We start from the raw sequence: 86,520 nt of genomic DNA, 5'->3' as shown, positions 1-86,520 counted from the left end.
GGGCGGGTGGGCGGCGGGCGACTCGGGATGCCACGCAGCGACGGCCCCGTCGCCCCCGGGCCGCGGCATCCACCCCCATCCGGAAATCGGAGAATCGCGCGCTTTCCGGAGCATCCGCACCCGAAGATCCGGAAACACCGCGATCATCCGATATTCGGAGCCGCGACGACACCCCGGCTCGCGGAGCGGGTTGGCTGCCGGGAGGGGTTCGGGATGCCACACAGCGAGCGCACCGACGCTCGGAGCCGCGGCATCCACCCTCATCCGGAATTCGGAGAACCGCACCCTCTCCGGAGCATGCGCACCCGAAGATCCGGACACACCGCGATCATCCGATATTCGGACCGGCGGCAGCGGCAGCGGGCTCCACCGGACTCCGGACGCCCACCCGCAGGACCGCGGGACCGCGGCCTGGCTAGCGGTGCGGGATGCCGGCGATCATGCCGCCGTCGACCACGAACTCGGCGCCGCTGGTGAACGACGACGCGTCGGACGCCAGGAACACGATGGTGCCGGCGAGGTCGAAGGGCTCGCCCGGCCGCCCGAGGGGGATGTCGAGGTGCGCGGGATCGATGCGCGTCGTCATCGACGTGCGGATGAAGCCCGGGTGGACGGAGTTGACGCGGATGCCGGAAGGTCCGAGCTCGACGGCGAGCGACTGCGACAGCCCGCGGACGCCGAACTTGGCGGCGGTGTATCCGTGCAGGCCGGGGCTGCCGCGCATGCCCTCGACCGACGAGATGTTGATGATCGAGCCGCGGCCCTGCTGCTTCATGACCGGCGTGGCGGCGCGGCAGCCGAAGAAGACGCCCGTGAGGTTGACGGCGATGACGGCGTTCCACTTCTCGGTCGTGAAGTGCTCGATGGGCGCCGCGTTCGCGATGCCCGCGTTGTTGACGAGCACGTCGAGCGAGCCGAACGCGTCGAGGCAGGCCCGGACCGCGGCATCCCATTCGCCCTCGTCCGTCACGTCGAGGTGGACGGCCCGGGCACGGTCGCCGAGCTCGTCGGCGAGCGCGGAGCCGTCGAGGATGTCGGCGATCACGACGCTCGCGCCCGCGGCGTGGAGCGCCCGCACGTACGCCTCGCCGATGCCCCGGGCGCCGCCCGTGACGAGCGCCGCCTTCCCGTCCAGGTCGAACCCGCTCACGCCGGCACCTCCGCCGCCCGCACCGGTGCGGTCGAGAACGTGCGTCCTCGCCGACGCCGCACGTCATATGCGGCGACGACATGCGTTCTCGGCGACGACGTGCGTCGTCGACGCGGGGTCACGAGGCCACCTCGATCACGACACGGCCCACCGTCGAGCCCGAGGCGAGCGCCGTCAGCGCGTCGGGCGCCTGCTCGAACGGCACGATGCGGTCGACGACGGGATGGATGCCGCCGGCCGAGGCCAGCCGCGTCAGCTCGGCGCGCGCGTCGTCGATGAGGTCAGGGCGGACACGCGGGTACAGGCCCCAGTGCAGCCCGAGCACGGAGTAGTTCTTGACGAGCACGTGCCCGGCCGGGAGCGCCTGGATCGCGCCGCCCGCGAAGCCGACCACCACGATGCGCCCCTCGAAGGCGATGCACTTGGTGGACGCCTCAAACGCATCGCCGCCGACCGGGTCGAAAACGACGTCGGCGCCGTGCCCGCCGGTCGCGGCCTTGACGCCCGCCACGAGGTCGTCCGCCCCGCGGATCAGCACCACCTCGGCACCGGCTTCGCGGGCGACCGCGGCCTTGGCCTCGGAGCCGACGACGCCGATCACCCGCGCGCCGGCGGCGACGCCCAGCTGCACAGCCGCAAGCCCCACGCCGCCGGCGGCGGCGTGCACGAGCAGCCACTCCCCCGCCTGCAGCGCCGCCCGCCGGTGCAGGCCGAACCAGGCGGTCTGGTACGCGACGGTCAGGCCCGAGGCTTCGGCGTCGGCGAGCGCATCCGGCGCCTTCCAGACGTCGGATGCCGGCAGCACCGCGTACTCCGCGAGCACGCCGATCTTCGACCCGAGCACCCGGTCGCCGACGGCGACACCGGTGACCCCGGCGCCCAGCGCGGCGACCACCCCGACCAGCTCGATGCCGGGTGAGAACGGCAACTCGGGCTTGACCTGGTACTCGCCGCGGCACAGCAGCACATCGGGGAAGTTGGCGGCCACGGCGCGCACGCGCACCATCACCTCGCCGGCGCCGGGCTCCGGCGTCGGCACCGCGTCGAGCGACAGGGCATCTGCGGGCTCGCCGAGCACCGTCACGCGCCAGGCGCGCATCGCTTCCGGCACGGCGACCGCCGGGCTCACGACCGCGGGCCGGGCGGCCTCGGCGTTCGCGGGGGCGTCAGGGTGCGGCATCCACTCTCCTCAGGCTGGTCAGGAACAGGTCGGTGAGCTGCTCGGCCACGAGCGTCTTGTCTTCGGGGCCTTCGGGCGAGTACCAGTGCGACAGGTAGTGCACGTCGCTGAAGAAGTGGGCCACGAGCATCGCGAGGGGGATGTCGTCGCGGTAGATGCCCTCGGCCTGTCCCCGCGAGATGAGCTCGGCGAACTCGTCGTGGTACGCGCGACGCCGGCGGGTGACCTCCTGCGCGCGCGGCGCCGACAGCATGTTGAGGCTGCGGAAGAACACCGCCCCCTCTTCCATCGAGTCGATCGAGGTCTCGAGCACGTCGACGCACACCGCGCGCAGCACCTCTTCGGTCGTGCCGCCGCGGGCGATGATGTCGTCGAGGTGCGCCTTCTGCAGCGTCAGCAGCCGCTCGTAGATGCCGAAGAGCAGGTCGTCCTTCGACTCGAAGTAGTGGTACATCGCGCCCTTGGTGACGCCGGCGGCATCGACGATCTGCTGCACGCTGGTGTTGGCGTACCCCTGCCGGGCGAACAGTTCGACGGCGGCGCGGGTGACGTCGTCTGCGACGTGGGAATCCTTCATACCCTCATCCTGTCGCTCCGGGGCTCAGACGAGGGGACGGATGCCGGCGCCGCCGTCGATCGCGAGGGTCTGGCCCGTGATCCACCCGGCGTCTTGCGACAGCAGGAACGCGACGGGACCGGCGACATCGTCGGTCTCGCCCAGGCGGCGGAGCGGATACGCGGCGGATGCCTCGTCCTCGTGGCCCTCGTAGAGGGCCCGCGCGAAAGCGGTCTTGATGACGGCGGGCGCGACGGCGTTCACGCGGATGCGCGGGGCGAGCTCGTAGGCCAGCTGCGCGGTGAGGTTGATGAGCGCCGCCTTCGAGATGCCGTAGAAGGCGATGCCCGGGCTCGCTCCGAGACCGGCGACCGACGCGATGTTGACCACCGAGGTCGAGAGGCCGGCGGCAACGGCGGCGCGGGTCCAGTCCAGCGTCGCGACGACGTTGACCTCGAGGATCTTGCGGGCGGCGTCGGCGTCGATGTCGGCGAGCGGGCCGTACACCGGGTTGATGCCGGCGTTGTTGACCAGGTGGTCGAGGCGCCCGTGCCGGTCGGCGATGTGCGCGAACACGGCGGACTGATGGTCGGGATCGTCGGCCCGCCCGGCGACGGCGCTCGCGGCGGGGCCCAGTTCGGCGACGGCAGCGTCGAGCGCCTCCTGCTTGCGTCCTGTGATCACGACCGACCCGCCCTCGTCGACGATGCGGCGCGCGATCGCGTAGCCGATGCCGCGGCTGGCGCCGGTGACGAGCGTTGCGGTGCCGTCGAAGCGGTCGATGGTCATGGCGCCTCCTTGCGACATACCGGCTGGTCGGTTTCATCACCGTACCACGGATCCGCGCTGTCGCCGGAGCCGCCGCCGACCCCCGACGAACCCGCTCGACTCAGACCGCCGGCATCCACATCTGAGGCGTCCCTGAGGCGGATATAAGGCATCCGCCCGATGGGGAGCACCCCCCTTAGAGACGAGAGTCGTTCCTGTAAGACGGACCGGCCGGAAGGCGGGTCATCCGACAGGAGACGCACATGAACGACACGACCTTCTTCGCCTCGACGCTCCACACCCACCGCACCGCCGAGCTGCGCCGCGAGGCCGAGATCCGCGAGCAGCGCGCGGCGCAGGCCGAAGAGACGGCGCCGGCGACCGCCCCCGCTGGCCACGGCTTCGCGGCGCGCCACCGCCACACCCGCCGCTCCGCCGTCGCCGCCGCGCGGTGACGCGGATGCTCGGGCGCTGCGGCGTCGGCGCTCCGCGGACCGACCGCGCGCACACGGAAGGTGCCACGATATGACCATGCCCGCACTCCCCTCGAGCCCGCGCATGGTCGGGCGGCACTCCGAGCTCGCGGCGCTGCTCGAGGCGTTCGACGACGGCGAGAGCGGCGTCCCGAGGACGGTCGTCGTGCGCGGCGAGGCGGGGGTGGGCAAGACGCGGCTGGTGCAGGAGTTCCTCGCCCTCGTCGCCCGCGACCCGCTCGGCGACGCGCCGACGAGCGGCCCCGTGGTCGCGTTCGGGCAATGCGTCGACCTCGGTCCGATCGGCGCCCCGTTCGGCCCGATCCGGCGCGTGCTGCGCGACCTTCACGCAGCGGTCGGCACCGATGCGCTGCGCGAGGCCGCCGGATCGGCCGCCGTGATCGCGAGCCTCGCGGCCCTCGTCCCGGGCATCTCGCCCGATCACGCCGAGTCCGACGAGCCCGCCGGCGAGTTCGCCGAGGCGATCGAGGTGCTCCTCGAGCAGCTCTCGCAGCGGCGGCATCTCGTCGTGGTGCTCGAAGACCTGCAGTGGGCGGATGCCGCCACCATGGCGCTCCTGAAGACCCTCGCCAGCACCCTGCGGGGCCGCCGCCTCACGATCGTCGCGACCTACCGCTCCGACGACATCGACCGATTCCACCCCCTCCGCCCGGTGCTGGCGGAACTCGACCGCACCCGGTCCGTCGCCCGCGTGGAGGTCCGCCCGCTCACGGGCGACGAGGTCGCAGAGCAGGTGGCCCAGCTCGCCGCCGGCCTCGACCCGCGGATGGTCGAGTCGCTCACCGAGCGCAGCGGCGGCATCCCGTTCCTCGTCGAAGAGCTCGTCGACCTCGGCGACCGGCCGCTGCCCGACACCCTGCGCGACCTCGTCCTCGCGCGGTACGCACGCCTCGGCGACGACGCGCAGCACGTCGTGCGCACCATGGCGGCGGGCGGCATGCACGTCGAGCACGACGTGCTGGCAGCCGTCGCGCCACTCGACGACGCCGCCCTCGACGCCGCCGTCCGTGAGGCCGTCGACACACGCGTGCTCGTCGCCGACGGTGCGGGCTACACGTTCCGCCACGCGCTCACGCGCGAGGCCGTCGAGGGCGAGATGCTGCCGAGCGAGCGCGTGCGCGTGCACCGCCGCTACGCCGAGCACCTGAGCGCCCACCACGGCGATTCTCCGGACGACGCGTCGGCCATCGCGGAGCACTGGCTCGCAGCCCGCGACCTGCCGGCGGCGTTCGACGCGACCGTCGCGGCGATGCAGCAGTCGCGCTCGCGTTTCTCGCCCGCCATGTCGGCGAAGCTGAGCGAACGGCTCACCGAGCTGTGGGATCTGGTTCCGGATGCCGCCGACCGCGCCGGCACCTCGCTCCCTGCTCTGCACCTCGGCGCCGCTCAGGCCTGGCACGACCTCGGCGACGCCGAGCGGTCGCTGCGCTCGGCGAACGAGGGACTCGCCGTGTGCCCGGACGACGCCCTCACGCGCGCCGCGCTGCTGCGGCAGCGGTTCGTCGAGACGTACAACCTCGAGCACCGCGGGCGCCTCGAAGACCTGGCGGAGTCGGTCGCTCTGCTGGAAGGACTCGATGATCCGCAGGCGCGGGCGCTGCTGTCGCGGGTCCTGACCAACCTCGCGCTCGACGAGCACGGCGACGAGGCGGCGCAGCACACCGCGCGGGCGATCGCGCTGGCCGAGGACTCCGGTGACGACGGCGCCCTCGCCGTTGCGCTGACCGTCGAATCGTGGCGCATCGCCGCGGACGAGGACGACGAGCCGCGCGCGCTCGAGCCGCTGGAGCGCGCCGTCACGCTGCACCTCGACCCGGGTCTGCGCGCCTACGCCGGCACGGGACTCACCGACATGCTGCTGCGCGTCGGCAGGTTCGCCGAGGCCGTCGTCGTCGGCGAGCAGCACTATGCCGACGTCGTACGCGCCGGCATCGAGCGCGGATCCGGGTCCGGTCTCGCGCACGCCCTGTCGCTCGCGCTCTTCGCGACGGGCCGAGCCGACGACGGCCGCAGGTACGCGCAGCGCGCCCGACGGCTGATGAACCCGCTGCACGGTGCGTCGGTCGTGCGACTGCTCGCAGCGCACCTCACGTGGGAGGACCGCGCCGCCGACCGCGACCAGCTGCTGTCGGACGAGCGCGCGCGGATCGAGGAATCCGGGCGCCGGTACCCCGACAAGCACCACTGGTGGGCCATCCAGCGGGCAGAAGAGCTGCTCGTCCTGCGCGGGGCCGACGAGCCTCCGCGTGACGTCCTGGACGACGTCCTCTCGGTCGCGGTCACGGTCGGAGACAGCGAGGGCACGCCCTCGCTGCGCCGCTACGCTCTGCTGACCGCTGCGCTGCTGGCCCTGCCTTCGGGGCACCGCGCCGACGCCGCTCTGAAGGAGCGGCTGCTGGGGGTGCTGTCGGGATGGCCCGACCACGCGTCGGCACGTGCGCACGCGGACTTCGTGCGCGCGCTGGTGTCGGACGACACCGCTCCGGCCGCGGCCCGCGTCGCCGCCTGGAGGGACCTCGTGGATGCCACCGCGGACGGCCTGCTGCCGGTGTGGCATCGCCGTGTCGCGCAGTGCCGCCTGGCACTCGCGCTGCTCGATGCCGGATCGCGCGGCGACGGTGCGGTGCTGCTCGCCGAGGTCGCCGCGCATGCGGCGGACGACGGCGTCGCGCTCGTGGGCCGCTGGGCGACCGAGGCGGCGGCCGACGCCGGTCTCGCGACCGTGACGGGCGACGCGACGGCGGCGGCCGAATCGGTCGTCGCGTCGCTGACGCCGCGCGAACTGCAGGTGCTGCAGCTCATCGCCGAGGGCCTCACGAACCCCCAGATCGGGCAGCGGCTGTTCATCAGCCCGAAGACGGCGTCCGTGCACGTGTCGGCGATCCTCGCGAAGATCGGCGCCGCCAACCGCGCCGAAGCCGCGGCCTGGTACACATCGGCCGCGGCGGCTGCGCGGTCCTGATCCGCCGGGCCGCCGGCATCCCCTCCCCCTCTCTGCTGCCCGCCCTGTGCGTGCTGCGCGTCGAAGGATGCCGCGGAGGGGTGTGCGTGTCGGCGGGGCGCGGCAGGATGGGCGCATGCCGTACGAGATCCCTGCGCCGATGCTCGCGAAGTCCGTGCCCGACGTACCCGACCCCGCGAAGGTGCCGGGCGGGCTGAGCTACGAGCCGAAGTGGGACGGCTTCCGCGCGCTCGTCTCGTGGGACGGGTCGGAGGTCGTGATCGGTTCGCGCGGTGCGAAGCCGCTGACCCGCTACTTCCCCGAGCTCGTCGAGGCCTTCGCCCGTCTTCTGCCGGGCCCGTGCCTGCTCGACGGCGAGATCGTCGTGCCTGTCGACCGCGATGGGCGGCGCCGGCTCGATTGGGAGTCGCTGTCGCAGCGCATCCACCCCGCGGCGTCACGCGTCAACATGCTGTCGGAGCAGACGCCGGCGATGTTCATCGCGTTCGATGTGCTCGCCGTCGGCGACCGTGACCTGCAGCAAGAGCCGTTCTCGACGCGGCGTGAGACGCTCGTCGACCTGCTGCGCGACGTGCCCGATCCGGTACACGTCACGCGCGCCACCGACGACGCCGACCTGGCGCGCCGCTGGCTCGCCGAGTTCGAGGGCGCGGGCCTCGACGGAGTGGTGGCCAAACCGCTCGCGCAGCCGTACGCACCGGGCAAGCGCACGATGTTCAAGATCAAGCACGCGCGCACGGCCGACGTCGTGGCGCTCGGCTACCGCATCCACAAGTCCGGCGAGGGTGTCGGATCGCTGCTCGTCGGGCTGTACGGCGAAGACGGCACGCTCTACCCCGTGGGCGGCGTCGCTGCGTGGAGCAACGAGCGGCGACTCGAGCTCATCGACGAGCTCGCGCCCCTCGTCGTGCGCGACGCCGATGGCGAGGCGGTGCGCGGCGAGGGCGAGAAATCCCGGTTCCAGGCCGGCCGCGCCGACTCGTCGTTCGTCAAGCTTCGGCCCGAGCGCGTGCTCGAGGTGCGGTACGACCAGCTCGAAGGCTGGCGCTTCCGTCACACCGTGCAGTTCGAGCGCTGGCGCCCCGACCGCGATCCGGCGTCGTGCACGTACGAGCAGCTCGAGGTCGTCGCGGCCTACGACCTCGCCGACGTCCTGGTGTGAAGCGGTCGCTCCGTGTGTGCGCGGAGCGCACGACGTCGAGCAGCCGTTGCGGCTCGAATGTCGGAGGCCCGGACTAACGTGTCGCACCCGCGCAGCGCTGCTCCCGACGGAACCAGCGGAGCTTCGCGCGGACGCCACCTGCGACAGGAGCGATCATGTCCTTCTACACGGCCCAGGTCATCGCCGACGAGCGCACCGCGACGGTCGCGCGCGAGAACGCCTTGAAGCTCGCCCAGAGCGAGCGCGGCGCGCAGGACGAGCCACGCGCCGGGCGTCGGCTCTGGATGGTGCGGCTCTTCCGCCGCACGCCGGTGCATCGCTCTCCCTCGCCGGTTCCCTGCCCGAGCACACCTGTCGTGTCGCCCTCGGGGTGCTGATGGTCAGCGCGGCGGGGTGAACTCCACGATCGGGATGTAGGCGTCGCCGCCGGCGGCGTCGTCCATCGCCGCCTTGAGGTGACGCCACGCGCGCGGATGCCTCGCCGCATACACCCTCAGGCGCGCCTCGGATTCGTCACGGTCGAGCAGCCGCACCGCGGCGCGCACGTGACGGGCGCCGCCGGTGCTGAGGTAGGCCACACCGTTGGCACGCAGGTTGCGGTACCACTGCGCCCGGGTGCCGAACCCCGATGCGACACGGATCACGTTGCGTTCCCGCTCGACCACCTCGACGACGACGAACCGGCGGTCGTGTGACACCCGGCCGAGGTGCTCGATCATCACGAGACGCCGGCCGAACAGCCATCCGAGGCCCGCGCGGTACAGCGGGATCGGGGCGCGCACGACCCACCGTGCGCGCAGGCCCGCTTCGATCAGCCGATCGACGAGTGCCGTGCGTCGCCCTCGCGGCGCCGTCGGCGCGACGCGGCGCGGATCCGTCGCCGACTCGGTCATCGGCCCGCCTCACTCATTCCTCGGCCTTGGGCCAGTTCTCGGGGTTGATGCGGCTGGGCTGCACGCGGGGCGGCTCGCCCGGCATCTTGGGGAAGTCGGGCGGGAAGTTCAGCTCGCCGAGACCCGCGTCGAGGTCGCGCTGCCACCACTCCATGAGCGTGTCGATGCGTCCCGGCTTCGTGAGCAGATCGGCCCACGGGTCCCCGGCGTCGGCCAGACGCGCCGGAACGGTCCGCACCGTGAACGCCGCCGGGTCGACACCCGCCTCGAGCTCGTCCCACGTGAGCGGTGTCGAGACGGTCGCCGTCGGCAGCGCCCGCGGGCTGTAGGCGCCCGCCATCGTGCGGTCGCGGTTGGCCTGGTTGAAGTCGATGAAGATGCGCTCACCGCGCTCTTCCTTCCACCAGTTCATCGTCACCTTGTCGGGCAGGCGGCGTTCGAGCTCTCGGCCCGCGGCGATGACGGCATGGCGGACGTCCAGGAACTCCCACTCCGGCTCGATCGGGCAGAACACGTGGATGCCGCGATTGCCGCTCGTCTTCAGGAACGCCGTCAACCCCGCCTCGGCCAGGACCTCGCGCATCGCGGGCGCGACGGCTGCGGCATCCGCGAAATCCGTCCCCGGCTGCGGATCGAGGTCGATCCGCAGCTCGACGGGGTTGTCGGTGTTCGCCGCGAGCGAGGCCCACGGGTGGAACACGATCGTGTTCATCTGCACGGCCCAGACGGCGGTGGCGATCTCGGTGAGGATGATCTGCGGATGCCGCCGTCCGCTGTTGTACGTGACGGTCTGCGCCTCGACGAACGCGGGCGCGCCCTTCGGCGGGTTCTTGGAGTAGAAGCGCTCGCCCTCGACGCCGTCAGGAAAGCGCTCGAGCGACACGGGCCGACCGCCGTTGGCGGCGAGGAACGGCCCCTGCACGGCGATCAGGTACTCGGCCAGCTCGTGCTTGGTGATGCCCAGCTCGGGCCATAGCACGCGGTTGGGATTCGACAGCCCGACCTCGCGGTCGCCGTCCGGACCGGGAACGGTGAGGGTGATGCGCTCGGACGCCATGCTCCGACGCTAGCGGGGAGCGACGACATGCGGCACCCCGTCGCTGCCGCGACGATTCGTGCACGACTGCAGGCAGCGCGCCCCGACACGCCGCCGATCCGGCCCGCGCAAGGCGCTGCAGCCACAGACCGCCTGCATTCGTGGGCGAATCGCGCGAGCGGCTACTCCGCCAGGGCGAGCACCGGCGCGAGCTCGGCGCGCGTGAGGCGGATCCAGGGGCCGGCCGGGTCGACGACGACGCCGTTGATGGCGTCGTCCGAGCCGAGCGCGCGGGCGAGCTGCGCGGCCGTGATCGGCACCGCGTTGTCGCCGCGACCCATGACCGCGACCTCGAGCGGGTGCGAATACACCTCGAGGAACCGCTCGCCGTCGGCCGTGCGTCCCTCGGCGAGTCCGGGGGCGCCGCCTTCTGCGACGCCGGCTGCCACCCACAGCGGTACGCGCGTGAGCGCGTCGGCCACCTGGCCCGCCACCTCCGGCGTGCGCTCGGCCGCCAGCAGCGTCTTGATGGTCAGCTCGGGGTCGGCCTGGTCGACGGCGCGCTTGAGCAGTTCCGTCGGCAGCACGGCGCGCGACGGCGTGGACGCCGGGTCGAGCACGATGCCGTCGTACCCGCTCGCGAACACGTGCTGCAGCACCGTCAGCACGGGCTGACCCATCGCCGACGTGTCGGAGTCGCCATCGGCCTTGAGGCTCGCCTGCAACGCCGCACCGCTCGAGTATGCGAGCGCGAATGTGCGCTCGCCGAGGTTCGCGACGCCCAGCGGCAGCGGCTTGCCCTCGGCGAGAAGGGTGCGCGCGTCGCCCTTGACCCGCAGGAACACGTGGCCCTGCAGCAGCTGCCGGGCCACGTCGAGCAGCGCCTGCGACGCGGGTGCGTCGCCGACCCGGCCGAGGGCGTCGCGCAGCAGCACGTTGTCGCGCAGGCCGGGCACGGTCTCGGTCTGCGTCGGCGCCGTGCGCATCCACTCGCGTCCGCCCAGGCGCGGAAGCCTGGTCGGCGCCGCCTGGGCGGCCGGCGCCTCGGACTCAGCCGGACGCGCGGCACCGGGCGCCGCACCGAGGCCCCCGTACGAAGAGACCGAGATCGAGACGGAGGGTGCGGCATCCCGCTCCGTGTCCGCTGCCTCCGCGTCGGACGCGTTCTCGGCGGCCGTGAGCTCGTCGGCCGCGGCGTCGAAGCCCTCGCCCGACGACTCGGGCGACGACGCGGCGGGCTTCTTCGGTCGGCGCGAGAACAATGCCATTGCTCGAGCCTAACTCGCACGACCCGGTCGTCGAGCGTGCGAGGACGCTTCGTCTCGTCGCTGGCGCTCCTCGCTCAGCGACCGACTCCCGAGACGAAACGCCTCGGCAGCACGGGCGACCTCGCGCCCACGAGCGTTTCGTCTGCGCGCGCCAGAGCGCGCTCCGCTCAACGACCGGGAGCCAGCGCGCCGCGGCTCACAGCGCCGAGACGCCCGCGAGGATCACCCCCACCCCGACCGCGAGGAGGGATGCCGCCAGCACGACCGCACCGGTCCACAGGAGCGCGATCGCCCGACCTGGGCGCTGCGGGTCGCGTCCGAGCACCGACAGGAAGAACCCGCCCGGGATGAGGAGCGCGCTGGCGAGCACGCCGACCGCGGCCCACTGCCACGGTGACGGGACGCCCACCGCCGACACCAGCAGCAGGCTCACGAGCCCGAGCAGCACCAGCACCCCGGCGTGCGCGTGCCCGGCGCGGAAGAACGTCTTCTGAAGCCCGTTGAACGGCAGACCGCGCGAGGCGATCCGCAGCAGGAACGTGCCGCCCGACATGATGCCGATGACGGTGAGGATCGTGGCTCCGGCGACGATCGTGAGGATCGGGTCCATCGTGACCTCCTGGTCTTCGAGCGTTGGATAGTTTCGCTCTCCAATATTAGATAGCTATAGTATCCAATGTAACGGCGAGGAGGGCACGATGAAGATCTCGGAGTTGTCGGAGCGCAGCGGGGTGCCCGTCGCGACCGTGAAGTTCTACATCCGGGAGGGCATGCTCCCCCGCGGCGAGGCCGTCTCGGCGACACGCGCCGAGTACGGCGACGGGCATCTCGCCCGCCTTCGCGTCATCGCCGCACTGAGCGACGTGCGCGGCCTGCCGCTCGCGCGGGTGCGCGAGGTCCTCGCGCTCATCGACGCGCCATCCGACGAGCCGGTCGAGACCCTCGGCCGCGCCGTCGGCGCGCTGCCGCCCTACGTCGCGTCCGACCGCGACGACTACCCCCTCGCGCGCGCCGCGATCGCCGAACTCGGGCTCACCTACGACCCCGACTTCACCGCCGTCGCGCAGCTCGACGAAGCGCTGCGCGCTCTCGAGGCGGCGGGATTGGATGCCACACCTGCCGTGCTTCGTCGGTACGGCGACGCGATGCGACAGGTCGCGGCCGAAGAGCTCGCACCGCTCGCCGGCATGCCGCTGGACCAGGCAGTCACCTACGCGGTGCTGGGCACAGCGCTGTACGAGCCCGTGATGCTCGCGCTGCGACGGCTCGCCCATCACCATCTGCTGGTCGCAGACACGCGCGATCGCTGAGCGGGCGGTCGGCCTGGGCAGCCGGCATCCCGCACATTCTCAGGAAAATCTCCCCGATGGTGTCCCAAATCCTCGGGTGCCGGACATATCTCATATGTGGGGATTCCTGTGACCGTGCCTGGGCGGCGCCGTTACGACGCCGTTCGGGCTGCGCGTGACGGGCTGCTTATGATGCCGTGGTGCCCGCCCCCTCGGACGGCGACGTCCCGGTCGCCGCGGCTTTCGAGCCCAGCGTCTCGGACGAGACGCTGCTGCGGCGCGCCGCCGAGGGCGACGAGGGCGCGATGCGCACGCTCCTGCGCCGACACGAGAAGAAGATGTACGCGCTCGCGCTGTCGATGACTCGCAACGCCGCGGATGCCGAGGACGCGGTCGGCATCGCCCAGCTGGCGTTGTGGCGCAAGCGCGACGAGGTGCGAGGCGTCGACGGCTCGCTGCTCCCCTGGCTGCTCAAGACCGTGGCGCTGGCGGCGAAGAACCAGCTGCGCGGCCAGCGCCGCTACGAGCGACTGATCGCGAGCGTCCCCGCGGCCGACGACGTGCCCGACCACGCCGACGAGATCGCCCGCCACGTCGACCGCGCATCGCTGTCGCACGACGTCGAGGCGGCGCTGCGCACGGCGAGCGCCGCGGACGCCCAGGTGATCGTGCTGTGCCTGCTCGAGGGGATGCCGCCCCGCGACGCCGCCGTGGTCATCGGCGCGACCGAGTCCACGGTGCGCAAGCGCCTCACCCGCGCGAAGGAACGGCTGCGCAAGACGCTCGCCCACCACGCCCCTCACATCGCGGAGGGGGAATCATGAGCGATCAGCGCCCGATGCCCCGCGGCGACGCGATGGAGAACCTCGTCATCGCGCAGATGCGCGATGACCTGCGCGCAGAGCGCCGACGTCGCCGCCGTTTCGGCGGGTTGAGCCTGCCGGGGTGGTCGATCCTGACCAGTGCGACCGCGGCCGTCGTCGCCGTGGTGGCGATCACGGTCTCGATGCTCGCGGCTCCGACGCCTTCGTACGCGGCCACGCCGCCGATGCTGCAGATCGAGGCCGCTCAGGCGGGGCGCGACGATGCCGCCGAGCTGCTGACCGACCTGGCCCGGCAGCTGCGGACGTCGGGCGAGCCCGATGCGGCACCGCCGGGTGCTCCTCAGCAGATCGTCATGCAGAACTGGGGACTTGTCACCACCGTCGGGGCTCCCGGCGAGAAGGTGCCGCCGCCGTTCGTCGAACCGACCGAGATGACGCTGACGCGCTATCCGGACGGAAGCTGGTCGCAGGTCGCGGTCGCCGGCATCCCGTACGACACCCAGGGCGACAAGGTCGAGGATCCGGATGCGCCGCCGCCGGGCACCGAGCTGTGGCGCATCGACCAGACCGCCGCCGAGCGCGCCTACATGTTCCCCGACCCGCTCCCCGAGGACGCCGACGACCTGCGCCGGACGATGCTCGACATCGGCTTCGCAGACGAATCGTCACCGAACGAGTGGCTCTCGCTCACGGGCGGACTGCTGATGGAGCGAGTGCTGCGGCCCCGAGAAGAAGCTGCTGTACTCGAGGTGCTAGCCGGTGTGGGCCTCGACCTCGCCGGCACGACGACCGATCGGCTCGGACGGGAGGCATACGTCCTCGAGACCCCGCCGAGTGACGTCGACCTCGTCGACCGGATCCTGATCACGCCTGCGGGACACATCGTCGCCCTGGAGACTGTGTATGTCGGCCACGACCGGACGGACATCCCGTCGCCGGCCGTAGTGTCGTACATGGCCTTCGAACGGAGAGAGTAGTGCCCCGCAAGTTCCTCGTCCTGCTGACCGCGCTCGTCGCAATCGGATCCGGCATGTTGGCAGCTGCGCCGGCATCCGCCGCCACCGACGAGCTTCAAGACGAAGTGGATGCCGTCATCGCCGAGTTCGGCGGCACCCAGACCGCCCCGAACGAGGTCTCATGGGACGACGGCGCCGTCGTCCTGACCATCGCGCCGGACGACGCCGCGTCGCGATTCGGCTTCAGCGGCGCCACCGCCTTCTCGGTCGGCTCGTGCCCGTCCGGCGCGTTCTGCGCCTACTCGGGCACCTCGTACACCGGCAGTCGGCTGACGTTCTCAGCCTGCACGACGGGCAACTCCGTCGCCGCGCTCGGCACCGTGCGTTCGCTCGCGAATTCCCGTGGCTACGGCACGGTCCGCGCGTACGACGGCTGGGCGACCGTGGCGACCCTCGGGCCCAACACGGGCGCGGCGTCCGTCCCAGCCGGCATCGACAAGCTCAACTGCTCGTAACCGGACGGGTGGATGCCGGCGCCCCCGGCTCCACCTCGCCCGCACTCCCGCGACATGGGTCGGGCCGGCGCTCCGCACGGAGAGCCGGCCCGACCGTCCATCAGCCGCGCGACACGGCCGTCGTCGGCGCGGACGTCCGGGTCACGATCTGGTAGCCCGACGCCGAACCGGTCACCGCCACGGTCAGGCGTGAGCCCACGAGGTCAGGCGTGATGGGCAGCGAAGACGCCGTCCCGCCGACGATCGGCGCTCCGTCGGCGAACCACTGGTACGTGAACGCGATGCCATCGGTCCAGTCGCGCGGGTGCGCCTTGGCGATCCCGCCCACGCGCAGCGGCCCGGTGACCTTCGGGACGGAGGACTCGACGGGCGGCAGCGCCGCACCGAGCACCGCGTCGATGCCGGTGCGCTGCTCGGAGCTGCCGAGGTCGATGACCGTCGCGGAGCCGCGGTCGGCGGCATCCTCCCACCACTCGGTGACGAGCGTGCCGTCGATCACCGCCGAGAACGAGACGCGGTAGGGACCCGCGGGCAGCAACGTCATCGACCACGTCCCATCGGGCATCACCTGGAAGCCGTCGCCCATGTCGATGCCTTCGACCGAGACCGAGGCGTTCGGCAGCGGGTTGCCCGCCGCATCCGTCACGGTGCCCGAGAGCGACGCCGAGTTCGTGTCGATGACCGAGCCGTCGTCGACGGAGAGGACCACGTCGAGCCCCGAGATGTCCGTCGCCGCCGTGACGACGAGCTCGTCCGCCGAGGTGAGGTCGGGAGCGTTGTTCCACCACTCGTTCAGCGTCGTGGTGCTCTGGTCGACCTGGGCGGAGAACTTGAGACGGTATGAGCCGGCATCCACCCCGCGGATCGTGTACGAACCGTCCATGTCGGTGTGCGTGTACCGGACCCATTGGCCGGCTGGGTCGCGGAGAGACACCTGGACGCTTGCCATCGGCGTCCCCTGTCCGTCGCGGACGACCCCCGAGAGTTCCGCCCCCTCAGCGAGTTGCGCGCTGATGCCCTCGACGACCGTGCCTTCCGTCACGCTCACCACCGAGGCATCCGCCTCCGTCTTCGCGTCGTTCCACCACTCGCCGACGACGCTGGCCGCAGTCGCCGAGGTGTCGAACTCCACGCGGTAGTCACCCGACGGGAGACCGGGGATCCGGTAGGTGCCGTCCGATCCGCTTCCACCCCCGATCGCGAACCCCTCGCCCTCGACAGGATGCGCCCATACCCTCACGTCGCTCACGGGATTTCCGGCCTCGTCCGTCACGACGCCGGTCAACGTCGCCCCGATCGCCAGCTCCCCGTCGACCGTCGTCGTTGCACCGCCGGCGACCGATACGACCGTCGCCGATGCGGCGTCCGCAGCGTCGTCGTACCACTCGCCGAGCAGGCCGTTCATCGCCGAGAACTGCACCTTGTAGTCGCCCACGGCCAACCCGTCGACCCGATAGGCGCCTGAGGCATCTGTCGACATCGACGTCACCCACTGCGGGAAGTCACCCGCTGTCGCGCGGTACACGCCGACGTACGCATACGAGGTCGGTGCTCCGGTCGTGTCGGTGACGACCCCCGCGATGGAGCCCGCCGGCGCGAGCACGGCATCGATCCCGGTCGCCGCGCCGCCGGCGGCGACCGTGACGGGTGCCGCCTCGGCCTGGGATGCGGCGTCGTCGTACCACTCGCCGGCGACGGGGCCGCTGCCTGCCAGCGGCGTGAACTCGATGTTGTACGAGCCGGCAGCGAGCGCGGCGACCCGATAGGCGCCGTGGGCATCCGTGAGGCCGTAGCTCCCTGTCCATCCGCCCACCGCTGTGGCCCGCACCGACACGCCCTGCACAGGCGCACCGGATTCATCCGTGACGACACCCGAGATCGTCGCGCCGACGCTCAGCACCGGGTCGATGCCGTCGATCCCGGTGCCCCCTGACACGGTGAGCGTCGTCGCAGACATCAGGTCGGCGGCATCCTGCCAGTACTCCGACACGATGTTGGAGCCGGGCGCCGTCGACTGGAACTGGAGCTTGTACTGCCCGTCCGCGAGCCCCGTGACGACGTACGAGCCGTCGGGGCTCGTCGACGTCGACGTCGTCCACGACCAACCACCCCACATGCTGTTGTACGTGTAGGCCACGACGGAAGCACCTGCCACCGGTGCACCGCCGTCCACCGTCACCACCCCCGAGATCGAACCCGGTTCGACCGCCGCAGCCGGCTGTCCGCCGACCAATCCGATCACGACTGCTGCCGCGACCGCGGCAACCATCCCTCTGCGCACAAACGCCGCCATTCCGACCGCACCCTCGCGGCCCATACGATGCCACGACCTTCATGGCTCCGCGTCAGGCTAAGCTCCCGCGGCCTCCCAGCAAACACACAAGTTGAGACATTTTCGTGACCTGATCCCCGTCCCACGACCCAGCCCGCCGGACATATCTCGGTGTGAGGGATCGATCGGCAGAACTGCGTGCACGGTGCGCGGCTCTCATCGACGACGGGTTCGCCGATCCGCGTCTCGATGCCCGCACGCTGGCGGCCCTGCTGGGGGTGTCACGGCGGCATCTCGACCGCGCCCACCAGGGCCACGACAGCATCGGAGATCTGCTCACGCGTCGCCGACTGCAGTCCGTCGCGACGCTGGTCGCCGCGTCTCCCGCCACCTCGCTCGCCGCTGCCGCCGCGCAGAGCGGCTTCTCGAGCTACGAGACGTTCCGCCGCCAGCGCCGGCTGTTCGCCACAGCGGCGTGACGCACGACGGGCCTCAGAGCTTCTCGATGGGCGCGATCTTGATCAGGAGCTTCTTCGGACCGGCGGAGTCGAAGCGCACGTGGGCGACGCGCTTCGCGCCTTCGCCCGTGACGGCATCCACTCGTCCTTCACCGAAGTCGTCGTGACGGATGCGGTCGCCGGGCGCCAGGACGAGGTCGCCGTTGTCGCGCACCTTGGCCGGGATCTTGTTCGCGAAGCGCTCGAGGTTGCCGTTCGGCTCTCGGCGTGCCAGCGGCACGAGGTCATCGCCGTAGCGCTTGCCGGAACCGCCGAAGCCCGACCCCGACCCCGACCCCGAGCCGCGGCGGGCGTTGAGCGCGCGCGACTGGGTTCCGCCGCGCGAGTTGACGTCGCCCGGCGACTGGCGCCAGTGCAGCAGCTCGACCGGGATCTCCTGCAGGAAGCGGCTGGGCATCGCGACCGACACCTCGCCGAACTGCGCGCGGGTCATCGCGAGCGACAGGTACAGGCGCTTGCGGGCGCGCGTGATGCCGACGTAGAACAGCCGCCGCTCCTCCTGTGGGCCGCCGGGCTCGCCCGCCGAGATGCGGTGCGGGATGAGGTCCTCTTCGACGCCCGTGAGGAACACCGCGTCGTACTCCAGGCCCTTCGCGGTGTGCAGCGTCATGAGCGACACCGAGCCCGACGCGTCTTCGAGGTCGTCGGCGTCCGAGACCAGCGCGACCTCAGTCAGGAAGTCGAGGATCGTGCCCTCGGGGTTGTTGCGCGCGAACTCGCGGGCGACCGCGACCATCTCGTCGAGGTTCTCGATGCGCGCCTCGTCCTGCGCGTCCTTGCTGGCGCGCAGCGCGTCGTAATACCCGGACTTGTTCAGCAGCAGGGTGAGGCCCTCGGCCACCGCGGTGGGCGGGGCGAGCTCGCCCGACGACGGCAGCATGAGCTCGGACGCCTCGGCGAGCACCGCGTCGAGGTGCGCGATGGCGGCCTGGATCTTCGGTCCGACACCGAGCGCCGAGGAGTTCGCCAGCGCGTCGCGGAACGTGATCTGCTGGTCGGCCGCGTAGCGCGAGATCGTCTCGATCGTGACATCCCCGATGCCACGGCGCGGCCGGTTGATGATGCGGCGCAGCGCCATCTCGTCGGCCGGGTTGGCGACGGCGACGAGGTAGGCGAGGGCGTCCTTGATCTCGGCACGTTCGTAGAACTTCGTTCCGCCCATGATCTTGTAGGGCAGGGCGGCGCGGATGAAGATCTCTTCCAGCGCACGGGACTGCGAGTTGGTGCGGTAGAACACCGCCATCTGCGAGTAGTCGACACCCGCGCGGCGCAGCGCCTCGATCTCGTCGGCGACGAACTGGGCCTCGTCGTGCTGCGAGTAGCCGGTGAAGCCGATGATCTTCTCGCCGTCGCCGACGTCGGTCCACAGCTTCTTGTCTTTGCGGTCGAAGTTGTGGCCGATGACGGCGTTCGCGGCCGACAGGATGTTCTGCGTCGAGCGGTAGTTCTGCTCGAGCAGCACGACCTTGGCGCCCGGGAAGTCCTTCTCGAACTCGCTGATGTTGCGGATGTCAGCGCCGCGGAACGCATAGATCGACTGGTCGGAGTCACCCACGACGGTGAGCGACGCGCCCTCTTCTGCGGCCGGCTCGGGCTCGAAGATCATCATGCCGCCGGAGCCGGCCAGGGGGGCGGCATCCGATCCCGGCGGACGCGTCAGCTCGTGGATCAGCGCGTACTGCGCGTGGTTGGTGTCCTGGTACTCATCGACCAGGATGTGGCGGAACCGGCGCCGGTACACGTCGGCGACCTGCGGGAACGCGCGGAAGAGGTACACCGTCTGCGCGATGAGGTCGTCGAAGTCGAACGCGTTCGCCTTCTGCAGCTCGCGCTGGTACGCACCGAACACCTCGACGAACACGCGCTCGGCGGGATCGTTCAGGTTTGCCGAACGTGCGTAGGACTCCGCGTCCGCCAGCTCGTTCTTGAGCTTCGAGATCTTCGACTGCGTCGCGGCCGGCGTCAGCCCGAACGCGTCGGCCTCGTGCTCTTTGACCAGTCGCTTGATGAGGGCGCGCGAGTCGCCCGAGTCGTAGATCGTGAACGACTTGGTGAAGCCGAACTGCTCGGCCTCGCGCCGCAGGATGCGCACGCACGCGGAGTGGAACGTCGAGATCCACATGCCGCGCGCGGTGTCGCCGACCAGCTGCTCGACGCGCTCGCGCATCTCGCCCGCGGCCTTGTTGGTGAACGTGATCGCGAGGATCTGGCTCGGCCATGCCTCGCGGCCCCGCAGCAGCGACGCGATGCGCCGCGTCAGCACGCTCGTCTTGCCCGATCCGGCGCCCGCGACGATCAGCAGCGCCTGCCCGCGGTAGGTGACCGCCTCGCGCTGCTGCGGGTTGAGTCCCTGCAGCAGGTCCTCGTCGGGGCGCGGCCCGGCCTCGCCCGTCACGTGGGCGGCGTCGAGCACGACAGGACGAAGGGATGCCGCGCCCGGCGCGGCCGCATGGGCATCGGTCATATCCCTACAAGTCTAGGTCGCCCCGCCGACACCGGCCGGTGCCCGAGGCGGGGAGCGAACCCACACCGCGTTTCGTCTCGCTTCGCTCGCTCAACGACCGACCATCCCCCGATCGTGGACCAAGCGAGAACCCACCTCTCGTCACGACCGAATCCCACCCGCGGTCGTTGAGCGAGCGAGGAACGAGCGAGACGAAACGCCCTGACCGCACGAGCAACCCCGTTGCGAACGCCGTTTCGTCTGCGCACCAGAGCGCGCTCCACTCAACGCCCGACCCGCGGTCGTTGAGCGAGCGAGGAACGAGCGAGACGAAACGCCCCGACCGCACGAGCAAGCCCGTGGCGAACGCCGTTTCGTCTGCGCGCGCCAGAGCGCGCTCCGCTCAACGCCCGACCCGCGGTCGTTGAGCGAGCGAGGAACGAGCGAGACGAAACGCCCTGACCGCACGAGCAACCCCGTGGCGAACGCCGTTTCGTCTGCGCGCGCCAGAGCGCGCTCCGCTCAACGACCGGGGCCGTCAGAGCAGGCGACGCTCCGACGCCCATGCGGTCAGCTCGTACCGCGACGACAGCTGCAGCTTGCGCAGCACGGCCGACACGTGGGACTCCACCGTCTTCATCGAGATGAACAGCTCGGCCGCGACCTCCTTGTAGGCGTAGCCGCGGGCGATGAGCCGCATCACCTCCTGCTCGCGGGCCGACAGACGGTCGAGCTCGTCGCTGGTGGCGGCGGTCTCGCCGACGGCGGCGCCGAACGCGTCGAGCACGAAGCCGGCCAGCCGCGGCGAGAACACGGCGTCGCCCTCGGCGACGGCGTGCACGGCGCGGCTCACCTCGGCTCCGGACGAGCCCTTGGTGATGTATCCGCGGGCGCCGGCGCGGATGACGCGCACGACGTCCTCCGCGGCGTCCGACACGCTGAGCGCGAGAAAGCGGGTGGCCGGCACGACCGGCGCCGCCCCGCGGATCACGGACTCTCCTCCGCCCGCGTCGGGAGCGGTGGATGCCGCACCGCGGCCCGCCGGCAGGTGGACGTCCAGCAGCACGACGTCGGGGCGCGTGGCCCCGATGATCTCGATCGCCGACGCCGCATCGGCCGCCTCGCCGACGACGTCGATCGACGCGTCGAGGTCGGCCCGCAGGCCGGACCGGAAGATGGAGTGGTCGTCCACGATCACGACGCGCACGGGGGCATCAGCCACGGCGGACCTCCGTCGAAGGGGATGCCGGGCCGCCGGCATCCACGAATCTCAAATGGACCTCGGTGCCGCCGCCCGCGCCGCGGCGCACGGTCGCGGACCCCCCGGCGCGGCGCATGCGGCCGATGATGGACTGGCGGATGCCCAGCCGGTCGTCGGGCACGTCGGCGAGGTCGAAGCCGGGGCCGCGATCGCGCACGTACACGTCGACGGCGTTGGCGTTGCCCTCGATGTACACCGAGACGTCGCCGCCGGCATGCCGGGCCGCGTTGAGCATCGCCTCGCGCGATGCCGCGGCGACCTCTCCGCTCGCCCGCTCGGCCGGGAGGCCCGCCGAGACCACGTCGATGCGCACGGGGTAGTCGAGCTCGAGGGCGGCCGCGTAGTCGCGGAGGTCGGTGGGCAGGTCGCTGTCGGCCGGTGCGTCGCCGTCGTACAGCCAGGCGCGCAGCTCTCGTTCCTGGGCGCGGGCGAGGCGTGCGACCTCGGTCGACGCGCCGGCGCGGTTCTGGATCAGCGCGAGGGTCTGCAGCACCGAGTCGTGCAGGTGCGCGGCCATCTCGGCCCGCTGCTCCTCGCGGATGCGACGCACCCGCTCCCCCGACAGCTCGCGCCATCTGCCGAGGAGGATCGACGAGTACACCAGCACGATGCCGGCGATGGGCACGAGCGCCAGCACGAACCCCGCGATGCCGGTCTGCCGCAGCACCGAGAGCTGCGCGAGCAGCAGCAGGGCGAGCGCCACGGTCAGCACGACCCGCACGATCGCGACGTGTCGGGGGCCGCGGGCCGGGTCGTCGCGGTCGACGAGCGTGGCCCACATGCCGGCCGCCACGGCGAGCAGCGTGGCGAGGAAAACGCCACCGACCCAACCGGGCATCGACGTCCACACCACGCCGTTCGCACCGAACAGGGCGATCGCGGTGATCGTCACGAGCACCACGAAGAGCGCCGCCGCCGTCAGGACCCACGCCACCGGCACCCGCCGCGTCGGCTCGTCGCGCACGCGGGCGACCTCGGCGGGATCGACGGCCTCGTCCGCCTCCGCGGGCGCCGGAGTCGGTGCGGCCCGCACGTCCTCCCACGGAACGAACACCCACAGCCACGCGTACAGCAGCGCACCGGCGCCCCACAGCGGCGTCAGCACGATGAACAGCGCACGCACGATCCACAGCGGCCAGCCGAGATGCCTCGCGAGGCCCACCGAGACCCCCGACACGGCGCAGTCGCGCGGCCGCCGCAGCGGCGGGCGAGTGGATGGAGTGGATGCCGCCTTCTCGGCGCCGACCGTGCGATCGCGGCGTTTCGTCTCGCTCGTTCCTCGCTCGCTCAACGACCGGGAGGCGTCGTCGGTCGACCGGGAAGAGGGCATACCGGCATCCAATCATCCGATCGCGCCCCGACCCACCCCGAGGGTCGAGGATCAGGGGCGAGTCAGGGGATCACCCCATAGCGGCTACGCCGCGGCGGCCGCCAGGGTGGAAGCATGACCGACACGACCTCCGCTCCCCCCGCCGATCCGGGACCGCCGCCGACCGCTCCTCCGGGAGCGCCGACGGGTTCGGACCGGTTCTTCTCGTGGGTGCAGGGGCTCGGCATGGTGCGCGGCGACGCGTGGCTCGGGGGCGTGTGCGGCGGCATCGCCGCACGACTGCGCATCGACCCGCTCATCGTGCGCGGCATCTTCGTGGTGGTGGCGCTGCTGGGCTTTCCGGCGCTCCTCGTCTACGCGATCGCGTGGGCCCTGCTGCCCGACACGGACGGCCGCATCCACTTCCGCGAGCTCATGCACGGGCGCTACGACGCCGCCATGACGGGTGTGTTCATCCTCGCGATCGTCGGGTTCGTGCCGGTCGTTCCGTGGCTGCGCAACGTGCTGCTGTGGCCGCTGTGGGCGCTCACCGGCTTCGCGCCCTGGGCATGGGACGACGGCTCGGGCGTCTCGGCGCTCGGCGTGCTCGGATTCGTCCTCGCCCTCGCCGTCATCGGCGGCCTGGTGTACCTCATCGTCCGGTCGGCTCGCTCCGACCGGCCCTCGCGGGCGGATGCGCAGACGGCTTCCGCGCAGCCCGCTCACACGGTCGCGTCCGATTCGGGTGACGACGCGACCGCTCCGCTCGCGGCAACCGCGAGCATCGCGGACTCGGCCGGTCGGGCTCCGGCCGGGTCCGCGATGGGATCGGAGGATGCCGTCCCCCTGCCCGCCGCCCCGTACGGCGATGACGCGGCCGTCGCCGACTGGCGTGCCCGTCAGGAGGCCTGGCGGGTGCAGAACGATGCGTGGCGCCGCAGCCAGCAGGACGCCGCCCGTGCCGCCCGCGACCAGGCCCGGCTCGAGCGCCACGCCCACGGCGCGGCCTTCGCCCTCGAAGCCGAAGAGCGCCGCCGCGTCCGACGCGCCACCCGCCCCCGGACGAGCTTCGTGTTCGTGCTGACCGCGCTGGGCGCCGCGGTCGTCCTCGGTGCCGTCTCGGTGCTGACCTCGCTCGGGGATGCCGCGACCGCCCCCTTCGCCGGCGCCATCGGCTTCTTCACCGCGGCGCTCGTCACGGCGCTCGCGATGGTCGTCGCGGGCATCATCCGCCGCCGCAGCGGGTTCCTCACCGCGGTGACGATCGTGCTGCTGGTGATCGGCGGCTCGGTCGCCGTGGCCTCGGGCCCCGATCGGCTCACCCTCGGGGACGTCTCCCTGGGCACCTCCACCGTCGAGCAGCGCCTGACCCAGCCGTTCGGGGCGACGTTCCTCTCCGTCGGATCCCTGTCGGACACCGAAGACGTCACCGCCGGCGGCGTCGTGGTGAGCAAGGGCGTCGGCTGGACCTACATCGAGGTCTACCCCGGCACGGCTCTGAATCTCGACGCGACCCTCGGAGACGGCACGGTCAGCGTCGAACGCGTGTCGTGGCGCGGGGACGGGCCGATCGAGTCCAACGTGGTCCGGCCCGACGGGGACGACACCGTGCAGTGGAACGTCGCCAACCCGAACACCGGCACCGACGCCCTCACGACCCAGCACATCACGCTCGACCAGCAGTCCGGCTCGGTCAAGATCACTGTCTACGAGAAATGAGCGCCGACATGAGTACCTTCGAGAACCCGGATGCCGCAGCCCGCGCCGACCGCGCAGCGGACGAGCCCACCGACACCCAGGCGGTCGCGCTCCCGCCTCTCCCCGCGACCTCCGCAGTCGAGGCCGCGCAGGCCGCGGAGACCACGGTCATCGCACCCGCGGAGCTCACGCCGCCCGCCCCTGCGACGCCCTCGTCCGAGGAGGCCCCCGTCCTCGCCGACCTCGAGCCGCCGGCGGCATCGACGCCTCCCGCGCCGGCCGCGCTGCCGCCCGCCTTCACGGGGTTCCCCGCTGACGCGGCGACCCCCACCCCTTCGACGGCGGGCGCCGTGGATCCGGCGCAGCCGGCATCCACCGCTCCCTCCGCACCGCGCACGCGCTGGGCAGGCATCCTGTGGGGCCTCGCGCTGGCGGGGATCGCCGCGTTCGCGCTGTGGCTCCTCACCGACGCCGACCGTCAGGGCGCGGCGACCGAATGGCTGCTGACCCTCAGTCCCGCCGCAGCCGTCGCCTACTCCGTGCTCGTGCTCGGTGCCTTCGCGCTGATCGCCGGGCTCGTCGGCCTCGTGCGTCGCGCGCAGCGCGCCGGGGAGCGCCGGCGCGCGGCATCCGCCTCTCTCGTGTGACGCGGGAGGGGAGATGAGGGGCGGAGGCCAGACTCCGCGGCAGCCACCTCCGCCCGCCACCTCCCCTTCCGCACTCGCCGCCGTTCGTTGAGCGAGCGAAGCGAGTCGAAGCATCGCTCAACGACCGGGAGCAAGGCCCCGCCCGGAGGCTGTGCTGAATGGCGAAGCGCCGTGCACCCTCGGGGTGCACGGCGCTTCGCGTCTCAAGAGAAATGGATGCCGGCGGCCACGGCCGCCGGCATCCACTCGTCTCACTTGGTGAGGGTGCTGCAGCCCTCGTCGCCGTCGCCGACGCAGATCACGAGCGTCGACGCGTCGACGAGCGCCTCGGGCACGGCGTAGCTCCAGACGTAGGTGTACGACGTGTCGGGCTTCATCTCGACGTCGACGTTCTGCTGCGGGACGGCGACGCCCTCGAAGCTGTCGTCGGCCGTCGAACGCAGCACCGGGGCGACATCGGCGCCGGTGAGGCCCTCGTCACTCACCCACTGGGCGACGTTCGCGGTCACCCACTGGGTGCCTGCCTCGGGGTCGCCCAGCGCGCCGGCCGCGGCCTCGTCGGGGACGATGCCGCTCCACACCTCGAGCTGCTTGCCGTCGGCGCCCACGCGCTCGCCCACAGCCGCCGGGTCGGTGAGCGAGGATTCGACGATGCTCACGGCCGGGGCGGTCTTCTCGGGCTTCGCGTCGGACGACGGGGTCGAGGCGCACCCGGCGAGGAGCAGGCCCGAGGCGGCGAGAAGGGACAGGACAGCGGTACTGCGGGAACGCATGGCAAACACCTTTTCGAAACGGTTTCGGGGGATCCTTCTACGTTACGCCTCGAATCCGCGTGGTCTGACCAATCCGCTGCTGCCGCCCCTTCCTTCCGGAGGGGAGAAGGATGCCGCAGCTCAGCCGGTCTCGACGGCGCCGGTGTCGGGGCGGCGGGACTGCACGGCGTCGTACGTGCGGCGCAGGCTCTCGGTCATCTGCGGGAAGTCCTGCCGCAGCGCGAGCACGAAGAGGATGTCGATGAGCGCGAGCTGCGCGATGCGGCTGGCCATCGCGCCGCTGCGGAAGCGGCTCTCGCGCACGCTCGTGCGCAGCACGATGTCGCACACGTCGTCGAGCGAGGACTCGGCGGCATTGGTGATGCCGATGGTCAGCGCGCCGGTTCGGCCGGCGGTGGTCAAGAAGTCGAGGGTCTCACGCGTCTCGCCGCGGAATGAGACGCCGATCGCGACCGCCGCGTCGTCGAGCAGAGCGGCCTGCACGAGGGCCAGGTGGATGTCGACCGAGACGCCGGCGGGGCGGCCGATGCGGCTGAGCTTCTGGAACAGGTCCTGGGCGCTCAGCGAGGACGCGCCGGCACCGTAGAGCTCGATGCGCCGCGCACCGCGGATCGCGGCGACGGCCTGGGCGACGGCCCCGGTGTCGAGCGAGTGGGCCGTGTCTTGGATCGCCTGCATCTCTTGGAACGCGATCTTGGCGACGGTGTCGGCGATGGTGTCGTCCGGGCCGATCTCGCCCTCGCCGATGTCGAAGCTGATGCGCTGCGCCTGGTCGCGGCTCAGCGCGGCGATGACGTCGAGGCGGAACTCGCGGTACCCCGGGTACCCGAGGCTCTGGCAGAAGCGCGCGACAGTGGACTGCGATGCGCCGCTCACCTCGGCCAGCCGCATGATCGTCGACGTGCGCACGAGCTCCGGGTCCGCGAGCACGGCGTCGGCGACACGGCGCTCCGAGGCGCTGAGCCGGTCGAGCGACTGGCGCGCGCGGATCAGGACGTCCATCACACCGCCCCGCGCGTGCGGTCCAGCGCTTCGCGCAGCCGGCCCTGGGCCTCGGCGAGCGCACGAGCCGCGGCATCCGCGGTCAGTCCCCTCATGCACATCAGTATCGCGGGCTTCACCTCCCAACCGGTGTCGGCGAGCGCGCGACGCGCCACGGCGGGGTCGACATCGGCGACGCTCATGACCATGCGCACGCCGCGGGCGCGCAGCTTCTCGTTCGTCGCACGTACGTCGACCATGCGGTTGCCGTAGGTCTTGCCGATGCGCACCATCGCGAGCGTCGAGATGGTGTTGAGCACGATCTTCTGGGCCGTCCCCGCCTTCAGCCGGGTGGAGCCGGCGACGAGCTCGGGCCCGACGATGACTTCGACGCCCACGTCGGCGGCCGCGGTGAGCTCAGACCGCGGGTTGCAGCTGACCCCGATCGTCGCCGCTCCCCGTGCGCGGGCTTCGGCGATCGCCCCCAGGACGTACGGTGTGCGGCCGGAAGCGGTGAGGCCCACGACGCAGTCGTCGGCACCGACGCCGGCGCGTTCGATGTCGGCGCGCCCGGCTGCCACGTCGTCCTCGGCGTTCTCGACGGCCGAGCGGATCGCCGTCTCACCACCCGCGATGATGCCGACGACGCGCTCGGGCGGTTCGCCGAACGTCGGCGGGATCTCGCTGGCGTCGAGGATGCCGAGTCGACCGGGCGTCCCCGCGCCGACGTAGATCAGGCGCCCGCCGCGCTGCATCCGTTCGGCTGCGGCGTCGACGGCGCGGGCGAGATGCGTGGATGCCGCCACCAGTGCCTCCGTCACCTGACGGTTGCTGTCGATCATGGCCGCCACGAGCTCCGGCGTCGTCATGAGGTCGAGTTCGCCGAACTCGGGATCGACGGCCTCGGTCGTGAGCTCGGCCAGCTGCCGACGCAGATCGTCGAGGTCAACCACGGCGCACCACACTCCCCTCGTAAGGGCTCGCCGGGGTGCGGGCGATGTACTCCGCTCCGTCCAGCGCGTCGCCGCGGGGCTCGACGACCGCCAGCCCTCGCTCCCTCAGCCGTGCGCGCAGCGCGTCGCCGAACACGGCCGAACCGGCGATGCCGCCCAGCAGGCAGTACGGACCGGAGGTTGCGGCACACGCCTGCACGACGGCCTCCACCGCGCGCTCCACGATGTCGCGCGCCACGGCATCGCCCGCAGACGCGGCGGTCAGCACGCTGGGCGCGAACCGGGCCAGCTGGCGTGCCGGCGCCGCGGTGTCGGCCACCCAGCGCGGCAGCGTGCTGAGCGGGGCGTGCAGTTCCAGCGCCGCCGCCGTCAGGGACGTCGCCGGACCTCGCCCGTCGTGCGCGGCGAGCACGGCCCGCAGCCCCTCCTGCCCGATCGCGCGGCCGCTTCCTTCGTCGCCGAGCCACGGACCCCAGCCGTCGACCTGACTCAGGGTCCCCGCGCTGTCGAGGGTCAGCAGGACGGTGCCGGTGCCGACGATGACCATCGTGCCCGGCATCCCTTCGAACGCTCCCGCGTGCGCCGTGACCGCGTCGGTGGTGACCGCGGTGGGCGCCTCCAGGTGGGCGGCGACGCGGTCGGCCAGCGCCCGCGCGGCTGCGGGTGCCGCCTCGGCGCCGGCCGCTCCGACGCCGATCGACGCGACGGGCGTCGGCAGCTCGAGCTCGCCCAGCGTCGCGACGATCGCGTCGAACGCGCGCACGTCGCCCTCGCTGTCGGCAAGCCCCGGCACCCCGGCGCCGTGCGCCGAGACGGTCGCGGCTCCGGATGTGGCACGGATGCGGCATCCGGTCTTTCCCAGGTCGACGGCGACGATGCTCACGGCCGTTCCTCTCTCGTGCGCACGCGGAGCCGCTGCGATGCGCCTCCCGTGACGGCGGGCGGGATGGGCAGCGGTGCGACCGACAGGTCCCACTGCCCGGCGACGGCGGCGCGGCCTTCCGGCGTGCCGGGCAGCACCAGCGGCACCCGCAGCACCGACAGGTACGCGATCGCCGCGAACATGACCGCCTCACGGGCGTCGGCGGGGATCCCCCACGCGTCGCTCGACTCGACGGGCATGCCGGTGAGCGCGGCCAGGCGGGCCATCAGCACGGGGTTGCGCGCTCCGCCGCCCGACACGATCAGTCGAGCGGCATCGGGGGCCGCGCGGTGCAGCGCGTCGGCCACGGACGCCGCGGTCAGCTCGACGAGCGTCGCGCAGACATCGTCGAGGGTGAGGGACGCCGGCGGCACGGGTTGCGCGTGCGCTCGGGGCGTTTCGTCTCGCTCCGGTCGCTCAACGGCCGCGGCCTCTCCCCCCGGTCGTTGAGCGAAGGGCGCTCTGGCGCCCGCAGACGAAACGCCCGCGCCGACGGTCGGCGTCCGCTCCGCGAGGGCCGCGTCGACCGTCGCGAGGGTGAAGGTCTCGCGACCCGTCGACTTGGGTGCGGCGAGGGCGAAGTACGGATGCCCGAGCAGCCGCTGCAGCAGCGCGGCATCGACGCGTCCGGCGGCCGCATGACGGCCGTCGCGGTCGAACGTCTCTGCGCCCTCGGTCTCGCGGGCGACATACGCGTCGAGCAGCGCATTGGCCGGTCCGGTGTCGAACCCGGCCACCGCTCCGCCGGGACGCACGACCTGCAGGTTCGCGATGCCACCCAGGTTGAGCGACGCGATGGGCGCTGCCGCCTCGTCCGCGGCCGATCGCAGCCACCGCCCGTCGAACGCCGAGATGAGCGGTGCGCCCTGGCCCCCTGCGGCGACGTCGGCGACGCGCAGGTTGAAGAGCACGGGGCATCCGGTGGCGCGGGCGATCCACGCCGGCTCGCCGACCTGGAGCGTGCCCCACACCCTTCCATCGTCGACACCGTGGAACACGGTCTGCCCGTGCGCGCACACGAGATCGGGCCGCGGCGTCTCCGCCAGGAACGAGACCGCGGCCCGCGCGAACGCCTGGCCGACGACCGTCTCGAGTCGGCACCACTCCGACGGGTGCAGGGGCGCGCCCGCGACCGCCCGCATGACGAGGGCGCGCTCGTCGGGCAGCCACGGTTCGGTGGCCCACCGCTCGATCACGAGGTCGAGCGCGTCGTCGCCGGGTGTCGCGGTGACGAGCGCAGCGTCGATGCCGTCCGCGCTCGTGCCGGACTGCAGCGCGAGGATCCTCATCGGCCGCCCTTCGCCGACCAGGCCCGCACGATCCCGGCCGAGAACACCGAGTCCGCACCGAGCTGCACGGCGGCGGCGTCGAACACCCCGGGGATCGCTCCGACGTTGACGACGATGCACTCCCCGGCCGCCTGCGCGTCGGCGAGCACCCCGAGCTGCAGGGCGCTGGGCCGGTCGGCGACGACCGCCGTGAGACCCGGGCCGCCCGCATCCCCTCGCCCACCCGCGAGCTCGCGGAGCGCGTCGGCGACCGGCACGGCCCGCGTCGCGGCGGCCTGCGTAGCCCCGCCGCGGGCGTCGACGACGCTCGTCACCTGATCGAGCGCGGCGACGGCGGAGGGATCGGATGCCGCGGCCAGCGCGTTCTCGATCGCCTCGGCGTCCCCCGCCGCGACCTCGACCGATGCGCGCTCGATCGACGATCCCCGCGCGGCCGCCGTCTCGGCGGCCAGGCGCGCGACGCGCCCGTGCGCCTCGCGCAGGCGCTCGGGGGCCAGGCGTCCGTCCTGCACGGCCGCGACGACCGCGTCGACCACCTCGGCGTACTGGGCCGCTGCATCGATGCCGCTGAGCTCGGGATTGCCGAGGCACACCAGATCGGCGCCCGCGGCGAGCGCCCGGGCGGCACCGCCGCCGATGCCGTAGGTCGCGGCGATGGCTGCCATGTCGACGGCGTCCGTCACGACCACGCCGTCGAACCCGGCCGCCCGCAGCCGCGCGATCGCGTCCGGGTTGACGGTCACGGGCTCCGGTCCCCACTCGGGCACCACGATGTGCGCCGTCATCACGGCGGGCACGCCGCCGGCGATCGCGGACTCGAACGGCGCGGCGTGACGGGCGGCCGTGGCCGCCGGGATCGTGGGCAGCCCGCGGTGCGAGTCCACGTCGGTGTCACCGTGCCCGGGCCAGTGCTTGACGCACGGCGCGACGCCGCGACGGGAGCGGATGCCGCGCACCGTCGCCGCGACGCGCGTCGCGACCTCGCGGGGATCCGCGCCGAACGATCGCGCGCCGATCACGGGGTTGTCCGGGTTGTCGTTGACATCGGCGCTCGGGGCGAGCACGAGGTCGATCCCGGCCCGCCGTACGCGTTCGCCGAGCACCGCGCCCACGCGCTCTGCGACCTCCGGCGCGACGAGCCCGAGCTGCGCGGGCGACGGGAGCGTCGACCCGTGCCGCCCCTCGAGCCGCGTGACGACGCCGCCCTCCTCGTCGGCGGCCACCAGCACGTCCGGGCGGACGGAACGGAGCGCGGCGGCGAGCACCGCCGTTCCTTCGGGACCGTCCGGCGACACGTTGCCCGCGAACAGGCACACGCCGCCGAGCCCGCGTTCGAGTTCTGTGCGCAGCCAGGCAGGCAGCGCCGTGCCCGCGAATCCCGGCAGCAACACACCGGGCACCAGTTCGTCGAGCTCCATGTCAGCCCTTCACCGCCCCGGCGACGATGCCGCTCGACAGGCGACGCTGCACGAGGATGAAGAAGATCATGACCGGGATCGTGATGATGGTCGACGCCGCCATCACCGAGCCCCAGTCGTTCGAGTGCACGCCGAAGAACTGCCGCAGGCCGATCGAGACGGTGTAGTTCTCGGTCGCGCCGCCGAGCAGCGTCATCGCGAAGATGAACTCGTTCCACGCCGTGATGAACGCGAACACGCTCGTCGCCACCAGTCCGGGCGCCACCAGCGGCAGCAGCACCGAACGGAACATGCGCCACCACGAGGCACCGTCTATGTAGGCGGCCTCTTCGAGCTCCACGGGCACGGCGGCGACGAATCCGCGCAGCATCCAGATCCCGAACGGCAGCGCGAGCGCCGTGTAGACGATCATGAGGCCGAGCAGAGTGCCCAGCAGCTGCAGATCGCGCACCTGCACGAACAGCGGGATGACGAGCGCCTCCAGCGGCACCATCTGCACCACGAGGATCATCATGACGATCTGCGTGCGCAGCGTGAAGCGGAACCGCGCGACGGCGACCGACGCCAAGAGGCCCAGCAGACCGGAGGCCACCACGACGACCAGAGCCACGATGAGCGAGTTGCGCAGGTAGGTCGCGAAGCCGCCGTCGGTCAGCACGAATACGAAGTGGTCGAGCGTGAACTGGCGCGGCACGAGCTCGGCGCCGCCCGACGGGTTCTCGTCGAAGGCGCTCACGAGCATCCAGTACGTCGGGAAGAGCGTGAAGACGAGCAGCAGAAAGACGAGCACGCCCTTGACGAGGCGTCGCGCGATCGAGGGCCGGGTCACAGCTGGTCCTCCTTGAGCAGCCGTCGCACGTAGACGACGGTGATGGCGAGCAGCAGCAGGGTCAGCAGCACGGCGATCGCCGAGCCGAAGCCGTACCGGTTCTGCCCGAACGACTCGACGTACGACCACACGCCGAGGTTGAGCACGTCGCGGTTCGAGCCCGAGCCGCCGGGCATCAGGTACACCTGCGCGAAGACCTTGAAGTCCCAGATGGTCGACAGGATGATGACGACCGCGAACACCTGGTTCAGCTGCGGGAAGGTGATGCTCCAGAACCGCCGCCACGCATTCGCTCCGTCGAGGGATGCCGCCTCGAGCGTCTCTTTCGGAACGCCCAGCAGCCCCGCGAGGATCGTGACCGCGACGAACGGGAAGCCATGGTGGATCACGTTCAGCAGCACGATCGCGTAGAAGGACCAGCGGTTGGTGAACCAGTTGTAGGGCTCGTCCATGAGCCCGAGCTGCATGAGCAGCTGATTGAAGATGCCGCGGTCGGCGTCGAAGATCCACACCCACACGTACGTCCCCGTGACGGCGGGCATCGCCCAGGCCGCCATGATGGCGCTCGCGACCACGGTGCGCCAGAACGTGCCGAGCGACTGCAGCAGCAGGGCGACAAGCGTGCCGAACGCGACGGTTCCGACGACCGACAGGATGGCGAAACCGACCGTGTTCGGCAGCACCACGGTCCACAGCGTGGGGCTCGTGAGGACCTCGACGAAGTTGTCGAAGCCGATGAAGTTCGGCTCACCCGAGACGATCTCGCGCAGGCCGTAGTCCTGGAACGAGAACAGCACCACTCGGACGAGGGGCCACAGCAGCAGCCCCGCGAGCACGAGGAGGGCGGGTGCGAGCAGCATCCACGGGCGCAGCCGGTCGATCGGGCGACGGCGGGATCCGGGGGCGACCGCCGCGCCGGCGGCGGAGGAGACGTGCTCCTCCGCCACCGTCGCCTGGGGCATGAATGCCATACGGGTCCTGCTTACTCGCCGTTGAGGGTGGCGGTCATCTCGGCGGCGGCGTCCTTCGCGGCCGTCTCGACGTCCTTCGTGCCCGACAGGATCGCCTGCATCATCGCGCTCGTCGTCTTCTTCGCCTGCACGGCGCCGAAGGTCGGCGTGACCGGCACGGACGCGCCCCCATCGACCATCTGCGTGGCGAACGGCTGAACGAGCGGGTCGGCGTTCTCGATCGACTTCTCCAGCAGCGACTTCTGACCCGGGAAGTACCCGCTCTGCTCGCCCCACTTCTCGGCGAACTCGCCGGTGGTCATCATCTTGATGAACGCGAACGCGAGGTCCTTGTCCTTCGCGGTCTCGAACATGCTCAGGTGCGAGCCGCCGAGCACCGAGGGCGAGATGCCGTCCTCTTCACCGGGGATCGGCACGGCGGCGAACTTGCCCTCCATGTCGGGTCCCTTCTCGACGATCGCCGTGGGCGTCCACGAGCCCATGATCGCCATGCCGACGGTCCCGGCGGCGAACGCGTCGAGCACGTCCGTCTCCTTCCACGTCGTGGCGCCGGCCGACGACAGATCGTCCTGAGTGGCGAGGCCGGTCCAGAACTCCAGGCCCTTCACCGACTCGGGCGAGTCGAGCTCGCTCGTCCACGTGCCGTCCTCCTCGGTGGCGACCTCGCCGCCGGCGCCCCACACCCACGGGTACACGGTGAACTCGGCGTCACCGGGGACGGCGACCGCGGTCATGTCGGGGTGGGCGGCCTTGATCGCCAGCGCGGCGTCACGCAGCTCCTCCCAGTTGGTCGGGGCGTCGAGCCCGAGCTCCTCGAAGATGTCGGAGCGGTAGACGAGCGAGCGCACGCCGGCGTACCAGGGCATGCCGTACAGCTCGCCGTCGTAGGTGCCCGACTTCACGAGCCCCTCGACGAGGTCGTCCTCGAGGCCGTCGTCCTTGACGTAGTCGCCGATGGGGGCGAGAGCGCCGGCGTCGGCGAACTCGGGCGTCCACGTGGTGCCGGTCTCGGCGACGTCGGGGGTGGTGCCGCCGGCGATCGACGTGACGAACCGGTCGTGGGCGTCGGCCCACTGCACGAACTCGACGTTCAGCTCTGCCCCGGTCTCTTCTTTGAAGGCGTCGGCGACCTCGTCGAAGAACGGCTCGGCGTCGGGATTCGTGCCCTGCATGATCCAGACATCGAGGGTCTTGCCCTCGCCCGAGGCCGAATCGCCCCCGTTGTCGCCACCGCCGCCACTGCAGGCGGTGATGCCGAGTACTGCCACACCCAACACGGCGATGGGCAGGATGCGCTTCCTCATGTGATCTCCCTTGTGCGTCGAACTCTTGCGTCGGCCTTCCGGCCGCGACTCACACTATGGAAGAAACCACCATGTGTCACGCGTGTATTGGAATTTTCTCCCAACTGTTATCGAGCGGAAACACGCACATCGCCGCGACGAGAGTCAGGAGCGAGTGGATGCCACCGCCCGCGGCCTCCGCCACGGCACCGCGAGCAGCACGCCGGCGATGAGCAGCACCGCCCCGAAGGCGGCGGCGAACCACGGCGTCTCGGCCGGGATGTCGAGGTAGGTCGTGATGCCCAGGATGCGGGCCAGGCCCCACGGCAGCAGACCCATCTCGTCGTTCCAGACGGTGAGGGCGGCCTCGAGTCCGATCGCGCCGACCACGACCGACGGAACGAGCAGCCCGGCGCCCACGGCCGCGAGCACGTAGCCGGTCGCCCGACGGACACCCACCTGGGCCGACAGCGCCCACGCGGCAGCGACGAACACCCACACGAACAGTGCGAAGGCGACCGTGATGTACGCCGTGCGCAGCGCCGGTTCTGTCCAGAACGCGTACCAGTAGCCGCCCGGTCCGGTGAACGACAGCGCGAACAGCGTCAGGATGCAGCGCAGCATCACGACGCCGCCGACGGCGGCGATGACCGGCCACGGGGAGCGCCGCCGCACGAACAGGCGCATCACGAGGGCGAACACCACCCACGCGCCGATGACGATCGCCACGTGCGTCCACGACAGGAACGACGTCTGCACAGCCCGCGTCGCGACCAGCAGCGCCGCCGGGATGACGAGCAGCAGCCACCGGTCGAGCTCGAGCATGCCGAGCGTGGACTCACGGGCGCGCCAGGGCCGCGTCGAGGCGATCCAGGTGGCGCGGGCGGCGGCGGCGCCCGGGCGTCGCACCAGACGGGTGCGCGCGGCCAGCATGCCGATCACGACCCACGCGAGCGCCAGCACGAGCAGCCCGCGCGCGAGCCACGCCATCGTGTCGTCGCGCTCCGAGCGGTCGATGCCGAGCTGTGCGGCCGTGAGGTTGAGGGCAGGGTGATCGATGTCGCCGTCGTAGGCCTCGAGGTGCGCGGCCGCGAGCTTCTCGAAGGTCTGGCGGTCGGCATCCCACGCGGCACGCGCGGCGGGTGACAGCGTGTCGTGCCACTCCCCCTGGTGCAGGATCAGCGAGCGGTACGCCGCGAGCAGGCGCAGCGTGTCGACCTCGTAGTCCAGGGCCCCCACGAAGGCGTCCCGGATCTCGGGCGAACGCCAGGTGGCGGCATCCGTCGCCTCCACCTCGTCGCGCATGGCCGATGCCGTCTCGACGGCCGTCTGCCCGTCGGCGATGGCGGCGTCGATCCCACCCTCCGAGTCCCGGACGATCGAGTACATGACGTCGAGCACCGCGGAGTCGCCGGTCAGGATGTCCCACTCGAAGATCCACATCATGGGCGGCGGTTCCAGCCCGATGGCGAACACCCGCTGCTGCGCGAACGGCGCGACGTACAGGCCGTGTGCGATGGCGTCGCGGGAACGGGCCATCGCCGTGACGATGGCATCCACCGTCGCCGGGTCGTCCGAGAACCACTCGCGCGCCCAGTCCTCGGTCACGCCCGTCACGTCCGCGGAAGGGTCACGCGCGAGGGATGCCGCCACCTGCGTGTTCAGTTCGTACAGCTGCCAGAACCCGGCCTTGAGGTACAGGGTCATGGGCCCGGCGCGCCACGGGCCGCCGTCCTGCGTCCACACCCAGACGCCCTCGATCTTGTCGTTCGCGGCGAGCAGCTGCTGCAGCGCCCATTGGTACTCGGCGCCGAGGTCGTTGGCGAACGCGCCGAAGTTCTCGAACTCGCGTCTGCTCTGGAACTCCACGATCCGCCGCTGCGAGCCCTGTTCGAGCGTGTCGTTGAGGGGCAGCCAGGTGTAGAAGTCGCCGAGCGTGTACTTGGTCGACACGATGAGCGCGGGCGAGTCGATGCCGTTCAGCACCTCGTCGTACGAATCGGCGCTGGTGTGCATGTCGCCGACCGCGCCCACCCCGACCGACCAGGTGCGGAAGATCACTTCACGATCGGATGCCTCGGCCTGCGCCGTGAAGGCCTCGAGCATCGCGCGCACGGCGTCGACCGTGGTGACCTTGAGCGCCGAGTAGTAGTCCCAGCCGTCGACGTCGTAGACCGTCCCCGCCTCGCCGATGCGGATGAGCACGCCGTCGAGGGCGGGCACCGCGTCGTAGAGCTCGTCGAGTCCGGCGGCGTAGACGTCCCACAGGTCGGGGTTCGCGGTGTCGAGCGACCCGAACTCGTCGGTGAGGTGGTCTTCGAGGGGCCCGGTGAGCGCCAGCATGTCGGTGCGCAGGAACACCTTCACGCCCAGCTCGTCGGCGCGCTCCCAGAAGGGAGTGAACGCCTCGCGCAGCGCGAGCGCCTTGTCGCGATGCTCATCGCCCTCGGCATAGACAGGACCGCCCGGAGCGTCGTCGAACGTCACGAACTCGACGAAGCCGGGAAAGGCCACCGCGTTGAACCCGTTCGCGAGCGAGTGGCGCAGGAAGACGTCGAAGTCGTCGTAGGCATCGGCGAGGGCGTCCTCGTCGATGTAGGGCGGCTCGGCCGTGAACACGTCGGCGAACGCCTTCGACGCGTGCGAGTAGTCGTCGCCCGACTCCCACTCGGCCGGGTCGGGGGTGACCCCGACGGCGCCGAGGTCGGTCATCCGCAACGGAAGGCGGGATGCCTCGTGCACGCCGATCAGATCGGTGAGGGGCTTCGCCGCCCGCACCTGCGCGGTGAGGTCGTAGACGGCCCGTGTCGTGCCGGTTTCGGTGGCGGCGGTGACGGTGAGAGCGGTCGCGTCGCCGGCGAGGGTGTATGAGTCATCGTCGCCCGCCGGGGCGGCTGCGACGGTGAGGGATGCCGCACCCTGCGTCTGCGGAGCGTCGTCGATCGCGTCACGCAGCTCGTCCATCGCGACGCGGACGCGCTCGGTGTCGGGCACGTCGACAGTCGTGAGCTCGGGCGGTGCGACGGCGGCCGTCGCAGCGACGGCGGCTGCCGGTGCCGGCTGCATCTGCTCGGCGGGCTCGGTACGGATGCCGAGCGCGTCGCCGACGGCGAACGCGACCCCGGCGCCGAGCGCGAGCAGGACGATGGCGGTGACGACAGCGAGGATGCCTCGCCCTCGCGCCGTCGTCATCCTCCGATCCTAGGACCGGCCTCGCGGCCCGCTTGACCGTTCACCCAACCCGTTGCACACCTGTTGCGCACGACCGATCCCGTCCCCGCGCTTCGTCTCGCTGGCGCTCGCTCAGCGACCGTGTGGTCACCTCATTCCCGGTCGCTGAGCGAGCGACGAAGGAGCGAGACGAAGCGCAACCCGGGCCCTCGCGGCACCACGGGTTCCGGGTCAGCGGAGCTGCATCGTGCCGGCGGCGGCGCCGGCGCTCGCGACGGCGTCGGCGGCCTGCTTGCGCCGCAGGTCGATGGAGGCGCTGATCTCGCTGGCCAGCCGCGGCCGCGTGCGCACCAGCTCGTCGACGGTGGAGAGCGGCATCACGAGCACCGTCAGCACGTCGGCGGCCACGACGGTCAGTGTGGCCTTCTCGCGCGTCAGCGCCGTCTGCCCGACGTAGTCGCCGGGTTCGGCCGTGGCCACGTCGAGGCGGCCGCCGCCGGCTTCGGCGGTGAAGCGCGCCCGCCCCTGCACGATGAAGCTGATCTCGTCGGGCACGACGCCCGCCGGGATGACGATCTCGCCGACCCCGTATCGCGCCAGTCGCGAGCTGGCCAGCACACGATCGCGATCCTCCGCCCCGAGCTGCAGAGTCGGTCCGACGATGTCGAGCGCCTCTTCGAGCCTGCCGGGCTCGGCGATCGGGTCGGTGGCGTCGCCGTCGAGCGCGAGTCCGCGCCGGCGGGCGGCGTACCACAGCCACGAGAGGAACAGGCTGAGTGCGCGCTGCTCCAGGTCGGGCCCCTGGATCGGCAGCGTCACGGTGTACACGCCGCCGCCGAGGTACTCGGCGCCGGCAGGCTCGTCGGGGATGCGCATCGGCAGCGACTTCGCCACCTCGGCGAGCAGCGCGACCACTTCGTGCGGCGGGTCGTCCGTCGTGAACTTCACCGTCGTGGTGGCCGAGAAGGGGCCCGCGGGCAGGCTCTTGTTGGTGAACGACGCTCCCGAGAGCGTCGAGTTCGGGACGATCTGGATGCCGGACCCGGTGTCGATGTGCACGGCTCGCCAGTTCACCTCGATGACCCGCCCCTGCACACTGCCGGTGTCGAGCCAGTCGCCGATCTTGAACGGCTGCTCGAACAGCAGCAGGAGGCCCGAGATGACACCGCCGACGGCGTTCTGCAGCGCGAGGCCGATGACGATGGACGTGACTCCGAGGGCGGCGATGAGGCCGCCGACGTCGGCTCCCCACACCCACTGGAACAGCAGCGCCAGCCCGACGACGATGAGGATCAGCTGCGCGATCTGCACGAAGATCTGCGGGATGCGCTGCTGCCACGATCCCTCGCGGGCGTTGCCGAACATGCTGACGTTGAGCGCCGAGAGCAGCAGCAAGATGAGCAGGAACCCGAAGACGGTCGCGACCACCCGCACCCACACGAGGTCGGCCGGCGACAGCGACGCGAACGCCAGCACGGCGAGGAGCGCCCCGACCGGCACGACCCAGTTGCGCAGCAGGCGCACCGGCTTCGCCGCGGGGCTGCCGCGCCGCACGAGCGCGCCGAGGATCTCGGTCAGCACCACGAGCAGGATCGGGATGCCGACCCCGATCGCGATCGCCCACCAGAGCCATCCGTCCCGGAGCGGGTCCATGGCTACTCGACCCGCCAGACGGTCTGCGTCGTCCCCTGCAGGTCGACGGTCCCGGCTTCGGTGAACGCGTACGCCTCGCGCAGGCGGTCCCGCACGGCCTGGCTGACGAACACACCGGGCTGGTCGGTGGCCGCGCGCATGCGGTACGCCAGGTTGACGGCATCCCCCCACAGGTCGTAGGCGAGGCTGGTCCGCGCGACGAGACCGCTGGTGACCGTGCCGGTGTCGACGCCGGCGCGCAGATCGAGCTCGGTGCCGTTCTGTGCGTTGAAGCGCTGCACGACCGCGCGCATCTCGCGCGCGAACTCGACGGCGCGGCGCACGTTGTCGACGCGCGGCACGATGAGCCCCGAGCTCGCGAGGTAGCCGCCGCGCAGCGTGCGCACCCTCTCGACGCCGGCCTTGCTCGCCGCATCGTCGAACCCGCGCATGAGCGCGTTGAGCTGCGCGATCTCTTCGGCGCCGGTGAGGTCGCGGGCGTAGTCGTCGAAGCCGACCAGCTCGGCGAACACGACCGACACGTTGTCGTGCTCTTCGGCGATCGTCTCCTCGCCCTGCTTGTAGCGTTCGGCGACCGAACCCGGCATGAGCGTATGGAGCAGCCGCTCGTTCTCGACCCGTTGCTCGTCGATGAGGTCCTGCTTGATGCGCAGGCTCGCGGCCATGTCGTTGAAGGCGTTGCCGAGGTCGCCGAACTCGTCGCGTGACCCGGCGGGCACCTGCACCGCGAGGTCGCCGCCCGCGAGTCTGCGCACCGCCTCGACGAGCCTGCGGACAGGCCGCGTGAACGTCTGGGCGAGCAGCAGCGACAGCAGCGACACCGCCACGATGATGGCGAGCAGCGACAGCACCAGGTTGCGTGTGAAGTCGGCGACCGGGGCGAACGCCTCGGCGGTGGTGATGTGGGCGACGGCGACCCAGTTGAGCCCGTTCACCTCGATCGGCGAGTAGGCGACGATGCTCTCGAGGCCGAGGTACGAGTCCGCGACGGCCGTGCCGGTGCGTCCCATCAGCGCTTGATTGACCGAATACGTGTCCACGGGCTGGATGAGCGTCGTGCCCGCGACTTCCACGGCACGTGCCGCGGTGGCGGGCGGCGTGCCGGCCGAGACGACATCCTTCTCGTACTGCTCGGGGTCTTCGACGAGCTCGCGAGAGATGCTGCGCATGAGCTTGTCGTGACCGGCGACGTAGACTTCGCCGGTCTGCCCGAGCCCCTGCTCCGCCCATTGCTCACCACCGGTGAGGATGTCGTTGACGGTGTCGATCGACATCTGCACAGCCAGCACGCCGGTGATCTGCGAATCGTTGCCGATCGGCGAGAGCACCCAGTACGACGGCACGTTGAGAGACGGGATCCACCGCTCGAAGTCCGTGGTGCGCACCGCGTTGACGGAGTTGCTCGCCACGACCTCGCGGTATGCGTCGGCGAGCAGCGAATCGCGGAAGGGGCCGTCGTCGAGGTTCGTGCCGAGGTCGACACCCTTGTACGCCGAGTACACGACGTCGCCGTCGAGGTTGAGCATCAGCAGGTCTTCGTACCCGACCTGCTCGACCAGCCGAGACAGGTAGTCGCCGTACTGCGTGGACGCGGCGGAGAACGAGGTGCCGTCGCCGCCGTCGTCGTCGTGGAGCGCGTCCTCGAAGTCGTCGTGCTGCGCCGTGAAGTGGTACTGCACCCACTTGCCGGCGTTGGACGCGGGGATGAAGGCGGTGTCGCTGTACGCGTCGCCGGAGCGCTCTTCGAGCCGGGGGATGAACGTCTCGGCGTAGTACCCCTCCAGCTCCTCCGCCTGCTCGGGTGTGAGCTCTCGCGACTGCAGTTCGTCCCACGCCGCGTTCAGCGCCTTGGAGGCGGTCTGCGCGCTGAGGTTGCGCGAGTCGAGCTGCACGCCCCGCTGCAGGCTCGCCATCGACGTCTCGAGTTCGTGCACCCGGAGCTCGCGAATGGTGGTCAGCTGATCCAGGGCCGATGCCCGCAGCGACTCGCGGCCGCTGACGTAACCGATGATGCCGACGATCGTCGCCGACACCACGCTGACCGCGAGCAGCATGATGAGCAGCTTCGACTGGATGCTGAGGCCGCCCCGGCGGCGCCTCTTCTCGCGCGGCGGATCGACCGCCGTCATCGGCTGCGGCGCGCGCACGCGCGTCGGATCGGTCGCTGGAGCATCCGTCTCAGTGACAGTCACGCCTCAAACCCCCCGGTCGGCTCGTGCGTCACTTTAGCCACAGCATTCTCGCGCGTGCAAGGTTTTCGCAGATCGGGCCGCATTGCCGAGGGATGCCGCGAACCCCGGCCGCCAGCATCCCTCAACGCACCGTCACGCGATGCGGCGCATGGTCACGGCAAGACGATCTCGGAATCGGGATGCCGGATGAGGAAGCCCTGCGCGCGATCGCAGCCGAGCGCCACCGCGATGTCGAGATGCGAGAGCGTCTCGATGCCTTCGGCGACGACCCGGAGCCCGTGCGCGTGCGCCACCTCGACCTCGTGGCGCAGGGCGGCGCGGGCGTCCGGCTCGACGGCCCGCACCAGCAGACCCGGGATCTTCACCTCGCTCAGCGGCAGCCGCGCCACGCGCTCCGGCGACGTCGAGCCCGCGCCGTAGCCGCCCAGCGAGATCTCCACGCCGGCATCGCGGAGCATCGCCAGCTGCGACAGCGTCACGCGATCGTCGGCCGATGGCAGCAGGTCGTGCGAGAGCTCCAGCACCAGCGAGCCCGGCCCGTGCCCGCGTCGCTCGAACGCGGCGGCGACATGCCCGGCGAAGGACTCGTCCTCGAACTGCACGGGCGAGACGTTCAGGGTGACGGCCCAGCCGCGGCCCATCCCCCGCCACTCGGCGAGCGTATCGAGGCATTCGTCGAGCATGCGCCGGCCCAGCGCATGGATCGCGCCCGTGCGCTCGGCGACCTCGATGATCGTCCCGGGCTCGATGTCGCCGAGGCGAGGATGACGCCAGCGGCAGAGAGCCTCCGCGGCGACGATCGAACCGGTCTCGAGCGACACCTGCGGCTGATAGACGGCGAAGATCTCCGCTCCGCCGACAGCTGCGGCGAGGTCGCCGGCGAGGTCTTGCATGAGTGGCACGCATCAAGTCAGCCGTGGATGCCCGTCCGGCGCAAGCGCGAGCACGCGGAGCGCCGATCGGCTACAGTCCGCCCACGCACGCGCACGAGGCCGGGAGAACCGCGACGAACCGCCGCGTCTCCCTATACTCTTGCCGACACAGGCGTTGCGGGAGGGTTCATGGCGTTTCGGAGTCTGGAGACGTTGGAGTCTTGGCTCGCGGAGTATCGCGCACTCGATCGGGCGCGGGCGGGGTCCGCACGGGTCATGGTGCAGGACGGCGACGGCGGAGCCAACACGGGGCTCGTGACATTCCAGCTCGACCACGCGTCGACCGTCGTGTTCATCCAGCCCGAGACGCTGGACGGGACGACGTGGGTCGCGACGATGGAGCCCCGCGAAGAGAGCGTCGTCCTCGACGCTCCGGGGCTGCTCGAGCTGTCGGCCGAGCTGGCCGCCGTGTCGGATCTGTGTGCGTTCCTGGAGGCGAAGTCGCGGGCCCACGTGGGCGCCGACTCCGCCTGAGGGGTCAGCGCGGCGTGTTGACCGTCGCTGCGGTCAGCGACGCCAGGAGCGCCGCCGAATCGCCGACCAGCACCTGATCGGCGGCTTCGACGGCGATGTCGAAGTCCGTGTCGAACCGGTTGAGGGCCGACCACGGATCCTCGGCGATATCGATGGTCGCCGTGATGCGGTTCACCCGCCTGTCGGCGGGGTCGACGTCGCGGCGCACGAGAGAGCGCCCCACGAGGCGGTCGATCAGGGTCGTCACGCCGGCCGACGTGATGCCGAGGTACTCCCGCAGCGCGGTCGGCCTCGTGCCCGGGTTGTCGACCACGAACAGGAGGGCGCGCGCGTCGATGTCGCTGATGCCGAGGATCGCGCGTGCAGCCACGAGGGCCGCATTGCGCGCATCGAGATACTGGCGCAGCGCCTGCCCGAGTGTCAGCGCCGGTGCGTCGTTCGCCATGTCGCCATTCTTCCCCAAGATCACGCCGATATCTAGAATTCTTAGCTAAATTCGCGAACCAACTGTAGACTGGTCACACTCTCGCCGACGCGGCATCGCCGCCTGCCACCCCCATGGCTCGGCGCCGAGGCCAGGAGGCCATCGTGACCACCCGAAACGTCCCGAGCGGATGCCCGTCTCTGACGATCCTGCACGTCAGGGACGTCTCATGCTAGGCCTCGCTGTCTGCGGGCTCGTGACCGTCGACCGCGAGTCGACGATCGTGGACGCCAACGCGCAGGTGCTGGAATGGCTCAACTGCGGCCCCGATGACGTCGTCGGACGACCGCTCGAGGCGATCCTGACGCTGCGGATGCCGCTGGCGGATTCCAACGGCCAACGGCCCACCGATGCCACCCTGCACGGGACCTCCGGCGTCGTCCGACCTGTGGTTGTCGGATCGCTCGGCGCCGACGCGCACGGTCGCGAGCACATCGCCGTCTACGACGTGTCGCCCCGCTCGGCGTTCAACCTGGGATTCCGGGGCGCCGAGGCGAAGACCGAGCGCGGCCGGCAGCGACTTCAGATCCTCCTCAACTCCGCCGTCGGCTTCGGCAACGTCCGCACCGAGGTCGACGCGGCCGAGCTGTTGGTCGACGTCGCGCAGCGGGCCTTCGCGGCGAGCGCCGTCAGCACGCACCTCAGTGGGCCCGACGGCGTCGTGCAGGTCGCGGGGGTCAACCCGCTCGCAGACCACTGGCCGGAGGGCATGGGCCCCGCCGGCACCGCGACGATACTCGGCGGACAGGTGGTCATCGTGCGGTCACCCGACGAGGCGGACGCCTTCGTCCCGGGCGTCGGCATGGGCGACGCCTACCGTGCCGGTGGAATCCAGGCTGCGATCGCCTCGCCCATGCGCTCGAACGGCGTCGCCGTCGGAGCGATGGTGTGCTACTTCGACCACCCCCGCGAGTTCGACGAAGAGGCCGTCCCGCTCGCCGAAGCGCTGTCGAACCAGGCGGCTCAGGCGATCGCGCGGATCCGCCTCGAAGAGACGCTGCGACGCGCCGCCATGCACGACGAGGTGACGGGACTCCCGAACCGCAGGCTCATCGAAGAGGACGTGACGCGCACGCTCCTGCAGGGCTTCCCTGCGCTGTCGGTGATCTTCATCGATCTCGACGGGTTCAAGGCCGTGAACGATCTGCTCGGCCACACCGCGGGCGACGCCCTGCTGCGAGAGATCGGGCACCGGCTGCGCGGCGTCATCCGCGAGACCGACGTGCTCGGGCGCTTCGGTGGGGACGAGTTCATCGCTGTCGCGGCCGTGGACCACGACGATGCCGTCGCGCTCGCGGACCGTATCCGCTGCGCGATCTCGCAGCCGTACGACGAGCTGCCGCCCGACATGGCCATCACGGCGAGCGTCGGCCTGATCACCGTTCCGAACGACGGCGCTCCGGTCATGGATCGGCTCATCCGTGCGGCCGACCACGCCATGTACGAGGCGAAGATGTCCGGCGGCGACCGCGTCGTCGCCATCTCGGGACTGGAGTCCGCCGCCTTCGCGTGACGCGCCTCGCGGTCGTTGAGCGAGCGACCCACTCGCGAGACGAAACGCCCCGACCGCACGGACGACCCCGTGCGCTCGAGGCGTTTCGTCTTCGGGCGGCAGAGCGCCCTCCGCTCAACGACCGGGCGGCCGCAGCTCAGCTGCTCCTGCGCATCGCGCGGATGCCGACGGCAAGGCCCACCACGGCCAGCACCACTGCGGCGATCCAGCCCCACAGCACCGTGACGTCGCCGAGATCGCCCGCGAAGAGCGCGCGCTCGGCCTGCACGACCCAGTTGACGGGGTTGACGGTCGAGACCGCGCGCATCCACGCCGGTCCCTCGTCGAGGGGCAGAAGCATCCCCGACAGGATCAGCAGCGGAAAGATCAGCGTCTGCTGCACGCCCCAGAACAGCCACTCGCGATCCTTCGTCTTGAGCGCGAGCGTGTACGACAGCGCCCCCAGGCCGACGCCGAACACCGCCAGCAGCGCGAGCCCGATCACGAGCCCCGGCACGTTGATGGTGAAGCCGAAGGGCCACGCGATCAGCACGATCACCAGCGCCTGCACCACGATCGGCGCGATCTCTTTCAGCGCGCGCCCGACGAGCAGCGACGAGCGCCCGAGGGGCGCGACGAGGGTGCGCTCGTGCGAGCCCGTCATCATCTCGTACTGAAGGTTCGAGCCGGTCGCACCGGTGCCGAACAGCACGATCATGACGAGCACGCCCGGCACGAACCACTGCAGCGTCTCGCCCACCGGCGCTCCCGACGAGCCGACCAGCAGCGGCGCGAACAGCCCCAGGAAGACGAGCGGCTGCAGCAGGCTGAAGATCAGGGTGAAGGGGTCGCGCACCACGGGCTTCAGCTCGCGCGTGAGCACGTTCCACGTATCGCGCGCCGCGTTGGGGCGCACTGCGGTGTCGGTCGTCATCGTTCCACTCCTGTCGTGAGCACTGCTGCGTCGTCAGTGGATGCCGGGCGCCCGGCATCCTGGTCCTCTTCGGTCTCTTCGGACTGGCCCTCGCCCGCCTCGCGCAGCGTGCGCCCGGTGAGCGCGAGGAACACGTCGTCGAGCGTCGGCGGTACACCCGTGGCGGTGCGCACGGTCAGCCCGGCCGCGTCGAGTGCGCGGACGGCCGCCGGCAGCAGCGCGTCTCCTGCCGACGCGGTGACGGTGAGGCCGGCCGCCTCGCGGACCACCTCGCGCCCCGCGAGCCCCTGCACCACGGGGACGGCGGCTGCGGCATCCGTCTCGCTCCCGAAGCCGAACGTCAGGACGTCGCCCGCGAGCTCCGCCTTCAGCCGCGCGGCCGTGTCGTCGGCGATCACGCGGCCGCGGTCCATGACCATGACCCGCTCGGCATAGCGGTCGGCCTCTTCGAGGTAGTGCGTCGTGAGGAACACCGTGGTGCCGTGGCTGCGGCGCAGCTCGAGGATGTGCTGCCACAGGTTGGCGCGGCTCTGCGGGTCGAGCCCCGTCGACGGCTCGTCGAGGAACAGCAGGGGCGGCGCGTGCATGAGCCCCAGCGCGATGTCGAGCCGGCGCTTCTGCCCACCCGACAGCTGCTGCACCGGACGGGTCGCGAAGCCCGCCAGGTCGAGCGACTCGATGAGCTCGTCGGCCCGCGTGCGCGCCGCCGCCTTCGACATGCCGTAGAAGGCGCCCTGGCTCAGCAGCTCGTCGCGGGCACGCTGCGAGAAGCTGCCGCTCGTGAGCTGCCCGACGTACCCGATGCGGGCGCGCACGTCGGCCGGGCGGCTCAGGATGTCGAAGCCGACGACCTTCGCCGTGCCCGAGGTCGGCGGAATGAGGGTGGTGAGCATGCGCAGGCTGGTGGACTTGCCCGCGCCGTTGGGTCCCAAGAAGGCGACGAGCTCGCCGCGCGCCACTTGGAACGTGAGGTCGGTGACCGCCTCGACGGTCTTGCCCTTGACGGTGAAGCGCTTGGTGAGGCCCAGCGCTTCGATGATCGGTTCGTTCGCCATGCCGCCACGGTATGAACCAATGCGGACCGATCCTGTCCTGGATGCGTGAGATTCTTTTCGCATGTCGGACACGACCACGCGCGCCCTCTCGCTGCTGAACCTGCTGCAGACTCACCGGCACTGGCCGGGGTCCGAGCTGGCCGGCAGGCTGGGCGTGACCGAGCGCACGGTGCGGCGCGACGTCGAGCGGTTGCGCGAGCTCGGCTACCGCATCGAGTCCACGCCGGGCGCCGCGGGCGGGTACCGACTCGAGGCCGGCAGCGCCGTGCCTCCCCTGCTGCTCACCGACGACGAGGCGGTCGCGATGGCGATCGGGCTGCGGGTGGCGGCATCCCAGCGCCTCCTGAGCGGCGCCGAGACCACCGTGACGGCCCTCGCGAAGCTCGAGCAGGTGCTGCCCGCTCCCCTGCGGCGCAGGGTCAACGCGCTGGCCGAGACCGTGCAGCCGACGGGCATCCGCTCGGGCGCCGCCGTGTCGAGCGAGCTGCTCGGCGAGCTCGCCCTGGCCACCCGCGACCACGAGCGCGTGCGCTTCACCCACACATCCTCGTCGGGCGAGGTCATGAAGCGCCGCGTCGAGCCGCACGCGCTCGCACCCGCCGAGCGGCACTGGTACCTGCTGTGCTGGGACCTCGACCGCGACGACTGGCGCACGTTCCGCGTCGACCGCCTGTCGGACGTCGAGCACACGCGCGTGCTGTTCACGCCCCGGCCGCTGACGCCGGAGCAGATCGACGAGTTCATCGCGGTGGCGAGGTCGTGGAGCCCGCAGGCGGTCGCCGGCGCGGCCGTCATGGACCTCGGCCTCGACGACATGCGCGCCTACTTCGGCCAGTGGGGCCAAGGTGCCCAGTCGGTGGGGCCGGGCCGCACGAGCTGGCCCGTCGGCGGCAGCGACTTCCGCGAGGTGATGTACGCGCTCGCCTGGATCCCCTCCGGTGTGCCGTACACCGTCGAGCTGCCGGATTCGGCGAGGAAAGAGATGTGTGAGGCGCTCGTGAGGATGCTGGCGGCCCTGGACCCCGCCGGCACGTGACGCGTTTCGTCTGCGCGCGCCAGAGCGCGCTCCGCTCAACGACCGCCCCCTCCCCGGTCATTGAGCGAGCGACGAAGGAGCGAGACGAAACGCCCCGACCGCACGGTCGGCCGCGGCCGCCGGCATCCCATCCGATCCGCAGGTCGCGCCGAACACCTTTCGCAGCCGCAGATCGCGGGCTGTCGAAAGAGAGGTCTGTCATGCGCTCGTCACCGAACCGCCTCGTCGCCACGATCTTCGGCGCGGTGTATCTGCTCGTCGGCCTGCTGGGCTTCGCCGTCACCGGCGGCGTCGGGTTCCTCGCGACCGAGGGCGGCCTGCTGCTGGGCGTCTTCGCCGTCAATCCGCTGCACAACATCGCCCACCTGCTCATCGGCGGGGCGCTGCTGGCCGCGGGACTCGTGAGCGCGCGCGCAGCCAAGACGGTCAACATCGTGGTCGGCGCGGCGTATCTGCTGCTCGGCGTCGTCGGGTTCTTCCTCGTGGGAACGCCTGCGAACATCCTGGCCCTGAACGTGCCTGACCACTTCCTGCACCTGGCGAGCGCGATCGTGCTGCTGGGCGTGGGACTGGCCGCCGAGCGGTCGCCGCAGACGGCGACCGCGTGACTGTGGGGACATCCCTGCCGGGGCGCGCGGCTCACCGCGCCCCGGCATGGGTGGCGGTCGGCGCATGGGGAGCCGGCCTCGTGGGCACGGCGGTCGGCGCAGCGGCGATCGTGGGGGTGCAGGCCGATCCGGTCTCGCGCTCGCTCGGCGCCGCCGCCGTCGCCCACGGACTGCTCGCCCTCGCGTGGGGCGCCGTGTGCCTCGCGCGGGGGCGGACGGTGGCACCGCAGGCTGCGCTCGCGGCCGCGCTGGCCGGCCTCGCGGTGGCGGCGCTGCTGGCCACGACCTCCCCGGGCACCAGCATCGTGGCGGTGGGCGTCTTCGTCGCCCTGAGCGTGGCGACCGGTGCGGGCATCGGCTGGGGCTTGCGGCATCCCTCCCGCGGCGGCGTGACCGGCCTGATCGCTGCCGCGGCTGTGGTCGCGGTGCTGGTGACCCCCGCATTGGGCTCGGTTCAGGATGCCGCCACCACCGGCCCCGACGGGACGTACGCGCCGGTCCTCGAGCACCACGGCCGCTGAATCGCCGGCGGCTGCGCTGATGCCCTCCTCCGGAATGGTTGATCTCGGTCTACAGTTGACCCAGGTCAACTATTTGATATATAGTTGACCGTCATCAACTTTTGAATCGGAGGACCCCCTTTGTCGAAACTCTCCGACACGCATCCGCCGGCGACCGCCGAGCGCACCCCGCGCGAGGTGTTCGTCGCGCTCTCGGGACTCATCGTCACGATGTTCGTCGCCGTGCTCTCGGGCACCGTGATCTCGACCTCGATGCCGCTCATCGTCGCCGATCTCGGCGGCGACCAGTCGGCGTACACGTGGGTCATCACGTCGAGCCTGCTGGCCACGGCCGTCACCACCCCCATCTGGGGCAAGCTGGCCGACCTCGTCAACCGCAAGGTGCTGCTGCAGATCTCGATCGTGCTGTTCGTCGTGGGCAGCGCGATCTCGGGCTTCGCGCAGGACGCCGGCACGCTGATCGCCGTCCGGGTGATCCAGGGCATCGGCACGGGCGGCCTGATGTCGCTCGTCATGATCGTCGTCGCCCTGATCATCTCGCCGCGTGAGCGCGGAAAGTACATGGGTGTCGTCGGCGGCATCATGGCCGTCGCCACGATCGGCGGACCGCTCCTCGGCGGTGTCATCACCGACGCCTGGGGCTGGCGCGCCAACTTCTTCCTGCCCGTGCCGCTCGCGATCATCGCCCTCGTGCTGCTGCAGTTCACGCTGCACCTGCCCAAGACGCCCAAGCGTCCGGTGAAGATCGACTACGTGGGCGCCATGCTCATGGCGCTCGGCGTCGCGCTCACCCTGGTGTGGATCACGCTGGGCGGCAAGCCCGACGCCGGCGGCTTCGAGTGGGACTCGGTCACCAGCTTCGTCATGATCGGCGTGGCCGCGGCATCCCTCATCGCCTTCATCGCCGTCGAGTTCTTCGTGGCCGAGCCCATCGTCCCCATGACGCTGTTCAAGAACCGCACGTTCACGCTGTCGGTGATCGCGTCGCTGGCGATCGGCGTCGCGATGTTCGCGACGAGTGTGTTCCTCGCGCAGTACTTCCAGCTCGCGCGTGGCGCCACACCGACCGAGTCGGGTCTCATGACGATCCCGATGATCATCGGCCAGATGGGCGCCTCGATCACGATCGGCGCGCTGATCAGCAAGTTCGGCCGCTGGAAGGGCTTCATGCTCGTCGGCTCGGTGCTCACCATCGCGGGCACGTACCTGCTCACGACGCTGCACTACGACACCCCGTTCGTGTGGGTCGCCGTGTTCATCTTCGTGCTCGGCGCGGGCCTCGGCATGGTCATGCAGAACCTGACGCTCATCGTGCAGAACGACACCCCCGCCTCGCAGTTGGGCGCCGCGTCGTCGAACGTGAACTTCTTCCGTTCGATCGCCGGCACCATCGGCGTGACGGTCATGGGTTCGCTGCTGGCCACGCAGGTGTCCACGAACATCACCGACGGCTTCAAGGGCTTCGTGCCCACGTCGCCGGACGAGGTCACGGCCCTGAAGACTCTGGCCACCGGCACCGTGCCGAAGGTCGACGAGCTGCCCGAGACCATCCGCGTGATCATCGAGGCCGCGTACGCCGACGGCATCGCCCACGTGTTCTGGATCGCCGTGCCGCTCGCGGTGGTCGCGCTCATCGCGATCGCGTTCCTGCCGAACAAGCGCCTGTCGACCAAGTCGGCGGCGCAGGAGCTGCAGGAAGAAGCCGAGAACGTCGCCATCGAGCTCGCCGAGGCCGAGGTGGGCGCCCCCGTGGCTCTCGTCTCGGAGCAGGTCGAGGAGGCCGAGCGGGTGCTCACGGGCGCCGTTCCCGTCACGCGTGCGTCTCTGCGCAAGGACCGCTCGTAGCATGGCCGTCATGAGCCCGGACTCCGCCGTCGACGACGCGATCCTCGACGTGGAACAGCAGCTGTCCGTCCTCTTCAACCGGTCGCGTGCCGTGTGGAAGGAGGCGGCCGAGCAGGTGCATCCCGAACTGCAGCCCGCCGGCTACAAGCTCTTCGGCACGATCGTGCGCCTCGGTGAGACGAACGCCCATGTGCTGGCCGAGCTGTTCGAGATGGACAAGAGCGCGGTGAGCCGTCAGGTGCGCATGCTGGAGGAGTTCGGGCTCGTCGAGAGCCTTCCGGATGCCACCGACGGCCGTGCCCGCGTGCTCGTGCCCACGGCGGCCGGGCTCGACAAGGCCCTCGCCGTGCGCGAGATCAACAAGTCCCGCCTGCGCGGCGCCCTGTCGACGAGATCGGCCGACGAGCTGCGCCTGTTCGCCGAGATCCTTGCGGAGATCTCGGCCGCGTAGAGCGTGTGCGTGGGAAGGGCCGCCCTTTGGGGCGGCCCTTCTTGCGCATTTGGCCCCCGGTCACCCCGCAACCTCTGCACCGGTCGTTGAGCGAGCGAGGAACGAGCGAGACGAAACGCCTCGGTCGCACGAGCAACCCGTGCACGCAGGCGTTTCGTCTGCGGGCGCCAGAGCGCCCTCCGCTCAACGACCGGCACCCGGTCGTTGAGCGAGCGAGGAACGAGCGAGACGAAACGCCCCGACCGCACGAGCAACCCGTGCACGCAGGCGTTTCGTCTGCGGGCGCCAGAGCGCCCTCCGCTCAACGACCGGCACCCGGTCGTTGAGCGAGCGAGGAACGAGCGAGACGAAACGCCCCGGTCGCACGAGCAACCCGTGCACGCGGACGCCGGAGCGCCCTCCGCTCAACGACCGGAACCTGGTCGACACGCGATCCTCGTGCGAGGCTGGCCACAAGCGATCGAAGGAGATGCCGTGCTCGACGAGCTGCTCGAACTCGAACACCAAGGCTGGACTTCACTCTGCGACAGCGCCGGTGCCGACTTCTACGGGCGTCTCATGACTCCGGACGGCGTCATGGTGCTGGCGCACGGAATGGTGCTCGACCGCGACGCCGTGGTCGCGTCGCTCGACGAGGCTCCGCCCTGGCGCACGTACGAGATCACCGACGAGCGGCTGATCCCGCTCGGTGACGACCACGCGATCCTCGTCTACACGGGCCGCGCCACCCGCGACGGCGACGAGCCCCCGTTCGTGGCTCTCATGTCGAGTGTCTACACCCGGCGCGACGGCGCCTGGCGCCTCGCGCTCTACCAGCAGACGCCTGTCCCCGAGCGTTCCGGTCGTTGAGCGAGCGAAGCGAGACGAAACGCCCTCGCGCACGGTCGGCCGGTGCCGCCGGCATCCACTCTCCCGGTGATACGTTCGCGACGTGCCAGCGGAGAATCGGATGCCGGGCGACGACCCGCACCTCGGCCTCACGCTGAGCGGCGGCGGGGCGTTCGGCGCCGCCCATGTCGGGGTGCTGCAGGTGCTCGAAGAGCGCGGCATCCGGCCGGGGATCGTGACCGGCACGAGCTCGGGAGCGCTCGTCGGCTGCGCGTACGCGGCGGGGCTCAGCGGGGCGGCGATCGAGAAGCTGGCGCTGCGGTTCCGGTGGACGCGGATCGGCACCTGGAGCTGGAGGCCTCGGTGGGGCCTGCTCGACACGCAAGTCGTGGCCGAATCGATCCGCCGGCTGCTGGGAGAGGATCCGCGCATCGAGGATCTGCCGCGCCGCTTCGGCGCCGTCGCGACCGATCTGCGCACACGGCAGGCGGTGACGATCGACAAGGGTCCGCTGAGCGCCGCGCTGCGGGCGAGCCTTGCGGTGCCCGGCATCCTTCCGCCCGTCCGTCTCGGCGGCCGCATCCTCGCCGACGGCGGCATGGTCGACAACGTTCCCCACGCGGCGGCGCGCGAGCTCGGCGCCGAGCGGGTCATCGTCGTGCACCTGCACGCCAAGTGGGAGAACGTGCGCATGATGCGCACGACGACGAAGATCTCGGCGCTTCTCGCCGACCCGAGCGTCGTGCTGATCCAGCCCGAGATGGAGCGTATGGCTCAGTGGACGATGCGCGACGTTCCGCGCCTCATCGCCGAGGGCCGAAGAGCTGCGGAGGCTGCCCTCGACGCCTCACCCCCGGCCGTGGAGCGAGCGACGGACGAGCGAGACGAAACGCCCTGACGGACAACCGACCCCCGCCCGAGGTACGTTGATCGCATGACCGACGACATCTCCGCCGTTCTCGCCCGCGTGGAGGAAGAGGAGGCCGAGCTCGTCCTCCCCCGCTTCGATCTGGCGGATGCCTGGGCCCTCGGCTCGCGCATGCGCGAGGCGGCGCTGGCGGCCGGGCTTCCGATCGTCATCGGCATCACCCTCGGCGAGGCCCGGGTGTTCCACACCGCGCTTCCCGGGTCGAGCGCCGACAACGACGGCTGGCTCGACCGCAAGACCCGCGTGGCACGGCGATACGGCCGGTCGTCCTACGGTGTGGGCCTGTCGTTCCGCGCCGTCGGCAAGGACTTCGACACCGACGCCCGGCTGGATCCGGTCCTGTTCGCCGCCCACGGCGGCGTCTTCCCGATCAGCATCGCGGGAGTAGGCACCGTCGGAACGGTCGGCGTCTCGGGCCTCCCGCAGGCTGCCGATCACGCGTTCGTCGTCGAGCACCTGCGCGCCTGGCAGTCCCAGCCGTCGTCAGCAGGCGTTCGTCAGGCGTAGAAGGCACCGCCCGTCGTCCCTACTCCGGTGAGGTGTCTGCCAGGTCCACGCAAGGCCGCACCACTCCGAACGCCAGCCTCGTCTCCCGCTGACGCCCCGAGCCGGCGTCTCAGTCGTCGAAGATCCCCACCGACTCCGACAGGCGGGTCACTTCGTCGGCGGTGAGCTCAAGGTCCGCCGCCTGGGCCGAGTCGGTGATGGATGCCGCACGCCGGGCGCCCGGGATCGGAATGACATGCGGGCTCAGCGCCAGCTCCCACGCGAGCACCGCCTGCTGCGGGCTCACGCCGTTCGCCTCGCCGACCTCGCGGAATGCCGAGAACCGGTCGCCGACCCGTCGCGCTCCGCCGCCGGTGCCGCCGAGAGGGCTCCACGGCAGGAACGCGATGCCGTGCGCGTCGCAGAACCGCAGTTCGTCGATGCTGCCGGGATGCTTCGGCGAGAACTCGTTCTGCACACTGGCGAGGTTGCCCTCGCCGAGCACCTCGATCGCGATCTGGATCTCTTCGACGCTCGCGTTCGAGATGCCGATGGCGCGGACGAGGCCATCGTCCTGCAGTCGCTTCAGTCCGGCCATGATGTCGCCGTAGACGAGCCAGCGGTCGGGGCGGTGGTACTGGTAGAGCTCGATCTGGTCGATGCCCAGGGCGTCGAGGGACTTCTCGACCGCCGAGCGCAGGTACGCCTCCGAGCCGTCGCGCCCCTTGGAGCCGTCGGGAAGCTGCTTGATGCCGCCCTTCGTCGCGACGAAGATGCTCGACGCGTCCCCGTCCCACGTGCGCAGGGCTTCGGCGACGATGCGCTCGTTGTGCCCCATCTCCTCGCCGTCGGGCGCGTAGATGTCGGCGGTGTCGATGAGGGTGACGCCGGCATCGAGTGCGGCGTGCACCGTGGCCACCGCGTCGTCGAACGACGGGTACACCTTGTCGTTGTTCATCGACAACGGCATCGCACCGAGCCCGATCGCCGAAACCTGTCGTCCTGCCAACGTGCGCTGCTTCATCGCATCTCCTTCTCGCTCGGTTCCAGCCTGCCAGGAACGTGAGACGTCGACCGAGGTCTGGACAACCGGGACATGGGCGCGTATGCCCCGGGCTCGGTCGTTGAGCGAGCGAAGCGAGACGAAACGCGTCCGCCCCGCGGGTGACCCTCACCCGAGCGCGTCCATGGCCTCCCGCCACAGTTCCCGCAGCCGCCGGTTCGGTTCGGGCGGGATGCGGTTGCCCGAGCGGAACTGGAACCGCCACGCCACCTCGGGCACGACGACCTCGAGCACGTCCCTCGGCACCCGGTCGGCCTCGACCACGAGCTCGTCGAACGCGACGTCGACGAAACTCGCCGTGCGTCGCGGATCGGCGAAGTGCACATCCTCGTACGGATGCGTCAGCACCGTGCCGTGTCCGATGAGTCCGTACGAGCCGCCCTGCCGCAGCAGCCACGCGTCGGTCCCGGGCTCGACCTCCTTGCGGGAGCCCACCGACCACTGCGTCACATACGGCGTGCCGGCTGCCACACGCGCCACGACCCCCGCATAGGTGCCGGGCCACTCGTCCCACAGGCTCGGATTCCAGCCCATGATGATCGCCGCGTCGCGCCAGTGATCGGATGCCTCGGCCATGACCCCGACCTTAACCCGCTGAGCTGGCGCCACGGGTCGGCGCGGCACGGGTGGGCGCCATGTCACACCGCGACGCATAGCGAAACCATCGTTCACGCTCGGCGCGTACTGCGACACGTCGGGTTAGCGTGGGGTCATCGCGGCGATCCGGGCGGTCCCGGGCACCGGTTCATACCCGGATGCGTTGCAGGTTCGACTCCTGCCGTCGCGTCCATGCGGGCCCCGTTCGTCGGCGTGGTCATCTGCCTGCTTCGACTCTCACCGGAGCGATGATCGACAGGAGAGGGACGACCAGCAACAACGCTGCTCCCGTCAACGCGGCTGCCACCCATACGGGGCCAAGGTCACCGGCCGTCGTCCCGAGCGACGCCGCAGCGAGCAGCGGACCAACGGCGGCTCCGACGTTGAGCGCGGCGGTGGCGTATGAGCCGCCCATGGTAGGTGCGCCCGCGGCCGCGTACAGCACGCGCGTGATCAACGTGCTCCCGACAGCGAATCCGAGAACGCCCTGTGTCAGCACAAGCCCGAACAACGCGACCGGGCTGGTCGCGAAGACGGCGAATGCGAGCCACCCCAGCAGGAGCAGCGTCCCGCCGACGACGATGACCAGTCGCGAGCGGCTATCGGAGAGCCGTCCCGCGGTGGTGACGCCGATGAAGGATCCCACGCCGAACAGCACCAGCGCTGCCGAGACCCACCAGGGGCTGAGCCCAGTCACGTCCGTCACGATCGGTGCGAGGAACGTCAACGTCGCGAACGTGCCGGCATTGACGAGAGAGGCCACCAGCATCGTCAAGGTAAGGCGGGGCGAGGCGAGCTGCGACAACTCTGACCGCAGCGAGGGAGCAGTTGACGCATGCAGCGACTTTTCATCGGCTCGGGTGGCGAAGCCGTTGGCGATTCCGACCGCGGCGGGGACGCACAGCAGTGCGATGGCCCAGAACGTCGACCGCCAGCCGAGTGCGGTGCCCAGCAGCGCACCGGCGGGAACACCCACGACGGTGGCGACGGTGGTGCCCGAGAGGAGGACCGCGACGGCGCGTCCCTTCCGATCCGCCGCCACCAGCCTGGACGCGGCCCCCAGTGCGACTGCCAAGAACCCGGCATTGGCGAAGGCGGCAAGAACACGCGTGGCGAAGAGGACCGTGAAGTCCGGTGTGAGTGCCCCTACCACGTGCAACAGGGCGAACAGGACGACGCAGCCCAGAAGCGTCGCCCTGGTCGGCAGGCGGCGGGTGAGTGCGGCCATGGCGGGCGCACCGACGACCATGCCGGCCGCAAAAGCCGACGTCAGCAGACCAGCAGTACCGATCGGGACGTCGAGACTGGCCGCGATGTCCGGCACAAGACCGGCGAGCATGAATTCGGAAGTGCCCATGGCGAAGACCGCCAGGGCAAGCAGATAGAGAGCAAGAGGCATCGAGAGCTCCGGGGTAAGAGAACGAACACAAGACGTCTCGTCACCACGGTCAGCACCAGAGGGGAAACCCGAGGGCGCGCCGCGCACTACGCAGGCCGGCGGGGCTTTAGAAGTTCAGGGGTTCTGGGGGCCGACGGTGTGACCGACCGCCCCCTGAGTGTCTGATTCCGGGCTCGACATGCTCTCACCCTACCCAGCGGCCTCATGCAACCCCAGCCGCAGTCAATCCTCCCGGCGCGAGACGTGTACCTTGCATGCCAATAACTTGCATACAAGAATGATGATCATGAACTCGACCGCGATGCCCGAGGCCGACCTGGAGGCATCCGTCTGCTTCGCTCTCTACACGTCCATGCAGGCCACCCTCCAGCTCTACCGCGACCTGCTGGCGCCGTGGGGTCTGACCTTCCAGCAGGCGCTGGTGCTCGCGGTGCTGTGGGAGCGGGGCGACGTGTCTCCCACCGAACTCGCAACTGCTCTGCAACTCGACTCGAGCAGCATCTCGGGACTCCTGAACCGCATGGAGTCCGCGGGGCTCGTCCGCCGCGCACCCTCGCTGACCGATCGCCGAGCCGTGCGCATCACGCCCACCGAACGCAGCCTCGAGATCCGGTCCGAGCTCGCGCCGGTCGGGCAGTGCATCGTCGAGGCGCTCGATCTGGACCGCGACGACGCGATGAACCTCGTCGGCTCGCTGCACGCCCTGCGCGACCGCATCACCGACTACGACACCGCGGCCGCGCTGGCCGCACACCGCTGACCCCACACGAAGCTGATCCCCCACCCAAGGAGTGAGCATGACCCTGCAGGACATCCCCGTCACCACGATCCGCGGCGAAGAGACGACGTTCGGCGAACTCACCGACGGGCGCGTCGCCCTCGTTGTGAACGTCGCCTCGCGGTGCGGACTCGCGCCGCAGTACGAGCAGCTCGAGGCGCTGCAGCGCGCGTACGGCGAGCGCGGCTTCACCGTGATCGGGTTCCCGAGCAACCAGTTCCTGCAGGAGCTGTCGACCGAAGAGGCCGTGGCCGAATACTGCTCGACGACGTGGGGCGTGACCTTCCCGATGTCGCAGAAGGTGCGCGTGAACGGCCGGCACGCGCACCCGCTCTACAAGGAGCTGACGGGCAACGCCGACGTCGACGGCAAGTCCGGGCGCATCACCTGGAACTTCGAGAAGTTCGTCATCAGCCCCACCGGCGAGGTCAAGCGGTTCGCCCCCAAGGTGCTGCCCACCGACCCCGAGGTCGTGGCATCCATCGAGGAATGGCTGCCCAGCAACTGATACGCGACAGACCCCCCGGCCTCACCGGGCGTCGGGCCGCACCAGCGGCAGGAACACCTCGTCCACGATCGCCTCGATCGCCTCGTCCGGCAACGGCGCCGCCGTCATCAGCAGGTCGTGTCGGTACAGGTCGACAGCCACCGAGCGCACCCGCGGCGTGAGCTTCGCGGGATCTGCCTCACCGCGCGCGATGGCTCGCTCGAGGATCACGTCGAGCGACCCGGCCGCCCGCTGCCCCAGCGCGCGTTCGCGCACATCGGCGAAGGTGCGGCCGGAGTCGGCGTAGTACGCGCCCATGAACACGCTCATCAGCGGCGCGATCCCCGCGCGCGAGAGGTTCGAGCGCTTCAGCGACTCGATGATGTCGCCGCGCAGGCTTCCGGTGTCGGGCGGATCGACGCGGTCCTTGTTCAGGCCGTACGCGAGCGTCGCATCCATGAGGGCGTCCCGATCCGGCCACCGCCGGTAGATGACCGAGCGACTCGTCTCGGCCCTCTCGGCGACCGCGTCGATCGTGAACGCGTGGTAGCCACCCTCCATCAGCTGCGCCCAGCCGGCGGCGAGGATCGCCTCTTCGAGCTCCTGTCCGCGACGTCGCTTCGCCGGCTGCTCAAGATCCATTTGTGTATCTTATCCGAGCGGCGTACACTCCCCGACAGAGATACACACCTGTATCTTATTTGGAGGAGTCTGCATGTCCACCACCACCGCACCGGCCGTCCCGCGCAGCGCCGTCGTCTCGGCACTCGTGCTCGTCGCCGGCGGCCTCGCCGTCATCTTCGACAGCACGATCATGAGCATCGCGCTGGCTACACTCGCCACCGACCTCGACGTTCCGGTGAGCACGATCCAGTGGGTCACCACGGCGTATCTGCTCGCCCTGGGCGTCGCCATCCCGATCGTCGGCTGGGCCCAGGCACGCGTGGGCGGAAAGCGGCTCTGGATGATCGCGCTGACGATCTTCCTGCTCGCGTCGATCGCGTGCAGCCTGGCGTGGGACGCCCCGAGCCTCATCACGTTCCGCGTGATCCAGGGCCTCGGCGGCGGGCTCATGATGCCGCTCATGGCGACGCTCGCGATCCAGCAGGTTCCCGCCGGCGCCGGACTCGGACGCCTCATGGCGATGGTCAGCCTCCCCGCCGCCCTCGGCCCGATCCTCGGCCCGGTGCTCGGCGGGCTCATCCTGAACTGGCTCGACTGGCATTGGATCTTCTGGATCAACGTCCCGTTCTGCCTTGTCGGCCTCGCGCTGGCCTGGCGCTTCCTCCCCAACGACCCGCCACGCGGCCGCCCCGTGCTCGATTGGGTCGGCCTGGTGCTGGTCTCGCCCGCGCTCGTCGGCATCCTCTACGGCCTCTCGAACGTCAGCCAGGACGGCGGCTTCGCCCGCACCGACGTGTGGCTCCCCCTCGTCGCCGGCCTCGTCCTGATGGCGGCGTTCGTCTACTCACAGGTGCGGCGGCCGACCGGTGCCCTGGTCGACGTCGGACTGCTGCGGCGGCGGCCGGTGGCGGCATCCAGTGCGGTCCTCTTCCTCTCGGGGGCCTCGCTGTACGGCTCCATGCTGCTGCTGCCGCTGTACTTCCAGATCGTCCGCGGCACCGAGGTGCTCACCGCCGCGCTGCTGCTGATCCCGCAAGGCGTCGGCGCGCTGCTGAGCCGTACTCTCGCCGGACGCCTCACGGACTCGCTCGGCGCGCGGACGGTGGCGATCGCGGGGTTCATCGTCATGGGCCTCGCGACGATCCCGTTCGCGCTATCGGGCGACACGACCAACGAGCTCTGGCTCGCGCTGGTGCTCGTCGTGCGCGGCTTCGGCATGGGCGCCGTCATGATCCCGGTGATGTCGGTCGCGTTCGTCGGGCTCGAACGCGACGAGGTGCCGCACGCCAGCATCATCACGCGCCTCGCTCAGTAGATCGGCGGCGCGTTCGGAACCGCGATCCTCGCCGCCATCCTCGAGGCGACCACGAGCGCCGCGAGCAGCATCACCGAGCTCGCGTCCGGCTTCGATGTCGCATTCTGGTGGGCCGTCGGATTCACCGTGGTCGCCGTCGGCGTCTGCTTCGCACTGCCCGCACCCGCGAAGAAGCCCGGGCTGGCGGCGTCCGCCGAGTAGAGAAGTGGATGCCGTCAGCTGTTGTCGCGGGTGACGTCGATGAGCACCTTGCCCACGGCGCCCTGCTCGACGGCATCGTGGGCGGCTGCCGTCTCTTCGAGCGGGAACCAGATCAGCGGCAGCCCGGCCGCCTCGCCGACGGGGAGTGCGCCGTCGCGCAGCGCCGCGGTGATGTCGTCGACGGCGGCAGACAACGGCCCCTGACCCACCGTGTACAGCAGCAGCCCCTGGATGCGGACGTTCTTCGCGAAGGTCGGCCGCACCGGGAGGGTCGCCTGGTCGCCGCCGTTGTCGGCGTAGTACGCGATCGAGCCGTGGTTGGCGATCACCTGCGCGTCGAGCGCGGCGTTCTGCGTGATCGACACCTCGACGATGTGGTCGACCCCGTCGGGGGCGAGCGCCGAGATCTGCTCGACGGCGTCCGCCTGGCGGTAGTTCACGACATGGTGCGCACCGGCGGCTGTCGCGAGAGCGGCCTTCTCGTCGCTCGAGATCGTGGCGATCACCGTGGCGCCGGCCCAGGCCGCGAGCTGGATGGCGGCGTGCCCGACGGCGCCCGCTCCCCCGGCGACCAGAACGACGCGTCCGTCGAGCGACCCGGGCGAGAGGCGTGCCGGCCCGAACTCGTGCACGGTGAGCGCGCGGTGCGCCGTCATCGCGGGCACGCCGAGGCTCGCAGCGACGTCGAACCCGATGCCGTCCGGCAGCTTCACCGCCCGCTCGGCAGGGACCACCGTGTACTCCTGCGCCGTGCCCGTGGGGCGCTGATGCTGTGAGAGGTACAGCCAGACGCGGTCGCCGACCGCGAGTTCCTCGACGCCGTCTCCCACGGCATCGATGACGCCGGCGCCGTCCTGGTTCGGCACGATCTCGTCGAACCCGGCGTTCATCCCCCCACCGGCGCGCGACTTCCAGTCCGTCGGGTTCACGCCCGACACGGTCACCTTCACGCGCACCTCGCCCGGACCGGGAGCGGCGGGCTCACGCTCCGCGAGCGAGAGGACGGACGACGTGCCGGTGCGGGAGTAGACGATCGATCGCATGCGTACAGCCAACACCTTCTGTGCGCGGAGGCTTCCCGACACGGGATGATGTTGCGGGATGCGTTCGCGGCATCCCTCTGCCGCGAGCCGACGAGACCCACCCAGAGGAGCACTTCGATGTCGACACCCCTTGCCGTTCCGGGCATCCCGTTCGAACTGATCCCCTCGGCGGGCTCGGAGTGGGTGGTCGCGGGCGAGCGGGTAGAAGTGGTCGCGCCGGCGCACACCGACCTGTTCATCGACCCGAGCGGCGAGAGCGGAACCGCTGCCGAGACGATGCTCAACGCGGTCACCCTGTTGGGCGCGCCCGGCGCGGGCGACTTCGTGTTCTCGGGCCGCGTCGACGCAGAGTTCCGGGCCATGTTCGACGCGGCCGTCCTGCTCGTCTGGGCCGACGATCGGCACTGGGCGAAGCTGTGCTTCGAGCAGTCCCCCGCCGGAACGCCGATGGTCGTGTCGGTCGTCACCCGCGGGGTGTCGGACGACGCGAACGCGTTCACCGTCGACGGCGAGACGGTGTGGCTCCGGGTGTCGCGGGTCGGGCGCCTGTTCGCGCTGCACGCCTCGACCGACGGCGACTGGTGGCACTTCGTGCGCGCGTTCGCGCTCGGCGACGAAATCGGGGACGTGCAGCTCGGGTTCGAAGGGCAGAGCCCGACGGGCGAGGGATGCCGGGTGTCGTTCGATCGGGTGAGCTTCACGCGCGAGACCCTCGGCGATCTGCGCGACGGCCGGTAGCGCCGGGCGCGCCTCGTCGAGGGCGGCGTCACCCGAATGAGACGAAGCGGGCGGTCGCACCGCGGAAGGTGCTCCACGGAATCTCGGCGGCGTCCTCACCACCGGCATCCCACGAGGACGACACCGCGGAGCGCGGCTCGACCAGCCGGCGATGCCGGCTGCCGCGATCCTCTCGAGGACGGAAGGCTCGCGCGACCACCTCGGCGGCAGGCCGAACGCGCGTCCGTCGGCCGGGCTCATTCTGGGCCGACGGGGGCATCGATGGGATCTCCACCGGCTTGCGACTACGCGGCTTCGGCATGGCTCTGGCATTCGATGCAGGTCGCGACGTGGGGCAGCACTTCGAGCCGCGCGGGAGCGATCGGCTCACCGCACCGCGTGCAGCGACCGTACGTGCCCTGAGAGATCCGATTCAACGCCGCGGTGATCTGCTCGACCGCGAGGCGATGCGACGCCGCCGTCTGGTAGGCGACGGGGTCCACGCTCGGAAGAGCGAAAGGCGCGAGCTCTTGGATGACCGCCAGACGCTCTTCCAGCTGCTGTTCGAGTTCGCGCTGCACGCCGGCGAGGGCGACAGGGTCGCGGGTGGGGGTAGGCATGGCTGCTCCTTGGATACGAGAAACGCGCCGCAGGTGTGCGACGCGCCAGGTGTGTGTCCGGTTGAATCGGGCCGGGAGGGCGACGGTTCACGATGGCTCGGCGCCACGAGGAGGCTGCGGGATCACTCCCGCCGTGAGGGCCCGCCGCGGCGGGAGCACCTCGTGAGACGCACCGGCGATGTCGACCGAGACCGTCACCACGGAAGCGTCGAGCAGAGGCTGCGTGGGGTGCCGGCGGGCCATCGGGGTCATGGCCTCACCATAGCCCGGTTCCAGAAAAAGGCAAGTCAGCGGGTTTTCTGCTCATCGACCGCGCGGAATTGACTTCGCCGGGGAACCGGCTATGGTCGGTGGTTCACCCGCCAGCCGACCAGGGGAAGCGAGTCGTCCATGTCAGGCAGATCACCGCGAGCAAGGGCCGCCAAGAAGGTCGCCACCTCGTCACTGAAGGAGAAGCGTGCCGAGAAGCGCGCGATCCAGGAGTCCCGAGCGTTCATCAAGCCACGCAAGGGCGCGTCCGGTTGACGAACGTCGCCGGAGGGCGCGCCCGGGCTCCCCGGGCGCGCCCTCCGGATCGACCCGGCGCCGCGGCGCCCCGCGCCGAAGCCCGCGCCGACCGGCGGCGCCGGGAGGCGGCATCCACTCGACGCCTCAGCCGCCGAACCACTCCCCGGAGTTCACGCCAGGCCGGTGGTGCGCCCGCCCGCCGTCGATGGGGGCGACCTCGTGACCGGCGAGCTCCTGCACCCACAGCGGCTGATGCTCGATCGACACCGAACCGACGCCTCTCGCGAAGTACGAGGCGATCGGCGGGCTCGCGACGAATTCCGCGGCGAGCGCGGTCGCCGCGCTGACACCCACGATGGCGGCCCGCGCGCGCAGATCGCGCATGAGCAGGGCGAACACCTCGGGGTCCTCCGCCGCGTTCGCCGGCGCTGCCGGCAGCTGTGAGCCCAGCTCGTCGACGATCACCTCGCGGTGTGCCAACGGCAGCCGGGCGAAGCCGGCCGCGAACGCCCTGTCGGCGACACTCGCCGGAACGTTGCCCAGCACGAATGCGTAGCGCGCCCACTGCTCGTCATCAGTGATGGCGTGCGGAGCCTGCCGTCTCTTCACGATCACCTCCTGGCTGGTGGCGTCAATGTACTACCGACGATGCGCCGCGTCGACGGGGTACCGACATGCGACGGACGATGTCGGCGCGGCGGGGCTACGACCTCACCGACCTGATCCCGTCGAGGCAGCGGGCGACCGTGCTCTCGTCCGACTCGCTCATGGGCTCGGCCGACGGCGTCGTGCTCCAGCCGGCCCTGGCATCTTCTCCTCGCCCGCACAGCACGGAGGGCCCGGCCCGCAGGCCGGACCCTCCGTGACGCCGCGTCAGGCCGCGGCGTTGATCGCCTCGTAGAGGTTCTTGAACGAGGTGAGAACGGCCGCCGACGGGTTCGCCGCCGTCCGTTCCGCCTCACCGGCCTGGATCACCGCGCCCACCGTGGAGTCCGCCACGCCGTCGCCGTTCGTGTCGACGGGGTCGCCCAGGGCGATGGATCCGTCGGCCACGTTCAGCCACAGTGACAGCAGGTGCGCGTCGAACTGCTCGACCGGGTTCTTGGTGTTCTTCGGCCACAGCGCGGTCACCGCCTGCGGGATCGTCGACAGCGGCACCTTCTCGTCGAACACCGCGCTCAGCACCCGCACGACCGACAGCAGGCACAGCTTCTCGTCCGTCGTGTGGACGTTCGAGCGCTTGTCGCGGTAGTCGGTCTGCCAGACACCGAGGGTTCCGGCATCCGCGCTGGTTCCGAGGATCACGACCTGGACGGCATCCGACGCCGCCCCCGCATCGTCGTCCGACACCGTCACCCCGGTCGTCGCCGCGCAGGCGATCGCGTAGGTGTGGGGTGCGGCATCCAGCACATCCCGCGGCTGGATGCTGGGACTCGGATCCGCGTCGAGAGCAGGCGGGTTCACCAGGCTGGTGTGACTCGCCGTCGCGCCGTCGCCGTAGTCCCACGCGAACGTGAGGTCGTCGCTGCCGGGATCGGTGCCCCGCGCCTCGAACGCTACGGGGACACCCTCGGTGCCGAACACGATGTCCTGCCCGTTCCACGAGGTGGTGGGAGGGCCCGTGATCTCGGCCGTCGGGGCGACGTTCGCCACGACCGCCGTGCCGGTGTCGGAGCCTGCGCCGCCGTCCTTGTCGGTCACGGTGAGGGTCGCGGTGAACGCGCCGTCATCGCCGTAGACATGGGATGCCTCGACCGAGGTGCCCGAGACGGTCGCCGCCGTCACGACCCCGTCGCCCCAGTCCACACTCGCGGTGTGCGTGTCGGCGAGCCCCGGATCGGAGAAGTGCGCGGTGAGGGTCACCGGGGCGTTCTCGTTCGCCGGCGTGACGGCATCCACCACCACACTCGGAGCGACGTTCGCGACGTGCAGGTCGAAGGTGGACTGACCCGTCTCGCCCTTGTCGTCGGTCGCGGTGATCGTGACCGTGGTGTCGGCCGGACCGTCCGGCGGCGTGTACGACCACGTCCACGACGTGCCCGACGGGGTCACGGTGCCGATGCTCGCGGTCACGGAGGTGACCGTGCCGTCGGCATCCGTCGCCGACCCCGAGTTCGTCGCGAGAGCACCTTCATCCACCGTCACCGACGCGTCGTCGACCGTCACCACGGGAGCGACGTTCGCCGCCTGCAGTGCGGCCAGCAGGTCGAGGCGCGGCGTCGTGTTCGTCGTGGTCCCGGCCGCGTCGGTCGTGTAGGTGATCGGCACACCGGTCGAGGTGATGTCGGTCATGAGGTTCGCGACCGAACGAGACGGGTACGCCGACCGCAGCACGGCGAGCGCACCGGTGACCATCGGCGTCGACATCGAGGTTCCGCTCTTGGTGCCGTACGCGTCGTCGTCGATCGACGAGACGATCGACGACCCCGGAGCCATGACGTCCAGCAGCGGACCGCGGTTGCCCGAGTTCGTCGTGGTGTCGTCGTTGTTGGTGCGTCCGACGGTGAACGCGGTCGAGATGCAGCCCGGGGCGCCCACCGCGTTCAGGAACGAGTTGTTGCCCGACGCGATGACGGTGGCGATGCCCGCCCCGAGGTTGCTGTCGATCGCGGCCTTGCGGGTGTCGCCGTCGCACGCCGAGGCGTTGTTGCCGCCGCCGAGGCTCATGTTGCTGGCCACGACGTTCCAGCCCGGGTTCGCCGCGGCCTGGCCGCGCACCCAGTCGAGCGCCTCGATCTGGTCGGACGCGTACGACAGCACGCAGGGCGCCGGGTTCGGCGAGCAGCCGCTCGCCGTGTTGACCCGCGTGAACACCTGCACGGCGATGATCTGCGCGCCGGGCGCGACGCCGTTGCCCGGAGGCGAGCCGACGGTGTCGTCGGCGGCCCGGCCGGCTGCGATGCCCGCGACGTGCGTGCCGTGGTCGCAGATGTTGCTGCCCGCATCGACGCACGTCGCGTTGTTGCTGCTGTCGATGTCGGCCGAGGTGTCTTCGGTCGTCCCGTCGGGGCACAGGCTCGCCTCGTCAGCGTTGCCGTCGTCGTCGGTCGGGTCCGAGAAGCAGTGCTGCGCGACGATGCGCGAGCCGAAGAACGGGTGATCCGCGTCGATGCCCGTGTCGAGGATCGCCACGGTCGCACCGGCACCGGTGAAGCCGAGCGCCTGCACGTCGTCGCCGTTCACCACGGGCAGCGCGTTCGACAGCGCGGGCGGATCGGCGAAGTCCTCGACCACGCCGACGACGTGCGGGTTGTGCTGCAGCCCCTTCAGCGCGGGCCGCGGCACCTCCATGATCACGTACGGCATCGTGGCCGTCTTCTTCACCTTGGTCGCTCCCCCGGCGACGCTCTTGACGACATCGGCGCCCGACGCCTTGTGGTCGAGCTGCACGATGACCCGCACCCGCTCGGGCGGGGTGGCGTACGCGGGCGGCGCGGCGGCCACCATCCCCAGTGCGACCGCACACGCGGCGAGCACCGAGACGACTCTGGACTTCATGATGGTTCTCCCCCCATCACTCGGCGCGGCGCACTCCGGGCCCCGCACCCGGTGGTACTTCCACCACCAGCGAGGAGGGCCCGCGCCCGGGGTTGATACCCCGGATGCGAAGACCAGTGGATGCCGTCACGCCGGGCGTGACGGCATTCACTCTGTCGTCCTGACCGGGCATGATGAGGCCATGCGCTCGCTCGACTCCACGCCCGACGGCCCGTGGCCGCATGACATGGTCATCACGGTGGAGGACCGGCCGCACGCGCTGCTGGAACTCCTGTGGGTGCGCGAGGCGTGCGGGCTGCGTGTGGCCGGCGAGGACCTTCCGCCGCAGCTGGTCGACACACCACGGTCGGTCGACGGAGTCACGGAGGCGACGCGGTCGGAGTGGCAGGCGGCCTGGCCGCGCGTGTGGCGCGCCGCGGCCGTGCATGCCGGACGCGACGACAGCCCGCAGCTGATGGAGCGACTGCAGGCGACCGCGAACGGGTCGCCCGAGCGCGTCTTTCTGCTGCACGAGCTCTTCGGCCCATCCTGGAGGGAGGAGTTCGGAGACGACGTGTTCGACGACTCCTACCGCGCGTGGGAGCAGCGGGGGATCGACTGGCACATGGGGACCATCCAGGAGCGACTGCAGGACAGTCCCGAGCACCGCGACGTCGAGGCGCTCACGGCGGCCTGGAACCGAGGCCTCACCAAGGTCGTCACCATCCCCTGCCAGGGCGAGTTCTCACGGGCCGTCTCGCCGACGGCGCTGCTCATGACCGACGCCACCCGGGCCGACAGCGACGCCTACCGACGCGCACTGGGCTCGTTCGCCTAGGGCTCGCGTCCGAGGCGGCACCACGGCCGGCGTCGAGACGCCTTCCGAACGGGTGCAGACGAGTCAGTCCATCGGGCGGTCGCATGACAGGCTGAGCCTGATGAACATCGACGCTGAGCTCGTGTCCGCCCTCTTGACAGAGCAGTTCCCGCGGTTCGCCCAGCTCCCCGTCCGTCCTGTCGCGCGGCAGGGCTGGGACAACCGCACCTTCCGCCTCGGCGACGACCTCTCGGTGCGCCTGCCGAGTGCCGAGGGATACGCCGCCGCTGTCGAGAAGGAGGACCGCGCGCTCCGCTTCCTCGACGGGCGCCTTCCGGTCGCTGTGCCCGCAGTCGTGGCGCTCGGCGCGCCCGGACCGGGCTACCCCTTCCCGTGGTCGGTGCGGCGGTGGCTGCCCGGCGAGACGGTGGCGGCGGCATCCACTCTCGATCAGGTCGCCCTCGCGAAGGACGTCGGAGGGATGCTGGCGGCCCTGCGTTCGCTGCCCACGGACGCGGGGGCGGCCGCAGGCAGGCACTCGTTCTATCGCGGCAGCCACCCGAGCGCGTACAGCGACCAGGTGCAGACGGCGCTGCGGACCCTCGGCGCGGACGTCGACGTACCGACGTGCGAGCGCATCTGGCTGACCGCGACGACGAGCGTGTGGGAGTCGGAGCCGGTGTGGTTCCACGGCGACATCGCTGTCGGCAACCTCCTGGTGCGCGACGGGCGTCTGGCGGCGGTCATCGACTTCGGAACGTGCGGCATCGGCGACCCGGCGTGCGACCTCGTGCTCGCCTGGACGCACTTCCACGGTGAGGCGCGGAGGGTGTTCCGCGAGGCTGCGGGCCTCGACGACGCGACGTGGCGGCGGGCTCGCGGCTGGGCGCTGTGGAAGTCGCTGGTCGTGCTGTCGGGGCAGTCGAGCCCCGACGAGGACGACGAGCACCGGCGCATCCTCGCCGAGGTGCTCGCCGACCCCGTCGTCTGACGCGTCAGTTCGCGGCGAGCGCGACCGGCGAGCGGTCGTGGAGGGCGCGCGCCTCGGCGACGGCGCCGACGGCACCGGCCCACTTGCCGAGCGTCGCCGGCACGATCGGCGGCACGCGGTGGAACGTCGCCCGCTCGTCCACGAGGGCGCGGGCGCGCACCACGAGTCGGTGCGGCGCGCTGGCGAGTCCGCCGCCGATCACGATGACGCCGGGATCCACGAGGGCCAGCAGCGTGAGGATCGCGTCGGCGAGCGCGCCGGCTCCGCGGTCGACGACGCGGACCGCGCGCTCGTCGCCGGCCTCGTACGCGGCGAGCAGGTCCTTGGGCGAGCCCTCGCCTCCGGCCCGGTTCCAGGCCCGGCGCAGGGCGGGAGCGCCGACGACCGTCTCGAGGCAGCCGCGCTGACCGCACGCGCACGATGCGCCCGACGGCTCGACGACGACGTGGCCGAGCTCACCGGCGATGCCGTGCGCGCCGTCGACCACACGGCCGTCGACGATGTGCGACCCCGCGATGCCGGTGCCCAGCGCGAGCGTGAACACGTCCCGCTCCCCCGCGCCGGCGCCCCAGCGTGCTTCGGCGACGGCCGCAGCGCGACCGTCGTTGATGACCCCGACGGGCACGTCGAGCGCGGCCGACAGAGCGGGGCCGAGGGCGAGACCGTCGAGCGCCGGAAGGTTCGCCGACCGCAGCACGGTGCCGCGGTCTTCGTCGACGAGTCCGGGGATGCCGACGACGACCGCGACCAGCCGGCGGCCGGCGGCCACGTCACGCGCGATGGCGGCGAGGCCTGCGACCGGGTCCTTCTTCGGCGTCTGCACGGTCCCCTGCGCGATCGCGGCGGGGATGCCGTCGGAAGAGCCCGCCGAGGCAAGCCGGTACTTCACGCTCGAGCCTCCGACATCGAGGCCGAGCACCACTGCAGCATTCATCGGGTGGAATCGCCCCCGAACGCGCGGACGGCCGCGGCGATGCGCTGCGCCGCCTCCCGGTCCACGGTGTCGTACGACCCCACGCCGTCGGTCTCGGCGGAGCCCATGCTCACGCCCGAGTCGTCGCGCACGGTGCGCTTGGCCGAGAAATGGATCGCAGGCACGCCCGTGCGCAGGATGGCGTCGACGGAATCGGCCGTCACACCTCCCCCGGCCATCACGTCGATCCGCCCGTCGGCGCGCGCGACCATCGCCTCGAGCGTCTGGGCTCCGGCGCGAGCAGTGGATGCCGCACCCGACGTCAGCACGCGCTCGACGCCCAGAGCGACAAGGTCGTCGATGGCGTCGAGCGGATCCGTCGCCAGGTCGATGGCACGGTGAGCGGCGAAGCCGGCCTCGCCGGCGGCATCCTTCAGCCTCCTCATGTGATCGCGGTCGAATCGTCCGCTCTCGTCCAGGCACCCCACCACCACGCCCGCTGCGCCGGCGGCGACGGCCGCGCGCACGTCGTCGGCCATGACCCACACCTCGTCGGCGTCGTAGCGGAAGCCGCCCGGTCGCACGCGGATCAGGGCGTGCACCTCGACGGCGCCCTCGGCCGCCGCGACGGCGTGCTCGATCGTCGCGATCGACGGCGTCAGGCCGCCGAGGGCGAGCGCCTGGCACAGCTCGACACGGGCAGCGCCGATCTCGACGGCGATGCGGACCGCCGCGGCATCCTGCGCGATCAGCTCCATCGCGGGCACTGCGCTCACGCGGCACTCCGCGTCGTCAGGCGGGCCAGGCGGCGGTCGGCCTGCACCACGGGATCGGGCACGGGCACCGACGCCAGCAGTCGCCTGCTGTACGGATGCTGAGGACGAAGCAGCACGTCGTCGGTGCGCCCCAGCTCGACGATCTGCCCGGCGTACATGACGGCCACCCTGTCAGAGAACTCGTGCACGACGGCGAGGTCGTGGCTGATGAACAGGCACGCGAAGCCCATGCGCTCCTGCAGCTCGCGCAGCACTTTGAGGACCGCCGCCTGCACCGACACGTCGAGCGCGCTGGTGGGTTCGTCGGCGATGATCAGCTCCGGCTCCAGGGCGATGGCGCGCGCGAGGCCGATGCGCTGACGCTGGCCGCCCGACAGCTCGTGCGGGTAGCGGCTCGCGTACGAGGCGGGCAGCTCGACGGCCTCCAGCAGCTCGCGCACGCGCGCCGCACGGTCGCGTCCCGACATCGGGTGCGACGCACGGTGCACGATCAGCGGCTCGGCGATCGCGTCCGCGACCGTGGCGCGCGGGTCGAGGCTCGAACCCGGGTCCTGGAACACGGTGCCCACGCGGCCGCGCAGGCGCCGCTCGGCGCGGCCGCGCACCCCGCCGCGGCCGACCTTCTCGCCGAACAGGCGCAGCTCGCCGCCCGACATCGGAACGAGCCCCAGGGCGACCTTTCCGAGCGTCGACTTGCCCGATCCCGACTCGCCGACCAGGCCCAGGATCTCGCCGGGCGCGATGTCGACCGACACGGCGTCGAGCGCCGTGAAGTGCTGTCCGGCCTTGCGGTAGGTCACGCTGGCGTCGGTCAGCGACAGCACCGGCGCGGTCGCGGTCGCGGCCTGCTCGGCCGGCTGGACCTCGTCGGCTTCGGGCAGGCGCGGGACGGCCGCGAGCAGCCGGCGCGTGTAGTCCGCTTCGGGATGCCGCAGCACCTGCGTCGTCGTGCCGACCTCGACCATGTCGCCCCGGTACATCACGGCGACGCGGTCGGCGATGTCGGCGACCACGCCCATGTTGTGCGTGACGAGGAGGAACGCGGTGCCCCGCTCGGTCGCCAGGTCGCGGATGAGGTCGAGGATGTCGGCCTGCACGGTGACGTCGAGGGCCGTCGTCGGCTCGTCGGCGATGATGAGCTTCGGGCCGCACGCGAGCGCGATGGCGATCACGACGCGCTGCCGCTGGCCACCCGACATCTCGTGCGCGTAGCCGGCGGCCCTCCGCTCGGGGTCGGGGATGCCGACGCGGCGGAGCAGCTCGACGGCCTCGGCGTGCGCTTGCGCCCTCGTCATGCTGCTGTGGTTGCGCAGCGCCTCGGCGATCTGGTCGCCGATGCGCATCGAGGGGTTGAGGGCCGTCATCGGCTCCTGGAAGATCATCGAGATCTCACGGCCGCGCACGTCGTTCATCTGCGCCTCGGTGAGCGCGGTGAGCTCGCGCCCGTCCAGGGCGATCCTCCCCGTGCGGGTGGCCGTCGACGGCAGCAGCTGCAGGATCGACATCGCGGTGACGGACTTGCCCGAACCGGACTCGCCCACGAGCGCCAGCACCTCGCCGGCCCGGATGTCGAGGTCGATGCCCTTCACGGCCTCGACCGGGCCGTCGTCGGTGCGGAACGTGACGCGCAGGTCGCGGATGCTGAGGAGTGGTGCGGTCGTGCTCAACGGTCGCGTCCCTTCACGTCGAAGAAGTCCCGCAGGCCGTCGCCGATCGCGTTGAACGCGACGACGACCAGCACGATGCACAGGCCGGCGGGGAAGATCAGCCACCACGCCCCGGCATACGTGTACTGCATGCCGCCCGTGAGCATGGCGCCCCAGTCGGTGGCCGGCTTCTGCAGCCCCATTCCGAGGAACGACACGTACGCGACGAGGAGGATCGCGTCCGCCACCTGGAAGGTCGCGTTGACCACGATCGTCCCGACGGTGTTCGGCACGATGTGCTTCATGACGGCGCGGCCGTGCGTGCCGCCCATGGCGCGCAACGCGAGCACGTACTCGCGGGACTTCAGCGAGATCGACTCCGCGCGCACGAGGCGGGCCGGCACCAGCCACGACACGAGGCCGATCACGACGATCATGAGCGGCACCGACGGCTTCATGATGGCCGAGAGGATCAGCAGCAGGAAGGTGGCGGGGATCGCGATGCCGGCATCCACGATCCGCATCATCACGGCGTCGACGGCACCGCCGACGTAGCCCGCGACAGCGCCCCACAGCGTGCCGATGACGGTGGCGAGCACACCGGCCGCGAGGCCGATGACGATCGAGATCTGACCGGCGATCATGAGACGGCCGAGCACGTCGTAGCCGACGTCGTCGGTGCCGAGCGGGTGGCCGTCCGTCCCCGGAGGCAGCATCGTGCTCGCCAGGTCGGTGTGCACCTGATCCGTGGGGTACACGAGGGGTCCGATGAAGCAGAACACCAGGAAGAACCCCAGCACGATCAGGCCGAACACGGCCAGCTTGTTGTGCAGGAAGCGGCGGAGTCCGCGGCGGAAGGGCGAGCCGGAGCCCTTGGGCGTCTTCGCCGGCTTCGTCGGCGTCGCCGGTCCGGCGTCGGCCGTCGCGGCGGAAGAAGTGGTGACGGTCGTCATGACAGTTCCCCTCGGGTACGGGGGTCGAGCAGAGCCTGCACCAGGTCGGCCAGCAGGGAGCCGACGACCGTGGCGATCGCGATGACCATCACGCAGCCGAGCAGGACCGGGTAGTCGCCGGTCTGGGCGCTGGTCCAGAACAGCAGGCCCATGCCGGGGTAGTTGAAGAGCGACTCGACCACGATCATGCCGCCGAACATGACGGGCAGGTAGTAGCCGAGCATCGCGATGACGGGCGTGAGCGAGTTGCGCACCACGTGGCGGCGGACGACGACGGCCTGCGGCGTGCCCTTGGCCCGCGCGGTGCGCACGTAGTCCTCCGACAGGTTGTCGATCGTCGCCGAGCGCATGTAGCGCGAGATCGTGGCGATGATGCCGAGCGCGGCGGTCGCCACCGGCAGAACGAGCCCGGCGGGATCCGCGAGCACCTCCGCGACGGAGTCGCCCTGCGGCGCGAGAGCCGGGAACCACCCCAGCCACTGCGAGAAGACGATCACGAGGATCAGGCCGAGGAAGAACGACGGCGTCGAGTAGATGACGAAGTTCCACGTCGTGAAGGCGTAGTCGCCCGCCTTGCCGCGGCGCACCGCCTGGTAGATGCCCATCGGGATCGCGACGATCAGCGCCACGATCATCGAGAGGGATGCCAGCAGCAGCGTCTTGGGAAGCCGCTGGCCGATCGCGTCGGCGACCGGGCGATTCAGCGTGAACGAATCGCCCAGGTCGCCGACGGCGAGGTGCGACAGGAAGGTGAGGTACTGCTGCCACAGCGGCTGGTCGTACCCGTTGGCCGCGTTGAACGCGTCGATCTGCTCCTGCGTCGCCTGCATCCCCAGGATGCCGAGGGCCGGGCCCTCGGGCATCGCCAGGTTCAGCAGCGCGAACACGATGAGCGTCACGATCAGTATGACGATGAGCCCTTGGACGGCGCGCCGTGCCAGGAACATCCAGATGCCGAACCGGTTGCCCCCGGCTCTCGCCGTGGGGCGCGCGGTCTGCGCCGTCGCCGTGGTCATGCTTCCTCTACTTCTTCTTGTCGCCGGTGACTGTCAGGTCAGTCGTTCCACGACCACCGCTGCGGGTAGAACGATGCGCCCGGATCCTGGTGCGCGACGTCGAGGCCCTTCTTGATGACCGAGACCTGGTAGACCGGGTTCGGCATCCACATCACGGGAAGGTCCTCGGCGAGCAGAGCCGAGTAGTCCTGCGCGATCTGCGGGTCGGTCGAGAACGTCATCTGGTTGATGAGCTCCTCGGCCTCGGGGTTGTCGTACTGGCCGGCGTTCCACTTGGTGTCCTTCGCGAACACGCGCTCGCCCGTCGGGTAGGCCGGGAAGTACCACGAGCCGGCAGTGCCGAAGAAGACGAGCTCCCACGTGCAGGTGGTCGAGCCCTCGACCTTGCACGACTGCGCCTCGGTGAGCACCGAGTCCAGCGGCTTGGCGTCGATCGTCATCTTCACGCCGACCTTGGCCAGCGACGACTGGATCTCGGCCATCATATTGTCGGTCTCCTGCGAGCCGTTCTGCGTCGTCACGACGATCTCGGCCTTGGTGCCGGCGGCGATGCCCTCACCGCACTGGTCCTCGCCCGCGCCGGGCGTGGTGCACTCGAAGACGCCGTCGGAGTCCTTGGTCCAGCCGTGGCTGGTGAACAGCTCCTCGGACTTGTCGAGGTCGAACGGATACGGGTTGTCCTTCTGCACGTCCGAGAGGTAGTCCGAGTCCTGCGTCTGCGGGACCGGGCCGTAGTCGGGCGTTGCCGCGCCGTGCCAGATCACGTCCGAGATCGTCTCCTGGTCGACCGCGTGCTGCAGCGCCTGGCGCACGTAGAGCTGGCTGTAGAACGCGCCCTTCTCGGGGTTGGCGAAGTTGTACGGCATGTACGTGATCGACCAGCCCGCCCACGGCTCGACGGTGTAGCCGAGGTCGGTGAACTGCTTCTCGTTCGTCAGCTGGGCGCTGGTGACGTAGCCGTAGTCCACGTCTCCCGAGCGCACCGCGTTCATCTCGGCGTCGGCCGACGTGAACGGGACGAACGTGACCTCCTTGATGGCGGGCTTGTCGTCACCGGTGTACCTGTCGTTCGCCGTGAGGACGACCTGGCCCGAGTCCGACCAGCTCTTGACCGTGTACGGTCCCGAGACGGTCTTCCACAGCTCGTTCGTCGCGTACGTCTTCATGTCCTCGGCCTGCGAGAACAGGAAGTCGAACACCTGCACTGCCGTCTCCGGGTCCTGGTCGTAGTCGCCGATCTCACCGTCAGCGCTCGTCTTGTCCCACGCGTGCTGCGGCATCGGGTAGACGAGGCTCAGCTGGTTGGCCAGCAGGAACTCCTCGTTGTAGACGGCGTCGAACGTCAGCGTGAAGTTCTTGTCGTCGACGATCTCGAAGCTCGTGATGTTGTCGGGGATGCGGCCGGCCGAGTAGCCGCCCGTCTTCTCGGCGTTGTAGCGCACGAGGTTGTACCAGAACTCGACGTCACGCGACGTGACGGGTTCGCCGTCCGACCAGTCGAGGTCGTTCAGCGTGATGGTGACCGAGAGGTGGTCGTCGCTGAACTCGTAGGACTTCGCGGCCGAGCCCTTCTGGTCCCACTCCATCTTTCCGCTGGTGCCGTTGTACTCGAACAGCCGCGGCCACATCGTGGCCTTGATGGCGCTGTTGTGCGTGGCCATCGTGTCCGGGCTCGAGATGGGCAGGATCCAGTTGGGCCCGGTGCCGGCCGGCAGCGCGTAGCTGACCGAGTCGTTCGAGCTCGCGTCCGCCTCGCCGCCGGACGACGCGCATCCGGACATGACGAGGGCTCCGGCTGCCACGACGCCCAGGGTCGCGACGAGACGTCGCATCGCTGGCTTGCGCATCAAACCTCCTTGTTCACGCGGTCGAGACGGGTTCATGTTCGTTGGTTTCTCGACGCACTTTTCATCATTCACGCAGAAAGTACCGGCGCAATGCCATCCTTATTACGTTCCTGTAACTTACTTACTCCAATTTCGCAGCAAGTAATCGAGACAGGCGGCTCAGCCGAAGAGACGTGGTGTGAGATCGGGCGCGCTCTCGAAGCTGTCGAACGGGAACATCGGCCGACGGATGCGGTGATGCCCGAGACGCTGCAGGTCCTGGTCGACACCGCCCGGCGTCAGCGCGAGCGTCCAGCCGCGCTGGATCGCGTACAGCGTGGGCTCGAGGTAGCCGATCTTCGTCACGACGATCTGGGCCGCGAGCGGATCCAGGCCGATCGCGGTGAAGTCCTCGACCGCGTGATAGGCCTTGCGGAACTCGGTGACGATGACCCGCAGACCGCCGACGCGGACGACCGCGATGCCGCCGGCATCCGGATCCCCTTCATAGAGGCCCTCGAGGACGCCGCTGATCGTGACCGGGCCATGCGGGCCGTGGTCGACGCGCGCACCCGCCGTCACCGTCACGGCATCGCCCACGCGGTGCTCACGCAGCTGCGCGAGCGCCTCGGCGTCGAAGATCGACCCGACGAGCACCGTAGGGGCGTCGGGAGCGGTGAGGCGCTCGTCCGCCAGCAGCTGCGCGAGCGTCCACGTGACGTCGCCGGTGCCGCCGGCGCCGGGGTTGTCGCCGGAATCGCTGATGAAGTAGGGCGTATCGGTCGCCGCGAGCCCTGCATCGACCCCTTCCGCAAGGGTTCCGGGAGGGCCGACGAATTCGAACTCGTCGCGCACGTCCCAGAAGGCCTGGCCCAGCTCTTCGGCGGCGGCCGAGATCGCGGCGTCGTCCGTGCCCGTCACGACGACCACGCCGTGACAGCGATCCTCATCGGCCCACGCGTAGCCGATCCAGATGGCGGCGTCGATGATGCCCTCCCGCTGCTCGATCTCATCGAGGCGGGCGTACAGGCTCTTCGCCGGCTCGACCCGCGTCGACGTCTTCTCGCCGGGCAGCAGGATGGGGACCGTCACGTGCGCGCGGCGGGGCTTGCTGCCCGCCTGCAGCGCCTCGACGAGGTTGCCGATCGCCCGGTCGCGGGTCTCCCACGTGTCTTCGTGCGGCGCGAGACGGTAGCAGGTGATGATGTCGACCTGCGAGACGAGCGCGTCCGAGACGTTGCCGTGCAGATCCATCGACGCCGACACCATGACCTCGGTGCCGATCACCGCGCGCATGGCGGTGATGAGGTCGCCCTCGGCGTCGTCCAGGCCGTCGACGCTCATCGCGCCGTGGATGTCGAAGAACAGGCCGTCGAGCGGCCCGTCCGCGACGAGGTCCCGCAGGCCGTCGAGGATCCGCCCCTTGATCTCGTCGTACACCTCGCGCAGCACGGCACCGCCCGGGATCGAGCGGGCGTAGTACACGGGCAGCCACTGGGCGGAGCCGAGGTGCAAGCCGTCACGGAGGGACGGATACCGCTGGATCAGCTCGTCGCCTTCGACGCGCTGGAAGTCGCGCGCGCCGGCGCGATGCGGAGAGAACGTGCTCGACTCGATCGCCATGCCGGCGATCGCGATACGCGGGAGAAGGTTCTGGGTCACCTCGCCAGTTTAGGCAGGCATCGGAGGATCCTTGTTTCGAACTAGATCAAGACGCCGATCTTCGTTCGATTCTGGATTAAGCCTGGCGAAGGTCGCGGTCGATGCGCTCGGGCTCCAGCAGCGTCGTCAACAGCGCGTCGCCCACGCCGCGCGCTCCCCCCAGCGGGCCGGCCGCCGACACGCTGATCTCCAGCTGGTCGGTCGACATCGGCAGGCACAGCGTGTAGATCGCCTGCCGGACGCCCGCGATGAAGGCGTCCGCCGTCGCGAGCTGCCCGCCGATGGCGAGCACGCGGGGGTTGAAGAAGTTGATGATCGTCGCCAGCACCTCGCCGGTGCGCTGACCCGCCTCGCGGAGCAGGCCGGTCGCGCGCGGGTGCGCGTCGGCGGCCAGCGCCAGGACGTCCTCGAGGTGGTCGACCGCAATGCCCGACTCGCGCAGCGCATCGACGATCGCCGCGCCGCTGGCGACGACGTCGAGGCAGCCGACGCGTCCGCACGAGCAGATGACCGGCGGGGCGCCGGCGAGCGCGACGTGGCTGATGTCGCCGGCGACGCCGCGGTAGCCCCGGTACAGCTCGCCACCGGCGATGACGCCACAGCCGATTCCCGAGCCCGCCTTCACGAAGACGAGCTCCTTCACGCTCTGGCCGCGCTCCACGAACTCGCCCATCGCCATCGCGTTGGCGTCGTTCTCGACGTGGGCGGGGAGCCCCGTGATCTCGCGCAGCAGGTCGGCGACGACCACGCCGTTCCACCCGGGCATGCGCATGGGCGCCAGCAGGCGTCCGTCGCGGGAGTCCACGGGGCCCGGCAGGCTCATCGCGATGCCCTCCAGACGCGTGTCGGGCACATCGCGAGCGAGCTGCTGCACCTTGTCCCACACGTCGGCGAGCACGCGCTGCGGCCCGTCGAGCAGCGACAGCGGCTCGTTCGCGTCGGCGAGCACCTCGCCGCGACGGTTCATGAGGACGATCGTCATGTGCCGTTCGCCGAGGTCCACCGCGGCGACGATCGTCTCGCCCGCGCTGACCGCCAGCATCCGCGGCCGGCGTCCGCCCTTCGAGACGCCGCGACCGGTCTCTTCGAGATAGCCGTGCGCGATCAGCTCCTCGACGCGCAGCGCGACAGTCGAGGCGCTCAGTCCGGTGAGGCGGCTGAGGTCGGCGCGCGACTCGGCGCGCCCGCTCTGCACCAGGCGGAACAGCTCTCCCGCGCTCGGCGTGCTGGTGGCGTGCATCGTCGGCCTCCCTGTCGGTCACCCCACGATACGGCTGAGACGTCACACTTGCGTCGATTTCGGACGAACTGTTTCAGAACTCGCAGGAACGGCGCGGCTGCCCGTCGGCCGAGGCGTCCCGCCTCGCTCGTTCCTCGCTCGCTCAACGGCCGTGGTCGTTGAGCGAAACGGCCGGCGCGCAGCGCGGTTGCTCGTACCGCGAGTCTCCCGGTCGTTGAGCGGAGCGCGCCCTGGCGCGCGCAGACGAAACGCCGCCTGGCATGAGGCCGGCCGTTGCGCCAGGAGCGAATCGGAGGGGGACCGTGCGGCGCGGCGACGATCATGGACGCATGCCCGTGAATGGTGTGGGAGTGACCGCGGTCGCCGTGGCGGCGGCGCGTGCGCTGGAATCCGGACGCCCCGACCCGCTCGTCGTCGACCCGTGGGCGTCGGCGCTCGTGCGGGCGTCGGAAGCCGCGGTGCCGTTCCCCGAGCGCTGGCCCGACGACCTCGACGACGTTCCCGAGGTCGACCGGTCGATGCTGCTCGGGGCCACCTACATCGGCATGCGCACGCGGTTCATCGACGACGAGCTGCGTGCGGGCGGGCTGCGGCAGGTGGCCATCCTCGGCAGCGGGCTCGACACGCGCTCCTGGCGGCTCGAGTGGCCCGCCGGCACGCGGGTCTTCGAGCTCGACTCCCCCGAGGTCGTCGGGTTCCTGACAAGGACGATGGATGCCGTCGGCGCGGCGCCGACCGTCGATCGCCGTGTCGTCGGCGCCGATGTGACGGCGCCGTGGGCATCCGCGATCGTGCGGAGCGGCCTCGGTCCGGCCGAGCCGACGCACTGGGTGCTGGAGGGACTGCTGCCGTACCTCGCCGCGCACGATCAGGCGGCGCTGCTCGACGACATCATCGATTTGTCGGGCCCGGGTTCGCGCGCGGTGATCGAACGCGCACCGGCGCTCACCGACACCCCTGAGACGCGTGAGCGGCTGCAGGATTTCGCGCGGGCCACCGGCATCCCCTTCCACGACCTGCTGGCGCGCACCGACCCGCCCGATCCGGCCGCCGTGCTCGCAGCGGCCGGCTGGAGCGTCGCGGAGGTCTCGGTGGCCGATCTCGAGCGCCGCTATGACCGGCCGCTCGCCGTCGACCGCTCGGAATCGGCAGCCGATCAGCGCGGCGGGTTCGTCACGGCCGTGCGCCGCTAGGTCTGCGAGATGTCGGTGGCCCGTGGTTGGCTGACGACATGAACACCGTGAACTCCGCCGACGGCACGCCCATCGCGTACGAGGCGTTCGGAGACGGCCCGGCCGTCGTCATCGTGAACGGCGCCCTCTCCCGCGCCGCCGACGCCTCTGGGCTGGCGCAGGAGCTGGCGGGCGCCGGCTTCCGCGGCATCGCCTACGACCGCCGGGCCCGCGGTTCCAGCGGCGACGCGCCAGGGTCCACTCCCGACCGCGAGGCCGAAGACCTCGCCGCCGTGATCGAGGCGGTCGGCGGCGTCGTCGCCGTGCTCGGGCACTCCTCCGGCGCCGTGCTGGCGCTCTACGCCGCAGCGCACGGCGTCGACACCGGCGCGCTGTTCCTGTCGGAGCCGCCGCTGCGGTTCGGCGTCGACGAGCCCGCGGCCGACCTCGCCGAGCGCCTGCAGCGCTTCGTCGACGAGGGGCGGCCCGACGATGCCATCGTCACCTTCCAGCTCGAAGGCGTCGGACTGCCCGAGCAGATGGTCGAGGCGTTCCGCCAGAGCAACCAGTTCGCCGCGGTCCTGCCGCTCGCGCAGTCGACCGTGTACGACACGAATCTCGTCAACGCCTCGTCGGTGCCGAGCGCCGAGATGCTGTCGGTCGACGTCCCGGTCACGATCCTGCGCGGCGAGCAGACGTTCCCGATGCTCATCACCGCGGCCGACCGCCTGGCGGACGAGATGGCCGGCGCAGAGCTCGTGATCGTGCCCGAATCGGTCATGCACCGGCCCGACCCGGTCGCGACCGTGCGCGCGGTGACCGAGCGGCTGGCCTGACGCGTCAGTCGTTCAGGCGGTCGAGCAGGTCGACGGCCGCCCGCGCATAGTCGCCGATCCAGCGGTCATGGATGCGCTTGATCGGAAGGGGCGCGAGTGCCAGGTGGCGCTCGCGCCCCTTCTTGCGTCCCGTCACGAGCTCCGCCCGCTCGAGGACGCGCAGGTGCTGCAGCACCGTCGTGCGGTCGACCTCCGGAAAGCGGGCGCACAGCGCTCCCGTCGTGAGCGGCTCCTCCTTCAGCGCATCGAGCATGCGACGCCGCAGCGGGGCGGCGAGCGCCTTGAACACGAGGTCGTCGTCGACGTCGGTGCCGGCAGAGGGGTTGTGCGCGGCATCCGTCATGTTATAAAACTACAACATGTCTGAAGAACTGACCGCACTGTCGTTCACCGTGTCGGGGCGTGTCGCACGACCTGTCGCGGAGGTCTACGAAGCCGTCGCCGATCCCGAGCAGCTGTCGCGCTACTTCACGACCGGCGGCGCGCGCGGACGCCTGGAGCAGGGCGCCGATGTCACGTGGGACTTCGCCGACTTCCCCGGGCGGTTCCCGGTGACGGTCGTCGAGTCCGACCCGCCGCGCCGCCTCGTCATCCGCTGGGAGGCCCGCGACGGCCTCGAATCCGAGACCACCACGACCTTCGAGTTCGAGGCCGTCGACGACGGCGCCCGCACGCTCGTCACCATCACCGAGTCCGCCTGGCAGGCCTCTCCCGCCGGGGCCAGGAGCGCGTTCGGCAACTGCGAGGGCTGGACGGGCATGCTGGCGGCGCTCAAGGCGTGGCTCGAGCACGGCATCAACCTGCGCGACGGCTTCTACGCCTGAGTCCGAACACGACGAGGGCCGCCCGGTGTGTCCGGACGGCCCTCGTGATGGTCCACCGCGCGCTCCCCCCGGGGCGAGCGGCACGGCCCGCTAGTGCTGCGTCGCCCCCTCGGCTCCGATGCCGGTCAGGCTCCGCACCTCCATCTCGGCCTCCTTCGCCGGGTCCTCCGTGCCCTTGTCGAGGATCGTGCCCAGCCAGCCGAGGAAGAACGCGAGCGGGATCGACACGATGCCCGGGTTCGACAGCGGGAACCACGCGAAGTCGATCGCCTCGGTCTTGAGCATCGACGTCTCGGATCCCGACACGACCGGCGAGAACGCGATGAGGATGATGGCCGACGCGAGACCGCCGTACATGCTCCAGAGCGCGCCCTTGGTCGTGAACCGCTTCCAGTACAGCGAGTAGACGATCGTCGGCAGGTTCGCCGACGCGGCGACCGCGAAGGCCAGCGCGACGAGGAACGCGACATTCTGGCCGTTCGCGCCGATTCCGCCGATGATCGCGATGATGCCGATCACGATCACCGTGCGACGCGCGACCTTGACCTCGGCGCCGGGGGCCGGCTTGCCCTTCTTCACGACCGACGCGTAGATGTCGTGCGCGAACGACGCCGCCGCCGTGATCGTGAGGCCCGCGACCACCGCGAGGATCGTCGCGAACGCGATCGCCGAGATGAGGCCGAGCAGCAGCGGCCCGCCCAGCGCGTTCGCCAGCAGCGGCGCGGCCGAGTTCACCCCGCCCGGCGCAGCGGCGATGACGGCAGGGCCGACGAGGGCCGCGGCGCCGTAGCCGAGCACCAGCGTGAACAGGTAGAAGATGCCGATCAGCCAGATCGCCCACACGACCGACTTGCGCGCCTCTTTGGCCGTCGGCACCGTGTAGAACCGCATCAGCACGTGCGGCAGCGCCGCGGTGCCGAGCACCAGCGCCAGCCCCAGCGAGATGAAGTCCACCTTGCTGATGTCGCTGACGCCGTACTTCAGGCCCGGGTCCAGGATCGCCGGGTTCTCGGCGACCTCCGTCGCCTTCGCGAGCAGCGCCGAGAAGTCGAAGCCGTTGAGAGCCAGCACCCACACCGTCATGACTGCGGCGCCCGCGATGAGCAGCACGGCCTTGATGATCTGCACCCACGTGGTGCCCTTCATGCCGCCGATCAGCACGTAGAGGATCATCAGCGCGCCGACCACCGTGATGACGAGCGACTGGCCGAGCGTGTCGGTGACGTCGAGCAGCAGCGACACCAGACCGCCGGCACCCGCCATCTGCGCGAGCAGGTAGAAGAAGCACACGACGAGCGTCGTGATGGCCGCGGCGACGCGCACCGGCGTCTGCTTCAGGCGGAACGACAGCACGTCGGCCATCGTGAACCGGCCGGTGTTGCGCAGGAGCTCGGCGACCAGCAGCAGCGCGACCAGCCACGCCACGAGGAACCCGATCGAGTACATGAAGCCGTCGTAGCCGGTGACGGCGATGGCTCCGACGATGCCGAGGAACGAGGCGGCCGACAGGTAGTCGCCCGCGATCGCGGCGCCGTTCTGGCCGCCGGTGAACGAGCGTCCGGCGGCGTAGTAGTCCGACGCGGTCTTGTTGTTGCGGCTCGCGCGGAAGACGATCACCATCGTGATCGCGACGAAGAGCGCGAAGATGCCGATGTTGAGCCAGGGGTTTCCCGGCGCAGCGGTGGGAGCGGCGTCCGCCGCGAAGACGATGCTCATCGCGAGACCTCCTCAGGGGTCGAAGCGGGCGATGCGCCGGCCGCGTCGCGGATCTCGCTCGCGATCGGGTCGAGGCGGCGGTTGGCGAAGCTCACGTACCAGGTCGTCACGGCGAACGTGGTGACGATCTGCGCGAGGCCCAGCAGCATCGCCACGTTGACGTGCCCGAACACGGGGGTCGACATGAAGTCGTGGGCGTACATGGCCAGCAGCACGTACGCGAGGTACCAGACGAGGCAGGCGACCAGCACCGGAAAGACGAAGCCGCGCTGGCGCTTCTTCAGCTGCTGGAACCGATCGGATTGCTGTACCGCGCGGTAGTCGACGTCAGGTGCCGTCGCCGCGCCCGGGGCGTCGTTGCCCATGGCTTCTCCTTCGAAGGGGGATGGAACACGCAGCGCGTACTGCGCGTGACGATCGTGCCTCGCCCGCGCGTGCGTGGACGGACGTCGCCGCTCGTCGTCGACGAGCGGCGTCGATCGTGCGACGAACGGACCCCGGCCGCGCCGGGTGACGGATTACGCTGGCCTGAGGATGCCCGACTCGCTGCTGCTGTTCGCGGGCGCCGGCGCTGTCGCCGGGGCTGCCGCCGTGGGTCTCGTCGTGCTTCTTCGCCGGGTGCTGGTGTCATCGCGCGAGCTCGGCACGGATGCCGAGCAGGCGACCTACCAGACGCTGCACCTCGCGGCGCGCGCCGCGAAGCACCTGCGCGGCGGCGTCAGCCAGCAGGACGCGGTGAAGGCCGGCCGGCACCTCAAGTCGCTGCTCGGCTGCGACACCTTCGCGATCGTCGATCCGCACGGCGTCGTCGCGCTCGACGGCGATGACCGGCTCGGCCCGGCCGCCGCGCAGCTCGCCGCCGCCGTGCAGGACGGCGGCAAAGCGCAGGTGCGCCGCGGGGTCGGGGACGGCGCCGACGTCGACGCGGTGGCCGCGCCGATCCTCATCGGCAAGCGCCCGGCCGGGGCGATCGTGGCGTTCGCGAGCCCCGTGCGCGCCGGCCTCGTGCGCGCGACCGCCGAGGTCGCGGACTGGATGGCGTCGCAGATCGAGCTGGGCGAATTGGATGCCTCCCGCACGGCACTCGCCGAGGCCGAGGTGCGGGCGCTCCGCGCCCAGATCAGCCCGCATTTCATCTACAACGCGCTGAACGCCATCGCGTCGTTCATCCTCACGGACCCGCAGCGTGCGCGCGAGCTCGTGCTCGAGTTCGCGGACTTCACCCGGTACTCGTTCCGCCGCCACGGCGAGTTCACCACGATCGCCGAGGAGCTGCACTCCATCGACAGCTACCTGCGCCTGGAGCGCGCGCGCTTCGGCGATCGCCTGCAGGTGACCCTGCAGATCGCGCCGGAGGTGCTGAGCACCGTCATCCCGTTCCTGTCCATCCAGCCGCTCGTCGAGAACGCGGTGCGTCACGGCCTCGAGGCCAAGGAGGGCGGCGGGCGCATCACGATCGAGGCTTCCGACTCCGGCGCATTCGCCGAGATCACGGTCGAGGACGACGGCGTGGGGTTCGACCCCGAGCAGATCCGCGAGGTGCTCACCGCACCCCTCGTGACAGCAGCCGCCGGGCCGGGGCCGGCCGGCGCGGCGCGGCCGCGCGACAACGTCGGGCTGCGCAACGTCGACGCCCGCCTGCGCCAGGTGTACGGCGAAGAGCACGGCCTCGTGGTCGAGACCCAGATCGGGGCCGGCACGCTCGTGCGCATGCGCGTGCCCAAAGCCCTTCCGAAGGCCGCGTCCGCGACCGGTCCGATCCCCGCGAGCGCCGACTCATGATCGATGTCCTCATCGCCGACGACGAAGAGCCGGCCCTCGCCGCTCTCGCATACCTGCTCGACCAGGACCCCCGCGTCGGCCGTGTGCACCAGGTGTCGACCGGCGCCGACGCCATCCGCCTCCTCACCCGCGAACGCGTGGACGCCGTCTTCCTCGACATCCACATGCCGGGGCTGTCGGGGTTCGACCTCGCCCGCGCGCTGCAGCGGTTCGAGCACCGGCCCGCCCTGGTCTTCGTCACCGCCGACGAAGAGGGTGCGCTGGAGGCCTTCGACCTCGCCGCGGTCGACTACCTGCTCAAGCCCGTCCGCGCCTCGAGGCTCGAGCGCTCGCTCGCCCGCGTGGCCGATGCGCTCCGGCAGACCCCGGAGGTCGTCGCTCCCCCGCCGGCCGCCGAACTCATCGCGGTGACGCTCGGCGGGACGACGCGGATGATCCGCCGCGACGACGTGCGGTACGTGCAGGCCCAGGGCGACTACACGCGTCTGTGCACGGCCGAGGGCGGGTTCCTCGTGCGCGTGCCGATCTCGGACCTCGAGCGGCAGTGGGCGGACGCCGGCTTCGTCCGCGTGCACCGCTCGTACCTCGTCGCGCTCGCTCATGTGTCGCAGATCCGGCTCGGCTCCGAGCACCCGACCGTCGTCGTCGGCGATGCCGCCCTGCCGGTGAGCCGGCGGATGCTGCCGGGACTGCGCGACCGGCTCGCGCAGTCGACCGTGCGGGCGGACACATGACGGACGAGCGCACCGAGGGTGCCGAGACGGCACGCCCCGAGCGCGTGCGCGTGACGGCGGCCGGCCTCGGCGCCCCCGCGCGTCCGGCGTTCGACCTGCGGGCGCCCGCGCCGGGTGGGCGCACCACGGATCCCGCCGCCGTGTACGTGCGCTCCCTCATCCGCTCCCAGCTGCGGCTCGGCGTCGTCGCGGCGACCGGATTCGTCGTCGCGACCGTGGCGTTCGTGCTCGTCCTCGCCCTCGTGCCCGACCTCAGCGCCGCCGTGGTGTTCGGCGTGCCGGCATCCTGGCTCCTCCTGGGATTCGGGCTGTATCCGCTCGCCATCACCGTCGCCGTCCTGTACGTGCGTGCTGCGGCCCGCAACGAGGCGCGCTACAGGGCCCTCACGGTGGACGAATGAACCCCTGGGTCGGATACGCCAGCATCGCCGCGGTGGCTGCGGCGTCGACGCTCATCGGGTTCTACGGGCTGCGCGTGTCGCGCACCACGGGCGACTTCTACGTCGCGAGCCGCACCGTGCGGCCGTGGTGGAACGCCTCCGCCATCGGCGGCGAGTATCTGTCGGCGGCCTCGTTCCTCGGCGTCGCGGGGCTCGTGCTGCTCACCGGATCGCAGGGCATGTGGTTCCCCATCGGGTACACCGCCGGCTACCTCATGCTGCTGCTGTTCGTCGCGGCGCCGCTGCGGCGCTCGGGCGCGTACACGATCCCCGACTTCACCCAGGCCCGCCTGGAATCGACGGGCGTGCGCCGCGTCACGAGCGTGCTGGTCATCGTGATCGGCTGGTTCTACATCGTGCCGCAGCTGCAGGGTGCAGCCCTCACGGTGCGCATCACGACGGGCATGCCGGCGTGGGCGGGCTCGCTCGCCGTCGCGGTGATCGTGGCCGCCGTGGTGGTCGCGGGCGGCATGCGGTCGATCACCTTCGTCCAGGCGTTCCAGTTCTGGCTCAAGCTCACCGCTCTCGCGGTCCCCGCGGTCGTGATCCTCATCGTCGTGGCGGGCGGCGTGCCGGGGATCGTCGCGCACGCGGCATCCCTCGATCCCTTCCCGGCCGCCGCCGGACCCGCCGGACTC

General features: G+C 70.9%; 82 protein-coding genes and 1 tRNA gene (1 of these 83 cut by a window edge). 35 read left to right on the top strand and 48 right to left on the bottom strand.

Going from position 1 to position 86,520, the window contains the following annotated elements; genetic code table 11:
- Window positions 1-415 precede the first annotated feature (415 nt).
- The 4 genes from JNB62_RS11510 to JNB62_RS11495 form a co-directional block, all read right to left on the bottom strand.
- Window positions 416-1,150: a glucose 1-dehydrogenase gene (locus JNB62_RS11510; RefSeq protein WP_220301015.1), complete on the bottom strand. Its 735-nt coding sequence runs from the start codon at window positions 1,148-1,150 to the stop codon at window positions 416-418.
- Window positions 1,151-1,268: 118 nt separating this feature from the next.
- A complete protein-coding gene (locus tag JNB62_RS11505; RefSeq protein WP_220301014.1) occupies window positions 1,269-2,330 on the bottom strand; it encodes an NADPH:quinone oxidoreductase family protein in 1,062 nt (353 codons plus the stop codon).
- Window positions 2,317-2,907, bottom strand: a complete 591-nt coding sequence (locus tag JNB62_RS11500) for a TetR/AcrR family transcriptional regulator (RefSeq protein WP_220301013.1) — start codon at window positions 2,905-2,907, stop codon at window positions 2,317-2,319. The genes JNB62_RS11505 and JNB62_RS11500 overlap by 14 nt, the downstream gene beginning before the upstream one ends.
- 24 nt (window positions 2,908-2,931) lie before the next feature.
- Window positions 2,932-3,675 (bottom strand): SDR family oxidoreductase, encoded by a 744-nt coding sequence (locus JNB62_RS11495; RefSeq protein WP_220301012.1) that lies wholly within the window; start codon window positions 3,673-3,675, stop codon window positions 2,932-2,934.
- A 242-nt stretch (window positions 3,676-3,917) separates the two neighbouring features.
- Here JNB62_RS11495 and JNB62_RS11490 point away from each other — a divergent pair, with 242 nt between their 5' ends.
- The 4 genes from JNB62_RS11490 to JNB62_RS11475 all read left to right on the top strand — a co-directional run bounded on the left by JNB62_RS11490 (window position 3,918) and on the right by JNB62_RS11475 (window position 8,649).
- Entirely contained in the window at window positions 3,918-4,109 is a 192-nt protein-coding gene (locus JNB62_RS11490; RefSeq protein WP_220301011.1) for a hypothetical protein, read from the top strand.
- A 76-nt stretch (window positions 4,110-4,185) separates the two neighbouring features.
- On the top strand, window positions 4,186-7,110 hold the full coding sequence (locus JNB62_RS19500) for a helix-turn-helix transcriptional regulator (RefSeq protein WP_220301010.1): 2,925 nt from the start codon (window positions 4,186-4,188) through the stop codon (window positions 7,108-7,110).
- A gap of 115 nt (window positions 7,111-7,225) precedes the next feature.
- Complete coding sequence (locus tag JNB62_RS11480) at window positions 7,226-8,272, top strand: ATP-dependent DNA ligase (protein WP_220301009.1); 1,047 nt, start codon at window positions 7,226-7,228, stop codon at window positions 8,270-8,272.
- 155 nt (window positions 8,273-8,427) lie between these two features.
- Window positions 8,428-8,649, top strand: a complete 222-nt coding sequence (locus JNB62_RS11475) for a hypothetical protein (RefSeq protein WP_220301008.1) — start codon at window positions 8,428-8,430, stop codon at window positions 8,647-8,649.
- Window positions 8,650-8,652: 3 nt separating this feature from the next.
- Here the strand turns inward: JNB62_RS11475 and JNB62_RS11470 are convergent, their stop codons facing one another.
- The 4 genes from JNB62_RS11470 to JNB62_RS11455 form a co-directional block, all read right to left on the bottom strand.
- Window positions 8,653-9,165, bottom strand: coding sequence for a nitroreductase family deazaflavin-dependent oxidoreductase (locus JNB62_RS11470; protein WP_220301007.1), 513 nt, complete (start codon window positions 9,163-9,165; stop codon window positions 8,653-8,655).
- A gap of 13 nt (window positions 9,166-9,178) precedes the next feature.
- On the bottom strand, window positions 9,179-10,222 hold the full coding sequence (gene ligD, locus JNB62_RS11465; protein ID WP_220301006.1) for a non-homologous end-joining DNA ligase: 1,044 nt from the start codon (window positions 10,220-10,222) through the stop codon (window positions 9,179-9,181).
- Between the two features lie 161 nt (window positions 10,223-10,383).
- A complete protein-coding gene (locus tag JNB62_RS11460) occupies window positions 10,384-11,469 on the bottom strand; it encodes an SseB family protein (protein ID WP_220301005.1) in 1,086 nt (361 codons plus the stop codon).
- Window positions 11,470-11,665: 196 nt separating this feature from the next.
- On the bottom strand, window positions 11,666-12,079 hold the full coding sequence (locus tag JNB62_RS11455) for a hypothetical protein (protein WP_220301004.1): 414 nt from the start codon (window positions 12,077-12,079) through the stop codon (window positions 11,666-11,668).
- An 88-nt stretch (window positions 12,080-12,167) separates the two neighbouring features.
- Here JNB62_RS11455 and JNB62_RS11450 point away from each other — a divergent pair, with 88 nt between their 5' ends.
- The 4 genes from JNB62_RS11450 to JNB62_RS11435 all read left to right on the top strand — a co-directional run bounded on the left by JNB62_RS11450 (window position 12,168) and on the right by JNB62_RS11435 (window position 15,053).
- Window positions 12,168-12,779 (top strand): MerR family transcriptional regulator, encoded by a 612-nt coding sequence (locus JNB62_RS11450; protein WP_220301003.1) that lies wholly within the window; start codon window positions 12,168-12,170, stop codon window positions 12,777-12,779.
- 179 nt (window positions 12,780-12,958) lie between these two features.
- Window positions 12,959-13,582 carry an RNA polymerase sigma factor gene (locus JNB62_RS11445; RefSeq protein ID WP_220301002.1) on the top strand — a complete coding sequence of 208 codons (624 nt, stop codon included), beginning with the start codon at window positions 12,959-12,961 and terminating at the stop codon, window positions 13,580-13,582.
- Window positions 13,579-14,559 (top strand): hypothetical protein, encoded by a 981-nt coding sequence (locus JNB62_RS11440; RefSeq protein ID WP_220301001.1) that lies wholly within the window; start codon window positions 13,579-13,581, stop codon window positions 14,557-14,559. Before JNB62_RS11445 ends, JNB62_RS11440 begins: the two co-directional genes overlap by 4 nt.
- The gene (locus tag JNB62_RS11435) at window positions 14,559-15,053 is read left to right on the top strand and encodes a peptidase inhibitor family I36 protein (protein WP_220301000.1); all 495 of its coding nucleotides are present in this window, start codon (window positions 14,559-14,561) and stop codon (window positions 15,051-15,053) included. The genes JNB62_RS11440 and JNB62_RS11435 overlap by 1 nt, the downstream gene beginning before the upstream one ends.
- 100 nt (window positions 15,054-15,153) lie before the next feature.
- On the opposite strand, the gene JNB62_RS11430 is transcribed toward JNB62_RS11435, so the two are convergent.
- The gene (locus JNB62_RS11430) at window positions 15,154-17,322 is read right to left on the bottom strand and encodes a carboxypeptidase-like regulatory domain-containing protein (protein ID WP_220300999.1); all 2,169 of its coding nucleotides are present in this window, start codon (window positions 17,320-17,322) and stop codon (window positions 15,154-15,156) included.
- A gap of 176 nt (window positions 17,323-17,498) precedes the next feature.
- Between JNB62_RS11430 and JNB62_RS11425 the strand changes: the two genes are divergently transcribed.
- Window positions 17,499-17,804 (top strand): helix-turn-helix domain-containing protein, encoded by a 306-nt coding sequence (locus JNB62_RS11425; RefSeq protein ID WP_220300998.1) that lies wholly within the window; start codon window positions 17,499-17,501, stop codon window positions 17,802-17,804.
- Window positions 17,805-17,817: 13 nt separating this feature from the next.
- Here JNB62_RS11425 and JNB62_RS11420 read toward each other — a convergent pair whose 3' ends face one another.
- The 3 genes from JNB62_RS11420 to JNB62_RS11410 form a co-directional block, all read right to left on the bottom strand.
- A complete protein-coding gene (locus JNB62_RS11420) occupies window positions 17,818-20,307 on the bottom strand; it encodes an ATP-dependent helicase (protein ID WP_220300997.1) in 2,490 nt (829 codons plus the stop codon).
- Between the two features lie 517 nt (window positions 20,308-20,824).
- Window positions 20,825-21,508 (bottom strand): response regulator transcription factor, encoded by a 684-nt coding sequence (locus JNB62_RS11415; protein WP_308291788.1) that lies wholly within the window; start codon window positions 21,506-21,508, stop codon window positions 20,825-20,827.
- Window positions 21,501-22,877, bottom strand: coding sequence for an ATP-binding protein (locus JNB62_RS11410; protein WP_220300995.1), 1,377 nt, complete (start codon window positions 22,875-22,877; stop codon window positions 21,501-21,503). Before JNB62_RS11410 ends, JNB62_RS11415 begins: the two co-directional genes overlap by 8 nt.
- Before the next feature lie 114 nt (window positions 22,878-22,991).
- On the opposite strand from JNB62_RS11410, the gene JNB62_RS11405 reads away from it, so the two are divergent.
- Both JNB62_RS11405 and JNB62_RS19210 read left to right on the top strand, forming a co-directional pair.
- Entirely contained in the window at window positions 22,992-24,575 is a 1,584-nt protein-coding gene (locus JNB62_RS11405; protein WP_220300994.1) for a PspC domain-containing protein, read from the top strand.
- A gap of 8 nt (window positions 24,576-24,583) precedes the next feature.
- Window positions 24,584-25,201: a hypothetical protein gene (locus JNB62_RS19210; protein WP_223231084.1), complete on the top strand. Its 618-nt coding sequence runs from the start codon at window positions 24,584-24,586 to the stop codon at window positions 25,199-25,201.
- 251 nt (window positions 25,202-25,452) lie between these two features.
- Here the strand turns inward: JNB62_RS19210 and JNB62_RS11395 are convergent, their stop codons facing one another.
- From JNB62_RS11395 to JNB62_RS11335, 13 genes are all read right to left on the bottom strand, one after another.
- Window positions 25,453-25,974, bottom strand: a complete 522-nt coding sequence (locus JNB62_RS11395; RefSeq protein ID WP_220300993.1) for a hypothetical protein — start codon at window positions 25,972-25,974, stop codon at window positions 25,453-25,455.
- Window positions 25,975-26,094: 120 nt separating this feature from the next.
- On the bottom strand, window positions 26,095-26,976 hold the full coding sequence (locus JNB62_RS11390) for a MurR/RpiR family transcriptional regulator (protein ID WP_220300992.1): 882 nt from the start codon (window positions 26,974-26,976) through the stop codon (window positions 26,095-26,097).
- Window positions 26,976-27,908 carry an N-acetylmuramic acid 6-phosphate etherase gene (murQ, locus tag JNB62_RS11385; protein ID WP_308291787.1) on the bottom strand — a complete coding sequence of 311 codons (933 nt, stop codon included), beginning with the start codon at window positions 27,906-27,908 and terminating at the stop codon, window positions 26,976-26,978. The genes JNB62_RS11390 and murQ overlap by 1 nt, the downstream gene beginning before the upstream one ends.
- Entirely contained in the window at window positions 27,901-28,791 is an 891-nt protein-coding gene (locus JNB62_RS11380) for an N-acetylglucosamine kinase (RefSeq protein ID WP_220300990.1), read from the bottom strand. Before JNB62_RS11380 ends, murQ begins: the two co-directional genes overlap by 8 nt.
- Window positions 28,788-30,119, bottom strand: coding sequence for an anhydro-N-acetylmuramic acid kinase (locus JNB62_RS11375; RefSeq protein WP_220300989.1), 1,332 nt, complete (start codon window positions 30,117-30,119; stop codon window positions 28,788-28,790). Before JNB62_RS11375 ends, JNB62_RS11380 begins: the two co-directional genes overlap by 4 nt.
- Window positions 30,116-31,537 carry a glycoside hydrolase family 3 N-terminal domain-containing protein gene (locus tag JNB62_RS11370; RefSeq protein WP_220300988.1) on the bottom strand — a complete coding sequence of 474 codons (1,422 nt, stop codon included), beginning with the start codon at window positions 31,535-31,537 and terminating at the stop codon, window positions 30,116-30,118. The genes JNB62_RS11375 and JNB62_RS11370 overlap by 4 nt, the downstream gene beginning before the upstream one ends.
- Before the next feature lies 1 nt (window position 31,538).
- Window positions 31,539-32,366, bottom strand: a complete 828-nt coding sequence (locus JNB62_RS11365) for a carbohydrate ABC transporter permease (RefSeq protein ID WP_220300987.1) — start codon at window positions 32,364-32,366, stop codon at window positions 31,539-31,541.
- Window positions 32,363-33,337 carry a carbohydrate ABC transporter permease gene (locus JNB62_RS11360; RefSeq protein WP_220300986.1) on the bottom strand — a complete coding sequence of 325 codons (975 nt, stop codon included), beginning with the start codon at window positions 33,335-33,337 and terminating at the stop codon, window positions 32,363-32,365. The genes JNB62_RS11365 and JNB62_RS11360 overlap by 4 nt, the downstream gene beginning before the upstream one ends.
- A gap of 11 nt (window positions 33,338-33,348) precedes the next feature.
- Window positions 33,349-34,641, bottom strand: a complete 1,293-nt coding sequence (locus JNB62_RS11355; protein ID WP_220300985.1) for a sugar ABC transporter substrate-binding protein — start codon at window positions 34,639-34,641, stop codon at window positions 33,349-33,351.
- Between the two features lie 144 nt (window positions 34,642-34,785).
- Window positions 34,786-37,812 (bottom strand): hypothetical protein, encoded by a 3,027-nt coding sequence (locus tag JNB62_RS11350; RefSeq protein WP_220300984.1) that lies wholly within the window; start codon window positions 37,810-37,812, stop codon window positions 34,786-34,788.
- A gap of 210 nt (window positions 37,813-38,022) precedes the next feature.
- Window positions 38,023-39,444, bottom strand: coding sequence for a mechanosensitive ion channel family protein (locus tag JNB62_RS11345; protein WP_220300983.1), 1,422 nt, complete (start codon window positions 39,442-39,444; stop codon window positions 38,023-38,025).
- A gap of 2 nt (window positions 39,445-39,446) precedes the next feature.
- Window positions 39,447-41,636 carry an adenylate/guanylate cyclase domain-containing protein gene (locus JNB62_RS19600; protein ID WP_220300982.1) on the bottom strand — a complete coding sequence of 730 codons (2,190 nt, stop codon included), beginning with the start codon at window positions 41,634-41,636 and terminating at the stop codon, window positions 39,447-39,449.
- Window positions 41,637-41,788: 152 nt separating this feature from the next.
- A complete protein-coding gene (locus JNB62_RS11335; protein ID WP_223231099.1) occupies window positions 41,789-42,529 on the bottom strand; it encodes an EAL domain-containing protein in 741 nt (246 codons plus the stop codon).
- A gap of 192 nt (window positions 42,530-42,721) precedes the next feature.
- On the opposite strand from JNB62_RS11335, the gene JNB62_RS11330 reads away from it, so the two are divergent.
- Window positions 42,722-43,042: a hypothetical protein gene (locus tag JNB62_RS11330; RefSeq protein ID WP_220300980.1), complete on the top strand. Its 321-nt coding sequence runs from the start codon at window positions 42,722-42,724 to the stop codon at window positions 43,040-43,042.
- A 4-nt stretch (window positions 43,043-43,046) separates the two neighbouring features.
- On the opposite strand, the gene JNB62_RS11325 is transcribed toward JNB62_RS11330, so the two are convergent.
- The gene (locus JNB62_RS11325) at window positions 43,047-43,487 is read right to left on the bottom strand and encodes a MarR family winged helix-turn-helix transcriptional regulator (protein WP_220300979.1); all 441 of its coding nucleotides are present in this window, start codon (window positions 43,485-43,487) and stop codon (window positions 43,047-43,049) included.
- Between the two features lie 208 nt (window positions 43,488-43,695).
- Here JNB62_RS11325 and JNB62_RS11320 point away from each other — a divergent pair, with 208 nt between their 5' ends.
- Window positions 43,696-45,039, top strand: a complete 1,344-nt coding sequence (locus JNB62_RS11320; RefSeq protein ID WP_220300978.1) for a sensor domain-containing diguanylate cyclase — start codon at window positions 43,696-43,698, stop codon at window positions 45,037-45,039.
- 136 nt (window positions 45,040-45,175) lie between these two features.
- On the opposite strand, the gene JNB62_RS11315 is transcribed toward JNB62_RS11320, so the two are convergent.
- Together JNB62_RS11315 and JNB62_RS11310 are read right to left on the bottom strand one after the other, a co-directional pair.
- A complete protein-coding gene (locus JNB62_RS11315; protein WP_220300977.1) occupies window positions 45,176-45,952 on the bottom strand; it encodes an ABC transporter permease in 777 nt (258 codons plus the stop codon).
- Window positions 45,949-47,007 (bottom strand): ATP-binding cassette domain-containing protein, encoded by a 1,059-nt coding sequence (locus JNB62_RS11310; protein ID WP_220300976.1) that lies wholly within the window; start codon window positions 47,005-47,007, stop codon window positions 45,949-45,951. The genes JNB62_RS11315 and JNB62_RS11310 overlap by 4 nt, the downstream gene beginning before the upstream one ends.
- A gap of 61 nt (window positions 47,008-47,068) precedes the next feature.
- Here JNB62_RS11310 and JNB62_RS11305 point away from each other — a divergent pair, with 61 nt between their 5' ends.
- The 8 genes from JNB62_RS11305 to JNB62_RS11270 all read left to right on the top strand — a co-directional run bounded on the left by JNB62_RS11305 (window position 47,069) and on the right by JNB62_RS11270 (window position 53,731).
- Window positions 47,069-48,043, top strand: coding sequence for a helix-turn-helix transcriptional regulator (locus JNB62_RS11305; RefSeq protein ID WP_220300975.1), 975 nt, complete (start codon window positions 47,069-47,071; stop codon window positions 48,041-48,043).
- A gap of 200 nt (window positions 48,044-48,243) precedes the next feature.
- Window positions 48,244-48,651: a DUF4383 domain-containing protein gene (locus JNB62_RS11300; RefSeq protein WP_220300974.1), complete on the top strand. Its 408-nt coding sequence runs from the start codon at window positions 48,244-48,246 to the stop codon at window positions 48,649-48,651.
- Window positions 48,648-49,172 (top strand): hypothetical protein, encoded by a 525-nt coding sequence (locus JNB62_RS11295; RefSeq protein WP_220300973.1) that lies wholly within the window; start codon window positions 48,648-48,650, stop codon window positions 49,170-49,172. The genes JNB62_RS11300 and JNB62_RS11295 overlap by 4 nt, the downstream gene beginning before the upstream one ends.
- 120 nt (window positions 49,173-49,292) lie before the next feature.
- Complete coding sequence (locus JNB62_RS11290) at window positions 49,293-51,017, top strand: MDR family MFS transporter (protein WP_220300972.1); 1,725 nt, start codon at window positions 49,293-49,295, stop codon at window positions 51,015-51,017.
- A 10-nt stretch (window positions 51,018-51,027) separates the two neighbouring features.
- Window positions 51,028-51,468, top strand: a complete 441-nt coding sequence (locus tag JNB62_RS11285) for a MarR family winged helix-turn-helix transcriptional regulator (RefSeq protein WP_220300971.1) — start codon at window positions 51,028-51,030, stop codon at window positions 51,466-51,468.
- A 474-nt stretch (window positions 51,469-51,942) separates the two neighbouring features.
- A complete protein-coding gene (locus tag JNB62_RS11280; RefSeq protein ID WP_308291786.1) occupies window positions 51,943-52,317 on the top strand; it encodes a nuclear transport factor 2 family protein in 375 nt (124 codons plus the stop codon).
- Between the two features lie 82 nt (window positions 52,318-52,399).
- Window positions 52,400-53,194: a patatin-like phospholipase family protein gene (locus JNB62_RS11275; RefSeq protein ID WP_220300970.1), complete on the top strand. Its 795-nt coding sequence runs from the start codon at window positions 52,400-52,402 to the stop codon at window positions 53,192-53,194.
- A 36-nt stretch (window positions 53,195-53,230) separates the two neighbouring features.
- On the top strand, window positions 53,231-53,731 hold the full coding sequence (locus JNB62_RS11270; RefSeq protein WP_220300969.1) for a heme-degrading domain-containing protein: 501 nt from the start codon (window positions 53,231-53,233) through the stop codon (window positions 53,729-53,731).
- Window positions 53,732-53,840: 109 nt separating this feature from the next.
- Here the strand turns inward: JNB62_RS11270 and JNB62_RS11265 are convergent, their stop codons facing one another.
- Window positions 53,841-54,734 (bottom strand): aldo/keto reductase, encoded by an 894-nt coding sequence (locus tag JNB62_RS11265; RefSeq protein WP_220300968.1) that lies wholly within the window; start codon window positions 54,732-54,734, stop codon window positions 53,841-53,843.
- A gap of 147 nt (window positions 54,735-54,881) precedes the next feature.
- Window positions 54,882-55,349, bottom strand: a complete 468-nt coding sequence (locus tag JNB62_RS11260) for a hypothetical protein (protein ID WP_220300967.1) — start codon at window positions 55,347-55,349, stop codon at window positions 54,882-54,884.
- 138 nt (window positions 55,350-55,487) lie between these two features.
- Between JNB62_RS11260 and JNB62_RS11255 the strand changes: the two genes are divergently transcribed.
- Window positions 55,488-55,563, top strand: a tRNA-Met gene (locus JNB62_RS11255).
- 24 nt (window positions 55,564-55,587) lie between these two features.
- Here the strand turns inward: JNB62_RS11255 and JNB62_RS11250 are convergent.
- Window positions 55,588-56,769 carry a Cmx/CmrA family chloramphenicol efflux MFS transporter gene (locus JNB62_RS11250; RefSeq protein ID WP_220300966.1) on the bottom strand — a complete coding sequence of 394 codons (1,182 nt, stop codon included), beginning with the start codon at window positions 56,767-56,769 and terminating at the stop codon, window positions 55,588-55,590.
- A 286-nt stretch (window positions 56,770-57,055) separates the two neighbouring features.
- On the opposite strand from JNB62_RS11250, the gene JNB62_RS11245 reads away from it, so the two are divergent.
- On the top strand, window positions 57,056-57,529 hold the full coding sequence (locus JNB62_RS11245) for a MarR family winged helix-turn-helix transcriptional regulator (protein ID WP_220300965.1): 474 nt from the start codon (window positions 57,056-57,058) through the stop codon (window positions 57,527-57,529).
- A gap of 37 nt (window positions 57,530-57,566) precedes the next feature.
- Window positions 57,567-58,055, top strand: coding sequence for a glutathione peroxidase (locus JNB62_RS11240; protein ID WP_220300964.1), 489 nt, complete (start codon window positions 57,567-57,569; stop codon window positions 58,053-58,055).
- Window positions 58,056-58,076: 21 nt separating this feature from the next.
- On the opposite strand, the gene JNB62_RS11235 is transcribed toward JNB62_RS11240, so the two are convergent.
- Window positions 58,077-58,676, bottom strand: a complete 600-nt coding sequence (locus JNB62_RS11235; RefSeq protein ID WP_220300963.1) for a TetR/AcrR family transcriptional regulator — start codon at window positions 58,674-58,676, stop codon at window positions 58,077-58,079.
- A 73-nt stretch (window positions 58,677-58,749) separates the two neighbouring features.
- On the opposite strand from JNB62_RS11235, the gene JNB62_RS11230 reads away from it, so the two are divergent.
- Window positions 58,750-59,973, top strand: a complete 1,224-nt coding sequence (locus JNB62_RS11230) for an MDR family MFS transporter (RefSeq protein ID WP_220300962.1) — start codon at window positions 58,750-58,752, stop codon at window positions 59,971-59,973.
- Window positions 59,974-60,188: 215 nt separating this feature from the next.
- Here the strand turns inward: JNB62_RS11230 and JNB62_RS11225 are convergent, their stop codons facing one another.
- On the bottom strand, window positions 60,189-61,217 hold the full coding sequence (locus JNB62_RS11225; protein WP_220300961.1) for an NADPH:quinone reductase: 1,029 nt from the start codon (window positions 61,215-61,217) through the stop codon (window positions 60,189-60,191).
- Between the two features lie 117 nt (window positions 61,218-61,334).
- On the opposite strand from JNB62_RS11225, the gene JNB62_RS11220 reads away from it, so the two are divergent.
- Complete coding sequence (locus JNB62_RS11220; RefSeq protein WP_220300960.1) at window positions 61,335-61,955, top strand: DUF1349 domain-containing protein; 621 nt, start codon at window positions 61,335-61,337, stop codon at window positions 61,953-61,955.
- 284 nt (window positions 61,956-62,239) lie between these two features.
- Here the strand turns inward: JNB62_RS11220 and JNB62_RS11215 are convergent, their stop codons facing one another.
- The 4 genes from JNB62_RS11215 to JNB62_RS11200 all read right to left on the bottom strand — a co-directional run bounded on the left by JNB62_RS11215 (window position 62,240) and on the right by JNB62_RS11200 (window position 66,559).
- Window positions 62,240-62,554 carry a TraR/DksA family transcriptional regulator gene (locus JNB62_RS11215; protein ID WP_220300959.1) on the bottom strand — a complete coding sequence of 105 codons (315 nt, stop codon included), beginning with the start codon at window positions 62,552-62,554 and terminating at the stop codon, window positions 62,240-62,242.
- An 87-nt stretch (window positions 62,555-62,641) separates the two neighbouring features.
- Window positions 62,642-62,806 (bottom strand): hypothetical protein, encoded by a 165-nt coding sequence (locus tag JNB62_RS11210; RefSeq protein ID WP_220300958.1) that lies wholly within the window; start codon window positions 62,804-62,806, stop codon window positions 62,642-62,644.
- 399 nt (window positions 62,807-63,205) lie between these two features.
- Window positions 63,206-63,670 (bottom strand): hypothetical protein, encoded by a 465-nt coding sequence (locus JNB62_RS11205; RefSeq protein WP_220300957.1) that lies wholly within the window; start codon window positions 63,668-63,670, stop codon window positions 63,206-63,208.
- Window positions 63,671-63,934: 264 nt separating this feature from the next.
- Window positions 63,935-66,559 (bottom strand): S8 family peptidase, encoded by a 2,625-nt coding sequence (locus JNB62_RS11200; protein WP_220300956.1) that lies wholly within the window; start codon window positions 66,557-66,559, stop codon window positions 63,935-63,937.
- A 181-nt stretch (window positions 66,560-66,740) separates the two neighbouring features.
- Here JNB62_RS11200 and JNB62_RS11195 point away from each other — a divergent pair, with 181 nt between their 5' ends.
- Together JNB62_RS11195 and JNB62_RS11190 are read left to right on the top strand one after the other, a co-directional pair.
- Window positions 66,741-67,376 carry a hypothetical protein gene (locus JNB62_RS11195; RefSeq protein ID WP_223231083.1) on the top strand — a complete coding sequence of 212 codons (636 nt, stop codon included), beginning with the start codon at window positions 66,741-66,743 and terminating at the stop codon, window positions 67,374-67,376.
- A 100-nt stretch (window positions 67,377-67,476) separates the two neighbouring features.
- Complete coding sequence (locus JNB62_RS11190) at window positions 67,477-68,346, top strand: aminoglycoside phosphotransferase family protein (protein ID WP_220300955.1); 870 nt, start codon at window positions 67,477-67,479, stop codon at window positions 68,344-68,346.
- A 4-nt stretch (window positions 68,347-68,350) separates the two neighbouring features.
- Here the strand turns inward: JNB62_RS11190 and JNB62_RS11185 are convergent, their stop codons facing one another.
- The 8 genes from JNB62_RS11185 to JNB62_RS11150 form a co-directional block, all read right to left on the bottom strand.
- Entirely contained in the window at window positions 68,351-69,280 is a 930-nt protein-coding gene (locus JNB62_RS11185) for an ROK family protein (protein ID WP_220300954.1), read from the bottom strand.
- Window positions 69,277-70,035: a copper homeostasis protein CutC gene (locus tag JNB62_RS11180; protein WP_220300953.1), complete on the bottom strand. Its 759-nt coding sequence runs from the start codon at window positions 70,033-70,035 to the stop codon at window positions 69,277-69,279. The genes JNB62_RS11185 and JNB62_RS11180 overlap by 4 nt, the downstream gene beginning before the upstream one ends.
- Window positions 70,032-71,702 (bottom strand): ABC transporter ATP-binding protein, encoded by a 1,671-nt coding sequence (locus JNB62_RS11175; RefSeq protein ID WP_220300952.1) that lies wholly within the window; start codon window positions 71,700-71,702, stop codon window positions 70,032-70,034. The genes JNB62_RS11180 and JNB62_RS11175 overlap by 4 nt, the downstream gene beginning before the upstream one ends.
- Complete coding sequence (locus JNB62_RS11170) at window positions 71,699-72,634, bottom strand: ABC transporter permease (RefSeq protein WP_220300951.1); 936 nt, start codon at window positions 72,632-72,634, stop codon at window positions 71,699-71,701. The genes JNB62_RS11175 and JNB62_RS11170 overlap by 4 nt, the downstream gene beginning before the upstream one ends.
- Window positions 72,631-73,650 carry an ABC transporter permease gene (locus JNB62_RS11165; protein WP_220300950.1) on the bottom strand — a complete coding sequence of 340 codons (1,020 nt, stop codon included), beginning with the start codon at window positions 73,648-73,650 and terminating at the stop codon, window positions 72,631-72,633. The genes JNB62_RS11170 and JNB62_RS11165 overlap by 4 nt, the downstream gene beginning before the upstream one ends.
- A gap of 38 nt (window positions 73,651-73,688) precedes the next feature.
- Window positions 73,689-75,497, bottom strand: a complete 1,809-nt coding sequence (locus JNB62_RS11160) for a peptide ABC transporter substrate-binding protein (protein WP_223231082.1) — start codon at window positions 75,495-75,497, stop codon at window positions 73,689-73,691.
- 159 nt (window positions 75,498-75,656) lie between these two features.
- Window positions 75,657-77,138, bottom strand: coding sequence for a M81 family metallopeptidase (locus JNB62_RS11155; protein ID WP_308291785.1), 1,482 nt, complete (start codon window positions 77,136-77,138; stop codon window positions 75,657-75,659).
- A gap of 76 nt (window positions 77,139-77,214) precedes the next feature.
- The gene (locus JNB62_RS11150; protein ID WP_220300949.1) at window positions 77,215-78,378 is read right to left on the bottom strand and encodes an ROK family protein; all 1,164 of its coding nucleotides are present in this window, start codon (window positions 78,376-78,378) and stop codon (window positions 77,215-77,217) included.
- Between the two features lie 329 nt (window positions 78,379-78,707).
- Between JNB62_RS11150 and JNB62_RS11145 the strand changes: the two genes are divergently transcribed.
- Together JNB62_RS11145 and JNB62_RS11140 are read left to right on the top strand one after the other, a co-directional pair.
- The gene (locus JNB62_RS11145) at window positions 78,708-79,571 is read left to right on the top strand and encodes an SAM-dependent methyltransferase (RefSeq protein WP_220300948.1); all 864 of its coding nucleotides are present in this window, start codon (window positions 78,708-78,710) and stop codon (window positions 79,569-79,571) included.
- A gap of 38 nt (window positions 79,572-79,609) precedes the next feature.
- The gene (locus JNB62_RS11140) at window positions 79,610-80,386 is read left to right on the top strand and encodes an alpha/beta fold hydrolase (RefSeq protein ID WP_220300947.1); all 777 of its coding nucleotides are present in this window, start codon (window positions 79,610-79,612) and stop codon (window positions 80,384-80,386) included.
- Window positions 80,387-80,390: 4 nt separating this feature from the next.
- Here JNB62_RS11140 and JNB62_RS11135 read toward each other — a convergent pair whose 3' ends face one another.
- Window positions 80,391-80,729 (bottom strand): ArsR/SmtB family transcription factor, encoded by a 339-nt coding sequence (locus JNB62_RS11135; RefSeq protein WP_220300946.1) that lies wholly within the window; start codon window positions 80,727-80,729, stop codon window positions 80,391-80,393.
- 16 nt (window positions 80,730-80,745) lie between these two features.
- On the opposite strand from JNB62_RS11135, the gene JNB62_RS11130 reads away from it, so the two are divergent.
- A complete protein-coding gene (locus JNB62_RS11130) occupies window positions 80,746-81,210 on the top strand; it encodes an SRPBCC domain-containing protein (protein ID WP_220300945.1) in 465 nt (154 codons plus the stop codon).
- A 90-nt stretch (window positions 81,211-81,300) separates the two neighbouring features.
- On the opposite strand, the gene JNB62_RS11125 is transcribed toward JNB62_RS11130, so the two are convergent.
- The gene (locus JNB62_RS11125; RefSeq protein WP_220300944.1) at window positions 81,301-82,926 is read right to left on the bottom strand and encodes a solute symporter family protein; all 1,626 of its coding nucleotides are present in this window, start codon (window positions 82,924-82,926) and stop codon (window positions 81,301-81,303) included.
- Entirely contained in the window at window positions 82,923-83,291 is a 369-nt protein-coding gene (locus JNB62_RS11120) for a DUF485 domain-containing protein (protein ID WP_220300943.1), read from the bottom strand. Before JNB62_RS11120 ends, JNB62_RS11125 begins: the two co-directional genes overlap by 4 nt.
- A 169-nt stretch (window positions 83,292-83,460) precedes the next feature.
- On the opposite strand from JNB62_RS11120, the gene JNB62_RS11115 reads away from it, so the two are divergent.
- The 4 genes in view from JNB62_RS11115 to JNB62_RS11100 are tightly spaced (each overlapping or abutting the next) and all read left to right on the top strand, a layout consistent with a single transcriptional unit that may run on beyond the window.
- A complete protein-coding gene (locus JNB62_RS11115; protein ID WP_220300942.1) occupies window positions 83,461-84,708 on the top strand; it encodes a sensor histidine kinase in 1,248 nt (415 codons plus the stop codon).
- Window positions 84,705-85,442, top strand: a complete 738-nt coding sequence (locus tag JNB62_RS11110) for a LytR/AlgR family response regulator transcription factor (protein WP_220300941.1) — start codon at window positions 84,705-84,707, stop codon at window positions 85,440-85,442. The genes JNB62_RS11115 and JNB62_RS11110 overlap by 4 nt, the downstream gene beginning before the upstream one ends.
- On the top strand, window positions 85,439-85,843 hold the full coding sequence (locus tag JNB62_RS11105) for a DUF485 domain-containing protein (RefSeq protein ID WP_220300940.1): 405 nt from the start codon (window positions 85,439-85,441) through the stop codon (window positions 85,841-85,843). The genes JNB62_RS11110 and JNB62_RS11105 overlap by 4 nt, the downstream gene beginning before the upstream one ends.
- Window positions 85,840-86,520, top strand: partial view of a sodium/solute symporter gene (locus tag JNB62_RS11100; protein ID WP_220300939.1) — the 5' end (the start) only. It continues 789 nt past the right edge of the window; the window shows 681 of its 1,470 coding nt (coding positions 1-681); the start codon lies at window positions 85,840-85,842; its stop codon lies beyond the right edge, outside the window. Before JNB62_RS11105 ends, JNB62_RS11100 begins: the two co-directional genes overlap by 4 nt.

The sequence above is a fragment of the Microbacterium jejuense genome, from assembly GCF_019511665.1.
Taxonomy (GTDB): Bacteria; Actinomycetota; Actinomycetes; order Actinomycetales; family Microbacteriaceae; genus Microbacterium; species Microbacterium jejuense_A.
Note: the sequence above shows the minus strand (reverse complement) of the source record. Positions and strands in the feature narration are given on the sequence as shown.

Bases quoted from the DNA above. Each gene is read 5' to 3' on its own strand.
- JNB62_RS11455 (WP_220301004.1), bottom strand. From the start codon at position 12,079: ATGGACCCGATCCTCACGATCGTCGCCGGAGCCACGATCCTCACCGTC.
- JNB62_RS11300 (WP_220300974.1), top strand. From the start codon at position 48,244: ATGCGCTCGTCACCGAACCGCCTCGTCGCCACGATCTTCGGCGCGGTG.
- JNB62_RS19210 (WP_223231084.1), top strand. From the start codon at position 24,584: ATGAGTACCTTCGAGAACCCGGATGCCGCAGCCCGCGCCGACCGCGCA.
- JNB62_RS11440 (WP_220301001.1), top strand. From the start codon at position 13,579: ATGAGCGATCAGCGCCCGATGCCCCGCGGCGACGCGATGGAGAACCTC.
- JNB62_RS11490 (WP_220301011.1), top strand. From the start codon at position 3,918: ATGAACGACACGACCTTCTTCGCCTCGACGCTCCACACCCACCGCACC.
- JNB62_RS11215 (WP_220300959.1), bottom strand. From the start codon at position 62,554: ATGCCTACCCCCACCCGCGACCCTGTCGCCCTCGCCGGCGTGCAGCGC.
- JNB62_RS11420 (WP_220300997.1), bottom strand. From the start codon at position 20,307: ATGACCGATGCCCATGCGGCCGCGCCGGGCGCGGCATCCCTTCGTCCT.
- ligD (WP_220301006.1), bottom strand. From the start codon at position 10,222: ATGGCGTCCGAGCGCATCACCCTCACCGTTCCCGGTCCGGACGGCGAC.
- JNB62_RS11195 (WP_223231083.1), top strand. From the start codon at position 66,741: ATGCGCTCGCTCGACTCCACGCCCGACGGCCCGTGGCCGCATGACATG.
- JNB62_RS11335 (WP_223231099.1), bottom strand. From the start codon at position 42,529: ATGCAAGACCTCGCCGGCGACCTCGCCGCAGCTGTCGGCGGAGCGGAG.
- JNB62_RS11200 (WP_220300956.1), bottom strand. From the start codon at position 66,559: ATGAAGTCCAGAGTCGTCTCGGTGCTCGCCGCGTGTGCGGTCGCACTG.
- JNB62_RS11495 (WP_220301012.1), bottom strand. From the start codon at position 3,675: ATGACCATCGACCGCTTCGACGGCACCGCAACGCTCGTCACCGGCGCC.
- JNB62_RS11140 (WP_220300947.1), top strand. From the start codon at position 79,610: ATGAACACCGTGAACTCCGCCGACGGCACGCCCATCGCGTACGAGGCG.
- JNB62_RS11505 (WP_220301014.1), bottom strand. From the start codon at position 2,330: ATGCCGCACCCTGACGCCCCCGCGAACGCCGAGGCCGCCCGGCCCGCG.
- JNB62_RS11145 (WP_220300948.1), top strand. From the start codon at position 78,708: ATGCCCGTGAATGGTGTGGGAGTGACCGCGGTCGCCGTGGCGGCGGCG.
- JNB62_RS11160 (WP_223231082.1), bottom strand. From the start codon at position 75,497: ATGCGCAAGCCAGCGATGCGACGTCTCGTCGCGACCCTGGGCGTCGTG.
- JNB62_RS11240 (WP_220300964.1), top strand. From the start codon at position 57,567: ATGACCCTGCAGGACATCCCCGTCACCACGATCCGCGGCGAAGAGACG.
- JNB62_RS11375 (WP_220300989.1), bottom strand. From the start codon at position 30,119: ATGAGGATCCTCGCGCTGCAGTCCGGCACGAGCGCGGACGGCATCGAC.
- JNB62_RS11460 (WP_220301005.1), bottom strand. From the start codon at position 11,469: ATGGCATTGTTCTCGCGCCGACCGAAGAAGCCCGCCGCGTCGTCGCCC.
- JNB62_RS11170 (WP_220300951.1), bottom strand. From the start codon at position 72,634: ATGACGACCGTCACCACTTCTTCCGCCGCGACGGCCGACGCCGGACCG.
- JNB62_RS11220 (WP_220300960.1), top strand. From the start codon at position 61,335: ATGTCGACACCCCTTGCCGTTCCGGGCATCCCGTTCGAACTGATCCCC.
- JNB62_RS11210 (WP_220300958.1), bottom strand. From the start codon at position 62,806: ATGACCCCGATGGCCCGCCGGCACCCCACGCAGCCTCTGCTCGACGCT.
- JNB62_RS11165 (WP_220300950.1), bottom strand. From the start codon at position 73,650: ATGACCACGGCGACGGCGCAGACCGCGCGCCCCACGGCGAGAGCCGGG.
- JNB62_RS11190 (WP_220300955.1), top strand. From the start codon at position 67,477: ATGAACATCGACGCTGAGCTCGTGTCCGCCCTCTTGACAGAGCAGTTC.
- JNB62_RS11260 (WP_220300967.1), bottom strand. From the start codon at position 55,349: ATGGCCGAGGCATCCGATCACTGGCGCGACGCGGCGATCATCATGGGC.
- JNB62_RS11135 (WP_220300946.1), bottom strand. From the start codon at position 80,729: ATGACGGATGCCGCGCACAACCCCTCTGCCGGCACCGACGTCGACGAC.
- JNB62_RS11315 (WP_220300977.1), bottom strand. From the start codon at position 45,952: ATGACGACCGACACCGCAGTGCGCCCCAACGCGGCGCGCGATACGTGG.
- JNB62_RS11245 (WP_220300965.1), top strand. From the start codon at position 57,056: ATGAACTCGACCGCGATGCCCGAGGCCGACCTGGAGGCATCCGTCTGC.
- JNB62_RS11265 (WP_220300968.1), bottom strand. From the start codon at position 54,734: ATGAAGCAGCGCACGTTGGCAGGACGACAGGTTTCGGCGATCGGGCTC.
- JNB62_RS19500 (WP_220301010.1), top strand. From the start codon at position 4,186: ATGCCCGCACTCCCCTCGAGCCCGCGCATGGTCGGGCGGCACTCCGAG.
- JNB62_RS11355 (WP_220300985.1), bottom strand. From the start codon at position 34,641: ATGAGGAAGCGCATCCTGCCCATCGCCGTGTTGGGTGTGGCAGTACTC.
- JNB62_RS11285 (WP_220300971.1), top strand. From the start codon at position 51,028: ATGAGCCCGGACTCCGCCGTCGACGACGCGATCCTCGACGTGGAACAG.
- JNB62_RS11325 (WP_220300979.1), bottom strand. From the start codon at position 43,487: ATGGCGAACGACGCACCGGCGCTGACACTCGGGCAGGCGCTGCGCCAG.
- JNB62_RS11110 (WP_220300941.1), top strand. From the start codon at position 84,705: ATGATCGATGTCCTCATCGCCGACGACGAAGAGCCGGCCCTCGCCGCT.
- JNB62_RS11125 (WP_220300944.1), bottom strand. From the start codon at position 82,926: ATGAGCATCGTCTTCGCGGCGGACGCCGCTCCCACCGCTGCGCCGGGA.
- JNB62_RS11450 (WP_220301003.1), top strand. From the start codon at position 12,168: ATGAAGATCTCGGAGTTGTCGGAGCGCAGCGGGGTGCCCGTCGCGACC.
- JNB62_RS11470 (WP_220301007.1), bottom strand. From the start codon at position 9,165: ATGACCGAGTCGGCGACGGATCCGCGCCGCGTCGCGCCGACGGCGCCG.
- JNB62_RS11345 (WP_220300983.1), bottom strand. From the start codon at position 39,444: ATGGACCCGCTCCGGGACGGATGGCTCTGGTGGGCGATCGCGATCGGG.
- JNB62_RS11390 (WP_220300992.1), bottom strand. From the start codon at position 26,976: ATGGACGTCCTGATCCGCGCGCGCCAGTCGCTCGACCGGCTCAGCGCC.
- JNB62_RS11480 (WP_220301009.1), top strand. From the start codon at position 7,226: ATGCCGTACGAGATCCCTGCGCCGATGCTCGCGAAGTCCGTGCCCGAC.
- JNB62_RS11430 (WP_220300999.1), bottom strand. From the start codon at position 17,322: ATGGTTGCCGCGGTCGCGGCAGCAGTCGTGATCGGATTGGTCGGCGGA.
- JNB62_RS11185 (WP_220300954.1), bottom strand. From the start codon at position 69,280: ATGAATGCTGCAGTGGTGCTCGGCCTCGATGTCGGAGGCTCGAGCGTG.
- JNB62_RS11410 (WP_220300995.1), bottom strand. From the start codon at position 22,877: ATGCCCTCTTCCCGGTCGACCGACGACGCCTCCCGGTCGTTGAGCGAG.
- JNB62_RS11270 (WP_220300969.1), top strand. From the start codon at position 53,231: ATGACCGACGACATCTCCGCCGTTCTCGCCCGCGTGGAGGAAGAGGAG.
- JNB62_RS11310 (WP_220300976.1), bottom strand. From the start codon at position 47,007: ATGGCGAACGAACCGATCATCGAAGCGCTGGGCCTCACCAAGCGCTTC.
- JNB62_RS11250 (WP_220300966.1), bottom strand. From the start codon at position 56,769: ATGCCTCTTGCTCTCTATCTGCTTGCCCTGGCGGTCTTCGCCATGGGC.
- JNB62_RS11500 (WP_220301013.1), bottom strand. From the start codon at position 2,907: ATGAAGGATTCCCACGTCGCAGACGACGTCACCCGCGCCGCCGTCGAA.
- JNB62_RS11360 (WP_220300986.1), bottom strand. From the start codon at position 33,337: ATGGCATTCATGCCCCAGGCGACGGTGGCGGAGGAGCACGTCTCCTCC.
- JNB62_RS11105 (WP_220300940.1), top strand. From the start codon at position 85,439: ATGACGGACGAGCGCACCGAGGGTGCCGAGACGGCACGCCCCGAGCGC.
- JNB62_RS11115 (WP_220300942.1), top strand. From the start codon at position 83,461: ATGCCCGACTCGCTGCTGCTGTTCGCGGGCGCCGGCGCTGTCGCCGGG.
- JNB62_RS11320 (WP_220300978.1), top strand. From the start codon at position 43,696: ATGCTAGGCCTCGCTGTCTGCGGGCTCGTGACCGTCGACCGCGAGTCG.
- JNB62_RS11405 (WP_220300994.1), top strand. From the start codon at position 22,992: ATGACCGACACGACCTCCGCTCCCCCCGCCGATCCGGGACCGCCGCCG.
- JNB62_RS11120 (WP_220300943.1), bottom strand. From the start codon at position 83,291: ATGGGCAACGACGCCCCGGGCGCGGCGACGGCACCTGACGTCGACTAC.
- JNB62_RS11130 (WP_220300945.1), top strand. From the start codon at position 80,746: ATGTCTGAAGAACTGACCGCACTGTCGTTCACCGTGTCGGGGCGTGTC.
- JNB62_RS11475 (WP_220301008.1), top strand. From the start codon at position 8,428: ATGTCCTTCTACACGGCCCAGGTCATCGCCGACGAGCGCACCGCGACG.
- JNB62_RS11235 (WP_220300963.1), bottom strand. From the start codon at position 58,676: ATGGATCTTGAGCAGCCGGCGAAGCGACGTCGCGGACAGGAGCTCGAA.
- JNB62_RS11225 (WP_220300961.1), bottom strand. From the start codon at position 61,217: ATGCGATCGATCGTCTACTCCCGCACCGGCACGTCGTCCGTCCTCTCG.
- JNB62_RS11370 (WP_220300988.1), bottom strand. From the start codon at position 31,537: ATGGAGCTCGACGAACTGGTGCCCGGTGTGTTGCTGCCGGGATTCGCG.
- JNB62_RS11150 (WP_220300949.1), bottom strand. From the start codon at position 78,378: ATGCACGCCACCAGCACGCCGAGCGCGGGAGAGCTGTTCCGCCTGGTG.
- JNB62_RS11350 (WP_220300984.1), bottom strand. From the start codon at position 37,812: ATGACGACGGCGCGAGGGCGAGGCATCCTCGCTGTCGTCACCGCCATC.
- JNB62_RS11305 (WP_220300975.1), top strand. From the start codon at position 47,069: ATGTCGGACACGACCACGCGCGCCCTCTCGCTGCTGAACCTGCTGCAG.
- JNB62_RS11230 (WP_220300962.1), top strand. From the start codon at position 58,750: ATGTCCACCACCACCGCACCGGCCGTCCCGCGCAGCGCCGTCGTCTCG.
- JNB62_RS11395 (WP_220300993.1), bottom strand. From the start codon at position 25,974: ATGCGTTCCCGCAGTACCGCTGTCCTGTCCCTTCTCGCCGCCTCGGGC.